This window comes from Exiguobacterium sp. SH0S2 (assembly GCF_004337185.1).
GTDB lineage: Bacteria > Bacillota > Bacilli > Exiguobacteriales > Exiguobacteriaceae > Exiguobacterium > Exiguobacterium aurantiacum_A.
This window is the reverse complement of the sequence record NZ_SJVB01000001.1, coordinates 631,381-746,723: the sequence shown is the minus strand read 5'-3', so window position 1 is coordinate 746,723 and position 115,343 is coordinate 631,381. Positions and strand designations below refer to the sequence as shown.

Genomic DNA, 115,343 nt, shown 5'->3' with positions numbered 1-115,343 from the left:
CGGCGAACTCATGACCGACAACGTCACGGTCGTTCGTTACAACGATAAGCTCGAAGCGACAGACTTGAAGCTACGCGAGCTACGCGAACGCTTCAACAACATCTCAGCGACCGATACGGCGCGCTGGAGCAACCAAGGTGCCTCGTTCATCCGTCAACTCGACCACATGCTCGACCTCGCGCGCGTCATCACGCTCGGCGCCCTTAAACGCGACGAGAGCCGTGGCGCTCATTACAAACCGGACTTCCCGGAACGGAATGACGAGTTGTTCATGAAGACGACGATGGCACGTTACAACGAAGGGGAAGTCGATATCTCGTTTGAAGAGATCGACGTTTCGTTAATCCCGCCACGTAAACGGGATTACTCGAAGAAAGGGGCGAAGACGAAATGACGACGCCGATGCAGTCTGAGCATAAAGATATTCGTTTTATCATCGAACGCCAGGACGGTCCGGATCAAGCGGCCTACTCGGAAGAGTTCTCGGTCCCATATCGTCCGAACATGAACGTCATCTCGGCGCTCATGGAGATCCGCCGCAACCCGGTCAACGCTGAAGGCAACAAGACGACACCGATCACCTGGGACATGAACTGTCTTGAGGAAGTGTGCGGCGCTTGTTCGATGATCATCAACGGCAAGCCGCGCCAGTCGTGTACGGCGCTCGTCGATAAACTCGAGCAGCCGATCCGCCTTGCTCCGATGAAGACGTTCCCGGTCATCCGTGATCTTCAAGTCGACCGTCAGCGCATGTTCGACGCTTTGAAAAAAGTGAAGGCGTGGGTACCGATCGATGGCACGTACGACCTCGGTCCAGGACCACGGATGCCAGAGAACAAACGTCAATGGGCGTATGAACTATCGAAATGTATGACGTGCGGTGTCTGCCTTGAGGCTTGCCCGAACGTCAACGACAAGTCGAACTTCATCGGCCCGGCCGCACTCTCACAAGTCCGTCTCTTCAACTCGCATCCGACCGGCGCTTTCCACGCGGAAGAACGTCTCGAAGCGCTAATGGAAGATGGAGGCATCATGCAGTGCGGAAACGCGCAAAACTGTGTCGAGGTTTGTCCGAAAGGCATTCCGCTCACGACGTCAATCGCCGCGATGAACCGTCAGACGACGCTTCACTCGTTCAAACAGTTCTTCGGCAGCGACAAAGGTCGTACCGGTTCTGCGGTCGAGGCGTAACGTTTGCCGATGTCAAAGTATTTTCGGGAACCCGGTTGGGAAACGCGTGTCAGGTCAGGAATCGAGCTCGACGTCAAAGTCCGCTTTTCGGAGTGCGACCCGTACGGCCATATGAATAACACGATCCCGTTCATCTATTTTGAGGATGCGCGGATCGAGCTACTCGAAACGACAGGATTTTCCTTGAAAGACGGTTTCGTCGTCGTGGCGGACGCCCAGTGCGATTACGTCCGACAAGTGATGCCGCGGCAACAGTTGAAGGTATATGCCAATGTCTTGACGGTCGGAAACACTTCATGTGATATTCATTACGGCGCATATGATGGAGATCAACTCATGTTCGCGGGCCGTACGAGCCTCGTGCATTTGTCAAAAACCGGTCGCCCGGCCGAATGGACTCCAGAATATAAAAATCGCTTGCAGAATTTTTGCGAATCCGCTATCATTTGATAATGAGTTCACAAACAAAAATTTCTGCCGGTTCGCCTGCAGAATTCAGATTTGAAGGGAGACTATCACGTCATGGAAAAAACATTCACAGTCGTTGCTGATTCAGGAATCCACGCTCGTCCAGCTACTCAGTTGGTCAACACAGCTTCTAAGTTCCAATCAGATATCAACCTTGAGTACAATGGTAAGACAGTTAACTTGAAGTCGATCATGGGTGTACTTTCACTCGGAATCGCTAAAGATTCAACAATCAAGATCACTGCAGCAGGTGACGATGCAGAAGAAGCGGTTAACACGCTCTCTGACATGCTCACTAGCGAAGGTCTTGCTCAGTAATTCGAGCAACGGACGAGGCGGCCAATCGGCTACCTCGTCTTTTTTGTTTGTCATGACACCGTTTCTTTTTTGGATACGGCTTTTTTGGTAAGATAGATGGGAATGGAAGTGATATTTATGAAACGAGCGATTGGAGTACTCGATTCAGGTGTTGGCGGCTTGACCGTAGTCAAAGAACTGATCCGCCAGCTGCCGAAAGAAGAAATCATCTATATCGGCGACACGGAGCGCTGTCCGTATGGGCCGCGCCCGCACGATGAGATTGAAGCATATACGTGGGAATTGATTGAATTCCTATTAGAAAAAGACGTTAAGATGATCGTCATCGCCTGCAACACGGCGACGGCCGTCGTCTTGAAAGAAGCGCGCAAACGCCTCAACATCCCGGTCATCGGTGTCATCGACCCGGGCGCCCGGGCCGCCGTCAAAGGCACGCGCAACAAACATATCGGTGTCATCGGCACGAAGATGACGGTCGAAAGCAATTCGTACGAGACGGCGCTCCGTCACGTCGCGGGCGAGATTGATGTCTATTCGCTCGCTTGCCCGCCGTTCGTGCCGCTCGTCGAAGCCGGCGAACTGAGCGGCGAACGCGTCCGGTCGATCGTCGCCGAGACAATCCTGCCGCTCCAAGCTTCGGAGATGGACACGCTCATCCTCGGGTGCACCCATTATCCGTTGCTTGCGCCGGTCATCCAAGACGTCGTCGGGCCCGATGTCCATTTGATTTCGTCAGGTGATGAGACAGCGCTCGAAGTGGCAGCGATCCTTGATTTTAAAGAACTTGAGAACGATTTGGATACCATCCCGACGCATCAGTTTTATGCGACCGGGGATGTCGCCATCTTCAACCGATTGGCGACAGAATGGCTTGGCCAACCCGTGAAAGCGGAGAAAGTAGAGGTGTCTGGTGTCGATGCGTAACGAAAGACAACATGATGAACTGCGGACCGTTGAGATCATTCCGCACGTGAACAAACATGCCGAAGGCTCGGTCTTGATCTCGATCGGGGACACGAAAGTAATCTGTACGGCGACGGTCGAAGAACGCGTCCCGAACTTCCTGCGCGGGAAGAAGCAAGGCTGGATCAACGCCGAGTACGCGATGCTGCCACGGGCGACGGGCAACCGGACCGTCCGGGAATCCGTTCGCGGTAAGCAGACAGGACGGACGATGGAGATTCAACGGTTGATTTCGCGCTCGCTCCGTTCGGTCGTCGACTTGGAACGGCTCGGTGAACGGACGATCTGGATCGATTGTGACGTCATCCAAGCGGATGGTGGCACACGGACAGCGTCGATCACAGGCGGTTTTTGTGCGCTCGTGCTCGCGGTCGACGCGCTCATCCGTCAAGGCAAGCTCGGCGACACACCGATCAAAGAAGGCGTCGCCGCCATCTCGGTCGGTCGGACGAACGAGCTGTTGCTCGACTTGAACTATGAAGAAGACGCGGCGGCCGAAGTTGACATGAACGTCGTCATGACGGCGAGCGGACGCTTCGTCGAAGTGCAAGGCACGGGTGAAGAAGCGACGTTCACGCTGCAAGAAATGAATGAGATGCTCCAGATGGCCCAAGGCGGGATCGAGACGCTGTTCAAAGCAGCAGAAGACGCGCTCGGTGCCTCATGGTGGTATGTCGGGGAACAAATGGAGGAAACGATATGAAACTGATTGTCGCGACACGCAACAAAGGGAAAGTGGTTGAAATCGAAGGGATGCTCACGCCGCTCGGATTTGAAGTCGAGTCGCTCTTGGACTATCCGGATGCACCGGAAACGGATGAGACGGGCACGACGTTCGAAGCGAACGCCGAACTGAAAGCGACCGAGGCGGCCCGTTACTTCGGACACGCCGTCCTCGCCGACGACTCGGGGCTTGAAGTCGATGCGCTCGACGGTGCCCCAGGCGTCCACTCGGCCCGCTTCGCCGGTCCTGAGAAGTCGGACGCGGCGAACAACGCGCTCCTGCTCGAGAAGTTGAACGGGGCGAACGATCGCTCGGCCCGCTTCGTCTGCGCGCTCTGCCTCGCCAAACCGACAGGCGAGACGTTGACCGTGCGCGGGACGATCGAAGGTACGATCGGCTATGCGCCCCACGGGGAAAATGGATTCGGGTACGACCCGCTCTTTATCGTCCCATCGCTCCATAAGACGGCAGCAGAGCTCGAGCGTGACGAAAAGGCGGCGGTCAGTCACCGCGGTCAGGCGTTAAGAAAACTAGAGGCAGAAATCATTCCATTTATGAAAGGTTGAGGTGTATGCGTTTTCTCGTAGTCAGTGACAGTCACGGATTGACAGACGAACTATCGACTATCTTTACTCGGCATGAAACTGAGATTGAGGACGCGTTTCATTGCGGCGACTCCCAGCTCGCGCTCGTCGACGAGCACTTGCTGCCGTATCGGACCGTCCGCGGCAATTGCGATTTTGGGGGCGACTTGCCGCTCGAACGGGTCGAAGCGACACCTGAAGGTACGGTTTTAATCGTCCACGGCCATCACCATGACGTGAAGTTCGATTTGAACCGGTTGCGTTATCGGGCCGAGGAAATCGGGGCGAACGTCGTCTTGTACGGTCACTCACACGTGGCCGGGGCCGTCATCGAAGACGGGGTGCTCTACGTGAACCCGGGCTCGATCCGGATGCCGCGCGGACGCTCGGACAAGACGTACGCGTTGATCGACCTTGACGCCGGTCAGGCAGCGGTCCGGTTTTACCGGTCTGAGGACGGGACGCCCGTCGAAGATTTGGACTTGTCAGGACAACTTTGAACAAAACAGAAAGAACCAATTGACAGCAAAGCGTTTTTCTATTATAGTTTTCTTGTCAATGTCCCAATAGCTCAGCTGGATAGAGCAACGCCCTTCAAGACAAATAGGAGCCTTTATAGGGAAACAGAAACCTATAGAGTGGACGACACTATATCGGTGAAGCCTTAACAGATCATGCTGATGGTAATACCGAGGAAACTTGTATCCTTTCGAGGTCAAGGTGGTTCAAAGGACTAAAGGGTCAGCCTTTAGAGGTAGAACCATTGAAGGAACAATTTGTTCGTGAGGTTCCGTAGAGACTACACGTGTCGCACCTGAAATGGTGAAGATATAGTCCAGACTACAAACAACATGCGTTGGTGGCGAAAGCCATGGTGGTAAGCTAAGGCGTCGGTCGGGGGTTCGAATCCCTCTTGGGACACTTCCATTTAAAATAGAGATAGCCTCCACGGAGGTTGTCTCTTTTTTCGTTTTCCGGGGTATTGATTGACAACGCAGCAATTCCTAAGGAAGATGGAGATGGATGGAAGAAAGGGTGTGTGAAGATGGAAAAAGAGCGGGAGTACCCGTTTCCGGGGAACTGGTCGCGGCTGCAGAAGATGATTCAAGAAGCGGACGCGGCCGGGGAGCGGCAACGGGTCGAGCCGATCCTATGGGATTGGTACGCAGCCGTCAAAGGCGATCAGTTTATTTTCATGGAAATTTTTCAATGTTTGATGGAGCGTCCGGAAGAGCCGGAAACGCTTGAAAAACTCGAAGAACTCGTCACGACGCAGATTCATGAGGCAGAAGAACCGGCAGCCGGCGGGCTTCAAATTGCCCAGTACTACATCATGCGTGACCAACCTTTCGAGGCGGCACACTGGATCCATCAATATTTAGAGTGGCAAGACAAGGCCGATCAAGTGAACACCCAAGCTTACCAAGTGCTCCAAGTACTTAAGATGACCGAGTTTCCGGCGGCCATCGCCAAACTGAAACGGACGGTTCATCGTGGCAGTGTCGGGGAACAGATTGAACTGCTCGAGCACGTCCATTTCAATATCGATGACGTACTCGACAACGTATTGAAGGGACTGCTCCTTGAAGATCGCCCGAAATTGATGAAGCTGATCGTGCTTGAAAAAGCGTTCGAAGAACTGTCCGTCATCGAATGGGTCGACCTCGAAACGCATCATCGGCTGACGCAGGCAGAGGCACAAGTGAAGATGGACGAATGGGAGCATGCGGTCCATGATTTGCAGAAGGCCGTCAAAGGCGACGAAATCGCGACGCAACTGCTCATGAACTACATGTATACGCACTATCCGTTCACACCGGGTGAGGCATCTGAAATCGAAACAGCCGTCGTGAGAGCGAAAGCAGCGATCCTGAACGATGAAGAAACAGACGGGCTCGCGGCTGAAATTTTAGAGGCGGATATCCGTTTCACGCAAGCGTTTCTAGACTAAATCCTTGTGTGCAGTCACCGGATTTATGCTATAATACTGATTGTTGTACATTTTTGTACGGTATAGAAGAATAAACGAATTTGTTGGAGGGACTTAGCATGACAGCAAAATGGGAAAAAACATCAGGTAGCCAAGGCGTACTCACGTACGAAGCACCTGCAGAAGCATTCAATAAAGCAGTCGACGCAGCATTTAAAGATGTCGTCAAAAACTTGAACGTACCTGGCTTCCGTAAAGGGAAATTGCCACGTCCAATGTTCAACAAAATGTACGGAGAAGAAGCACTCTTCCAAGATGCGCTTGATATCCTCTACCGTGACACAATCCAATCTGCAGTCGAAGAAGCTGGTTTCGAACCAATGGCTCTCGAAAACATCGACGTTGATGGCACGCTCGAAAAAGGTCAGCCGGTTACTTTCAAAGTAACATTCGTGGTTGAACCAGAAGCTGAGCTCGGCGACTACAAAGGTCTCGAGTACGATGCTGTAGAAACGAACGTCACAGACGAAGAAGTCGCAGCAGAACTTGACGCCCTCAAAGAGCAAGGCGCAGAACTTGCTGTTAAAGAAGGCGCAGTCGAAAACGGCGATACAGCTGTCTTTGATTTCGCAGGTTTCGCTGAAGGCGAGCAATTCGAAGGTGGCACGGCTGAAAACTACACACTTGAAATCGGTTCAGGTCAATTCATTCCTGGATTCGAAGAGCAAATGGTAGGCATGACTGCTGGTGAAGAAAAAGACATCGAAGTAACATTCCCTGAAGAGTACCACGCTGACAACTTGGCGGGTAAACCAGCGACGTTCAAAGTCAAACTTCACGAAGTAAAAGCGAAGCAAGTTCCTGAGCTCGACGACGAGTTCGCAAAAGACATCGACGAGTCAGTAGCATCACTCGACGAGTTGAAAGCGAAAATTCGTGAGCGCTTAGAAGCTGCGAAGCAACAAGAAGCTGATGGCACGATGCGCGACCAACTCGTTGAGCAAGCAACTGCTAACGCGACAATCGACGTACCTGCAATCCTCATCGACCAAGAAGTAGACCGCATGGTTCAAGAGTTCGGTACTCGTGTATCTTCACAAGGCATCGACCTCAACATGTACTTCGAACTCACTGGCACAACAGAAGAAGCTATGCGTGAAGAGATGAAAGAGCAAGCTGAAGAGCGCGTTAAAGCTCGTCTCGTCTTGAAAGCAATCGCTGAAAAAGAAGCGATCGAAGTGACTGATGAAGATGCTGAGAAAGAACTCGAAGAAATGTCTAAACTCTACAACATCGCACCGGACCAACTCCGTACGATGCTCGCACCGCAAGGCGGAATCGAGACACTTAAAGGTGACCTCAAATTCCGTAAGGCGATCGACATCCTCGTTGAAACTGGTAAAGCGAAGTAATTAGATGAGATGAGGGCGACTGCCACGCAGTCGTCCTTTTTTCTGTAATGACACTTTGTATGTGTTAATCTTTGATGTCGCTATATGTTCATGCTACAATTATTGCAACGCAGAGATGTAAATGTTTTTTCGTGAGTGCTTTGCACCTGAAAATACAAATAGGCGATTTATCGCACTTACATCCATTTTCATTCAGAAGGGGTGTACCGAATGTTCAAATTTAACGAGGAAAAGGGACAACTTAAATGCTCGTTTTGCGGGAAATCGCAAGAACAAGTCCGTAAACTAGTCGCCGGTCCTGGCGTATACATTTGTGACGAATGTATTGAACTTTGCAATGAAATCGTTGAGGAAGAGCTCGGTGTCGAAGAAGAAGTCGAATTCAAAGACATTCCAAAACCACAAGAGATCCGTAACGTCCTTGACGAGTATGTCATCGGGCAAGACCGGGCGAAACGTGCGCTTTCGGTAGCTGTCTATAACCACTATAAACGTATCAACGCCGGTGGCCGTTCTGATGATGTCGAACTTTCGAAGTCGAACATCGTCATGATCGGACCAACTGGTAGCGGTAAAACGCTTCTCGCTCAGACGATGGCTCGCGTCTTGAACGTCCCGTTCGCAATCGCGGATGCGACGAGCTTGACGGAAGCCGGTTACGTCGGGGAAGACGTCGAGAACATCTTGCTCAAGCTGATCCAATCGGCTGACTACGATGTCGAGAAGGCTGAAAAAGGGATTATCTATATCGATGAAATCGATAAGATTGCCCGCAAGTCGGAAAACCCATCGATCACGCGTGACGTGTCTGGTGAAGGGGTCCAACAAGCCTTGCTCAAGATTCTTGAAGGGACGACTGCGAGCGTACCGCCACAAGGTGGACGGAAGCATCCGCATCAAGAGTTCATCCAAATCGATACGACGAACATTCTCTTCATCGTCGGCGGCGCATTCGCCGGCATCGAAGCGGTCGTCAAACGCCGCATCGGGAAGAAAGTCATCGGCTTCGGGAACGAACAAGAAAATCGCGAGATGACGCAAGAAGACTTGCTCGCCCGCGCATTGCCGGAAGACCTTCAAAAATTCGGCTTGATCCCTGAATTTATCGGACGTCTACCGGTCATGGCGACGCTCATGACACTCGACGAGTCAGCGCTCGTCGAAATCTTGACGAAGCCGAAAAACGCGCTCGTCCGTCAGTACGTGAAGATGCTCGAACTCGACGATGTCGAACTCACGTTCACAGACGAGTCGTTGATTGAAATTGCCAAACTTGCGATCAAACGTAAGACAGGTGCACGTGGTCTCCGCTCGATTATCGAAGAAATGATGCTCGATGTGATGTTCACCGTCCCATCGCGTGACGATATCGAGAAAGTCATCATTACAGACGAAACGATTACGGGTCTTGCCGGTCCGAAATATGTTCTCCGTGATGGTACTGTCGAACAGACAGGGGACAACCAAGAAACAGCTTAAAGTTCTTAACGAAAAAGGCTCAAACACTCGGCACAACCGAGTTTTGGGCCTTTTTGCACAGGAGGCGTTGTAATGGAACAATTACCAATTCTTCCTTTGCGTGGAGTTGTCGTTTATCCGCTGATCGGAGTGACGATCGACGTCGGGCGACCGCTCTCATTACGAGCACTCCTTGCCGCAAAGGAACACGAGACAGACTTGATTGTCGTCACACAAAAAGAGACAGGCAAAGAATCACCTGAACCGGAAGACCTTTACGCGATCGGGACGCGGGTCCACATCGCCAAGATGAGCGAACTGTCGAACGATACGGTACGGGTCCGCCTCGTCGGGAAAGAACGCGTCAAAATCAACGCCGTCGAAGCGACGAAAGACGGCTGGTTTGCTGACGTCGACTCGCTCGAACTCGTCGAAGGGGAAGAAGTCGAGCGGACGGCACTCGTGCGTCTCTTGAAAGAACAGTTCGGCAAACTCGTCGGGACGATCAAAGGCTTGTCACCGGACGAGCGTCGTCGGTTTGAGATGTATGAGCGGCTCGAGTCATTGACCGACTACATCTCATCGAAACTCGATGTCGATGTCGACATTCGCCAAGCGATGCTTGAAGAACCAGACGCGGTCAAACGCGGGCTCGAACTGCTCGAGATCATGACGCACGAAGTCGAGATCATCGAGCTCGAACAAGAGTTGCGTGAACGGACGAAGAAGACGATTGAACAAGCGCAAAAAGAGTACTACTTACGTGAACAGATGAAGACGATTCAACAAGAACTCGGAGACCAGTCGCAAGAGTCGGAACCGAACCGTCTTCTCGAGAAGCTCGAGGCGCTCGACTTGCCGGAAACGACACGGAAGAACGTCATGCGGGAAGCGGAACGGTTGAACGTCGTCCCGGCGACGTCACCTGAGTACGCCGTCATCCGCAACTACCTCGATTGGATCGTCTCGCTGCCGTGGGGAATTGAAACCGAAGATAAATTGGACGTCAAACATGCGGCCGGTGTCCTCGACGATGACCATTACGGGCTCGAATCGGTCAAAGACCGGATCCTCGAATACTTGGCGGTCCGTCAATTGACGAACTCGCTGCGGGGACCGATCCTTTGTCTCGCCGGACCTCCTGGGGTCGGGAAGACGTCGCTCGCCCGCTCGATCGCTTCGGCGCTCGAACGTAACTTCGTCCGCGTCTCGCTCGGTGGGGTGCGTGACGAGGCTGAGATTCGCGGTCACCGCCGGACGTATATCGGCGCGATGCCAGGCCGGATCATCCGTGGCTTGAAGCAAGCTGAAAGTAAGAACCCGGTGTTCTTGCTCGATGAGATCGACAAGATGGCGTCGGACTTCCGGGGCGACCCGGCTTCGGCCATGCTCGAAGTGCTCGACCCGGAACAGAACGTCTCGTTCTCGGACCATTACATCGAGGAGCCGTTCGACTTGTCGAACGTGCTGTTCATCGCGACGGCGAACGACGTCTCGCAAATTCCGGCCCCGCTCCTCGACCGGATGGAACTCATTCAAATCGGCGGCTACACGGAGCTCGAAAAAGTCGAGATCGCGAAACGCCACTTGATTCCGAAACAATATAAAGAACACGGCTTGAAAAAGAGCCAGCTCACGATTAAAGAAGACGCGCTCTATGAAGTCGTCCGCCGCTACACACGCGAGGCCGGCGTCCGCAACCTTGAGCGTGTCATCGGATCGCTTTGCCGGAAAGCGGCGAAACAGATCGCGATTGGCGAGAAGAAACGTGTCACCGTGTCGCTCAAAGTCCTAAGCGACTACCTCGGGAAACCGAAATATCGTTACGGCAAAGGCGAGACGGAAGACTCGATCGGAGCGGTCACAGGCCTCGCTTACACGGCGTTCGGCGGTGATACGCTCACGATCGAAGTCGCGCTCGCACCGGGCAAAGGCAAGCTGCAGTTGACGGGGAAACTCGGCGACGTCATGCAGGAGTCGGCGCAGACGGCGTACAGTTACGTCCGCTCGAACGCGGAACGGTTCGGGATCGACCCGACGTTCTACGAGCGGCAAGACGTGCACATCCACGTCCCGGAAGGTGCCGTCCCGAAAGACGGGCCATCCGCGGGGATCACGATCGCGACGGCGCTCATCTCGGCCTTGACCGGGAAGAAAGTCCGGCGTGATATCGGGATGACCGGAGAGATCACGCTCCGTGGCCGTGTCCTGCCGATCGGTGGCTTGAAAGAAAAAGCGCTCGCCGCGCATCGGGCCGGACTCACGACCATCATCATCCCGAAAGACAATGAACGTGACATCGATGATATTCAAGACACCGTCCGTGAAAAACTGACGTTCGTCCCGGTCACGATGCTCGATCAAGTATTAGAAGTAGCATTTGGAGGAAAACAATGAAAATCAATAAAGCAGAATTTATTACGAGTGCTGTGGCGCCGGACCATTATCCGGTCCACGAGTTGCCAGAAGTCGCACTCGCCGGCCGTTCGAACGTCGGGAAATCGTCATTCATCAACAAGATCTGTCAGCGTAAAGCACTCGCCCGGACATCATCAAAACCGGGGAAGACGCAGACGCTGAACTTCTTCAACATCAATGACGAGATCATGTTCGTCGACGTCCCGGGCTACGGGTATGCCAAAGTTTCGAAGACCGAGCGTGAGAAGTGGGGCGTCATGATGGAGCAATACTTGACGTCGCAAAGCGCACTCAAAGGTGTCGTCCTCTTGGTCGATATCCGACACGAGCCGTCGGGTGATGACGTGACGATGTACAATTTCTTGAAACATTATGAGATTCCGGTCATCGTCGTCGCGACGAAGCTCGATAAGATCAAGAAAGCGCAGCGCCAGAAACATGAGGCGGCCGTGAAGCGGAAGCTTCAATTCGAATCGACTGACCGATTCGTCTCTTTCTCGGCCGAAACGGCAGAAGGAAAAGACGAAGCGTGGAAAGCCATCTACGATTTGTTGACGGACGACGAGGGATAACCCCCTCGTCTTTTTGTTTTTAGGGTTACGTGAACGGGTAAATATCGTATAATTGTCATATTGTATAGCAATACATTAATGAACGAGGTGGAAAGATGCAGAGAATGTTTGAAAGCAAATGGTATCGCTTCTTATTTTGGACGTTGACGATTTTCTTAGTGATCTTGGTCGGGACAGAGATTTCATTCGTGTTCGAACCAATCCAAGTCATATTGGCGCTCGTCACGGTACCGCTTATTATTTCAGGACTTTTCTTTTATTTTCTCGTTGGAGTCGTCGATTATTTAGAACGACGGTCCGGGAAACGTGGCATGTCAGTCGCAATCACGCTAACATCGCTTATCCTGATCATCACGCTCGTTTTCAGTATTCTCGGGCCCGTGCTCGTCGAACAAGTGACCGATCTCGTCAACGCGATGCCGAGCATCGCCAAAGAGTTGCAGCAACAAGCGTTCTCAGTGCGTGACTCGCTCATGCAAAACGAGTTCCTGTCGCGCTTCATGGCGGAGAACGATGACATGTTCACCGACTTGACCAACAATGTCACCACATACCTCGGTGATATTTTTGGCAATATTGCTTCTTCATTCGGCCAAGTCATCGGATTCATTACATCAGCTGTCATCACGATCGTCGTCATTCCGTTCATGTTGCTCTATATGCTGCTTGACGGGAAGCATTTGCCGGACTCGATCGTCAAGCTGTTGCCATCGAGCTATGAGAAAGAGACACGTAAAATTTTGAACGACATGCACACGACCGTTAAGAACTACGTGCACGCCCAACTGATCGTCGCGTTCTTCGTCGGGATCACGTCGCTCATCGGTCTTTGGATCGTCGGTGTCGACTACGCCATCTTGCTCGCACTCTTCATGATGGTGACGAACATCATCCCGTACGTCGGACCGTTCCTCGGGGCGGCACCGGCCGTCGTCGTCGCCTTCATCCAAGATCCGATCAAAGTGCTCTGGGTCATCCTCGTCATCATCATCGTCCAACAGATCGAGGCGAACGTCATCTCCCCGCTCATTCAAGGGAAAACGCTTAAAGTGCATCCGCTCACGATCATCATCGTCTTGCTCGTGGCCGGTAACCTGGCTGGGATCATCGGGATGTTGGTTGCGGTTCCGACGTATGCGGTGGCGAAAGTCGTCGTCAAAAACATCGTCCGCATCTATAAATTGAAAGAGCGACAACATTACCTCGAGTCGGAAGAAGAAGACAAGCCGGAAAGTACGATTATCACAGATTCATCGTCACTTAAATGACAAAACAAGTAGAAATGGCCAATTTGACCGTTTCTACTTTTTTTCGTCACAAAAAGTTCTTAAATTATTTCACGAAAATCGAACAGAAGATTATAGTTCCTAAATAAAAATTGTTATACTGTACGGTAGAGACGTAAAAAAGAAATGACAACCGCCACTGTGATTTTAGATGAGGGGAAGAGGTACATGCATATTGTCGTCGTTGGACTAAATAACAAGACAGCCCCTGTCGCGATTCGGGAGCAGTTCTCGTTTGGGGAGCAAGAAATCGTGGATGCGATGATTGCGCTCCGCGAAGAGAAAAGCATTTTTGAATCGGTTATTTTGTCGACCTGTAACCGTACCGAGCTATACGTCGTCACAGACCAGCTCCATACGGGTCGTTATTATACAAAACGTTTTTTAGCGAACTGGTTCGATCTTGAGATGGATCAGTTCACACCATACTTGTCGATTCGTGAAGGGGAGGAAGCGATTCGTCACTTGTTCCGTGTCACGTCGGGTCTCGACTCGATGATCATCGGGGAAACGCAGATTTTAGGACAAGTGAAGTCAAGCTTCTTCCGCGCCCAAGAGAACGGGACGACGGGGACAGTGTTTAATAAATTGTTCAAAGAAGCCGTGACGCTCGCCAAACGGGCCCATACTGACACGCAAATTGGGGAAATGTCTGTATCGGTCAGCTCGGCTGCGGTCGCGCTCGCCCAAGAGATGTACACGCGCCTCGATGACAAACAAGTTGTCGTCGTCGGTGCAGGTGAGACGGGTGAGCTGACAACGCTCAACTTGTTCGAAGCCGGCGCAAAACAAATTGCCGTCTTCAACCGGACTGAAAGTAAAGCGAAAGCGGTCGCTGCCAAGTTCAAAGGCCGAGCCCACTCGATCCGTGAGATCGCCTGTGGACTGCTCGATGCCGATATTTTGATCAGCTCGACCGGGGCCAAAGAAGCCGTTATCGCGTATGACGACGTCGCCGCAGCGCAATTGTTGCGTCGGGAACGTCCACTTCTTCTCATTGACATTGCCGTGCCGCGAGATATCGATCCAGCGGTCCGGTCGCTTCCGGGCGTCCGTTTGTTTGATGTCGATGACTTGAACGGGATCGTCAATAAAAACTTGGCAGCCCGTCTCGTCGAGGCAGAAAAGATTGAAGTGAAGATTGATGAGGCGATTCAAGAGTTCCAAGCATGGCTCGTCACGCTCGGTGTCGTGCCGATCATGAACGAGTTGCGCGAACGAGCGCTCCGCGTCCAAGAAGAGACGATGGAAAGTCTTGAGCGCAAGCTCGACCATCTGTCGGACCGGGACAAGAAAGTCATCGGCAAGCACATGAAGTCGATCATCAACCACATGCTGCGTGAACCGATCGACTACATTAAAGACGCGGCCGCACAGCCGGACGCGAACACGCGCATCGCCCAGTTCGTCGAAGCGTTCGCGCTAGACGTCGACGTTCCGACTGCGGACACAGAACCGGAAGAGCTAGAAGCGATGGCGGCTAAAGCACCACTTCGCGCGTTGATGCGCTAATACAAACCAAAAAGGCGGCGAATCTCGTCGCCTTTTTCTATGAAGGGGACTAAACATTATGCGTAAAATTATCGTCGGCTCACGCCGCTCACAACTCGCGATGACACAGACGAAATGGGTCATCGAACAATTGAAGCAAGCCGGGGCCCAGAACGAGTTCGAGATCAAAGAAATCGTGACGAAAGGTGACCAAATCGTCGACGTCCAACTGTCGAAAGTCGGTGGGAAAGGCTTGTTCGTCAAAGAGATCCAACAACAGATGCTCGCCGGGGATATCGATTTTGCCGTCCACAGCATGAAAGACGTCCCGGCCGAACTGCCGGAAGACCTCTTTATCAGCTGTATGCCAAAACGTGTCGACGCACGTGACGTCTTGATTTGCGAGGACGGCTACACGCTCGAGACGCTACCGCAAGGCGCGGTCATCGGGACGAGCTCGCTCCGTCGCGGTGCACAGATGCTCGCAGCCCGTCCGGACTTCGAGATTCAGTGGATTCGCGGCAACATCGACACGCGCTTGAAAAAACTCGATACCGAGAACTTCAACGCCATCTTGCTCGCGAAAGCGGGACTTGAGCGCATGGGTTGGACCGACCGCGTCAAGTTCGAAGCGCTCGACGCCGACATGATGGTACCGGCCGTCGGACAAGGTGTACTCGCGATCGAGAGCCGGAAAGACGACGCCGAAGTGACGCAGATTTTACAGCTCCTTCACGATGACGTGACGGCGAAAGCTGCGACGGCGGAGCGGACGTTCTTGAAGGCGATCGAAGGCAGCTGCCACGTACCGGTCGGCGGCTACGCGACGGTTGACGGGGACACGGTCACGCTCACCGGCTTGATCGCCTCGGTCGACGGCAAAGACGTGCTCCGTGTGACGAAAACGTCAACGGACGAAGTCGCGCTCGGTCAAGACGTCGCTGACGACTTGCTCGGACGTGGCGGACGCGAGATCCTCGCCTCGGTCAATGTGTGACGTCTGGTACACAGGGACAAAACGACTGACCGCTTCGCAACGGGCCTTGCTCGACGCGAGCGGTCTTTCCGTTCATCACGTCCCGATGATCGAGACACGGCTGACCGGGAAACCAACGCCAACTGATTCGTTCGACTGGCTCGTCGTCACGAGTCAAACCGCTGTCCCAGCGCTTCAAGACGTTCCTCGGGACGTTCAAGTCGCTGCCGTCGGCGAGAAGACGCGGGACGCGCTCGAGGCAGAAGGATTCACCGTTTCGCTCATGCCGGAGACGTATACGGGCGAGGCGTTGTTCCGCGAGTTGGCGAACGTCGTCGGTGAGGATGACGTCGTCTTGTTCGCCCGTGGGGATTTGGCGAACACCGAGCATATGCGACAATTGCCGCATGTGTACGACTGGGTCGTCTATGAGACGGTCGAGAAAGCACTCACGGCCGATCAAGCGGCCGCGCTCGAACATGTCGAGGCGCTACTCGTGCTCAGCCCATCCGCGGTCCACGCGCTCACACCATACCTCGAGCGGTTCCACGGCACGTGGTATGCCATCGGCGAAGTGACCGAGCGGGCCGTCCGAGAAGTGTCGACGTTACCGGTCCGAGTGCCTGAGTGTTATACTATGGATGCATTAATACAGTGTGTAGGGGGAGATTTTTCATGAACCAATTCGACCGTCACCGTCGTCTGCGCTCGTCGAAGTCGATGCGTGCACTCGTACGTGAAAACCATGTTCGGAAAGAAGATTTGATTTATCCGCTCTTCGTCGTCGAAGGGACAAATATTAAACGCGAAGTCAGCTCGATGCCTGGCGTCTTCAACTTCTCGCTCGATCGTCTCGAAGACGAGATCCGTGAGCTCGTCGACCTCGGGCTCGAGTCCGTTCTCTTGTTCGGTGTACCTGAGCATAAAGACCCGGAAGGCACGGAAGCGTACCACGACCACGGCATCGTCCAAGAAGCGATCCGCAAAGTGAAAGAGTGGGCACCACAGCTCACGGTCATCGCCGACACGTGCCTCTGTGAATATACGTCGACGGGCCACTGTGGCATCGTGAAGAACGGTGACGTCGATAACGACGCGTCACTGCCGCTTCACGTCCAGACGGCGATCACGCAAGCGCAAGCGGGCGCAGACATCATCGCGCCGAGCTCGATGATGGACGGCTTCGTCGCCGCCATCCGCGAAGGGCTCGACCAAAACGGTTACAGCCACATCCCAATCATGAGCTACGGCGTCAAATACGCATCAGCGTACTACGGACCGTTCCGTGACGCAGCGCAGTCGGCGCCTGGTGAAGGCGACCGCAAAGGCTATCAGATGGACCCGGCCAACCGCCGCGAGGCGTTCCGGGAATCACAGTCGGACGTCGAGCAAGGTGCCGACTTTATGATCGTTAAACCGGCGCTCGCGTTCATGGACATCATCCGCGACATGCGCGACTCGCTCGATATGCCGATCGTGGCGTATAACGTAAGCGGGGAGTACGCGATGATTAAAGCGGCGTCGATGAACGACTGGATCGATGAACAACGTATCGTCATGGAGACGATGGTCGGTTTCAAACGGGCCGGTGCCGATTTGATCGTCACGTATTTCGCAAAAGACGTCTGTCGCTATTTGGAAGGAGAATTCGCATGACATACAAACAAACTCGCTCAGAAGCAGCGTTCAAACAAGCGCTCCCACTCATGCCGGGCGGGGTCAACAGCCCGGTCCGTGCCTATAAATCGGTCGGGATGACGCCGATCTTCGCCGAACGCGGTGAAGGTTCACGTGTCTACGACATCGACGGCAACGAGTACATCGACTACGTCCTCTCATGGGGACCACTCATTCTCGGTCACCGCGACCCGGTCGTCATGAAAGCGATTCAAGATCAGGCTGAAAAAGGCTGGACGTTCGGGACACCGACGGAGCTCGAGACGAAGATGGCCGAGCTCGTCATCGACCGCGTCCCATCGATCGAGATGGTCCGCATGGTCAACTCCGGTACGGAAGCGACGATGGCGGCTCTCCGCCTCGCACGCGGCTATACGGGCAAGACGAAGATCTTGAAGTTTGAAGGCTGCTACCACGGCCACGGGGACTCGCTCCTCATCAAGGCCGGATCAGGTGTCGCGACACTCGGTCTCCCGGACTCACCAGGCGTCCCGAAAGACTTGGCGAGCCACACGCTCACCGTCCCATACAACGACCTCGACGCGCTTCGCATCGCGTTCGAGAAGCACGGCGACGACATCGCCGGCGTCATCGTCGAGCCGGCTGCCGGCAACATGGGCTTCGTCCCGCCGCAGCCAGGATTCCTCGAAGGACTGCGTGAGATCACGGAACAAAACGGCGCACTCCTCATCTTTGACGAGGTCATGACCGGCTTCCGCGTCGGCTACAATTGCGCCCAAGGTTACTTTGGCGTGACGCCTGATCTTACGTGCCTCGGCAAAGTCATCGGCGGCGGCCTTCCGGTCGGCGCTTACGGCGGCAAACGGGAGATCATGGAACACATCGCACCGCAAGGGCCAATCTACCAAGCAGGGACGCTTTCAGGCAACCCGCTCGCGATGATCGCCGGCTACACGACGCTGTCGCAACTCAAGCCTGAGCACTACGAGGAGTTCGAGCGCAAAGCCGACCGCCTCGCGGCAGGTTTCACGGCAGCGGCCGAGAAATATAACATCCCGCACGACACGAACCGGGCCGGCTCGATGTTCGGCTTCTTCTTCACGAACGAGAAAGTGACGAACTTCGAGAAGGCGAAAACGTCGAACCTCGACATGTTCCGCTCGTACTATCAGAAGATGGCGGCGCGTGGCGTGTTCTTGCCACCGTCACAGTTCGAAGGCTTGTTCTTGTCGACTGTGCATACGGACGAGGATATCGACGTGACGCTCGCCGCGGTCGATGCGACGTTCAAAGAGCTGCAACAAGAGTTTTCACTGTAATCTTGACTGAAACGTCTTCAATCGCTACAATTGTTTAACAGATACGTTTAAAAGCTATGATGAGGAATAGTACGCAACAACACTCCTTTCTAGAGACGCGGCCGCACGGTGCAAGGTCGCGAGGGAAGTGTGCGGAAGTCGCCTCGGAGCTGACCTTGTGAATCAAGTAGGAAGGTCCGGTCCATCGACCGTTATTCGATTTTGAGGGCGCCACGTGTTGGCGAACTAAGGTGGTACCGCGGAAGATACGGCTTCTTTCGTCCTTAGCGTTAAGGACGAGAGTAGCCGTTTTTTGTGTAGACAGATAGAGGAGGATTGGCACAATGACCAACGAAACAAACGAAATCAGCATGCCGACGAAGTACGACCCGAGTGCGACGGAAGCGAAATGGTACGACTATTGGATGGAGAACAACGTGTTCAAGGCGGACGAGGACGACTCGAAACAGCCTTACACGATCGTCATCCCGCCACCGAACGTCACAGGGAAACTTCACCTCGGACACGCGTGGGATACGACGCTCCAAGATCTACTCACGCGCTTGAAGCGCATGCAAGGCTATGACGTCCTCTGGCTCCCAGGGATGGACCACGCCGGTATCGCGACACAGGCAAAAGTTGAACAGAAGCTCCGTGAGGACGGCATCATGCGTTACGACCTCGGACGCGAGAAGTTCCTCGAGAAGACGTGGGAATGGAAAGACGAGTACGCCGACACAATCCGTGCCCAGTGGTCAAAACTCGGCCTCGGCCTCGACTACTCGCGTGAACGGTTCACACTCGACGCGGGACTCTCGAAAGCGGTCCAGGAAGTCTTCGTCCGCTTGTATGAAAAAGGCTTGATCTACCGCGGCGAATATATCGTCAACTGGGACCCGGCACAAAAGACGGCCGTCTCCGACATCGAAGTCATCTACCAAGAAGTCGAAGGCGCGTTCTACCATATGAAATATCCGCTCGCTGATGGCTCAGGTCACATCGAGATCGCGACGACGCGCCCAGAGACGATGCTCGGCGATACGGCCGTCGCCGTCAACCCGAAAGACGAGCGCTACGCGCACCTCGTCGGTAAGACGATCATGCTCCCGGTCATGAACCGTGAGATCCCGATCGTCGCGGACGATTACGTCGACGTCGAGTTCGGTACCGGTTGCGTGAAGATCACGCCGGCGCACGACCCTAACGACTTTGAGATCGGTAACCGTCACGAGCTTCCGCGTATCCTCGTCATGGACGAGTCGGGGACGATGAACGAGAATGCTGGCAAGTACGAAGGGCTCGACCGCTTCGACTGCCGCAAGCAGCTCGTCAAAGACTTAGAAGCAGATGGCACGCTCGTCAAAATCGAGCCGCATACGCACTCGGTCGGTCACTCGGAACGTTCAGGCGCGGTCATCGAGCCGTACTTGTCGAAGCAATGGTTCGTCGATATGGAGCCACTCGCCAAAGCGGCGCTCGCAGCGCAAGGCAACGACGAGACGAAAGTCAACTTCGTCCCAGAGCGGTTCGAAGGCACGTACCTCCGCTGGATGGAAAACATCCGTGACTGGTGCATCAGCCGTCAACTTTGGTGGGGCCACCGCATCCCGGCTTGGTACCATAACGAGACAGGCGAAGTGTATGTAGGCAAAGAAGCGCCGGCTGACATTGAGAACTGGCATCAAGACGAAGACGTGCTCGACACGTGGTTCTCGTCAGCGCTCTGGCCGTTCTCGACGATGGGCTGGCCGGACACGGATTCAGCAGACTTCAAACGCTACTTCCCGACGAGCGCGCTCGTCACGGGTTACGACATCATCTTCTTCTGGGTATCGCGGATGATCTTCCAATCGCTCGAATTCACGGGCAAGCAGCCGTTCAACGACGTGCTCATCCACGGTCTGATCCGTGACTCGGAAGGCCGCAAGATGTCGAAATCGCTCGGTAACGGCGTCGACCCGATGGAAGTCATCGACCAGTACGGTGCCGACTCGCTCCGCTGGTTCCTGCTCACGGGCTCGACACCAGGGAACGACCTGCGCTTCTACTGGGAGAAGATCGAATCGACATGGAACTTCGCGAACAAGATTTGGAACGCGAGCCGCTTCGCCCTCATGAACATGGACGGGATGAAGTTTGAAGACATCGACCTCTCAGGTGAGAAGACGCTCGCCGACAAGTGGATCTTGACGCGCTTGAACGACACGGTCGACCAAGTGACACGCCTCGTCGACAAGTACGAGTTCGGTGAAGCCGGTCGTTACTTGTACAACTTCATCTGGGAAGAGTTCTGTAACTGGTACATCGAGATGGCGAAACTCACGCTCTACGGTGAGGACGAAGCGGCGAAAGCGACGACACGTTCGGTGCTCGCGCATACGCTCGATTCGATCATGCGTCTCATGCATCCGTTCATGCCGTTCTTGACAGAAGAAATTTGGCAGCACTTGCCGCACGAAGGCGACTCGATCGTCCGTGCGAGCTATCCGACGCGCCGTGACGACCTCCACTATGCGGAGTCGGTACCGGCGTTCGAAGCGGTCATGAACGTCATCCGTTCAGTCCGTAACATCCGTTCGGAAGTGAACGCACCGATGTCGAAACCGATCCAACTGTTCATCGCGACGAGTGACGACACGACACAAGGCTACTTGAGCGAGAACGAAGCGACGATCGGCAAGTTCACGAACGCGACAGAACTCGAAATCGGTCGTGGCTTGACGGCACCGGACAAGTCGATGTCAGCGATCATGACGGGCGCGGAGCTGTTCATCCCGCTTGCCGACCTCATCAACTTCGAGGAAGAGATCGCCCGTCTTGAAAAAGAAGTGACGAAGTACGAGAAAGAAGTCGAACGCGTGCAGAAGAAACTCGGTAACCCAGGTTTCACCGGCAAAGCACCGGCTCACGTTATCGACGAAGAGAAAGCGAAAGAGAAAGACTACCTCGACAAGCGTGACGCCGTGCGCGCGCGTCTTGAAGAGTTGCGCAAGTAAGACATCAACCTTCTTTGGAGAATTGTTCTCCGAGGAAGGTTTTTTTGTCGTTTGGGAGAATTCTGGCATCTAAACGAGAAGAACCCCCGACGTCACGAACGACGTTTGGGGGTTCTTCGACGTAGCCATAAAACATAAAGTCCGATTCCCGTGATCCACAGGAAGTGCATGTAGAGCGAATCAGTCAGCCCGACTCGATACAAATGGACGAGATACACGGCATATAGGAATCCGGCGATGAGCATGATAGTGAAGTAGACGAGCCTCATGTGTCGTTCTCACCACTCCATTCAAGCTCATTCAAATGTTTCATGAACTGGAAAAACGAGACGATTAAGAAGAAGGCGGGCATGGACCAAATCCAGCCACTATAAAACGGACCTTGCCATAGCTCGAGCGAGATCAGGCAAGCGAAACCAAGCGAGATGAGTGAAGCAAGTAGTCGCATAGTAAACCTCCAGAGTGTCGTTTGTCTATAGTACGCATCCAAACGCTAAAAGGTTCCTAAAAAACCATTCCGCGAAAGCGAGATGGTTCATGTGCCACAAAACGTCTGATACGGATACGTTCGCTCTGGTCCCGGCGACACGTAACGCCCGTAATCGGCTTCGTAGTCATACGGCTGACGCAACACGTCAAGCAAGGCGGTTGTCGGACCGAAGTCACCTCGTTCAGCTGCCATGATCGCTGATTCGACGTGATGGTTGCGCGGGATGACGGCCGGGTTGTGCTGGCGCATGAGTCGCGTCACATCTTCGTCCGGAAGAGCTTGTTCAGCGAGACGTTTGCGCCATGCCGAAAGCCAGTCCTTCCCATCGTCACGCGACGCGAACGGAAGTGACTCCGTTTCTCCTAGCGTGAGCACGCGGAACGTGTTCGTGAAGTCGGCCTCGGTCTCCATCATAAGTCGGAGCAATTCGTCCGTCAGCGCGTCATCGCCGTCTTTTCGGATGTAGAGACCGATCTTATGGGCGAGTCCGGTGAAGTACGCTTGTTTATAAATCTCCGTATAATCGTTCAACAAACGATTGGCGATATCGACGGCAGCTTCCTGCGTGTCGGCGAGCAGCGGCAACAGCGTCTCGGCGAGTCGGGCCAAGTTCCACGACCCGATATACGGCTGGTTCGCGTAGGCGTAACGGCCCTCGCGGTCGATCGAGCTGAAGACGGTGTGCGGATGGTACGAGTCCATGAAGGCGCACGGGCCGTAGTCGAGCCCTTCACCGCTGATGAACGTGTTATCCGTGTTCATGACGCCGTGGATGAAGCCGACGAGTTGCCAGTCGGCGATCAGTTTCGCCTGACGTTCGATGACGCGTCCGAGGAACGCCTCGTAGCGGTCGGGACGACCTTCAAGACTTGAGTCGTGACGATGGATCGCATAGTCGGCGAGGGCGGAGACGTCATCGATCGACCCGGCCGCGGCCGCGTATTGGAACGTGCCGACGCGAAGATGGCTCGAGGCGACACGCGTCAGGACGGCACCGTGCTTCGGTCCTTGACGCATGACCGGCTCGTTTGTCGCAACGACGGCGAGGGCGCGGTTTGTCGGGATGCCGAGCGCGTGCATCGCTTCGCTGATGAGGTATTCACGTACCATCGGCCCGATGGCGGCCCGTCCGTCACCGCCACGCGAATACTCCGTCGGTCCTGAGCCTTTCAACTGCACGTCGACCCGTTTACCGTTCGCTGTGACGTGTTCCCCTAAGAAGAGGGCCCGTCCGTCACCGAGCATCGTGAAGTTGCCGAACTGATGCCCGGCGTATGCTTGCGAGAACGACGTGTCGGTCTGCCGGTTTCCGGACAGGAGCGCCACGTCTTCTTTCAATGCATCAATATCGAGTCCGAGTGTCTCGGCGAGGGGTTCATTCAATAAGACGAGTTCTGGTTTGTCGACCGGGTTGATCGGCCCACGGTCGTAAAACATGTCACGAAGTTCGACGTATGTCGCTTCAAAGTTCCAACCTGTGTCTTTCATCTGAATTCCTCCTATCTCTGTTCGCTTCGAGTATAGCACAGCCGATTCTCTGCGTAGGCCTTCGTGAATTTTGGTAAGATGGGAGGGAAGTGTTAGAACAGGGGTGGGTTAAAGATGGAGACAAGACAAGACGTATTTGAATGGCTGAACGGACAACTGCGGTTTGGGATCAAGCCTGGATTGAATCGAGTCGAGTGGATGCTCGAGACGTTAAAAATTGACGAATTGCCGTCGATTCACGTGGCCGGGACGAACGGGAAGGGATCGACCGTCGCGTTTTTGCGGGCGATGGCGATCGCTGAAGGGTTGAACGTCGGGACGTTCATCTCGCCGTACATCATCCAGTTCGAGGAGCGGATCATGTTGAACGGCGAACCGATTCACGAGATTGATCTCGTCCGCATCGCGAACCGTGTCCGTGACCGTGCCGATGAGTCACCGGAGACGTTGACCGAGTTTGAACTGCTGACGGTCATGGCGTGGCTGTACTTCCATGAACAGCAACCGGACCTCGTCATTTGGGAAGTCGGTCTCGGGGGCCGGCTCGATTCGACGAACGTGTTGAAGCGACCGCTCGCGACGGTCGTGACGTCGATCGGGCACGACCATCAAGGTATACTCGGCGATACGCTCGCAGAGATCGCCATGGAGAAGTTCGGCATCATGAAACGAGGTGTCCCGATGTTCCATAGTTTGGACGATGCGCAGTTGATCACGTTGCTCGAAGAACAAGGTCGGACGATGGAGGCACCGGTGCATGCGGTCATGCCGCTCATCGAGTTGATCGAAGACGGGGCCGACACAACTGTTACATATGAAGGACTGCCTGCTGCGGCTCTCGGCTTGACGGGTCATCATCAAGCCTACAACGGAGCGTGCGCCGTCGCGGTCGCCCGTCATCTCGGATGGAAGACCGAGGCGATATTGATAGGGCTTGAGACGGCACAACATCCGGGGCGCTATGAGCTCATCTCAAAAGAGCCGCGGATCATTTTAGACGGGGCGCATAACGCGGAAGGCGTAGCGGCACTCTGTGAGCAACTTCGGCTAGAAGAAGATGTCACCGTGCTTGTCGCGACTCTTGCCGACAAGGACCGTGAAGCGATAATCAAATCGTTAGGGACGATCGCGACCGTTTATGAGACGACGTTCGACTTTCCGCGGGCACGGACGAAAGACAGTCTAATCGAGGACGGGGCCCGTTACGTCGAGTGGAAAGATTGGTTGGCGGAATGGGTACGTTCGCCGCGCTCGAAAACACTCGTCGTGACGGGATCGCTTTACTTTATTAGTGAAGTGAGAACGTATTTCCAAAGTTTTCAAAAATGACCTTGCGTTATGGATAAATACGGGGTATGAATGAGTATGAGAACGTATGTCATCATCACTTCATCATCCAAGGAGGAAATGCAGCATGGTCAGTCAACAAAGATTGAAACGACCCGTATCAGCGCTTGTCGCGATCGTCTTTTTAACATCACTCCTTATTACAATGCTATTTGAAGTTTATTCAACAGTTTCGGCGAACACACCGATTAAGCCAGTTATTTTAGAGTTGACCGATCTTGCGGAGTCGAATAAAGATACAACTTCTGCAGCTTACACAATTCCTTCGCAACTGAATCTAGGAAACGCCTATATTGTCAAGACGATGACCGTCAAACAGTTCAACGCATCTCGGGAAGATTTACTCGGTAAGTATGATGCGGTCGTTTTTGGTCCGTCACGCGTAACTAATCTTACAGGGGCAAAAAAATATTCTCCGGAAAAAGCAGTGTATGATTTCTCGTTGCAAAAAACTTTGAAGTGGAATGCTAGTAAAAACCGGTTTGAAGATGATATAACGCCGATTACGAATTACACGAAAAAGGCGCATAACACAAGTTTACTCGAAAATGATATTACCGAGTTAAAGCAACGTGAATTGAAAAAATTAATGGATTATGGAGTTCCTGTATTTTTTCATAAAGACGTATTTACAACAGACAATGAGAACGCGACAGGATTAAAACGAAACTTTGATTTCTTTAAATTTGAACAAAATAATGTCTTTTCAAATATTTCGCAAGGAAAAGAGAAAGTCGTGCAAGTTTTTTCAAATAAAAAAATAAATCGTGTTATGTCAGTCGACGTCATTCAAGATAATCGAACACTATCAAACAACGTAAATGCAAACACGATAAATACGAATAACATTGCAAGCGCTGGAAAACCAATTCTTTTTGAGTATCAATTGGCTACAGCTCCTTCTGCAAATGCAATTATTGAATTGTATATTGATTTTGATAGTAATGACCGTTTCACTGACCAAGAATTTATTGAACGCAAAACAGCTTATTCAAAAGGGGAATTTTCCTACACAATCGATGTTCCAAGTTATACGAGTCCTCGTTATTGGAAAATCATCGTGCGAGATGATGTCAACAATTCTGTCTCGTATCAAACAGGCCGCTTTTTATTAAAAGATGAGAAAGCAAACGTTAATGTCCTTCAAGTAGTAAGTGGAACAAATAATGACAGTAAGACAGGGAAGACCACAAAAATCGGAAGTTTAGAAGACGCATTTGCGGGTTCTGATTTGTTGAGTAATAACGACCTATTTGATTTCAAAGTCGAGGTAATCGATTTTGCAGAGTTTGATGCTAAAATTTGTGGAAATAACGAGTCAACGTATAGCGAATGGCTATTTAAATACGATTTAATTATTTTTGGATTTAAAGACACATACGTATCAGGACTAAACATATCTTGTTCTGAGCCAGCTTTAACCAAATTTATGGATGAAGGGCGAGGCGTCATGTTTACTCACGATATGCTGTATCGAATTGAGAAGGACAATAAATTCTCAAATGATTCGGCAAATCAAACATCGTGGGAAAAATATTATGCAAATCGATTTGCTGTCAACCAGTTCACGAATATGGGGATTTATGCTCAAAAAACGACTAATCAAGTCCAACAAGTGTCTAAAGGACTCTTTACTGAATATCCATATAAGTTGGCAGAAAAACCTGCTACATCAAATCAGAAAATGATTGAAACCACGCATAATCAATATTTTGCACTTGATTTGGAAAATCCGTCTGTCACTCCTTGGTACAATTTGGTCGGTGAAAGAACGATTGGAGATAGTGCTCATCATTACTATATGTATACGGTTGATAACTTGACTTATTCAGGTGCTGGCCACACAAATACTTTTACCACACAAATCGAAAAAGAGATATTTGTGAACACGATGTTCCGTGCCTTCATTGGATCGAACCATGCTCCAAAAATTGAGGTGATCAACCCTCAACTGGAACAGAATCGACAAGCAAGCGTATATGACATTGAACCGCTTTACTTGTCATGGAAGTCGCTTGACTATGATTTTGCAGACCGCTTTTTAGATACACGTGTCTTGATCAACGAGAAGCAAGTGTATCCAGCGGAAAACGGAAAGTTTGCCAGTGTTCGAAACGGGGAGACGAGCGGTTTCTTTTATGAACATAACGCACAGGCTGGTTCGCAGTTAAACGTTCGGATTGAGACGAAAGAACAGCGTACTAAAGGTGCAATCACATCGACTGAATCCTTTGTCGTCAACGTCTTAGAATCTGAGGAGGCTGCGTTCGTGTCTCGGACGATTAGCCCGTTAACGACAGAAGTCGAGAATCAAATCGCTCTTACGTACAACCTGAACTATTCGGTACCATTTATTCAAAAGCCGAACGGTAACGCGTATAAAGAATTTGCGTGGACTGTGAACGTTGAAGAAACGATTCCAAGCGGTTATACAGTGCTAGACAGTTCGTTACCAACAGGATGGAAGCGAGTCGGCGATAAACTTGTAGGTTCTATCTCAGATGAATGTGTTATCGAAAAAAATGATAGCAGCTGTAAGGTGAATGACACAAAAATCGAAGTGAAGCTTGTTGCGAATAAAGTAGGAAACTATACGTTCGACCAAGGGACATTTGATTATGTTTTTGAAGCGAACCATAATTCGAACGGTACGGACAAGCATGATGTTGAGAAAGAAGGGGCTGGCAAGCTGACTTCTGTTAATACAACCGTTCTCGAAAAAGAAATTGAACGGTTGCAGCTCGAGGGCCCAATTTATTTGAATATTGGGGAGACACGTCAAGTGACACCTATTCTAACCCCTGAAACAGCACGCAAACTCGATTTAAAATGGGTAATTGGCTCTTCGGCTGCCGAATTGACGCCGAGCTACGTCAACAACAGTGCGTCGATTAAAGGGATGAAGCCAGGGAAGACGACAGTACGAGTAGAATATACATCTCCAGTGACGGGGAAAACGATTCAATCAAATAAGATTGAAATCATCGTCGATGATCCGCCAACGCAGTTCTCAGCGAATAACTTAAATTTGTTGGTCGGTGAAGAGGGGATCATTCGACCGTCTATTAAAACGACGAATGATGAGTATCGGAACTTCCGATTTGATATCGTTTCAGGTCAAAACGCCGTCAAAGTCGTTCAGCAGACGAAGCAAGAACTTAAGTTGAGCGGAAATGCACCAGGAACGGTTCAAGTCAAAGTCTCGCTTGTGAATCAACCGGCGAATCAGCCGGTCGCACCAATCTTTGTCAATGTACAGGTTTCACTGCCGGGGTTGAGCGTGTCTCCGACTGAGGCGACGTTATGGGTATACCGTGATTCAGAAGGAACACTGGTTCAACAATCAACCAATCTATCTCTTATTCAAACAGGGTCAGTCCGATTGCCGGTCAGTTGGGAGCTTCCATCCGGTACAAGTGAAATCACGTTAGGTACGCCACGAGCTGATGGTGTGACTGTCCAGGCTGTTCAAGGGACAGGGACGACGCAGCGCTTGATCCCTGTCACAGGAGCATTCACGAATTTTGCTTCTCAACGCGTCACAGCGATGATTGATGTTAAAGAGTATCCGCAAGACATGCTAGCGTCGAACATCGAGCTTTACATGGAAAACTCACCGTACACGTATGAACCGGTCTTCTTGCCGAGTACAGCGAACGTTCGAGGTTTTGGAATGCAGGTGGCGGAAGGTTCAGACGTCGTAGAAATCGTGGATCAAACAAAATTGCGGTTAAAAAAACCGGGACTTGCAAAAGTACGAATTGCGACAGAAGACGTCAGCCGCTTCTTCTCTGGAACGAATGGACCGAAAATTATTTATCGTGAATTTTATGTGCGAGTTCGTGAAGGCGCAGATCCTAATCCCGGTTCACCGGAAGATGCAGGAGATTACTATTGATGAAATGGAAAGTGATTAGTGTCATCCTGCTCGTAGCTTTCATTGGTGCGGCAGGATGGGGCTACACCTATTACCAGACAAAACAAGTAGATGAATCGCTTCAAACAGCTGATGCTGAGCAACTCGCTACGATTTTAGAGCGACCGTTCGTTGACGTACAAGATGAGTGGATGGAGAAGGCGGTCGAACAGTACGATGTTCCTTCAGCGCTCGTTCTGTTCGAACATGGTGCAATGCTTACAGATAAGCAATGGATTTACTTGGCCGACTTGATGACGTTCGGAGAGTTCGAGCGCATGGTGAAGGCCGGTGCACCGCTTGATGTTTCAATCCCTTCGAGCACGTTGTTAGAAGGGTTGTATAGCTTGAATGACGAGCCAGAAAAATGGCGCTTGGCTCACGAACAGATTGATGTTGCGTTTTTAAATACACATCCTAATATTCTGATTCAAGCCGTCTATGATGGGAATACGGAGGCTTTTACAGACTTGATTGAACGTATGGATGCAGAAATTGTGCCGTATGAAGAAGTCGCATCTGTTGTCATGGAAATGAATCAGCAATTGATGTTAGAAGCGATGGTTAAAAAAGGGTATCAGCCCGAATGAAAACAAGGACAATCCTGCGACGGATTGTCCTTGTTTTCATTTTAACGAATTTGCACAGGCTGACTGACGAAGAACTGCAGTTGGTTTGTCACAGGCAACGTATCTAATTGATTGAAGACTGCATCGTTATACGAAAGTTTTAGTCGTGATTGTGACGCGTCGTGCGCAGAAATACGGCTATCGAAGTATTCAGCTGGGCTCAGATTGTCTTGACTGCTGAATGTTCCACGAAAGACGTTCACATTCATCGGACCTTTACTATACAGTCCACCTTTAATCTGTAAAATTGAGCCGACGGCATAGACGTATGTCGGTTCGGAAGAATCGCTATACAGAAACGCCTGTAATGTCGTCGGAGTTTCATCGAACTCATTGATTCGGTTCAATAAAATCTTCCCTTTTGAAAGCAAAATCAAAGAGTTCCCTTTGGACTCGTCAATCGGTAAAATATTGGCCCGATCGATAAACGTATCACCGAGTGTGTAAACGGTCGATTCAAACGAGATGTTGCCTCGAATCGTCAAATTCCCTCTCACAATAAGGGGTCGCTCAATCGTTAAACGGTCAGTCGATTCAATAACTAAATCTCCGTCAAATAGCAACGGGGCTGATGCTTTCGCAATTGATTCAGTCACATACATGGCACGATCAGCTAACGTTGCAGGTAATTCGATAATTGTTGGGTTCGTGAACGCATTATACGTACGTGCGGTTAAGTAAGGAGTAGGTCTTTCGATAACCGTCACACCGTCTTCGGCGAGAATACGCTCGACTTCAAACGTTTGATCTGTTGATGGAATCAAAACACCATTGAAAATTGAAGCGTCGACGGTATTCGTGTAGCTTAGCTTTTGATCCAAATAGCGATTTAAAAATTCAATAATCGAATAGTCATATTGGAATGGAGAAAACTGACTCGTCGATATGCCGGCGTCCGGCAATTCACCAGCCACCTCTTCACCAGACGTGAAATAGTCCGATTTGCTGCAGGTTGCACAATCATTCGGATTCTTCAAGTCGATGCGACCATCGAGATGGAGCAAGCTTGTACGAATGTTGTCTATACGTTTCGCCACGCCGTCCAGCTGATAATTCGCCGTCCGGTCAAACGTCAAAGGCCCACCTGAGAAGATGTTCCCTTTCACGGTCGGCATCCCGTTCACCGTCAACTGCTCGTCCGACCCGAGCACGTAATACAAAAACGCGGGCAGAGCCGTCAAATAAAGGTCTTGTGTGTATTCGACCGACAGGAGCGGTTGCTCGGGATTTGTTTGCCGGCTTGCGACGACGTTTACTTGTAAAATCTTCGTGAACGGTGCAGTATCGAGCAGGTTCGCGTCCGCATTCTCTTTTAATTGAATTGAATAGCTGATCTCGCTGTCGCTCTCGCTGTCGCTCTCGCTGTCGCTCTCGCTGTCGCTCTCGCTCGGGAGATTAAGGAACGGTTCGTTTGAGACGAGTGCGCCTTGAATCGCGTCATTAAAAGCGGACTCCGATTCCATATGAGCCGGTACATCATTTGCGTCATGAAGTGGGAAACGATTTCGAACATCCGCCGCAATCAGATTGAGCGCACTTTTTGCGTCTTCGTTCAGCTGCGTATCTTCCGTGCGGATGACCGTCAGCTTATTCGTGACCAAGTTCACTTGCATGGCAGCGAGCGATAAGACGGCGAGCGCGGCCATCGTCACGAGTACGAGTACGAGCACATAGCCTTCTTCTCGTTTATGCATAAGTGGTGCCTCCTTTCTTCTCAAAATGGGATCGAGCTTTTAAACGTTTTAATGGAATCGGGATTTGCCTTCAACGATAGGTTCATCTCGATTTCAATCAAGCCGCTCGTTATATAGTCCGGACGCCGTGGATCATAGACGGGCTCGATCAGTTGAATTGAAATATCATCTAACAAGACGTTCGGGTTGCTCGGCACGTATGAATCTGCTGATAAGTTCAAGCTGATCGGTTCGTATCCGGCTTCCCGATAAATCATCCCAGTCGATGAGATGCGAGGTTCGGATAGTTGGTGGAATTGGTAGGTGTCATTTATTTCGGTGACGGCATCAAATTCACTCCGGTTGACTTCGGATAGGATGGACGTGACTAAATAGTCGGCCTCACTGCGCAGTTCGCTCGTTTCGTTCGTCAATTGAAAACCGAGCGTACCTGAAATGAAGGCAGTGATGATGACACCGCTTAAAATCGCGGCGACAACGACAGTCACGAGAAGCTCGACGAGCGTAAAACCTTCGGATGCTTTACTGAACGAGTTCACTTTCTGGGACAGCCGTTTCAGGGAACGGCTCGCGTAACGTTGCATTCGAAATCACTCCTTTCAACGTGACAGGTGTTCGGAGTCGATCGGTCGTCACGGAAATCTCGACTTCGATTGTATTTGGCGGCAGCGTTGACGATTGGGAGATGGTAGCGACGTACGTCTCACCATGAATCCGATAATCAGAACAAAAATCACATTCTGAACTCACGCCGTTTCGATTCAACAGTTTATTCAAGTCAAGCGTTTCTTGAACAGCTGAGGCTCGTCGATCTAATGTATGCAGTGCGTTTTGAGCGACTTGGTTGGCGATGGTCGTACTAAGACTATCATTCGTCGTCTTCAGACTTTGGCTGAATATGTTTAATAAGGAGAACGAAACAATCGATAAAATGACGATTGACACGAGTACTTCGACGAGCGTAAAACCTTTTTCGGAACGGGCCAACGCATTGACCTCCTTTTCAAATATAATAAAATACTAGGAAAAAAGCGTATGATTACCTAAATAAATGTTAATTTATGTCCAATGCATATTATACTAAAGTTAGAGTACGAACGGATAGTAAATTGAAAGTCTCAGTTTTTTACATAGGGGGAATTGGAATGAAGCAATATGGGATGCACTTTTTCATCCTGACATGTCTTGTGTTGCTCGTGTCGTTACCGACGATCGGGCTCGTCAACTATCTCGACGCGTCAGCGAAGACAAGCGCTACATATAAAGACACACGTGTCGCCGGGATCGACATATCGGGGATGACGAAAGAAGAGGCGGTCGTCCGTCTCGACAATGCCGTCAAAGACTTCGCAAACGCACCGTTCACGGTCACGCTCGTCGACGGGACGGCGCTCGAAGTCGGTAAAGACGTCGTGACATTTAACGTGAATGATACGCTTGAAGCCATATCCGAACCAGGGGACTATCCGCTCATCACAACAATCGATGAAGAGCGAATCGCTCCGTATTTAGAGAATCAACCCGTCACGATGACGATGGTGACCCCACCGCTCGTCGCCTCAGCGTCTAAGCTCGATTCGAACGTCGCCCTTGAGATGGTCGCAGAAGAGAACGAAGTCGTCGCGTCGATGACGATTAGTCCGACGCCGGCAATGCGCTCGGCGTTAGAACGGATGAACGGATTTGAAATGGATGCAGGCGACATGTTCAGCTTGAAGTCGTTCGGGGAAGATTTTGAAGCACTCACGCCGATCGGTTCGTCTCTCTATAAATTGTTTGCGGCGACTCCGTTCAAAGTGCTCGAGCGCGTCCCGCATGAAGTGCTTCCGAGCGGCATCGAGCTCGGCTACGACGTCAAAATCGATGCCGGCTCGAACTTCGCCGTCCAAAACACGGAACAATCACCTTACGCCATCATCGTCTTAGATGAAGGGAACGTGATGACGGTGCAACTGCTCGGGAAAGCGTTCGTCGGCGCGTACGAATCGCGGGTCGAAGAAGTCGCAAGCGTGCCGTACCAGAACGTGATCCGCTTCTCCCCATCACTCCCGGCCGGAAGTTCTTCGGTGACGCAATCCGGTCAAACTGGAGAGTCAGGGAAGTTGTATCGCATCCGTGTCACCGAGGCAGGCGAGACGCGTGAACTGTTGGGCTTTGACTTCTATGAGCCGGTACCGGAGATCGTGACGAAAAGTTCAGTCCCGCTACCGCCGCCTGAACCGGTTGAACCGATCATTCCGACGTTCCCGGATGAAACACTGGACGACGATCCGTTTAATGACGATATAGAAGATGATGGATTGAATGAATTTGAAGAGCAACCGCCGGTGGACGAGGATGTCCCGGCGTCTAGCGAGGAGGCAGTCGGATGATCGGATATGTAATACTGCTCGCCTTTTGGGTGCTGGCCACGTTGACGCTGTTTGCCTTGTCGATCCCATACGTACGGAAGCGCGAGACGAAACTCGTCGTGTCGGTACTTGTGGCCGTGTTATCGCTCGGTATGTATATGCTGTATGCGGAATCGCTTGAACGGACGTGGTGGGCTTGGCTCCTCATCGTCATCGGTTTAGCGGGCGGCGCAGCGTTGAGCGTCTTCATTGAACAGCGAGACGTCGAGCAGGAGGTACCTCAGAGGATGGTGAAGTAAGGTGAGACGAACGAAAAAACGATTGGGCGAGATGTTGATCGAGGCTGGATTGATTACGAACGAGCAACTCGACGAGGCGCTCGCCCAAAAGCGGCGAGGCGAAAAACTCGGCGATGCACTCATGCGGTTGCACTATTTGACCGAGACACAATTGATTCAAGTACTTCATGAACAACTGGACGTACCAATCATCGCATTATATTCGCAAGACATTAACGTGACCGTCACAAAACTCGTGCCAAAAGCGATTGCCCAAAAGCACGACATCATGCCGATTGAATTACAGGGGAACACGCTATTCGTTGCGACGGCGGATCCCCTTGATTTGATTGCGATCGATGACGTCCGGTTACAGACCGGGATGAATATTGAGGTTGGCATTGCGACGCGGGAACAAATTCGGAAGACGATCAGCCGGTATTACGAAATGGACGCCTCGCTCATCGAGATTTTAAAAGATGAGGCGCCGGAATTCGAACGGCAAGAGACGGCGTCACGTGACGACGCCCCGGTCATTCGGCTCGTCAACCAGTTGTTTTTGAGCGCGATCGATCAACGAGCATCGGATATCCATTTCGATCCACATGAGAAGCAACTACACGTCCGCTTTCGTGTCGACGGTGATTTACGGACAGAAGCGGTTTATCCAAAGAAAATTCAAAGCGTCATGCTGACGCGACTAAAAGTGATGAGTAATCTAGACATCACGGAAAGCCGGCTGCCCCAAGATGGACGGATCAAGTATACGCTGCGCGACCGCCCGTACGATTTCCGCGTCTCGACGCTCCCGACGATGTACGGCGAAAAGATCGTCATCCGGGTGCTCGATTCCTCACAAGGGTTGACCGACTTGACGAAACTCGGGTTCGGCGACCATAACGAGATGTTGTATCGCGACATGTTGAAGCGGCCGAACGGCATTATTTTGATCACAGGGCCGACCGGTTCGGGTAAATCGTCGACACTGTACGCATCGCTCAAAGAACTGAATGACGAGTCGAAGAACATCATCACGGTCGAAGATCCGGTCGAGTATCAACTTGACGGCATCAACCAAGTCCAAGTCAATGCGAAAGTGGGCCTCACGTTCGCCTCCGGTCTTCGCTCGATCCTCCGCCAAGACCCGAACATCGTCATGGTCGGGGAGATCCGGGATACCGAGACGGCCGAGATTGCGATCCGTGCCTCGCTCACTGGACATTTAGTCTTATCGACGCTCCATACGAACTCGGCGATCAGCTCGATTACTCGCCTCGTCGATATGGGGGTCGAACCGTTCCTCGTCGCGGCTTCAACGTCCGGCCTCGTCGCCCAGCGCCTCGTCCGCCGCGTCTGTCGCGACTGTGGTCATGAGCAACCGGTCTCGAAACGGGAGCAAGAACTGTTCGACGCCGAACGTGTGACGATCACGCGCGTCATTCGCGGAAACGGGTGTGCGTCGTGTAACTTTACAGGCTATCGTGGGCGACTCGCCATCCATGAAGTCGTGCCGATTGATGAAGAGTTGCGTCGTTTGATCATGAACCAAGCGACCGAGGCCGAGATGGTCGAGCAAGCGAAACGATCCGGTGCCCGGTTCTTGCTCGCCGACGGTCTCGAGAAAGTCGCGCAAGGTTTGACGACGACCGAGGAAATACTGAGAACAGTCATAACGGAGTGAACCTATGATCCATCAATCAATCGAAGCGATTTTAACGAAAGCGGTCGAACAACGTGCCTCAGACATCCATCTGACCGCGGGTTCGCCACCGATTTTCCGGATTGACGGCAGTCTGATCACGATGGGCGAGGAGAAAGTCCTCCCCGTCCACATCGAAGGATACTTGCAGGAAATCATGACCGACGAGATGCGAGGCCGCCTTGAGATCCAGCGCGACCTCGACTTCTCGTTCGGTGTGCCCCGCGTGTCGCGCTTCCGCGTCAACGCCTACTATCAACGTGGCACGATCGCCATCGCGTTTCGTTCTATTTCCGGGGAAATCCCGACGTTGAACGAGCTCAATTTACCGCCGGTGCTCAAGCGGCTCATCGAGAAACCACACGGGTTGATCCTTGTGACCGGACCGACGGGGTCTGGGAAATCGACGACGCTCGCGGCGATGATCCATGAGATCAACCGGACGCAGCGAAAACGCATCATCACGCTCGAAGACCCGATCGAATATTTACACACGCACGATCAGAGCATCGTCGACCAGCGGGAGATTGGCTCGGACGTTATGAAGTTCGTGAGCGGCCTGCGGGCGGCGCTCCGCCAAGACCCGGACGTCATCTTGCTCGGGGAGATGCGCGACTTAGAGACGATCTCGACGGCGATGACCGCCGCTGAGACTGGTCACCTTGTCATGGCGACACTCCATACGTCGAGTGCGATGTCGACCGTCAGCCGGATCATCGACGCTTTCCCGGCCGAACAACAAGACCAAATCCGGACCCAACTCGCCAACGTATTGCTTGGGGTCGTCAGTCAGCGCCTGTTCCCGCGTGTCGACGTGCCGAAGGGTCGGGTCGCGGCGATGGAGATCATGATCGGGAACGCAGCCGTCGCCAACTTGATCCGGAACGAGAAGGAGTTTCAGCTCCCGACCGTCATCCAGACGAACCGGCAGAACGGGATGCAATCGATGGAAATGTCGATCGAACAGCTGATCCGTCAAGGGGTCATCAATCCAAGCGCCGTGCCAAGCGAAGAAATGAGGTGAGACTATGGCCATCTTTCAATACGAAGGAAAACTGCTGAACGGGAAGCGCAAGAAAGGGCGGATCACCGCCGTGTCGCTCCGGGAAGCCAAAGATAAACTTCGGCAAGAGTCGATTCTCGTCACCGACCTGTCCGAACTCGAGTCGACCGGACTGAACACGGAAGTCAACTTATTGCCGGAACGCGTCAAGATCGAACATTTGATCATGTACGTCCGTCAGTTCGCCACGCTCATCCGGGCCGGCGTCCCGATCGTCCGGGCGACGTCGATTTTGCGCGTCCAGACGGAGTCGAAGCTGTTGAAGAAGACGCTCAGCCAAGTCGAGGACGACCTTCGAGAAGGGATCGCCTTCTCGGAAGCAATCAAAAAACATCCGCGCGTGTTCTCGAACTTCTTTAGCTCGATGGCGCTCGCGGGTGAGGCGAGCGGTAACTTAGAAGAAGCGCTCGACCAAATCGGGCTGCAGCTTCAGAAACAGTACGATATTAAACGTAAAGTCATCTCGGCGCTCACGTATCCGCTCGTCGTCTCGATTGTCGCGATCGGCGTCGTCGCTTTCCTGATGGTGAACGTCGTCCCGACGTTCGCGAGCATTTTCGGACAGCTCGGCGGTGAGCTCCCGCTCATCACCCGGATCGTCGTCGCCGTCTCGGACTTCGTCGCCGCCTATTGGTGGTTATTGTTCGGTGGCGCGCTGCTCGGCGTCCTCCTGTTCTCGTGGATGTTGAAGCGCGACAAGGAACGGTTCTTGATCGACGGGTTGTTGCTGAAGATGCCAATTTTCGGTCCGATCGTCCTCAAGTCCCAGATCGCGCTCTTGACGCGAAGTTTGGCCGTCTTACTGCAAGCGGCCGTGCCGATCTTGTCAGCAATCGAGATCACGGAGAAGATCGTCTCGAACCGGGTCATCCGTAAAGGGCTCGGGCAGGCGCGCAATATGATGGCGCAAGGGATCCCGCTCCATGAACCGCTAGAACGGAACCCGAACTTCCCGCCGCTCATGACACAAATGATTGCTGTCGGCGAGGAAAGCGGGGACTTAGATTCGATGTTGAACGAAGTCGCCGAATTTTATGAGACCGAGGTCGAGACGACGACAGACCGGTTGAAGTCGATCATCGAGCCGCTGTTGATCGTCGTGTTGGCCAGTATCGTCGGGGTCATCGTCATCGCCATCGTCGTCCCGATGTTCCAAATTTATGGCGACATCCAAAATCAGTAGAAAATTCTTAGTTTATGCATATAAACTACTTTTCAACTCCATATTTTGAATGTATAGTAAAATTGTACTACTTGTTTTAGTACTACAGTAATGAATCCAGCACAAAATACAGCAAAACACACAAAAGGGGAGAATCAGTCATGTTAGAAAAAATGAAAATGATTTGGCAAGATGCGAAACAATTAAAAGATGAGCGCGGTCTCACACTCGTCGAGTTACTCGTCGTCGTCGTTATTTTAGGGATTATCGCAGCCATCGCGGTCGTTGCGATCGGTGGGATTATCGAGAACTCGAAGAAGGATGCGATGGTTGCGGATGCGAAACAGATGGTAAGTGCTGCGAAATTGTATGTTGCTTCAAATCCTAATGCTACTAACTTAGATTTTATAACTCCACCTGCAACAACAGGAGGGGCGGCCGTTAAAGGAAAAGGTTATGAATATATTTCGAGTTTAAAAGATCCCTTTGGAACTGGTGAGTATACTAACGCCTCAGTAGGGATAACAAACAGTAGCGGTAAATATTCTTATACTGTTACACTTACTAGCACAGATACTAAATATAGTTATGCGCTAACTCCGGAGAATATGCTCAATAAAGACACTTTAGAATCAACTACTAAAAAATAAATAATTCTCATTCCGGCTGGCGCTGGGCTCTCGCTCAGCCTAGTCGGTTTTCTATTTTTGGCATATACTTACAAGTAAGGAAGTGACCAGTTTTGGTTGACCTCATTGGACTCATTTACAGCATCGTGCTCGGGATGATCATCACCTCGTTCACAAACGTCGTCGGGCTCCGCGTGCCACGCAAGCAGTCGATCGTGACGCCGCGGTCGCATTGTCCGTCGTGCGGACACGTCTTGTCCGCTTGGGAACTCATCCCGGTGTTCGGTTACATATTGTTACGCGGCAAGTGCCGCGGCTGTGGCGGACGGATCGCGCCGACGTACCCGCTGTTCGAACTGCTCGGGGCGGTCGGTTACGGCTATAGCTTTTGGCTGTACGGATTCTCCGGGACGACGTTGCTCGCGTTCGTCTTCTTATCGACGCTACTCGCATTGGCGATGTCAGATTTGTCGACGATGCTCGTGCCGAACGTGATTCTTATGTTTGCGGCACCACTGCTGCTCGTCCTCGCTTATGCGTCCGGAGCCACGTGGTGGAGCCCGCTCGTCGGGGCCGCGCTCGGATTTTCTGTCCTCGCCACCGTTTTTTTCGTCTCAAAAGGGGGACTTGGGGCCGGCGATGTCAAACTGTTTACAGTGATCGGGCTCGTGCTCGGACCACGTGACGTATTGGTCGCCTTATTTTTAGCGAGCTTGATCGGAGCAGTCGTTGGACTGTTGCTCATCGGACTGAAACGGATCGGCCGCAAGCAACCGATCCCGTTCGTCCCGTCAATCGCACTCGGTACGATGCTGACGTTTTGGTTCAGCGAACGTTTTTTTGATTGGTATTTTGATTTGATGTAGGGGGAAACAAGCATGAGCCGGGCTATAGAAAAAGGAACGGTCGCGTACTTCTCGTTCGATGCGCTCAGCATCCACGGGGCCGTGATTAAACAAGGCGTCTTTAAACGAAGCGCTTCCGTCCAATTGGCGAAAGGTGCCTATGCGGAAGGTTTGATTCAAGACGAGAACGCGTTCGGACTCGCCTTTGACGAGTTGTGCCGTAAAATAAAAGTAAGAAAAGGGATGGTGTGCGCCGTCGATATGGCGGAGACGGAAGTGCTGTCCCGCAAAGTCGAGATTCCATCGAATATCCCGAAAGACGAGATCCGTGGCTATTTGTTCATGGAGATCGGCAGCTCGATCATCCTGCCGTTCGACGACGTCGCCTTCGACTACGAAGTGCTCGGCGAGACGGATATGAAGACCGAGGTCATGTTGCATGCCGTCTCGGTCGATTTGACGAAAGCGATCCGCGCCTACATGAAGAAACGCGGCTTCGCCTTGAAAAAAATCGTCCCGCGTCCGATCGCGATCGCGAACGGGGTGTCTCGACTCGAGACGCTCGACCCGCTCAAGTCGACGCTATTGTGGCACGTGACACCGTTCGCGCACCAACTGCTCGTCCTCGAGGAAGGGCAGGTCCGCTTCATCCGTGCCATCGAGAATGACTTATCGTATCGTGCCGACACGACAGACGGCATCGTTACATATACGTTCAACGGCTCAAACGAGGCGTTAGCGAATCGGACCGATGAATGGTTGAACGAACTCGCCCGTTTCCTCGATTTCTACCGTTACTCGCTCCGTACGGACGGACGGCCAATCGACGAACTGATCATCTCCGGGACGGTCCCTGAACTCGATGACCTCGTCCGGACGATCGAACTGGAATCGATGGTCCCGATCAAACGCATCGATGACCCGTTGCCGTTGTCGCACGCGACGCCGCTAACACATCAGATGTTGCCGCTTCTCGGGATGGCGACGCTCGACCGCGACCATGACGCCAACTTCATCAACGCGACCGACGTGACGCTGCGTTGGCCGATCGTCGCAAGTCTGGCCGCTTTATTGATCGGTGGCGGACTGACCGGCTATCTTTATTACGAAGTGAACGGGATCGAACAGGATAAAGCACAAGTCAACGAACAGTTACAGCTCGTCCGCATCTACCAGACCGAACAAGTGAACTCGAAAGGTCAACAAGTCATCTCGCTCGAGCAGACGGTGACCGCGCTGACGACTGAAGAGAAGCAGGCGGTCCCGGCGCTCCGTGCGCTGACCGAACAGCTGCCGCCGACAGGTTACGTCTTGACGTACAACTACGCCGACGGTTCGCTCATGAGCGTCCGGACCCAGTTTGAGACGTTACCTGACTTGAACGCGTTCCAACGAGCGTTGTTGAACGATCCACGGTTCGATAACGTCAAACTGCTCGGCGTGACGACCGAGACGAAAGCAGAAGCGGACCAAGACGCGGAAACGGATACGGGAACACCGGTTCTCAATGCGTCAGATGAGCCGCTCCCACGCTATATCGGAGAGTTTACGTTCACGTTCATCGATGCCGAACCTGAGACGCCTGAAGGCGAGACGGAACAACCCGAGGAAGATGAGGAGGTGGTGAGCGAATGAAACGTTCAACGATTTATTTGATCTTTACAATTTGTTTGTTCGCAGCCATCGTCGTCCCGTCGTACTTCGGCTACCAGTACTTTATCAACCAAGGTGAATTGAAGGCGCTCGAGCGCGAGCTGTCACTCGAACAGACGAAGCTCGAACTGTTGCGCCAAGAAGGCGAAGTCGTCGACGTCGCCGACTCGCAGCGCTTGCAGACACGTGTCCCGACGGAGCCGGCGCTCGATACGGTCGTCGAGACGCTATCGCAAGCGAGCCAGCTGTCTGACGTGCGCGTGACGAGCATCGCTTTCGCGGACGGGCTCATCGCCGAATCGGAAGTGCCGGAACCAATCGCCGAACCGGAACCGAACGATGTGAGCGCGACGGCCGAACCGGCTGAACCGGTCGAGATCACACCGGTCAACGCCTCGTCCGTCCGCTCGACGGTGTCGCTCCAAGCGGAGACGTATGAGGCGCTCGTCCTCTTCCTCGAGTCGGTCGAGTCGATGAACCGGATCCACATTTTGCGGACCGTCCAGTTCACGGGACCTGCCGAAACGGGTCCGAACACGACCGAACCGGCCGCACCGCTCGACTTCACGGTCGAACTCGATGCGTTTTACCGGCCCGACCTCGATCAACTCGTCCCGGACCGCTACGTGCCGACGCAGACGTTCCCACGAAAAGATATCCCGGTGTACGATTACACGACACCGTAAACGAGCGTCCCTTCGAAAAAGAAGGGGCGTTTTTTTTTGGCGTCTTGGATTGTGTTTGGGTGACGCTTTGCCTACAATCAACAGAGAAGCGTGAAACGGCAAGGAAGCCCGTTTCGAAAGTATGGAAGGAGTCGATACAATGAACACAACACAGAAACGTGTCATCCTCGCCTCGATGTCACCGCGGCGGACCGAGTTGTTGAAACAAGCCGGCATTTTGCACGAGGTGATCCCGTCAAACGTCATCGAAGGAACCGACGGACGTGAGCATCCGGACGAGTACGTCGGACGTCTCGCCCGTGAGAAAGCGATGGACGTCGCCCGAGACAACCGCGACGCGATTGTGATCGGGTCGGACACGGTCGTCGTCCTCGACGGAACGATTTTAGAGAAACCGAACGACCGCGATGACGCACGCCGGATGCTCAAGCACTTGTCAGGGGCGACCCATGAAGTGCTCACTGGCGTCAGCATCATCGGACCAGACCGGCACGACTTGTTCGTCACGACGACGCACGTCACGTTCATCGACATCCCGGAGTCTTGGCTCGACGGCTACCTCGATTCGTCGGAGCCGTATGACAAGGCCGGTGCCTACGGGATCCAAGGGTCGGGCGGTTTGTTCGTCGAACGGCTCGAAGGGGATTACTATAACGTCGTCGGCCTCCCGCTCCGGCCGCTCGTCGAGACGCTCGAGCGTCACGGGGTATCGCCGCGCTTTCTGTGAATGATGCGAGAGTAGGTGAAGGAATGACTATGGTGCTCGACCGAAGTGTTGAATCCGCTATTGCCAGACTGCTTCAAATCGGTGGACGGGGCGGGGACCCGCAGGCGACGGCCCGGCGGTTGTCAGATGTATATCCGACGCTTCGGGCACTGTCACAGGCGTCCGTGCACGACCTCTGTCAAATCGAAGGGATGACGAAGAAGAAAGCCGAGCAGTTGCTCGCAGCGTTCACGATCGGCATCCGTTACGTCGAGGAGCCGAAAGTGGAGTCGCCGACGATCCGGTCGCCGCAGGACGCATACGAGCTGCTGCGTGATGAGCTCCGGCTACTTAATCAAGAACATTTCGTCTGTTTGTACTTAAACACGAAAAACCAATTGATCGCGCGCAAGACGTTGTTCGTCGGCGGGTTGAATTCGTCGATTGTTCATCCGCGCGACGTCTTCCGCGAAGCGCTCAAGCTGTCGGCGGCGTGTTTCATCGCCGTGCATAACCATCCGAGCGGGGACGCGACGCCGAGCCGGGAAGACATCGAAGTGTCCGAGCGCTTGGTCGAAGCGGGCAATATTGTCGGTATCGCGTGCCTCGACCACGTCATCATCGGCGAGGATCATTATGTCAGTATGAAGCAACGTGGGTATATGAACGGGTGAAATTAGGAGACGTTTCCCATATCCCTCTTGAAGTTTGGTATACTAACGGACGAGGTGTTCGTATGGAGAAACTAGTTTGGATTGTTATGATTGGGATCGCGCTAGCCGCGAGTTTTGTTCCGCTCGAGCCGTTCGCGTTGTCGCTCGTCGTCTTCGCGTTGTTCGTCTTTGTGAGTATGGCGCTATTTCAACAGTTTTCAAAAGACGGGCATTGGCTTGACCGGTACCCGCCGCTCGTCGGCGTCGGTGTCGGAATTGTGTCGCTCATCGCCTACATCGGTCTGTTCATCGCCTGGGTAAATGCGTCAGGAGACAGTCAAGTGTGGCGTGTCATCCCGCAACTCATCTTCGTTTACGTCGGGATTTATTTGTTCACCGTGACGATGGCGAGCTTTTTGGCGGGTGCGACGCGCGAGCGACCGTCCCGTTTCTTTCGGCCGATCCTCATCTTTTCGGTCGTCTTTTATGCGGCAATGCTGTTGCTGCCGCTCCAACCCGGTCTTTAAATGATCGGTTCATCTAAGCAGACGCCTTCAGACGTCTGCTTTTTGATTTGCGTTTTTTTTGAAAAGCAGGCACACTAATATACGGTGGAACAGGACTGAGATGAAGGGGATTGTAAATAACCTGTAATCGATTGAACGTTTTCAAACATGATTTTTCCGTTATAATAATAATTAGTGTAACCAGGAGAGGGGCAGTACGTATGTTTCGTAGTTTTAACCGAGAAATCGGAATCGACCTTGGAACGGCAAATACGCTCGTTTATGTAAAAGGTCAAGGAATCGTTGTTCGTGAACCGTCCGTAGTGGCGTTCCGTACAGATACAGGTAGAATTGAGGCCGTAGGTAATCAGGCCAAAGATATGATTGGACGTACGCCGGGGAACGTCACGGCACGCCGTCCGATGAAAGATGGGGTTATCGCTGACTTCGAAACGACTGCAACGATGATCAAATATTTCATGGAGCAAGCACAAAAATCGAAGAGCGGGTTGTTCTCATCGAAGACGAACGTCATGATCTGTGTGCCAAGTGGCATCACGTCAGTTGAAAAACGTGCGGTTGAAGATGCGGCCAAGCAAGCGGGCGCTCGCGAAGCGTACACGATTGAAGAACCGTTCGCGGCAGCAATCGGCGCCGGTCTCCCAGTTTGGGAACCGACAGGCTCGATGGTCGTTGATATCGGTGGCGGTACGACCGAAGTCGCAGTGATCTCACTCGGCGGCATCGTGACAAGCCAGTCGATCCGTGTCGGTGGTGACGAAATGGATGACGCCATTATTCGTTACATTAAAAACAAATACAACCTCATGATCGGGGAACGTACGTCAGAAGCGCTCAAGATGGAAATCGGTTCGGCCCGCATCGACGAGTCGAACGAAAACGAAACGATGGAGATCCGCGGACGCGACCTCGTGACCGGTCTTCCGAAACAGATCGAAGTAGGGGCAGTTGAAGTGTGCGAGGCGCTTTCAGACACGGTAGACGCGATTCTAGCCGGTGTGAAACAAACGCTCGAACAAACACCGCCAGAACTCGCAGCCGACGTCATGGACCGCGGCATCGTCCTGACAGGCGGCGGCGCGCTCCTTAAAAACTTGGACGGTGTTATCTCTGATGAGACGCACATCCCGACACTCATTGCGGATGAACCGCTCGATTGCGTTGCGATCGGGACTGGAAAATCTCTTGAAATGATGGACGTCCTCCGTTCAAAATCAGGCATCTCGTCACGCCGATGAAAGGTGTTAAACGATGAGCCGGTTTGTACGCAATAAAAAGCTCATCATCACGCTGATCGGTATCATCTTATTTCTCGTCATTTTAGGGGTTTCGATTCGAGGACGGTCGGAATCCGCCTGGTACCAAGACGTCACGCGTGATGTGGTCGGAACGTTCCAACGGGTGTTCACGGTGCCGATCGGCTGGATGGATAGTACCGTGTCCTCGATTTCGAACGTCCGTGAAATTTATGAAGAGAACCGTGAATTGAAGCAACATTTGACGAAATACGCCGAAGTGTCCGTCGAAGCTGACGACCTGCGCCGTGAGAACGAGGAGTTGCGTCAAATGGTCGAGGCGGGCGAAAGCTCGCTCCGTGACTTTGATTTGATTCCGGCCGAGGTCATCGGGCGCACGCCAAACGACTGGCAGCGCTATGTGACGATCAACGTCGGGCAAGAACGCGGCGTTGAAAAAGGCATGGCCGTGACGGCCGCTGGCGGCATGGTCGGACGCGTCATTCAAACGAGCGCCTATACGTCACAAGTTCAGCTCCTGAGCGACAACAACCGGACGAACAACGTCTCGGCGGTCGTCAAAGATGCGGACGGTAAAGCGGCGTACGGAACGATCGACGGCTTCGACAGCGAGACGAACGAACTCTTTTTCACAAAGGTTTCGAACAGCGTCAAGTTGAAAGAAGGCGAGATCGTCTCGACGTCAGGGCTCGGCGGACGTTATCCGGCCGGTCTCGTCATCGGTAAGGTGAAGTCGATCGAGACCGATGAATATGGTGTGTCTCAAGTTGCCCGCATCACGCCAGAGGCGGACTTCAACGAGTTCTCGCAAATGTTTGTCATCGATCGAACGCTAGACGAACCGTTTTTGACGGGTCCCGAGGAAGGAGGAGCAGCGGGTGAGTAACATGAAAGTGTTCATCGCCCTGTTCCTCCTCTTTCTTATTGAAGGGACATGGGCTGCCATCTTTTCATGGCACTACGCGACGCCGTTCGTGTATTTGACGTTGATTGGGTTAATGTACGTCGGTTTGTATGGCCGGTTTGAGTCGGCACTCGGATTCGGTCTCGTATTCGGGTTGTTGTATGACATCGTCTACACCGACTTGCTCGGAATTTACTTATTTACTTTTTCACTCATTCCTCTCTTAGTCAGCTTCGTGTTAAAATATATAGGTGAGAACTTCTTCTCGGTCGTCATCACGTTCACGTTCATGATCCTCGTCTTCTCCTTCGGGATATACGGTATCATGGCAGCGGTCGGTGGGACGACCATGACCATACAAACACTATTAGTTGAACAGATTCCAGGGACGCTCGTCGTCAATGTGATCGCCATCGCGATTCTTTATTATCCGATGACGCGATACGTGGCGGTGCGCCCTGTAGCGAAAAGAGGGTAGCCATGATGGAGCGTAAACGACACATTACGATAAAAGGACATCGCAACGGTATTGCAATCCACTTCAATCCACGGAGTGGCGTCGATGAGGTGCTCGGAGAGCTTGAGGCCACGTTACAAGAAATGGAGCCGCCCTCTGGGGAGATTGCACTCAAGTTGCACGCGGGTACTCGTTATTTGGACGAGGAGCTGTCACGTCAAATTCGTGAAGTCGTTGCTCGTCATGGCGTTTTTTATATCGAGGAGCTGTCGAGCGAGGTCATGTTGACCGAAGAGGCGAAAGCGACTTACGGGAAAAAGACGTTCCATTATCATAGCGGGACGATCCGCAGCGGGCAAGTGCTCTCATTTGAGGGTTCGGTGCTCATTATCGGCGACGTCAATCCGGGGTCTGAAGTTCGGGCGACAGGAAGTATCTATTGTTTAGGCACAATACGAGGAAATGTCCGGGCCGGTGTCGAAGGATGGGAAGACGCGGTCATTACCGCAAGTCTGTTGCATCCGCTGTTTCTAGCGATCGGTGAGCACGTGCTCACGCCAGACGACGATACCGAGATGCCAGAGATCGAGATGGGCTGCGCGTATCAGACGAATCATGGCATTGAAATGACGCGTCTCCGCCAAGTCATGACAGGGCTTAAAGACGCATATGCAATGGAATTACAGAGAGGGTGAGTTTGATGGAGCAAGTAGTAGAGCCTGTACATACAGCAAAAGAAGTGAAGAAAGGTCGGGCCATCGTCGTGACGTCGGGGAAAGGTGGCGTCGGCAAGACGACGACGACCGCTAACCTCGGGACGGGTCTCGCATTGTCCGGACACTCGGTCTGTCTCGTCGATACGGACATCGGTCTACGGAACTTGGATATCATCCTAGGACTCGACAACCGGAGCATCTATAACCTCGTCGACGTCATCAACGGGCAGTGCAAGCTGCACCAAGCGCTCGTCCGTGACAAACGGTTCGAAGAGATGTATCTGCTGCCGGCGGCCCAGTCAAAAGACAAGACGTCGGTCCAACCGGAGCAAGTCAAAGAGATCATCGACCAGTTGAAAACGGAATATGATTTCGTCTTGATCGACTGCCCGGCCGGTATCGAGCAAGGGTTCATGAACGCCATCGCCGGTGCCGACGAGGCTGTCGTCGTGACGACGCCTGAGAAGGCGGCCGTCCAAGACGCGGACCGCATCATCGGTATGCTCGAACAAGCGGAACACGTCGCGCCGCCTAAACTCATCGTCAACCGCGTGAAGAATCATCTCGTCGCATCGGGCGACATGCTCGACATCGATGACATCATGCGCATCCTGTCGATCGACCTGCTCGGCGTCGTCGTCGATGATGAAGAAGTCATCGCCGCGGCAAACCGAGGTGTCCCGGTGACGATGAACCCGGACAATAACGCCGGACAAGCGTATCGCAACATCACGCGCCGTATTCTCGGTGAGTCGGTGCCGCTCATGTCCATCCAGACGGACCAACAACCGACCGGATTTTGGGCACGACTCTTATTGAAGTTTGGAATGAAAAAAGCCTAAGGCAACGAAAGTTGCCTTTTTGTGTCGAAAGGAGTGCTCGTATGAAACTCATCTATGAACGGACCCCGTCGATCGAGCGGGCCATGCTCGTCGACGGCGAGCGTCTGCTTGAAGTCGAGGAGCGCTTTGTCGACCAGCTCTCGGTCGGGACGATCCTTGAAGCTGCGATCGAGCGGATCCATCCGTCACTCGGCGCCGCTTTCCTCGTCAACGGCGAGACAACGTTTTTCTTGCCGATCGCCGAGACGCTCCGGGCGCTCGCTGTCTACCCGGAAGTACTGGGCATCGGTCAGGCGGCCGTCGTCGGGGAGAAACGTCTCGTCCAAGTGACGAAAGAGGGCATCGGGGGCAAGCACCACAAAGTGACCGAGAACATTCGGTTCGGAGGGCGCTATCTCGTCTACTTCCCGTATGGACGGCGCCAGTTGTTCAGCCGTAAGCTCGACCTCTCTACGCAGGACCGGTTATCGAAAGTGTTCACGCTCAATAAGGCGGAAGGTGTGTTGTTCCGGACCGAATCAGGACAAGCCAGTCCTGAGGCGCTTCGCGAGGAGCTGGCCTTGTTGCGGGCCCGGGCTGCTGACGTCGAGACGGCGCGCCGCGGGCAAGACGAACTGCTCTGTGAGCAGTTCGTCCGGCGCCATTCGGTCGAGTCGGTACTGTTGAACGATAAAGAGGCGCAAGAACGTTTGAAGCGGCTCGACGTCCCGGTCGAACGCCACGTCGGCAAGGGCCGGATGAAAGAAGCCGCGCGTTTAGACACAGCGATCGAGAAGCTCGAGAACCGTGTCGTCTGGCTCGAAGGCGGGTCTTACGTCTTGGTCGAACAAGTCGAGACGATGACCGTCATCGACGTCAACAGCGGCAAGAACGTCGCCGTCAAAGATAAAGGGCGCGCCGCCGACACGATCAATGAGGCGGCACTGTATGCGGTTATGGAACAGCTCCGCCTACGCAATATCGGCGGCATGGTCGTCATCGACTTTTTACGCGGGTCAAAAGATGGACAAGACCGACTTTTGAAACGAATGAAAGAACTCGGGGCCCGTGACCCACGTCGTGTCGAAGTGTACGGCTTCACACGGATGGGACTGTTCGAACTATCACGCGAGCGGACCGGACGTTCAATTCAAGACCGGATGACGTATAACGGTTCACCGTCAAAGCTGGCCGTGTTCTCACGGCTTGAGCGCACGCTCATGGAGCTAGACGGAAAACAGGAGGCGGTCGTACTGTCGCTACCGGCGAAGTGGCAAGGCGGGGCCTGGGACGCGTCAGGTCTTCATGTGTTCTTTATAGAAGGAGAGCCCGACGTCGCTTTTCATGGTACACTCGAGGAATGTGAGAACTTCGTATCTCGTCATTGACAAGCTTCGCGCGAGAGTGGTAATATCTATAACGTTAGTTCGTTTGGAAGCACCCAAATGGCTACAACCGCACAGAACGGGTTGAAACGGTTTCGCCCTGCCCTGGATGGCGAGTCTGAGTTTAATAAGGAGGTGCACGTATATGTACGCAATCATCAAAACTGGTGGTAAGCAAATCAAAGTTGAAGCAGGTCAAGAGATCTACATCGAAAAACTCGATGCTGATGTCGAGGGTACTGTAGAATTCGGTGAAGTTCTTTTCGTTGGTGGTGACGATGTTAAAGTCGGAGCTCCATTCGTAGAGGGCGCTAAAGTAGTAGCAACTGTCGTTAAACACGGTCGCGCGAAAAAGATCACTGTCTTCAAAATGAAAGCTAAGAAAAACTACCGTCGTAAGCAAGGTCACCGTCAGCCTTACACGAAAGTTCGCATCGAGAAAATCGAAGCGTAATTTCTATGATTCAAGTAACGGTCAGACGAGACGAGACGAAGTCGATTCGTTCCGTCGAAGTGACAGGTCACGCCAACTTTGCTGAACCCGGTTCTGACTTAGTGTGTGCCGGCGTTTCCGCTATCATTTTTGGGGCGTATAACGCTGTTGAGGTACTCGCAGGCCAGTCGCTTCTTGTAGAAATGGCAGACAAAACAGAGGGTGGTTACTTTTATGTCGAGACATATCCTGAACTATCACCGCAGGATATGACTCGCACCCAGCTGTTATTAGAAGGGATGCTCGTGCAACTAGACACGATCGCCCAAAGTTACGGTGATTATATCCAAATTGAACAATAGGAGGTGGACCTCATGTTACAATTGAACCTTCAGTTCTTCGCATCGAAAAAAGGAGTTGGATCGACTAAAAACGGTCGTGACTCGATTTCGAAACGCCTCGGCGCTAAACGCGCTGACGGACAGACAGTTTCAGCTGGATCGATTCTCTACCGTCAACGCGGTACGAAAATTCACCCAGGTGAAAACGTCGGCCGTGGTGGCGACGACACATTGTTTGCTAAAGTTGACGGCGTAGTACGCTTCGAGCGTCTTGGTCGCGACAAGAAACAAGTGAGCGTTTACCCAGTTGCGTAAGTAGAACCACGCAAAAGACTCTAGCCACTTATTTGGTTAGAGTCTTTTTTACTAGGAGAGGATCAAATGGACTCACAGGCAACGCTGAAATTATTATCGACCGTCCGTCACGAATGGATGAATCGGCTTCAGATGATCTCCTTGTATGCGGCGCTCGAGCCTGATAGACTCGAGGAGCTGTACGAACGTTATCGTCAGCACGCCGACGAGGAGAGTGCGCTCGTTCGCTTAAATATGCCGGCGACTAGTCTCGTCATCATACAGGCGAATTGGGAAGGGCGGTTGACCTATAAGGTATCGACCGACCGTGCGTCGTTGGACGACGCACGCGTGGCGGATAAACTTGTCCGTCTTCTGTCAGGAACGGATGGACCGATTCATGTGACGTTCACGGACGGACTGGCGGTTCGCGTCTTCGGCAACGTGCCTGGAGATGTGTTCACGTCAGACGAAGTGCACGAACAGACTGTAGAATGTTCTACGTTTCGTTTAAAAGGAGGGAATTAAATGTTTGTCGATCAGGTGAATATTTTTGTAAAAGCTGGAGACGGTGGTAAAGGAATGGTCGCGTTCCGTCGCGAGAAGTATGTTCCAGACGGTGGACCAGCAGGTGGTGACGGTGGTCACGGTGGCGACGTCGTCTTTGAAGTAGAAGAAGGATTACGGACGCTCGTTGATTTCCGCTTCTCGAAGAAGTTCATCGCCTATAACGGTGAAAAAGGAATGTCGAAAGGGATGCACGGACGTAAAGCGAAGCCGCTCGTCGTCAAAGTCCCGCCAGGCACAATCGTCTTCGATTCAGTGACGGATACTGTCATTGCCGACCTTACCGAGCACGGCCAACGGGCCACGATCGCTAAAGGCGGCCGCGGTGGACGCGGAAACTGTCGATTTGCGACACCGTCGAACCCGGCACCAGAAATCGCTGAAAACGGGGAACCAGGCCAAGAGCGCGAGTTGCGTCTTGAACTGAAACTCCTCGCCGACGTCGGTCTCGTCGGATTCCCGTCAGTCGGGAAATCGACGCTCTTGTCGGTCGTCTCATCGGCACGTCCGAAAATCGGAGCGTACCACTTCACGACGATCACACCGAACCTCGGTGTCGTTAAAACAGCTGACGACCGTGACTTCGTCATGGCCGACCTTCCTGGACTTATCGAAGGTGCGAGCCAAGGCGTCGGTCTCGGTCACCAGTTCTTGCGTCATATCGAACGGACGAAAGTCATCGTCCATATGATCGATATGAGTGGGATCGAAGGACGTGACCCGTTTGAAGACTACACGACGATCAACCGTGAGCTCGAGTCGTACAATTTACGTCTCCTCGAGCGTCCACAGATCGTCGTCGCCAACAAGATGGATATGCCGGATGCGCCAGAACTTCTTAAAGAGTTCCAACAGAAAGTCGGCGATGACGTCAAAGTCTTCCCGATTTCGGCACTCGCGAAAGAAGGACTTCGCAACTTGCTCATCGAAGTAGCTAATCTCGTCGACGCGACACCTGAATTCCCACTCGAAGAGCTCGAAGCGAAAACGGCCACACCACGTGTCGTCTATCGTTACGAGAAGGAAGAGAAAGGGTATCAGATTCATGTCGATGAGTACCAACGCTTCGTAATCACGGGGCCGCGCATCGAGAAACTATTCAAGATGACGAACTTCGATCACGATGACTCGATCAAACGATTCGCCCGTCAGATGCGTCAAATGGGCGTCGATGAGGACCTTCGTAAGCTAGGTGCTCAAGATGGCGACGTCGTTGCGATCTCTGACTTTGAATTCGAATTTGTCGAATAATCTTTTAAATAGGAAATGGAGTGTGAAGTAAACGTGGACCCTGTGCCCTCGTCTAGTTTAATTCTTTATGCAGTTCTAGTATTTTTGTCAGCTTTCTTCTCTTCAGCAGAGACCGCGCTCTCGAGCGTGAACCGCGTCCGGATGATCCGGATGAGTGAAGACGGGGACAAGGGCGCCAAACGCGTCCTCCACCTCGTCGACCGGTTTGACGATACGCTCTCGACGATCCTCGTCGGGAACAACATCGTCAACATTGGTGCCGCGACCGTTTCGACGGCGATCGCCACGAGTATCTTCTCGGGTGGAACCGGCTTGATTGTCTCGACGTTCGCGACGACCGTTGTCATCTTGATCTTCGGTGAGATCTTGCCGAAATCACTCGCCAAAGAATTCGCTGAAAAGTATTCACTTTTGATCAGCGGAATCTTGTTGTTCCTTGTTAAAATCCTGAAGCCGGTCACGATGATCTTTACAGGTCTCAAGCGCTTGACGCTTCGCATGATCGGGATGGCCGACAAAGAACCGTCGGTGACGGAAGAAGAGTTGAAAGTGCTCGTCGATATGGGTGAAGAAGAAGGAGTCCTCGGTGAGAAAGAAGCCGAACTGGTGCATAGCGCCTTCTCTTTCAACGACATCACCGTCGATGACGTGTTGACGCCGCGGATCGACATCCTCGCCGTCGATATCGACGATACGCTCGAAGAGGTCAAAGACACGATCTTTAGCGGGGGGCATTCTCGTCTCCCGGTGTATAAAGACTCGATCGACAACGTCATCGGGGTGTTGTCGGAACGTGACTTCCTTCGCTCGATGATGCGAGATGAAGTGACGGATATCCGTTCACTCATCCGTCCGCTCACGTACGTGTCACCACAGACAAAATTGATCGAACTGCTTCCAATTCTGCAGCAAAAACAATCACACATGGCTGTCGTCCTCGATGAGTTTGGTGGGACGGCTGGTCTCATCACGCTCGAGGATATGCTTGAAGAGCTCGTCGGCGATATTTGGGACGAGCACGACGAATCGATCGTCTACTTGAGACGGCTTCGAGACGGCGTATACGAGTGTATGGCCGACATGGACGTCGATCAGTTCGCTGACGAGATGGGGATTAAAGAACCTGAAGTAGATGCCAACACAATGGGTGGTTGGATCGTCGAGCTGCTCGGCGACATCCCAGAGAAAGGTGCGCGTGTCACGTATGACGACATGACGTTCACCGTTCTCCACGTCGAAAAACGACGCATTCGCAAACTGTTAGTCGAAACGAGTCAATCCGAATCGGCTGAACAGGCATAAGAAAAGGAGATCGCCACGTGGCGATCTCCTTTTTGTTTAGACGGTATGGTGGCGCTCGACGCGCTCGAGCAACTCGTAAGGACGAACCTTATAGATTGCGTGCGGGATGTACGTCGGGTCGATCGCATCAATGAGACGCATCTGGAAGTGGTCACGTTTGATGTAGTCCGACACGTTCGACGCATCGATCGGGAAGAAGCCGACCTCGTGTGTCTCGCCTGCTTGCGGACGAAGGTCGCCCGAGACGTAACGCCCATGGAACGAGACGCAGAGGACGCGTGACGACACGTTTTGATAGATCCCGATGATGCCGTCGATCTCGATGTCGGCCCCGGTCTCTTCTTTCACTTCACGATGGATCGCATCGATGATCGATTCGTGTTCTTCGACCTGTCCGCCCGGCATCTCGTACGTGTCGCTCCGGTGCGTGTTTTTGACGAGCAGCACCTCGCCGTCATCGTTCGTGATGTAGGCGGTCACGGAGACGATCGTGCGCGGCGGGGTGTAGTGCCCGGTCGGCATCATGAACTCTTCGCTCGACTTGATGTACAAGTCTTTCCCGAGACGGGCCCGCTTCTTCATCGCCTCGCGACGGAGTGCGCTCGAGCGGTAATCGCGTTCGACTTGTTCATAGTGCTCACGGTCGCGGTATTCCCAAAGTGCCATGACCTCGGTTTGGTCCTCGGTCACCCAACGGCCGACGAGCCGTGCGCCGTGCGATACCTGAATCGGATACAGGTATGTATGGAAAAACTCAGTGAATTCTTGCAAGCGTTCGGGACGGATCGTATACGTTTTTCGACGATGGAACATGAAAATTCCTCCTTTGACGGTTGCTGTCTCTGTGCTTTAGAAATAGATTGATTTCCTCACTATGACGTATTCGCCATACGTATCAGTTTACCCTCTATTTAAAAAAAGTCAGCCCGAACTTTTGTTCAGGCTGACTTTTTCATGAAGTTCGGATGTGAGCGGATATAGCGGGCGACAAAGAAGATGCCGATGCCGAGCCCGATATAAGGAAACAGGCCGTGTGTGTATTCGCCGATATATCGCCAATTACTGCCGAGCATCATGCCGACTTTGACGAAGACGAACGACCAGACCGCGAAGACGATCGTTGTCATCGTCAGGAATTTACGGAACGACAACCGCATCACGCCGGCGCTGATGGCGAACAATTGACGCCAAATCACGCTGAGGCAGACGATCCACGCCCCGTACTTCTCAAACCACGACTCGGCTTGAAGCTGTTTCTCCTGCTTGATCCGAAACGAGCGATACAATCGCAGGGCGACCGGTCGTCCGCCGTAGCGGCCAATCCCATACAATGCGACCTGGGTCACGACGAAAGCCGACCAAGCGAGCAAAAAGATGAACAGGAATGACGCGTCAAGGGAACCGACGAGATAACCGCCGTATGCGAGGACGAGCTCGTTTGGGATGACTTGGATGAAGATGCCGAGCGGGATACTGAAGACGCCGCATCCGGCCAAGAGTTGCTCGAGGAAGTGCCACATGACAGATCACTCCTTTCAATACGTAGTAGGGAATTTGTTCCATCCATCAGTATAACGGACAAACTAGGAAAGCAAAAGAAAAGATGTCACAAAGGCGTGACATCTTTTAGTCGAGTTCGGAAACGAGCACGCCGAGGCGCTCAAGTTCAGAGACGGCGGCATCGATCGCTTCCGCACTGTCGGCTTCGAGCGTGTGAATGTGCAGCCCACCCGTCAAATGGGACAGTGGGGCAGCCTGGTTGGCCTCGACGCGTTCGAGGAAGGCCCGGACGTCGCGCCGGCTCTTCACCATCAACTGACCAGTCAGCGACCCGTAGACGGGGTGATCGATGATGACGTCACGAATCGTGACACCTTCGTCGACGATGGCGTTCATCTCGGCTTCCATGTCCTCGGCTTCGTGCCGACAGACGATTTTTCGTGTGTAGGCGGACGGTGATGCCTCGCCGGGTAGATAGACATAGCCGCGGGCGGTCGCGACGATTTGGTGGCCTTTCGCCTTCAAGAGCGACAAGTCTTGGACGATGACTTGGCGGCTGACCGCGACGCGGCGGGCGAGCTCGGAACCGGTGATCGGTTCCGTACTCGCTTCAATCAATTCCAATAAAGTGCGCCGGCGTTCTTCACCGGCTAAACGTTTGTTCATGGTGTTCAACTCTCCTTGCTAAAGTGACGATGGCATCGGCGAGTGCCGCCGTGGCTTCGGCGGTTGTCTGTTCGCCGAAGGAAATTCGGACGAGCCCGTGGCAGGCGCTCGTCTCATAGCCGAGTGATTCGAGCATGCGGTTCGGTCCGTTTTGACCGGCCCGGCAAGCCGAGCCGGCCGACACTTGGAAGCCGAGTGCGTCGAGTTCGGTCATCCACCATTGGCCGTCTCGTTTGTCCGAGACGAATGAGAGGATGGCCGGACTTTGGTCGTCGAACTCGAGCCAGTCAACATGTGACGATGTCTTCTCTTTCAAGATAGCACGAAACGCTAAGAAATTTCTTTCGTGACGTGTCCGATTCTCGTGCCGATTGGTGAACGCCTTGACGAACGCAGAGATGCCGGGCACGTCAATCGTCCCAGGACGGATGCCGTACTGATGGTGACCCGGGTAGTAGGGTGGAGGCAATAGACGTTCCATATAGAGACCGCCGACTCCTTTCGGCCCGCCGACTTTATGGGCGCTGAACGAGTAAGCGTCGATCCCGTCGACCGAGACCGGTATTTTTCCGAGCGCTTGTACTCCGTCGATATGGAGCAGTACTTTCTTATATTTAAGTTTACAGAGGATGTTATGGAGCGGCAAAATCCAGCCGGTGTCCGAGTTGACGTGCTGAAACGTGACGAGTCCGATATCACGATCGAGCAAGTGGAGGAACTTGTCGTGGTCGAACTGGCCGTCTTTCAGCTTGAGGCGATGGACGATCACACCTTCAGCTTCCCACTCGTCGAGGAGGAGCGAGACCGAGTCGTGCTCTTGCCAGGACGTGATGACCTCGCTGCCTTTCATGCGTTTGCGCAGACTCGTCAGCGCGATGTAATTGCTTTCCGAGCCGCTCCCGGTAAACAACAGCTTCCCTCTCAGCATATCGAGACCGAGCGCCTGCTTGACGAGCCGGCGCGCCTCTGTCAAATAGTCCTCGGCTATGAACCCATGCGTATGAAGCGACGAGGGATTGCCGGGGACGCCTTTGGCCATGGCGACGTAATGGTCAAGGGCGGCTTGGGTCATCGGGTGTGTCGCCGCGTAGTCAAAGTAACCGTTCATCGAAGTATCCCCTTTTCTCATGTTGTCTTCTTCACAAAATTATGCGAAACTAGTTTACAAGTCAACATTACATATGAAATACAGGTGATATACAGATGTCTTTACAGTTAATACAAGTCGATGTTTTGATTATCGGGGCGGGGTTGGCCGGGGTCACGGTGGCACTCCATTTGCCGGAGACGTACCGCATCCTCCTCGTCTCAAAACGTGACGTGACCTCCTCGAACTCTGACCTCGCCCAAGGCGGGATCGCGAGTTCATATTTGGAGCCGTCGAGTCTCGATCACGCACACGATACGCTCGTCGCTTCCAAGATGACGGCGCAAGCGGACCGGGTCGTCACGCTCGTCGAGGACGGCCGTGGTGTCGTTTCAGAGATGGAGCGGTTCGGTGTCGTGTTCGACCGGGACGAGTCCGGGTATAAGATCGGCCGAGAAGGTGCCCACGGGAAACATCGGATCTACCACGTCGGTGGTGACGAGACGGGACGTCATGTGATGACCGCGTTACGAGAACGGCTCCCGCAAAACGTTGAAGTGATGGAACACGTCTTGATCGACGGACTGACAAAAACGGGCGGCCGAGTCGTCGGTGCGACCGGTTTCCAAGGTGACGAACGAATCCATATTCAAGCGGGCGCGGTCGTCTTGGCGACAGGTGGCATCGGCGGGCTCGTCGATTGGACGTCGAACTGTCGGGCCGTGACGGGGGATGGACTTGTCTTGGCGAGCGCTGCCGGTGCCGAACTTTCCAACTTGACCGAGATCCAGTTTCATCCGACACTGCTAGCGGTCGAGACGCCGCACCTCGTGACCGAGGCGCTGCGAGGTGCGGGCGCGGAACTCGTCGATGAGGACGGGTGTCACGTGATGCGGCACCATCCGCTAGGCAGTCTGGCGCCCCGTGATGAAGTGGCGGCCGTGCTCACGCGTCACTGCGGCCCGGTGTATCTCGATACGAGTCGCGTCAAAGACATTGCGGCCCGGTTCCCGAAATTGTGGGCGACGTGTCAGGCCGAACGGATCGACGTCGCTCGCATCCCGGTCCGGCCGGGTCTGCATTTTCATATGGGCGGGGTGCGAGTCGATGAAACCGGGTCGACGGGTGTGGCCGGGCTTTACGCGGTCGGTGAAGTCGCCGACACGGGTGTTCACGGGATGAACCGGTTGGCTTCTAATTCACTACTTGAATGCTGGGTGTTCGGAAAACGGGTCGCCGCATCGGTGCGACTTGAAGAAGGGCCGTTCACGGTGACTGAAGTGACCGCTTATGAGTTATCGAAGGAGGCGTTTCAAGCGTATCGTCGGCGATTAGGCAACTGGCTGACAATCTCGCCTGAGTTTGGAGAAATGAGAAGTTTCTTAGAAAATACCCAACAACTGGCACGGACGAAACACGTGACAAGACAATTGGCAGAACGAACATTACAACTTGAGGCGGGCCGGATTTTAGCACGCGCCTTTATGAGAACGGAGGAGTTCCATGAACAGAACGTTACTGCGCGAACAGCTCACACAATTTCTAAATGAGGATATCGGATTTGGAGACGCCTCGAGCGCGCTCATCGACCCGATCGACGTGGCGACAGCCGTCGTCACCGCCAAGGCGGACGGGGTCTTCTCCGGTGTTGACGTCGTGATGGAACTCGCGGCGATGCAACGGCTCGTCGTCGAACAGTGCCGTGACGATGGGACGGATTTGAAAAAAGGGGACGTCATGTTCGCTTTGCGCGGCAAGACGCGGACGATCCTCGAGACGGAACGGATACTGCTCAACCTTGTGCAACATATGTGCGGCATCGCCACGCTGACAAGGCGCTGTGTCGAGGCGCTCGCCGACCCATCGATCCGGGTCACCGACACACGGAAGACGACGCCGGGACTGCGGATGCTTGAAAAATACGCCGTCCGATGTGGTGGGGGATACAACCATCGGCTGCGTCTCGACGACGCCGTCATGATCAAAGACAACCATATTGCGGCACTCGGGGGCATCACGCGGGCCATCGAAACGGCGAGAACTCAAAACGGGCATACGACACCGATCGAAGTCGAGGTCGAGACGATCGAGCAGTTGCGTGAGGCGATCGCGGCAAGTCCTGACATCATCATGCTCGATAACCGGTCACCGGAAGAGTTGAAGGCGTGGGTTGCGCTCGTGCCGTCCCACATCACGACGGAAGCGTCGGGTGGGATCACTGTCGACACAATCGCCGCCTACCGCGGTACGGGCGTCGACGTCATCTCGGTCGGACAGTTGACGAATTCGGTGACGGCTCTCGATTGCAGCTTAAATCTTAAAGGAGGGGTCAAATATGCAGTTACTCGGAACGATGCCAGCACAATACGCTAATATGACGATCGAACAGATGGAAGCGCGGATCGAAGCCATTAAAGCACGGCTCGGCAGCCGGCTGTTTCTACCGGCACATCACTATCAAAAGGATGAGGTCGTCCAGTTCGCGGACGCGACCGGAGATTCGCTCCAGCTCGCACGACTCGCCGAACAAATGAATGGGGCCGAGTTTATTGTCTTTTGCGGCGTCCATTTCATGGCCGAGACGGCCGACATGCTGACACGCGACGACCAACTCGTCATCTTGCCGGACATGCGGGCCGGTTGTTCGATGGCGGATATGGCCGATATCGACCAGACCGAGATTGCTTGGGAGGAATTGACCGACTTGTTCGGTGACGACATCATCCCGATCACGTATGTCAATTCGACGGCAGCCATCAAGGCGTTCGTCGGAAAGAACGGCGGTGCGACCGTCACGTCGTCAAACGCACACGACATCGTCCGTTGGGCACTCGAGACTGGCGAACGGATTATGTTCTTGCCAGATCAACACCTAGGGCGCAACACGGCGTTTGATCTCGGTGTGCCGCTGGCGGCGATGGCCGTCTGGGACCCGCTTCGTGAGCGTCTCGACTACAAGGGCGACATCGAAGACGTACGGGTCATCCTCTGGAAAGGGCATTGTTCGGTCCACGAGAAGTTCAATGTCGCCCAAATCGAGGCGTTGCGGAAGCATGACCCGGAACGACGCATCATCGTCCATCCCGAGTGTACGTTTGACGTCGTGCAGGCGGCGGACGAGGCCGGGTCGACATCCTACATCATCGACCAGATCGAGGCGAGCGCTCCGGGGACGAAGTGGGCCGTCGGGACGGAGATGAACTTGGTCAATCGACTAGCAATGACGCATCCCGAGCAAGACATCGTCTCCCTCAACCCGTACATGTGTCCGTGTCTGACGATGAACCGCATCGATTTGCCGCATCTGTTGTGGGCGCTCGAGTCGCTCGAGACGGATCCGGTCAACATCATTCGTGTCGATGAGGAAACGACGAAATGGGCAACGCTCGCCCTCGAGCGGATGTTAGCGAGATAACGGACAGGCGATCGCCTGTCCTTTTTTCACGGCGTTTTCTATGGTACAATGAATGCAGTTTTCCTATGAAGAGGAGATAACAAAGTGATTGAATTCGTAAAAGGATCCGTCGCCTACGTGTGTGCGGAATATATAACGTTGGATGTTTCGGGCGTCGGCTACAAAGTACATGTGCCTAACCCGTTTTTTTATCGTGAACAAGACGAACATGTAATCGTGTTTACGCACCATTACGTCAGAGAAGATCAACAGACGCTGTACGGTTTCCGGTCACGCCGGGAGCGCGAACTGTTCAATAAACTGCTCGGCGTCAACGGCATCGGACCGAAAGGCGCGCTCGCCATCGTCGCCTCGGGCGACATGGACGCGTTGATTGACGCGATCGAGACCGAGAACGAGAAGTACTTGATGAAGTTCCCGGGCGTCGGCAAGAAGACGGCCAAACAAATGGCGCTCGATTTAAAAGGGAAGTTGTCAGAGCTCGCACCGGACTATGTGCCGAACACAGGCCTGTTCGCACAAGGCTCGTCAGAACTTGACGAAGCGTGTGAAGCGCTCGCCGCCCTCGGTTATTCGGAACGTGAAATCACACGTGTCCGCAAAGAACTGAATTCAGAAATATTGACGACAGACGCTTACATAAAGCGCGCCCTGCAATTGTTGTTGAAATAAGGAGGAACCTATGGACGAACGATTGTTGTCACAATCCCACCAACAGTATGAAGACTCTGAAGAGTGGAGCCTGCGTCCGCAACGGTTCGAGCAGTATATCGGACAAGAGAAGGCGAAAGGGAACTTATCCGTCTTTATCCAAGCGGCAAAAATGCGAAGCGAGACGCTAGACCACGTCCTCCTTTACGGGCCACCTGGTCTAGGGAAGACGACGCTCGCGCAAATTATCGCCAACGAGATGGGTGTCGGCATCAAGACGACAGCCGGTCCCGCCATCGAACGCCCAGGTGACTTAGCAGCGATCCTGTCGACGCTCGAGCCGGGGGACGTCCTGTTTATTGACGAGATCCATCGGCTCAGCCGGACGATTGAAGAGATCCTGTATCCGGCGATGGAAGACTACTGCCTTGATATCGTCTACGGACAAGGCGAGATGGCGCGCAGCGTCCGCATCGACTTGCCACCGTTCACGCTCGTCGGCGCGACGACACGGGCCGGCATGTTGTCGGCCCCGCTCCGTGACCGTTTCGGGGTGACGCTCAAGCTCGAGTATTACGAAGCGCACGAACTCGCGGCCATCGTCAGCAGGACGGCCCAGCTGTTCCGTCTGTCGATCTCACCGGAAGCGAGCGGCGCGATCGCCAAACGCGCACGCGGGACGCCACGGATCGCCAACCGGCTGTTGCGTCGTGTCCGTGACTTCGCACAAGTGGAAGGGACGAAAGAAATCGACCCAGCCATGGCATCGAGTGCGCTCGATCGCCTGCACGTCGACGCCCTCGGGCTCGACGAGGTCGACCATCGGCTCTTGCGGGCCATGGTCGAACGGTTCGGCGGCGGTCCGGTCGGGCTCGAGACGCTCGCCGCGACAATCGGTGAAGACGCCCAGACGATCGAGGACGTCTACGAACCATACTTGTTACAACAAGGCTTCCTCCAGCGGACACCGCGAGGACGCATGATCACACAATACGCTAAGACGCATTTTGGATACGAAGAGGAGTAAATGATGCAAGATATTCAATTGAACGTAAACGACTATGATTTTGACTTGCCAGAAGAACTGATCGCCCAAGTCCCGCTCCTTGATCGGACGAGCTCACGTTTGCTCGTCCTCGACCGGGACACAGGTGACATCGAGCACCGCCACTTCCGTGACGTGCTCGACTATTTACAAGCAGGCGACGCGCTCGTCGTCAACGATTCACGTGTCTTGCCGGCCCGTCTGTTCGGGGCGAAGCAAGAGACGGGCGGCAAAGTCGAGCTGCTGCTCTTGAAGCAGACCGAAGATGACGTCTGGGAAGCGCTCGTCAAACCGGCGAAGAAAGTCCGCGTCGGCGCCATCGTCGAATTCGGGAACGGATTGCTCCGGGCCGAATGCGTCGAAGAGCTCCCGGAAGGCGGACGCCGCTTCAAGTTCGAGTATGACGGGATCTTCTATGAGATTTTAGACGAGCTCGGCACGATGCCGCTCCCGCCTTACATCCGCGAACAGCTTGACGATCAAGACCGCTACCAGACCGTCTACGCCCGCGAACGCGGCAGTGCGGCCGCACCGACGGCAGGTCTTCATTTCACAGAAGAATTGCTCGAGGCTGCCCAGGCGAAAGGGGTCAACTTGATCCCGCTCACACTTCACGTCGGGCTCGGGACGTTCCGCCCGGTCACGGCCGATACGATCGAAGAGCATACGATGCATAGCGAGTACTTTGAACTGTCCGAGCAATCGGCACGGGCGCTCCGTGACGTCCGCGCGAGCGGAGGCCGCGTCTTCGCGGTCGGAACGACGTCGACACGGACGCTCGAGACGATCATGCGCGATCACGGGGATTTCGTCGAGTCATCGGGCTGGACGGACATCTTTATTTACCCTGGCGTCGAGTTGAAGGCGATCGATGGACTGATCACGAACTTCCATCTGCCGAAGTCAACGCTCGTCATGCTCGTCTCGGCGTTCGCGTCACGCGACATCATCTTACACGCCTACCGAACCGCGGTGGAAAACGAATACCGCTTCTTCAGCTTTGGAGACGCGATGCTCATTACGAGGAAGGAAGAAAACAAATGACCAAACATGCAGTCACATACGAACACATCCACACGTGTAAACAATCAGGAGCGCGGCACGGGATCGTCCATACGCCGCACGGCTCGTTCGAGACGCCTGTCTTCATGCCGGTCGGCACGCAGGCGAGCGTCAAGACGATGGCACCTGAACAAGTGAAAGCGATGGGTGCGAACATCATCTTATCGAACACGTACCACCTATGGATTCGTCCCGGACACGAGGTCGTCAAGCAAGCGGGCGGACTTCACAAGTTCATGAACTGGGACGGCGCGATCTTGACGGACTCAGGCGGCTTCCAAGTGTTCTCACTCGCTGACCTGCGTAACATTCAAGAAGAAGGCGTCCATTTCCGTAACCATTTGAACGGGGACAAGTTGTTCTTGTCACCAGAGAAGGCGATGGAAATCCAAAACGCGCTCGGTGCGGACATCATGATGGCGTTCGATGAGTGCCCGCCGTTCCCGGCGACGCATGAATACATGAAGAAGTCGGTCGAGCGGACAAGCCGTTGGGCCGAACGTTGCCTCGCGGCGCACGAACGTCCGGAGGACCAGGCGCTGTTCGGCATCATCCAAGGTGGTGAGTACGAAGACCTTCGCCGTCAAAGCGCCGAAGACCTCGTCTCACTCGATTTCCCGGGTTATGCGGTCGGCGGTTTGTCGGTCGGCGAACCGAAAGACGTCATGTATCGGGCGCTCGAGTTCACGACACCGTTCATGCCGGAAGATAAGCCGCGCTACTTGATGGGCGTCGGATCACCGGATGCGTTGATCGAAGGTTCGATTCGCGGGATCGACATGTTCGACTGCGTCTTGCCGACACGGATCGCCCGTAACGGCACGCTCATGACGTCTAAAGGTCGCGTGACGATCAAACACGCCAAACATAAGACGGACTTTGGCCCGATCGATGAGAAGTGCGATTGCTATACGTGTAAGAACTATTCACGGGCATACGTGCACCATTTGATCCGTGCCGATGAGATGTTCGGTCTCCACCTTTGCTCGACGCATAACCTTCATTTCCTCGTGAATTTGATGGAACAAGTCCGTCAAGCGATCCGCGAAGACCGTCTCCTCGATTTCAAAGAAGAGTACTTCGAAGAATATGGATATAACAAACCGAACGCCAAGAATTTCTAATTCTTCTAACAGCGATTATGTGACAACGAATCGGTTTCACGGTATAATGAACCTGATATTGAAGGAAAGGGTGAATTCTACAAATGGAAACTCTCGTAGCACTATTACCGATGATCCTTATTTTCGTCGTGTTCTACTTCTTGTTGATCCGTCCACAGACGAAGCGACAAAAGCAAGTACAAACGATGCAAAATGCGCTTGAGCGTGGCGATCATGTCGTGACGATTGGCGGCCTTCACGGTGTCGTCCATCAGATCGAAGACACAGAAGTCACATTGAAATGCGACCAAGCACTTCTCAAGTTCAATCGCAGTGCGATTGCTGAAGTGACGAAAAAAGGAAACTCTTCATTCGCTGAGTAAGCAAATGACGCCTGACCAGTATATGGTCAGGCGTTTTTTCGTGCGGGTAATAGGCGAGGAATGATACGACGAGCCCCTTCTTGACCGCCGTAGATGGCACGAGCGAACGGGCCGACGATCAAGTCGGCGTAAGCGCCAGTCATGTAGAAGTTGTCCGTCCAAGCGAGTGAGGCGTCGAGTACCGGTGTGCCGCATGGGGTGAGCGGTAAGTCGAGCTGCTCCATGAGCGGCCGTAAAAACGTCTCTTTCGGATGGAGCGGGCGGATCCCCGTGCAGCAGACGATCTCGTCAGACGGCAACGCAATCCCGTCGACGAATAACTGGTCACCGTCACGGACCGCTTCTCCAATGATGTGTCGAATTTTACCAAGTTGCACGAGCCGCTTCACTTTCAAGACGAGGTCGTTCGGGGACGTCCCAGGCTTTCGTTCTTGCTTGACGAAGTCACGTTTCTCGATCCAATTTTCTTCCAACTGATGAAAAGCGCGTAACCCCTTTGGACCCATGAAACTGCGGTCGGCGTCGAACTGGCTCACCTCGAGCGTTCGCTTCGTGACGAGCGTGACGTCATGGCCTTTACTATGACGCGATACCGTATAATGTAACGCCGTGATCCCGCCGCCGACGACGGTAACGTTCGATTGTTCCTGCTGATCGTTAGCTGAAAAGACGTGTCGGCATGTCGGGATGTCCGCAAAGCCCGGTAGATGCATCGAGCTCGATTGACCGGTCGAAACGATGACCGTCTCGGCGGTAATCCGTCGAGTCGATGTCGTCACTTCGTAGACGTTGCCGGACCGTTTAATCGAGGACACGGGTTGATTGCCTAAAAAACGAGAACGAAGATTAAAGTCCGCAATCACTTGATCACAGTGATCGTTGAACAACGCTAAAGACGGCCGGCCGAATGTATCCTTGAAATGATGAGAGCCATAGTCGTTCGCCGCCGCGAACTGTTTCAACGCGTATGGATTAGACGATATATGATGGACGCGCGTCGAGCGCAAATGTGACATTTCAATATGAGCGGTTTGGGACTTCCAGTTCTTGAGTAGTTGATCGTGAGCGTCAATTAGCAGAAGCTCTTCTAACGCACCGCCTTGTTCTAAATAAGATACAGCGAGGGTCATACCGTGAACGCCGGCGCCGATGATTAATACCCGTGTTGACAGATCAGTCATGCTTCCACCTCTTAAATAGTAATAATTACGATTTGTATCATAGGGCAAGTGTCTGCTTTTTGTCAAACTTCATCAATCCGTCGAATCATCGACCTCATTTCCAAAAATCAAATTGATTAGTGAAAACGTTTGCATTAATGTCAAGTTGAGAAGAAATTGGAAATGAGGAAACGGACATGGACGTTAAACGATTATTACAACCGATTAAAAAATGGCAAGGTTGGGCTCGCGTCAAACGACTGAAAGGCCGTTCGTCGATCAAACGAACGAAAGGCCGTTCATCGATGCGACGGAAGATGGCGATCGCGCTCGTGCCGACAATCATTGCCTTGCTCCTCGTCGGTGCGCTCGGTTCTTATCAATTAAAAAATGCCACTGCCGAATACGATCGGGTGTTGAACGAAGGTCTCCGTGACATGTTGATCGCCGAAGATTTGGCGTTGACCGTCACGGATGCCGAGCGCTACTTGAATTATTATTTACTCGTCTCGAACCCGAAGACGCTGATCAGTTTAGAAGCGTCGCAACAAAAGCGCGACGAATTGATGGATGCACTTAAAAAGTCTTCATCTGACGACAAAGTGCTCAGCTGGCTCGGGGATCTAGAGAAGTTCAATCAACTGCTCGATACCGAGATGGCACGTGCCATCGAGCTGCGCCAACAACAAGATGAGATCGGATACAAGACGGTACTCAACACGAGCGTGACCCCGACGACCGATCGGGTCCGGATGACGGTCACCGATCTCGTCGCCCATCAAGCGGAGATGCTAGACGATGAGACGGCGGCGGTACAAGCGAACGCCGGCACCTCGATCGTCTGGATGATCATCATCAGTATCATCGGTGTCGCCATCGGGCTGTTGTCGCTCTATGCGCTCCAGAAACTGTTCTTAACACCGATCAACCGTCTCGTCCGTGAAGCACGAGTCGTCGCGGAAGGGGACTTGACCGGGGAGGACATCGCCGTCGAATCGAATGATGAGCTCGGTGATCTCGTGACGGCCTTTAACGAGATGAAACACAACCTCGTCGGGTTGATCCGCCAGGTCGGCGCGGCCTCGGATAAAGTGACGGCGTATTCGGAAGAGCTATACGCGAGCACGGACCACGTCGCGACGACGACCCAAGGCGTGGCTGGACTGTTCGAAGACATGAATATCGCGGCCCAAGTGTCGGCCAAGCGCGCCGAGGAAGGGACGTCTGGCGTCAATCAGGCCGTCACCGGCTTGAATCAAATCGCTGCCGCCTCACAAGGTGTGAATGAACAGACGATTCATACACTTGAGGCTGCGAGCGGCGGACTTGAGACGATTCAGTTGGCCGAGAGTCAGATGCAAGAGATTCAACGGGCCAACGACCTGACCCAACAGATGGTCGAACGTCTTTCGAACCAATCGCTTGAGATTGAAAAGATCACCCGGTCGATCACGGCCATCACCGAACAGACGAACTTGCTCGCTTTGAACGCCGCCATCGAGGCAGCGCGGGCCGGCGAGCACGGGAAAGGGTTCGCGGTCGTCGCCGCCGAAGTCCGTAAACTCGCCGAGGAGTCGAAACAATCGGCCAAGAAGATTCAAGCGGTCGTCGTCGATATCCAACGCGACACGAAACAAGTCGAGGCGGCGTTTGACGTGACGAGCGGTCACGTGACGAACGGCGTCGCCCAAATGGGTGAAGTCGCCGGGGCGTTCCGTGAAATCGTGTCGGTCATTCAAGAGACGTCGCGTCAGATGAGCGAAATTGCCGCGGCGACAGAGGAAGTCAGTGCGAATACGACCGAAGTCGCAGTCTCGGTCGAGGACATGTCGACGAACGCGGTCTCGACGCAACGCAGTGTCGAAGAAGCGGGGGCGAACGTGGAAGAACAGCTCGCCGCGATTCAAGAAATCAATGGCATCGCCGAGACGATGAGCCATATGTCGGTCGAGTTGAAAGATCTCGTCCACTTGTTCAAGACTTCTACACCGCATTGAAAAGGGGTTTAAGTGTGGACAATACGAGCGATTTAATCGGGATATTATTAGACAAGACAGCAAATGATGCAGAAAGAGACGATGCTGCTATCGATTTGGGTTTTATTTCAAACAACGAAGCAGTAGAGATTGCATTGTTGACCGTCGCAAATGATGAAGGCACGGATGAGATGATTCGAGCAAGTTGTGGAGAATCTTTAGCACAAATTTGGATTGAAAATAATGTATTAAACCTTAAAAACATTTCATTGCTGACAGGAATCGCTTTTTTTGAAGCGCTAGAAATTTTTAAGAAGAAAAATTCTGAATGATGAGTAGAGAACAAAATCATCTTAAGTGAACTACTATCTATGAAATGAAAAGAGGTCATTGAGACGGATAATCCGTTTCAACGACCTCTTTATTGATAGGTGCATAGATTGACACATGTCTTCTTTACATTAAAAGGACGAGGCTCGCTGCCATGACCATCATTCCGGCGACCATGCCGTAAATCGAGTGATGGGCCCGGCCGTATTCACGGGCGGCCGGTAACAGTTCGTCGAGCGAGATGAATACCATGATTCCGCCGACGGCTGCGAACAACAAACCGAAGATCGTATCGTTTAGGAATGGCATCAAAATCAAGAAGCCGACGATGGCACCGACCGGTTCCGCTAGACCTGACAGGAACGAGAGTTTTAACGCTTTCTTCCGTGAGCCGGTCGCGTAGTAAATCGGCACCGACACGGCAATCCCTTCCGGAATATTGTGCAAGGCGATGGCAATCGCGATGGCGATACCGACGGCCGGATCATCGAGCGCGGAGATGAATGTGGCCAGTCCTTCAGGGAAGTTATGAATCGTGATGGCGAGCGCCATGAACAGACCCATTTTGTGAAGCCGTTGCTTCGTCTCCTGATTTAGCGGAGCGGGCTCATCCTTAGTTGCGGTCGTGGCCAGTTCTTGAGACGATGGGTCGTTTTGCATCGTCTCGACGAACTTGACTTCATGCGGGTTTTCAGGGGAAGGGATCAACTTATCGATTAACGCGATCAGGAGCATCCCTCCAAAAAATGCGAGCACGGTATAAATTGTGCCGGCCTTTTCCCCGTGGGCACCGACGAGTTCGACAAGCGCTTTCGGGAAGATTTCAATGAACGAGACGTAAATCATGACCCCAGCCGAGAAGCCGAGCGAGATTGACAGAAAGGCTGTGTTCGTCCGCTTCGCGAAGAAGGCAATCATGCTTCCGATCCCGGTCGCGAGCCCAGCGAATAGTGTCAACAAAAAGGCGAAAATAATTGTACTATCCATTGTAGAGGACTCCTTTGCAAACGTAATATATTTCCGATAATCATAGCATAACGCAAGTTTTGCCCTAATGCAACTTTTAGTCGTTCGGGCAAAAAAGCCAGAAAATCTCGAGGTTGATGTTACAATTTTAGGAAAACGATTGATAAATGTTTAGAATATTTGTAATGTTAACGGGAGAAGTTTTATATAGAACACGTATCTAGAAAGGAAATAGCCGTATGTACAAAAAAGGGAATATCGCGATTTTTGCGGTCATCATGATCGCAACGATCTTGCTCGCCGTGTTCACGACGCCATGGGTCGTCAAGAACACGAACCTTGGACTCGACTTAAAAGGCGGGTTTGAAGTGCTGTACGAAGTCCAGCCACTCGAAGATGGTGATGTCATCGACCAATCGGCGATGAATGCAACCGTTCGCGCTATCAACAACCGTGTCAACGTCTTGGGTGTCTCTGAACCGGATATCCGGATTGAAGACGAGAATCGCATCCGCGTCCAACTCGCGGGCGTATCGAACCAGAACGATGCGCGGGAAGTGCTGTCATCGACGGCCCAGCTCACGTTCCGTGACATCGATGATAACGTCCTCCTTGATGGGAAAGACCTCGCACCGCGAGGCGCTGCTATCAGTTATGACCAACAAGGGAACCCGGTCGTCGAGTTGACGCTTCAGTCAGCCGATCAGTTCGGCGAAGTGACGTCGCAAATCGCAGAGCGTCCGGCCCCAGAAAACCGTCTCGTCATCTGGTTAGACTTTGAAGAAGGCGATTCATATGAAGAAGAGATTCAAAAGGAAAACTCGAAAATCGTCTCAGATGCTTCGGTCAACGGACCAATTCTATCTGACAAAGCGATCATTTCGGGCGGCGATATCGATGCTGAAAGCGGACAACGCTTAGCCGACATTTTGAACGCCGGTGCGCTTCCAGTCAAGCTTGAGGAGATTTACTCGACGTCAGTATCAGCCCAGTTCGGACAAGACGCGCTCGATAAGACCGTCTTCGCTTCGCTCATCGGGATTGCAGCTGTCTTCTTGTTCATGTTGTTCTTCTATCGTTTACCTGGACTCGTCTCGATCATCACGCTCGTCTTGTATATCAATTTGATCATGTTGTTCTTCAATGGTATCAACGCCGTCTTGACGCTGCCAGGGATTGCCGCTCTCGTCCTCGGGGTCGGGATGGCAGTTGACGCGAACATCATCACGGCCGAGCGGATTAAAGACGAGCTTCGTTCAGGCAAGTCGGTACTGTCGGCGTTCCGCGCCGGTAACCGCCGTTCGCTCAGTACGATCATCGATGCCAACTTGACGACGCTCATCTCAGCCGCTGTGTTGTTCTACTTCGGGACAAGCTCGGTTCGAGGGTTCGCCATCATGCTCATGATCTCAATTGCGATGACGTTCATCTCGAACGTCTTCATCTCACGTTATTTGATGCACCTCCTCGTCGCTAGTCGCTTGTTCGACAAACGTAAAGGTTGGTTTGGTGTGAAGGAGAGTGAAATCCGTGAACTTTAAGCTCACTGAATTAAACTATGTGAAACATATGCGCACGCTGTTCATCATCTCGTGTGCCGTCGTTATCATCGGTCTCGGTATTTTATTCTTCCGAGGGTTAAACCTTGGAATCGACTTCGCGTCAGGGACGCGTGTCGAAGTGCAGACGGAGACACAAGTGTCACAACAAGAACTTGAAGCCGCCTTTACAGAAGCAGGCGTCAACGAGTCGATTTCTTCGATTCAATACGCCGATGGCGGGTCGCTCGCGAACGTGACGTTCGTCGGTCAGCTCGGCCAGGATGAAGTCGCTTCAGTTAAGACTGTATTCACGGAAACGTTTGGAAGTGATCCGAATATTAGTACCGTATCAGCCGAAGTCGGTCGCGACATCGCCCGTAACGCCGTCTATGCGGTTGCCCTTGCGTCGCTCGGGATCATTCTCTACATCACGTTCCGGTTCCAATTCTCGTATGCGGTCGCGACCGTCGTCGCGATGTTGCACGATGCGTTCTTCATGATCGTCGCATTCTCGATTTTTGGGATCGAAGTCAACTTGTACTTCGTCGCCGCGATCTTGACGATCATCGGGTACTCGGTCAACGATACGATCGTCACGTTCGACCGGGTGCGCGAGAATATTCAAGCGTATGAAAAAGAGCGGAAGATCAAGTCGATGGACGTCTACCGCGACATCGTCAACACGTCGATTCAAGAGACGATCGTCCGTTCGGTCAACACGGTCATCACCGTACTCGTGACGGCGCTCGCTTTGTACATCTTCGGAGCCGAGTCGATTCGCGGCTTCGCGGTCGCGCTTCTCATCGGACTTGTCATGGGGATGTATTCATCGATCTTCATCGCGTCATACCTCTGGCTCATGCTCAAAAAATTAACAATCAATAAAAAGAAACAAGCCACACCCGCCCCTGAGGCGTGATGACAAGGTCTTCCGATTCGTTCGGAGGACCTTTTTCATATGTCAAGACGGCAAAACACGTCCCCGTTCTGATATAATCAACAGTTGATTGGAGTGAAGGATATGTATCATGCAAAGAAACGGTGGGTGTATCCGGAGACGGATGCGGCCGCGATCGAACAACTACAGACAGAACTAAATATATCAGAACAACTCGCGACGTTGCTCACGCAACGGGGCCATCGAGAGCCTGACGCAGCGAAGGCGTTCCTCCAGATCGAGGACGAACTCGAGTTCCACGACCCGAACTTGTTCGAGCAGATGCCGAAAGTCGTCGAACGCTTGAAGCGAGCGGCTGACGAAGGCGAGATGGTGCTCATCTACGGAGATTACGACGTCGATGGGGTCAGTGCCTCGGCCGTCATGTGGCATGCGTTGACTGAGATCGGGGTCATGGCCGAGTGCTATATCCCGAACCGGTTCACGGAAGGCTACGGGCCGAACAAAGAAGCGTTCAGTTGGGCGGCAAGTGAAGGGTTCACGCTCGTCATCACGGTCGACTGCGGGATCTCGGGGATCGAAGAAGCGGCGCTGTTGAAAGAACTGAACGTCGACTTGATCATCACCGACCACCACGAGCCGAAAGCGACGCTACCTGACGCGTTTGCGATCATTCATCCACACATCGATCCGTCGTATCCATACGACAAGCTCGCCGGAGCCGGAGTCGCCCTTAAAGTGGCACACGCCGTGCTCGGGCGGATGCCTGACGAGCTGCTCGACTTGGCTGTCCTCGGGACGATCGCCGATCTCGTCCCGCTCGACGGAGAAAACCGTCTGCTCGCGAAGCTGGGTCTCAAGGCGCTCGATGAATCGAAGCGGCCCGGGATTTTAGCGCTGCGCGAAGTGTGTGCCTTGACGGACAGCATGCTCAACGAAGAGTCGGTCGGGTTCGCGTTCGGTCCCCGCATCAATGCGGCCGGACGACTTGACTCGGCGATGCCAGCCCTCCAGATGCTGCTCGCCGAAAGTGTCGAAGAAGCACTCGTCTTAGCGAATCAACTCGATAATCAAAACAAAGAGCGTCAAGACATCGTCAAGACGATCGCAAAAGAAGCGACTGAACTCGTCGAAGCATCGATGACAGACGACCGTGTCCTCGTCGTCGCGAGCGAACGTTGGAATCCGGGTGTCGTCGGAATCGTCGCCTCACGTCTCGTCGAGGCGTACTATCGACCGGTCATCCTGCTCTGCCACGATCCGAAGACGGGGAAAGCAAAGGGTTCGGGCCGCTCAATCGATGGTTTTGACTTATTTAAAGAGCTTTCTAAAAACGAAGATATTCTCCCGCACTTCGGGGGACACCCGGCAGCGGCCGGGATGACGCTCATGTCAGAGAATGTGGCGGAGCTGAGACGACGCTTGAACGAGCAAGCGGAATCGATTCCGGACGAGACGTTCGTCGCCCGCGTGAACGTTGATTTGAAGCTCGACGTCAGCGACGTATCGCTCGACTTGATTGCGGAGATTGGCAAGCTCGCCCCGTTTGGGATGGGCAACCCGTCACCTCGGGTCGTCGTCGCGGACGCGAAACTGCGCGATATTCGTCAAATCGGGCGCGACAACACGCACCTTAAAGTCCAACTTGCTGGAGACAAGCGCGAACTCGACGGCATCGGCTTCGGGTTCGGTCACGTCGTCTCGGAAATCTCGAAGATGGCACTCGTTTCGGTCATGGGGAGTCTCCAAGTGAACGAATGGAACGGGATGCGCAAGCCGCAACTCATGATTCAAGACATCCGTGTCGATGGGTTCCAAGTGTTCGATTATCGAGGCAAGAAAAACTCGATTGATGAATTGAGACAGCTTCCGAGTGACGCGACATCGTACGTGTCGTTCAGAGGCGAGTCGAACGAGTTTTCACTCCACGATTTTAAAACGCCGGTCAAACGGTTCGTCGTCTTGCTCGATTTACCGGACGACGAGACGGCGCTGTCCGACCTGCTCAACGAAGACGTCGAGCGCGTCTATTGCGCGTTCGGCCAAGCGGGAAATTCGTTTTTCGAGAAATTGCCGAGCCGGGAAGATTTCCGAACGTATTACGTCCATATGGCCACGTGCGAACGGAAACACCTGCGTGAAAACTTGATTCGTTTGTCAATCGAACGAAAATGGACAAAAAATACGATTCAATTTATGCATCAAGTATTCTCTGAACTCGAATTTCTTGTTACAATGGAAGACGGACTGCCTGGAGTGAATCCAGAAGCACCGAAACGTGATTTGACCGAAGCGCCTTGTTACAAACGTCGCGTCGGACGAGAACAACTCGAAGAACGTTTCGTCTATGCGTCGTTGGCAGAGCTGAAAGAGCGGTTACAATCATTGCGATCGAACAAGATGCAGGAGGCTTACACATAAAATGGATTTCAAACAGCATATTAAAGAAGTAGCGGATTACCCGAAAGAAGGGATCAGCTTTAAAGACATCACGTCGCTTATGCAAGACGGACCTGCCTATAAGAAAGCGGTCGACGAATTGATCGTCTACGCGCAGGAACGTGGCGCTGAACTCATCGCCGGACCAGAAGCACGCGGGTTCGTCGTCGGATGCCCGGCGGCTTACGCCCTCGAACTCGGCTTCGTCCCGGTACGTAAAGAAGGCAAGTTGCCGCGCGAGACGGTTCGCGTATCGTACGGTCTTGAATACGGCACGGACATTTTGACGATGCACAAAGATTCAATCAAGCCAGGTCAGCAAGTCGTCATCCTCGACGATTTACTGGCGACGGGTGGCACAATCGAAGCGACGATCAAAATGATCGAACAACTCGGTGGTGTCGTTGCTGGAATCGGGTTCTTGATCGAACTCGACGGCCTCGGTGGACGCGAACGTCTCGAAGGATACGACGTGTTCTCGCTCATCCGCTACGAAGACTGAGGAAACGGGAAGCTCATGCTTCCCGTTTTTTGAATAGTTTTTGAGGAAAACAACCTACAACCTTTGACAGTTCGTCAGATTTTTTTGATAATGGTAATAAAAAATAGAACAACTTGTACGCAAACTACTACCATGCTGCGACGAATCCGAGACGTTGGGAGCGGTAAGAAAAAGGGTGTCGAATGTTATGACCAAAAAACAAATCGTAAGTATTGAGGATCTTCTCGACGCGCTCGGGAAGTATATGGATGAGCATGATGTTGCCGAAGTGAAACGCGCTTACGAATACGCAAAACTTCATCATACCGGTCAGTTCAGACGTTCAGGTGAACCCTACATCCTGCACCCGGTGCAAGTGGCCGGTATTCTCGTCGACATCGGCTTAGATGCGACGACGATTGTCGGTGCCTTGTTGCACGACGTTGTCGAGGACACGGATGTCACGCTCAAAGAACTAACTGACGAATTTGGGGTTGAAGTCGCCATGCTTGTCGATGGTGTGACGAAGCTTGGGAAGATCAAGTATAAGTCGAAGAAAGAAGAACTCGCGGAGAATCACCGTAAGATGATCATCGCGATGGCTGAAGACGTGCGCGTCATCTTGATCAAACTCGCCGACCGCTTGCACAACATGCGGACGTTGCAGCATATGCCGAAAGAGAAGCAAGTCCAAAAAGCCGAGGAGACGCTTGAAATCTTTGCGCCGCTCGCGCACCGGATGGGGATCTCGACGATCAAGTGGGAGCTCGAAGATATTTCGTTACGCTATATCAACCCGCAGCAATACTATAAGATCGTCTCGATGATGAAACAGAAACGGACAGAGCGTGAAGCGCTCGTCTCATCGGTCATCACCGAAGTGAACGCCGTGCTCGATGAAGTGAGTATCGAAGCCGATGTCAACGGTCGACCGAAACATATATACTCGATTTACAATAAGATCGTGAAGCATAATAAAGAGTTCAATGAAATTTACGACTTGATGGCGGTCCGGATCATCGTTGATTCGATCCGTGATTGCTACGCTGTCCTCGGGATCATTCATACGCAGTACAAGCCGATGCCGGGTCGTTTCAAGGACTATATCGCCATGCCGAAACCGAACATGTATCAATCGCTTCACACGACGGTGATCGGACCGAAGGGTGAGCCGCTCGAGGTGCAGATTCGGACGAAGGACATGCACTTCATCGCCGAGTTCGGGATTGCCGCGCACTGGGCTTATAAAGAAGGCAAAAATGTCGCGACGAACGGGTTCGATGAAAAGATTGCCCATCTTCGTGAAATTTTAGAGTTGCAAAAAGATACGACCGACGCCGAAGAGTTCATGGAGTCGCTCAAAGTCGACTTCTTCAGCGACATGTTGTACGTCTTCACGCCAAAAGGTGACGTGTTCGAGTTGCCGAAAGGCTCGGTCCCAATCGACTATGCGTACCGCATCCATACCGAGATCGGTCATCGGATGACCGGTGCGAAAGTGAACGGACGCATGGTGCCGCTCGACCATAAACTTGAGACGGGTGACATCATTGAGATCATCACGTCGAAACATAGTTATGGACCGAGCAAGGACTGGCTCAAACTCGCCGTCTCGAGTCAGGCGAAGAATAAGATCCGCCAATGGTTCAAGCGCCAACAACGTGAAGAGAACGTCGAGAAAGGCAAAGAACTCGTCGATGTCGAGATCAAGAAGCTCGGCTTCGAACCGAAAGAAGTCATCGATGACCAGTCGATCAGCATCGTCGTCGAGAAGTTCAACTTCGGGAACGAAGAAGAGATGTACGCCGCAGTCGGCTATCACGGTATCACCGCGGCCCAAGTCGCGCACAAGTTGACGGAGAAGCAACGGAAAGAGCCGAAACTCGAACTGTCTGACGCGATCAACGAACTAAAAGTCAGCCAGTCACCGAAGAAGAAGACGGCCGAGGCCGGCGTCTCGGTCAAAGGGATCGACAATATGCTCATCCGGATGAGCCGGTGCTGTAACCCGGTGCCGGGCGACGAAATCGTCGGATATATCACCCGCGGTCGCGGCGTCTCGATCCACCGGAAAGACTGCTTGAACATCATCAACGAGCAACACCCGGAACGCCTCTTGACCGTCGAGTGGGAAGCTGGCCAGGCGAAAGAGAAGAACTACAACGTCGATATCGAGATCACTGGTTATGACCGGTCGGGACTGTTGAACGACGTGCTCCAAGCCGTCTCAGCGACGAACACGAACATCATCGCCGTCAGCGGACGTGGGGACCAAAACAAACAAGCCCGCATCTCGATGACGATCTCGATTCCGAACGTGAACCATTTGCAAAAAGTCGTCGACCGGATCAAACAGATCTCGGACGTATACTCGGTCAGCCGAGTCATGATGACGTAACGAAAGGAAGATTTTAAGTGCGTGTATTGTTGCAACGAGTGAAGGAAGCATCTGTCAAAGTCGATGAACAGACGGTCGGACAAATCGACACCGGCTATCTGCTCCTCGTCGGGGTGACCCATGAGGATACCGAGCAGGAAGTGAACTGGCTCGCCGATAAAGTGGCGGGGCTCCGTGTGTTCGAAGACGCGGAAGAGAAGATGAACTTGTCGATTCAAGACGTCGCCGGCAAAGTGTTGTCAGTGTCGCAGTTCACGCTGTACGGCGATACGTCGAAAGGCCGCCGTCCCGCGTTCACGCAGGCTGCGAAACCCGACATCGCCGAACGTCTTTACGAACAGTTCAACGACCGCCTGCGGACGCACGGACTCGTCGTCGAGACCGGAAAGTTCGGGGCGATGATGGACGTCGGACTCGTCAACGACGGCCCGGTCACACTCATGCTTGAAAAAAACGCTTGACAGAAGGCGCCAAAATTCGGCATCATGAACCATATAACCTAACACCTACGATAAAGAGAAGTACGGTCACCCCACCAGCAAAGAGAGCGATGCCTTGGCTGAAAGCATCGACTGGATGATGACCCGAACGACACTTTGGAGGTGCTTCCTTGAACGTTTAGTAGGGGAAGCCGTTTCATCGGGCGTTAACCGATTTCGAGTGGCAGAGTATCGATTTTGGCTCTGCAACGAGGGTGGTACCACGGGAAACTTTAACAGGCTCTCGTCCCTTTGCGGACGAGGGCCTTTTTGTATTCTAAGGAGGGAATTTTGATGAAAGCACCACGCGGTACACAAGACCTGCTCCCGGGCACGGTCGAGACGTGGCAGTATGTCGAAGACAAGTTACGCGACATTAGTGCCCGCTACAACTATAAAGAGATTCGCACACCGATTTTTGAAACGACGGACCTGTTCACACGCAGCGTCGGCGAAACGACGGACATCGTCCAAAAAGAGATGTTCACGCTCGTCAAAAAAGGCAAGGACGAGTACACGCTCCGTCCGGAAGGAACGGCCTCGGTCGTTCGCGCTTTCGTCACGAACAAACTGTTCGGCAGTCCCGATCAACCGACAAAGCTGTACTATATGGGACCGATGTTCCGTTACGAGCGTCCGCAAAAAGGCCGTTTCCGCCAGTTGCACCAGTACGGTGTCGAGGCGATCGGCAGCAGTGACCCGGCCGTCGACGCCGAAGTGATCAGCCTCGCCTACACGATCTACAAATCGTTCGGCTTACAAAAAATCAAAGTCGTCGTCAACTCGCTCGGTGACGCGGAAAGCCGCAACGCCCACCGCGAAGCGCTCATCCGTCACTTCGAGCCGGTCGCACACGAATTGTGCCAGGACTGTCAGACGCGCTTGCACCAAAACCCGCTCCGCGTCCTCGACTGTAAAGTCGATCGCGATCACCCGGCGATGAAGTCGGCACCGTCGATTCTCGACTTTTTGAACGAAGAGTCGAAAGCGTACTTCGACAAAGTGCTCGAGCACTTGGACGCGCTCGGTGTCGCATACGAGGTCGATCCGACACTCGTGCGTGGACTTGACTACTACACGCACACGGCGTTTGAAATTATGTCAGAAGCAGAAGGATTCGGCGCCATCACGACGCTTTGTGGCGGCGGACGTTATAACGGGCTCGTCCAAGACATCGGTGGCCCGGACATGCCAGGTATCGGCTTCGGCATCGGGCTTGAGCGACTCATCCTCGCGCTCGAGAACGAGAACGTGCTCCCTGAGCTTGCGACCGGGCTTGATGTCTTCGTCGTCGCCCAAGGCGGTAAAGACGTCGAGACGACGGCGACGCGCTTGTTGCAACTCCTCCGTATGGAAGGGTTCAAAGCCGATCGCGATTACCTCGGACGTAAGTTCAAAGGTCAATTCAAACAAGCCGACCGCTTAAATGCGGCATTCACCGTCATCCTCGGAGACGATGAAGTCGAACGCGGCTCGGCCTCGCTCAAAGTCATGGCAACTGGAGAACAAGTCGACGTGCCACTCTCGGCCGTCGCAGACAAAATTCGTGAACTATCGGAAGGAGCAGGACAATGATCGGACGCACACATATGAACGGCCGCGTGACAGAGTCACTGATCGGCCAAGAAGTACAATTGAAAGGTTGGGTCCAAAAACGACGCGACCTCGGAGGACTCATCTTCATCGACCTTCGTGACCGCACAGGCATCGTCCAAGTCGTCGTGCGCCCTGAGAACGAAGCGGTGCACAAGCTCGCGGAATCAATCCGTAGCGAGTACGTCTTAGACATCAAAGGGACCGTCCTCGAACGTGAAAACAAAAACCCGAACATGCCGACAGGGAACATCGAAGTCATCGCTTCAGAGATCAACATCTTGAACGCGGCGAAGATGACACCGATCCCAATCGGCGACGAAGCGGAAAATGTCTCAGAAGACCTTCGCCTCAAATACCGTTACCTCGACCTGCGTCGTCCGGCACTCCAAGAGACGTTCCGTCTCCGCTCGAAGGCGTCGAACACGATCCGTAACTTCTTGACAGAAGAAGAGTTCCTCGAAGTCGAGACGCCAATCTTGACGAAGTCGACACCGGAAGGCGCCCGTGACTATCTCGTCCCGAGCCGTGTCCACGGTGGCGAGTTCTACGCGCTCCCACAATCACCGCAGCTGTTCAAACAGTTGCTCATGGTCGCTGGGTTCGACCGTTACTTCCAAATCGCCCGCTGTTTCCGTGACGAAGACCTCCGAGCCGACCGTCAACCGGAATTCACACAAGTCGACATCGAGACGAGCTTCATGGACGTCGAAGACTTGATGGCGATGATGGAAGCGATGATGGGGCAAGTGATGGAAGCGACGCTCGGTCGCACAGACACACCGGCCAAGTTCGAGCGCATGACGCACGAGGAAGCGATGCGTCGCTTCGGTTCGGATAAGCCGGACACACGTTTCGGTCTCGAACTCATCGACGTCGCCGACGCTGTCACAGGCGCAGGCTTCAAAGTGTTCGATATGGCGCTCGAGTCGAACGGACACGTCAAAGCGATCAACGTCAAAGGTGAGGCCGACAAGTTCTCGCGTAAAGACATCGACAAACTTCAAGAGTTCACGGCCGTCTACGGCGCGAAAGGCCTTGCTTGGCTTAAAGTGACGGCTGAAGGCTTGAACGGACCGATCGCGAAGTTCTTCGACGAGACGTACGCACAGAAGTTGATTGAAGCGACGAACGCGGAAGCGGGCGATCTTCTCTTGTTCGTGGCGGCAAAACCAACTGTCGTCGCCGACAGCCTCGGCGCCCTTCGTGTCAAGCTCGGTCATGAGCTCGGACTCATCGACGAGTCGAAGTTCAACTTCCTTTGGGTGACGGACTTCCCGCTCGTCACGTTCGAAGAAGAAGACGGCCGCTTCTACGCCAACCACCACCCGTTCACGATGCCAAACCGTGACGACCTCCATCTTCTCGAGACGGACCCAGCAAGCGTGCGCGCGCTCGCGTATGACCTCGTCTTGAACGGCTATGAGCTCGGTGGCGGATCGCAGCGGATTTATGAGCGTGACATTCAAGAGCGCATGTTCAAACTGCTCGGCTTCACGGTCGAAGAGTCGGTTGCCCAGTTCGGCTTCTTGCTTGAGGCCTTCGAATACGGCACACCGCCGCACGCGGGTATCGCGCTCGGTCTCGACCGTCTCGTCATGATCCTCGCGGGTCGCTCGAACCTTCGTGACACGATCGCCTTCCCGAAAACGGCGTCGGCGAGCTGTCTGTTGACGCAAGCACCAAGCCCGGTCGCGGACGCGCAACTCGAAGAGTTGTCAATCCGGACAGCGGTGAAAGAGAAGAAACAAGGATAAACAAAAGGAGGTTCGCCGCGGCGAACCTCCTTTTGTTTACACGGAAACAGATATGACCCAGTTTTCTTTGATTTCTTGAACGATGCGGTCTGGATTTTCCCAATGTAACATGTGTGAGACAGATGGAACAGCTTTGACGGTCGCACCGGTCAATTCGGCAAACTGACTTGACGCATCAACTTTAAATGGCTCATCCGATTCTGGAAGAGTGGCTCGCAACAGGATCATCGAGTTCGTTTGCACCTGGCTCGAAAAATCGAGCACTTCGTCACGATACATCGATCGAATGATGGCTGCACCAGTGCTTCCACGAGCATGCCAATAGTAACGGTTATCATTATGTAAGGCCAGGTCTTGCGCGGCCAGGTCCAAGAGCGGTGAACGTCTTGAGATACCATCGTACACTGCTATCGATTCAAATTCACCCCATGACTCACAAAAGTCCTCGAAGTCTTTCTCATAAAATGCGGCTTCATTTTCAGGAGAGTTTCCGCGAAGTCGCTTACTTTGATAACCGCCATCAATCAAGATTGAGCCTTTTACGCGATTGCCTTGCCCAATCAAATAGTATAGGTGAATGAAGGAGCCCCATGAGTGAGAAAGAAAATAAAAGCGATTCACATCGAGCATGTCGAGCACTTGATTCAGCCACTTACAAAAACGTGGAAAATCATATGAATGGTCATCATGGAAAGATTGTGACATTCCATGGCCCGGTGCATCAATTGCGAGGATGCGGAAGTCGTTTTGCAGTTTGTCCGCAACTTCGATGAAACTGAGTGCTGTACTGCCGAGGCCATGTAAACAAAAGATGACTGGCTTGTCGCGCTCACCCCATTCGGTCACGCGGATATCGATGTCTTGGCAATGAATCATATAGCGTCTCATTTTCAAATTCCTCCAAATCGTATGTATAAAAAAAGAAGGTCCGACTGAATCGTACGGCGCCTTCTCTAATAATTCTTTATCTCTTGTTATTTATCCTCTTGCTCATGCATCTTCTTTGCTGTCCGCTGCAACGCCAACCCGAACGCGAACAGCGATGCGATCACGGCCGTCATCGTATAGACGGAGTCCGTGAAAGCGAGATAGATGCCGAACAAACCGAGGCCGAAGCTGAGGAGGAACCAAAGCATCAACTTCGGGTGCTCCTGGAGCGCTTGTTTCATGCGCTCGGCACGTTCAGCTGGCAACCGGTCCCGTCGGTCACAAGCAGGTTCGAGTTGAACACTTGACCGTTGCTCTTCAAGACGAGCGACCGTTTATCGTCGCGGTAGTCGATGATCATGTCTTCATCTAGGAAGACTTTCGTCCAGTTCTTGATGAGGATTGGCCCGACGTTCGAGTCGATCTCGACGTCTTCTGGCGTCGTCTCGGTCACGTAGCGGATCTCGAAGATGCCGCTATTGCCGCAACCGCAGCCTTCCGTCTCATAAAACAAATGCATCTGTCCGTCACGGTCGCCTTTTAAGGCGTTGATACGCTCTCTCGCGCGGTCTGTAATCTGTACGTTCATTGTTATCACTCCTTACGTCCATTATACATCGTCTGAAAAAAGATTGAAAAAGACGTGCTTCCCATTTTCCACTTCCTGCAAAAAAGCGTAAACTATTTGTTTAGAAGGGGGAAAGGAAATGATCTCACGTTTTTTTAGTTATTACCGTCCACATAAGAAGTTATTCATCCTTGATTTCACGTTCGCCATCCTCGTCGGCCTGCTCGAGCTCGGCTTCCCGCTCGCTGTGAAATGGTTCATCGACGTTCTGTTACCGGGCGGCGAATGGAACTGGATCATTATTATCAGTATCGGCCTGCTTATTCTGTACATACTCGCTATGATGATGCAGTACGTCGTCAACTATTGGGGACATAAGCTCGGGATCAATATCGAGACCGATATGCGCGAAGAATTGTTCACGCACATCCATAAGCAATCGTTCCGCTTCTTCGACAACCATAAGACCGGTCACTTGATGAGCCGGGTCACGAACGACTTGTTCGACATCGGCGAAGTGGCACACCACGGCCCGGAAGACTTCTTCATCGCCATCATGACATTGCTCGGCGCGTTCGGGATCATGTTCTCGATCAATCCGCAACTTGCGCTCGTGACGGTCATCGCCGTTCCGTTCCTCGTCATCATGATCACGTACGCCAATAAAAACATGAACAAGGCGTGGCAAAAGATGTACGGCAACATCAGTGAAGTGAACGCCCGCGTCGAAGATAGCGTCTCTGGCGCGCGTGTCGTCCAGTCGTTCACGAACGAGACGTTCGAGATCAACCGGTTCCAACAAGACAACAACTTCTATCGCGGTTCGAAGATCGAAGCGTATCGGGTCATGAGTAAGTCGCTCGCCGGGATCTATATCACGACACGGCTCATGACATTGCTCGTCCTCGTCTACGGGGCGTACTTGACGTATGAAAACGAATTGACATACGGTGAGCTCGTCGGTTTCATCTTGTATATGAACTTGCTCATCAAACCGGTCGAGAAGATCACGGCGCTCCTCGAGATGTATCCGAAAGGGATGGCCGGCTTCAAACGGTTCACAGAACTGATCGATGAGGCACCGGACATCGAGAACCGTCCGGACGCGGTCGAGGTCAGTTCACTGAAAGGGAACATCGCTTTCCACGACGTCTCGTTCGGCTACTCGGACTACCGAGAAGTGTTGACGCATATCGACCTCGACATCACGACCGGATCGACGGTCGCCCTCGTCGGGACGAGCGGTGCCGGCAAGACAACGATCTGCTCACTCATCCCACGCTTTTATGACGTGACGGGTGGGGCCATCACGATCGACGGGATCGACATCCGTGACATGACGAAAGAGAGTCTGCGTCGCCAGATCGGGATCGTGCAGCAGGACGTGTTCTTGTTCGCCGGGACGCTCCGCGAGAACATCGCCTACGGCAAGCTCGAGGCGAGCGACGCGGAAGTCATGCACGCGGTCGAGAAGGCACATTTGAACTCGCTCGTCGACGAACTCGAGCACGGGCTCGACACACAGATCGGAGAGCGGGGACTGAAACTGTCGGGCGGACAGAAACAACGGATCGCCATCGCCCGCATGTTCTTGAAGAACCCGCCGATCTTGATCTTAGATGAAGCGACGTCCGCCCTCGACACCGAGACGGAAGCGATTATCCAAGAGTCGCTTACGGAACTCGCGGCCGACCGGACGACGCTCATCATCGCTCACCGTCTTGCGACCGTGAAGAATGCCGACCGCATCCTCGTTGTCACCGCCGACGGCATCGTCGAGGACGGCACGCACGACGAGTTGAGTGCCAAAGGCGGCGTCTTCGCCGGGCTGCTCAGACGGCAGCAGCTATAACTAGTCGGGCAGCCACCAGTGATTCAAGTCTTGGTGGCTGTTTTGCGTAAAATGGGTATAAACAAGCATCAGTGTGTGTGTGAGGAGGAAACGAATTGATGAAAGCAGTTCAAGTTATCGGATACGGTGACGTCGATCAATTACAGGTCGTCGACGTCCCGGTCCCGACACCGAAAGACGATGAGGTGCTCGTCCGCGTACAGGCGTGCGGCATCAACAATACGGAGATATGGATGCGAGAAGGGGCGTACGGGACGGATCAGGAGTCGGGCTGGCGTCCGGAGGGAGTCCAGTTTCCACGGATTCCAGGATCAGATATTACCGGAGAAATTGTCGGGGTCGGGAATCAAGTGGATGAAGGGATGATCGGCCGGCGTGTCGTCTTGTTTCCGTTCACGTCGAGTGGGGCTGACGGTGCGGAGCATATCGCTCCCGACATGTCGTTCATCGGCTCGGAATATGACGGCGGTTATGCGGAATATGTCGTCTGGCCGGCCGAGCTTTGTTATGACATGCCGCTCGACAGTTTCGTCGACAGCGCCGTCTTCTCGGTGAGCGGGTTGACGGCTTGGCACATGAACGAGCAAATTCAAATCCGTCCTGGTGAGACGGTCGTCGTCACCGGTGCGAGCGGCGGTGTCGGCTCGTTGAACGTGCAGATTGCAGCGCACGTGTTCGGAGCGAACGTCATCGCCATCATCGGCGATTTGAAAGACGCACCGAAACTGAAAGCGCTCGGGGCGAGCCACGTCGTTTCCTATCGGTCGAAGACGCTCGCGGACGAGATTTTAGCAGCGAACGGTGGACCGGTCGATGCCGTGCTCGACGTCGTCGGGGATGCGTTGTTCGCAACGTCGCTCGATGTATTGAAGAACGGCGGTAAGTTTTGCATATCCGGATCGGCCGGGGGACAACGGACCGATCTCGATTTCCGTACGCTCTATTTGAAGCACATTACGATGTATGGATCGGTGCTCGGGACACGAGCGGAATTCAAAGCGATGCTCCAAGCGATTTCGAGCGGTCAGATCAAGCCGGTCGTCGACCGCACATTCTCGTTAGAAGAGGCCCGGGCGGCGCAAACGTATTTCAAACAGCAAGGCAAGGTCGGTAAGATCGTCCTCGTCCCGTAACAGCAAAGAGAGGAAATCGGACCCCTTGAGTCCGATTTCCTCTCTTAAATTCAGGCGATATCGGCTTTCGCCCGGTCGATGACCGAGACGAGCCGGCGGAACTGTTCGAGCCAAAACTGGAAGAACGGACCGATCAAGAAAATCGACAGCACCGTCCCGAAAAAGACGGGACCGCCGAGCACCCAGCCGATCAAGCAAGCGGAAAGCTCCATCCACGTCCGCATCATGCGGACCGATGTATTGAAACGGTCGGCCAAGGCGAGCGTCAGTCCGTCACGCGGGCCGGCGCCGTAACCGATGGCGACATACAGCCCGGCGCCCATGCCAATGACGAAGATGCCGAGAACGAGCCAGGCGATATTGAGTGCGGTTCCGTCGAGCGTCGGCAACAAGTGGTGGTCAAGGATCAAGTTCATGAACACACCGACGAAGACGGCGTTGACGAGCGTCCCGAACTGGGGTCGGATGCGGTCCAATATGTATTTGCATAAGACGAGCAACAGGCCGACGAGGAGAATGATCGTCCCGACCGAGATCGGCGTGTGCCGGGCGAGCCCGAGATGGAGCACGTCCCACGTCGAGACGCCGAGGTCGGCTGTGATCATCATCGACGACCCGAGGGCGAGCAGGAACAAACCGCCCATGAACAACGCCCACTTCAAACTAATTCGTAAAGACTGTATCCATACCGCCTGCATATTGGTCGCCTCGATTCCCTAAAATGTTCCATCATCATATCATAATTGGTTTCAAGGCAAGAAAAAAACGCCTCAGCTTGGCTGAGACGTCATTGATTATTTTTTAGGTGTTTCTGCTTTTTTTGCTTTGTTCTTTTTATAATAATTGTAGACGAACGGAGCGACCGCCGTCGCGACTTTGATGAGTGTACCAAATTTTCCTTTTCTAGCCATGTTGTTGCACCCCTTTCTCTTCTCTAAAGAGTTATATTCCACACGTTGCGGAAATGAAAACATATTTCGAACAGGTTCGACACGATTGATGGTAGATGCATCACGCATAATAGAGCCAGGAGGCGAAGGATATGAAGACGATTATTTGGTATCAGAACGATTTACGGATCGATGACCATCGGCCGCTCGAAGAGGCGCAGAAACATGATGAAGCGATCGAGGGGCATTACTTTATAAGGGAAGACGAGCTGAACGAAAATCGGTTCGGCGTCATCCCGCTCGGGGACAGACGGCTTCAATTTTTAAAAGAGTCGTTAGAAGACTTGGCCGGATCGCTCGATGCGCTAGGGATTCCGCTCTACGTGCATGTCGGTCATCCACTCGACATCCTCGACCCGACAGACCGCGTGTTGTTTCAACGGTCAATCGGGTTGAACGAACGCTTGCTTGAAAAAGACGTCATCGCACGTTGGCAAGGGGAGTGGCAATCGTTCGACGGATTCACGCTGTACCCACGCACCGAAATCCCGTTTAAAAAAATGCCGTTTTTGTTCACCGAGTTCCGAAAAGCGGTCGAGGACGATGCCCGTCCTGAACAGCTGATCGAGCGGACGAGCTCAGGTCAGTCGCGTCCGCTCCCGTTTCCTGTCCCGTTCGAGCGTCCGACGCTTGACGCCCGGTCCGCTTTTCCGTTTCAAGGCGGCGAGACGTCGGGGCGGAAACGTCTGAGCGACTATTTGGCAGGCCCCGTCCGCACGTATAAAGAGACGCGGAACGGCTTTGGGGTCGACGACTCATCCAAGTTGTCGGCTTTTCTTGCCAACGGGTCGCTCTCGCCGCGGCGTGTGCTCCATGAACTAGAGCTTCATGAACGACAGCACGGGGCGAACGAGTCGACATATTGGCTCTATTTTGAACTGTTGTGGCGCGAGTTTTTCCAATGGGTCGCGCTCGAGCAAGGGAAGCGGTTGTTCCGTCGCCAAGGGATACGTTCGAAGGACAAGGCGTGGAAAGTGGACGAGGATGTGATTCATCGGTGGCAGCAAGGCGAGACGGGCGTCGCGTTCGTCGATGCGTTCATGCACGAGTTGAACGAGACGGGATGGATGTCGAACCGGGGCCGGCAAATCGTCGCGAGCTATTTCGCCAAAGAGCTCGGACAAGATTGGCGCTACGGTGCGGCCTACTTCGAAGCGATGCTCATCGACTACGACGTCGCCAGCAATTATGGCAATTGGGCGTATCAGGCCGGTGTCGGCAACGATTCACGCGACCGGCGTTTCAACGTCTCACGCCAACAAGATACGTATGACCCGACGCGTGCGTTTCGTGACACGTGGATGTGACGAAACCGTCACCGGAAATCGAGGTTTCTGATTGACTTCTTTTTACATGGGATGCTATAGTAAGGGCATCAGATGGGATACCTGAGGTGTTCGAGAGCCGCCTTCGTTATTTTGAGCCAACACTTTGAATACGGGAGATCGAACTGCTAGCCGGATCAACTGCCTCATCACGTGCAGGAGGACTTGTGAAGGGGACGCTAGATCACCCACCTGCTTAAGCAGGTTCAAAAGCAGGGCATCGTCACGGCACTCCGGGCCCCATCGATTTTATTGTAAAAACGTCGCTAGACGTCTTTTTTTTGATTATAATTCCGAGTAAAATAGTGTGAAAAAATAGTATTAATTTGGAGGAAGATTATGTTACACCAGTTTTCACGTAATGAGTTGGCCATCGGTCAAGAAGGTATTGAAACGTTGAAAGGGAAGACGGTCGCCATTCTTGGTGTCGGCGGTGTCGGCTCGTTCGCAGCCGAAGCACTTGCCCGAAGCGGTGTCGGTCGGATTGTGCTCGTCGATAAGGACGATATCGACATAACGAACGTCAATCGTCAAATCCACGCGCTCTTGTCGACAGTCGGACAACCGAAAGTCGAGGCGATGGGGGCACGTCTGCTCGACATCAACCCGGATGTCGAACTCGTCCAGTTGAAGATGTTTTATACCGAAGAGACGTTCGAAGAGTTCTTCGCTCAAAACATCGATTTCGTCATCGACGCGTCAGATACGATCATCTATAAAATCCATTTGATCGTCGAGTGTAAACGTCGTGGTATCCCGGTCATTTCAAGCATGGGGATGGCCAACAAGATGGACCCGACCCGGATTCAAGTCATCGACATTAAAGACACGTCATACGATCCGATCGCGAAGATGGTACGGACGCGTCTGCGTAAACATAACATCTATAAAGGCGTGCCGGTCGTGTTCTCGGACGAGTCACCGATCGTGACGCGCGAGGACGTGAACGAGGTCGTCGGTAAGAAAGACGCCCCGATCCGTAAAGCGAAGATGCCACCGAGCTCGAACGCGTTCGTGCCGTCGGTCGCAGGACTCGTCGCCGCCGGGTACGTCGTCAATCAAATGCTCGAGACGGCTGGTGTCGAGATCAATCGCATCCAGAACTAAGAAAACGACGCCGACTCTGGAAGAGTCAGCGTCGTTTTTCCCAATAGTCGAGCCGTTTTTGGAGTTGTTGCTCGAAGCCACGGCTCGTCGGTGTATAATATTTAGGACGTTTCCGGGCCAAATTTTCCGGCCAGTAGTTTTGCGGGACGTACCCGTCTTTCTCGTCGTGTGGATATTTGTAGCCGGCGCCATTACCGAGCTCGCGTGCCCCAGGGCTATGCGCGTCGCGGAGATGGACCGGGACGGGACCACCTTCGACCGTCCGGACGTGATGGATCGCCTTGTCGATCGCGGTGATGACGGCGTTCGACTTCGGTGCCGTCGCGAGATAGAGGACGGCCTCGGCCATCGGGATGCGCGCTTCCGGGAACCCGATATGTTCGCTCGCCCGTGCGGCTGCGTCGACGATGACGAGCGCGTTCGGGTCACTCAGACCGATATCTTCGGCCGCGTGAACGTACAGCCGGCGCATGATAAAGCGCGGCGATTCGCCCGCCTCGATCATGACGGCGAGCCAGTACAGGGCGGCGTCCGGGTCCGAGCCGCGGATCGACTTGATGAACGCCGAGATGACGTCATAGTGTCGGTCGCCCGTCTTATCGTATTTGATGGCTTTTTGTTGGATCGACTCTTCGGCGACGTCGAGCGTGATTTGAATCTTGCCGTCGACTTCCGGCGTCGTCAAGACGGCCAGTTCGAGCGCGTTCAATAAGACACGGTAGTCACCGTCCGCCATTTTGATATAATGGTCAACAGCCGCGTCTTCGATTTCAACCGGGTAGTTGCCGAGCCCTTTCTTGTCGGCGAGCGCACGCTCAAGCACGACCCGGAGCTCGTCTTGTCCAGGCGGCTCGAGCCGAAACACGGTCGCGCGCGACAATAGCGCCGCATTGACCTCGAAACTTGGATTTTCGGTCGTCGCCCCGATCAAGACGAGCTTGCCGGCCTCTAGCGCCGGGAGCAACGCATCTTGTTGCAGTTTATTGAAACGATGGATCTCGTCTAAAAATAAAATCGTCCGCTCTTGCTCGAAATCAAACCGAGATTCGGCTGCACGGATGACGCTCCGAAGCTCATCTAGTTTTGCCGTGACGGCGTTCAATTGAACAAACGTCGCTTTCGTATAGTTTGAAATGACGCGAGCGAGCGTCGTCTTGCCAGTGCCGGGCGGACCATAAAGAATAATGGTGCCGAGCCGGTCGGCTTCGATGGCGCGTCGCAACAGCTTGCCTTCACCGATGATGTGGCGTTGACCGATGACTTCGTCTAACGTCTCCGGGCGCATCCGGTTGGCGAGCGGCCCGCTATTCGATTGTTGAAATAAATCACTCATACGTACACGTTCCTTTCGACAAACGTTTGTTCGAACAGTATAACAGAAGGAGAAACCAATATGAAAATATCTACTAAAGGCCGTTATGGTTTAACGATTATGATCGCGCTTGCCCGTGAGACGGACAACAAACCGCTCAGTTTGAAGAAAATCGCGGCGCGCCATGAACTGCCAGAACATTACTTGGAACAATTGATCGGCCCGCTCCGTAACGGCGGTCTCGTCAAAAGTGTCCGCGGTGCCTACGGCGGTTATCAGCTCGTCAAATCCCCGCGCGACATCACGGCCGGTGAGATCATTCGATTGCTCGAAGGTCCGCTGACGATCGTCGAAGACTCGGAGACGGACGACGCCGTGAAGCGAAAACTTTGGGACAAGATCAAAGCGGCGATCGAGACGGTGTTAGAAGAAACGACACTCGCCGATCTCGCGGAAGAAGATTCAGAAGGCTACATGTTCTATATTTAACGATGAGGTGAACGGATATGAACTATTTTGACCACGCGGCCACGACGCCGATGCGTCCCGAGGTGCTCGAGGCGATGACTCCCTATTTTTTAGAGCAGTACGGCAATCCGTCGAGCATACATGGTGTCGGCCGGAAAGCACGGGCAGCACTCGACGCGTCACGACGGACGCTCGCGACATGGATCGGTGCGACGCCAAACGAGATCGTCTTCACGTCGGGCGGGACCGAGTCAGACAATTACGCCTTGTTCGGCGCGGCTTATGCGAACCGACATAAAGGGAAGCATGTGATCACGACGAAAGTCGAGCACCACGCCGTCTTGCATGCGATGGGGCAACTCGAGCGTGAAGGGTTCGACGTGACGTACTTAGACGTCGACGAGTCCGGTGCCGTATCGGTCGCTGCGTTTAAAGACGCGCTCCGTGACGATACGATCCTCGTCTCGGTCATGTACGGCAACAACGAGGTCGGCACGCTCCAACCGATTGCTGACATCGGGATGTTGCTAGCCGGCCGGGATACGTTGTTCCATACGGACGCGGTCCAGGTGCTCGGCACAGAAGCGATCGACGTGCACGCGCTCGGCGTCGACTTGTTGTCGGCGTCGGCGCATAAAGTGAACGGTCCGAAAGGTATCGGTTTTCTTTTTATAAAAACAGGTGTAAAATTAGCGACGCGTTCTTTTGGAGGACAACAAGAACGGAAACGTCGAGCCGGCACGGAAAACGTTCCGGGTGCCGTCGGATTTAGCCGAGCGGCCGAACTGGTCATAGCCGAACGGAACGAGCGGGTGACAGCTTACCGAGAGATGGCTGACACGTTGCTACACACGCTTGATGAACTTGGCGTCGAGTACGAAGTGAACGGGGCGAACCGCTTGCCGCACATCGTCAACTTGTACCTGCCGGGCATCGAGCTTGAGCCGTTCCTGATCATGATGGACATGCGTGGTTATGCCATTTCGAGCGGCAGTGCCTGCACGGCTGGAACGATTGAGCCGTCGCACGTGCTGACTGCCATGTACGGTCAATCTGACCGGACGAAACAATCGGTCCGCATCAGTTTTGGACTGGGCAACACGGTCGATGACGTGACACGGCTCGCCGAACGACTACATGAAGTCGTCTCGACATTTATGAACGGAGTGAGATAGATGAACTTACGAACAAAAGCCCCTGAAGACACGACGGTCGTCGTCGGAATGTCAGGCGGCGTCGATTCTTCGGTGACGGCCCATCTGTTAAAAGAGCAAGGGTATAACGTCATCGGGATCTTTATGAAAAACTGGGACGATACGGATGAGTCTGGATTCTGCACGGCGACAGAAGACTATGAGGACGTCATCGCGGTCGCCAACCAAATCGGGATCCCGTACTACGCGGTCAACTTCGAGAAAGAATATTGGGACCGCGTCTTTGAATATTTCTTGGCCGAGTATCGCCTCGGGCGGACGCCGAACCCGGACGTCATGTGTAACAAAGAGATCAAGTTCAAGGCGTTCCTTGATCATGCGCTCCGGCTCGGGGCCGATTTCGTCGCGACAGGGCATTACGCCCGCGTCGAGTTCGTCGACGGCGAGCACCGTCTGTTGCGTGGGAAAGACGACAACAAGGATCAAACGTACTTCTTGAACCAATTGTCGCAAGACCAACTCGCACGGACGATGTTCCCGATCGGGCACATGGACAAAAAAGACGTCCGTGTCATCGCTGAAGAAGCTGGACTCGCGACGGCGAAGAAGAAAGATTCGACTGGCATCTGCTTCATCGGAGAGCGGAACTTCAAAGAGTTCCTCGGTCAATACTTGCCGTCACAACCAGGTGAGATGCAGACGCTCGACGGGATTGTGAAAGGACGCCACGACGGGCTCATGTATTACACGCTCGGTCAGCGGCACGGTCTAGGCATCGGCGGAGACGGAGAGCCGTGGTTCGTCGTCGGGAAAGACGTCGAAAAGAACATCCTCTACGTCGGCCAAGGCTTCCATCACGACGCGCTCTATTCAGACGCGCTCTTTGCGTCACAATTGTCGTGGACCGGCTCGGCTCCTGAGGCTGAGTTCCGGGCGACGGCGAAGTTCCGCTATCGTCAACAAGACGTGCCGGTAACGATCGCGCCGCTCGATGGTGGCGAAGTACTCGTCAAATTTGATGAGCCACAACGTGCCATCACGCCAGGACAAGCCGTTGTCTTTTATGACGGCGATATCTGTCTAGGCGGGGCGACGATCGACAAAGCGTATATTAACGGGAAACAACTCGACTATATCGGATGAGGTGATGACAGTGAACGCAAACGAACAAGGCATCCAAGCGATGCAGCAAGGTGAATTTGAACAAGCGGCCAAACATTTCAACGACGCCATCGAGGCGAACCCGACGGACCCGACCGGTTACGTCAACATGGGCACACTGCTTCAAGCGATCGGTGACCATGAACGGGCGGTCGTCTTTTACGACAAGGCGCTCGAACTCGACAATGCGTTCGGTGCGGCCCATTACGCGAAAGGCGCGCTCGCCTATGAGCTCGAACAAGTCGACTTGGCCGAGGCGTCGCTGCGACAAGCGCTTCTTTCCGGCATGAATGATGCGGACTTGCACTTTATGCTCGGTTTGACGTACAAGGCGATGGGCGACTTCGTCCGCGCGTTGCCGCGACTTCGGGAAGCGAAAACGCAAGCGCCGGAAGACGTCGAGATCACGTTCCAATACGGGCTCGCGCTCGCGCAAAACGAGCAGCTCGACTTGGCGGTCGACGCACTCGAAGACACGCTCGACTTGGATGCGTCGCATACGGACGCCCGCTACAACTTGGCCATCGCCTATGCGTTCCTCGGTGAGCAGGACAAGACGTACGCCGAACTCGAGCGCGTACTCGAACTGCAACCTGACCATGAGCTCGCGCGTGACGCGAAAGCGAAAATGGATGAATTGCTCGGAAACTGATTACGAAAAGCGCCTCTCGCTATTTTTGCGAGAGGCGCTTTTCGTCCTGTTGTCAGTTCACAAGTTCTCCGGCGAACCAGACGAACAAGTTCAACGTCGTCAACAAAAGTGTGCAGGCGAGCACAATGTAGCTCCACACGACGCGTTTCCCTGATTTAGCCCGGCGTATACCATCCGTCAAAATGAGGAAGGTCACACCGAATGAGACGAATGTTAATGCGGCAAAAGAAGTCGGGCGATCGAGCGTCGGAAAAGCATCAATCATGAAATACAATACAAACGTGAGCATTCCGAGACCAATCATGAGCAGAAGAGGGAAGAATCGCATCTGGCACAACCTTTTCCATTTTCTCTCATCTTATCATGAAGAGAGAACAGTCGAAAACAGCCGTCATAGCTGTTTCGTCGTGATCTTCACCGGCTCGCCGGCAAACTCGCCGTACGCCTCGTCCATATTTTTCGTATACAGTTCGATGACGTTCTTACTCGGGTCTTTAAAGTAGGCCGAGCGCTCTTTGCCGTTGACCGTCTCATCCTCGTCCCACGTCCGCAGCTTCGTCGGGATCGCTGACGCCTCGAGCACCTCGAGCGCTTGATCGAACGATTTCATCGGCACGAAAAAGGCGCAATGGACGTGGGCGCCGCCTTCGTCATACAGCGTGTCCCATTCGGTCACTTGTTGCTGGCGATTTTCTTCCTCGTCTGTCGTAAAATCACGCTTCAGCCATAGACCGAGCCGCGTATTGCCGCCGACGTACAGCCATGTCGCCCATGGTTCGTTCGCCCCTTCTTGCGACGCGCTCGGTTCGGCGTCATCGCCGACCCATTGCTCGACGACCGGCAGACCGAGCTTGCCGTGCCAAAAATCGACGGCCTCGGTCATGTCGGTCACTTCTAAGACGAGTTCACATAGTCCACTGATTGGTAGCCGTTTCGTCATCATTGTTTCCTCCTTCATGGTTTCACTTCGACAGTTCCCGCTTTGATTCAACGAAAAACGTGCATAGCTTGTTTCAGGTTCGGGGAAAAGAAGGGGAACGCTAGAAAGGGGAGACATCATGCGCATACTTAGTCTATTCAGTGTCGTCGTATTCTTCATTGTCGAATGGTTCATGCTCGGACGTTTATTTACAGCGGTCGATGACCGGCTTGCCAGCGGGGAGTGGACGAATAACGTGCTGTACCGGGTCGTCATCGAGTCCGAGCGGGCGACATCGACGCTTTTGTTATTGTTTGTGACGTTCCTCGTCGTCGGGATCCTCATGCATTGGCTATTGTCGTCAAACCGGTCGTGGACCAAGACGCTCGGGACGGTCGGGGTGGCGTGGGTCGTCCCAGCACTGCTCGCGCTCACCGCTTGGTTCATCCCGAACCCGTACGTTCAACTCGTCATCATCGTCTTGCAGCTCTCGTTCATCCCGCTCATCCCGTTCGTCGGACAGACGGTACGGCTCGGTCACGTCGTTCTCAACTGGGGTGTCCACGTAGCGGCCGCCGGGCTCGTCTTCTTCATTCAACGACCGTCACTCGAGCAGCTGTTCCGCATCGAGCGGACCGAGCTATTTGATCGGCTCGAAGGATACGTCAACTCAGGTGAACTCGAACGGTTCGAGCGGTTGCTAGAGACCGTCGACTTGGAACAACTCGAACGCATCTTAAATCGGGTCGATATCGACCAATTGATTCGGCTGCTCGAGCGGCTTAACCTCGATCAACTCGAGCAAATCTTGAATCTATTCAGTTAGTCCATTTGTTCTACCGTTCGAACTCGGGCTATAATGGGGAATGGAAAACTAGCTGGAGGTGGCTCGAATGATAGCAGCACCTTACGAGTTGACAGGAAAAGTCATCCGCGTCCTGTTTCAATCGGAAGAAGAAGCGCATACCATTGCGCTCGTACGTATAAAAGAGAAAAATTTTGAGACAGACGAGACCGAAATGGTCATCGCCGGCGTCGGTGTCGGCATTGAGAAAGGCGAGACGTACAAAGCGCACGGCCGTCTCGTCGACCATCCACGGTTTGGCAAACAGATGAAAGCGGATTGGATCCGCCGCGTTGTCCCGATGACGAAGCGGGCCGCTGTCCGTTTTTTGACGAACGGATCGTTCCCAGGGATCGGCCAAAAGACGGCACAAAAAATCGCGGACACGCTCGGTGACGATTGTATCGACCAGATCGTCAAGCATCCCGATGTCTTATCGAAAATCGATGGGTTGAAAGAAAAACAAGCCCGCGTCATCACCGAGCGGTTGAACGTCTTATACGGGGTCGACCAGCTGTTGCTGTTTTTAGCCCCGTTCGACGTGACCCCGCGACTCGCTTCGAAGATTCATAAAGAGTATGAAGGCCGCGCCATGGAGACGATTGAAAAGAATCCATACGCGCTCATGTATGACGTGCAAGGTATCGGCTTCAAGACGGCCGACGCCATCGCCGCTCACTTCGGGATTCAAGGCATCCATCCGGAGCGGATCGCGGCAGCGGTATTGTATGTGCTCGAACTCGAGCAAGGGAACGGACACTTGTTCGTCACGGCCGATCAACTCGCGAGCGAGATGCCGCGCATCATCGGCGGCGACCCGGGCGAGGCACTCAACGGCGCGCTCGAGACGCTCGTCAAGGATGAGCGGATCATCGTCGAGGACGGTGTCGTCTATCATCCACGCATCTACCGGGCTGAACGAAAAGCAGCCGAAGAACTGGCCCGGATCATGTCGACATCGACGACGGAAGACGTCGATATGACGACGATCTTCGACGCGGTCGGCCGGGTCGAGGAGATGTTCTCGATCGAGTACGCCAAACAACAGCGCGAAGCGATCGAGCTCGCTTTGAAGTCCCCGCTCATGGTGCTCACCGGCGGACCGGGAACAGGGAAGACGACCGTCGTCCGCGGCATCATCCACGCCCTCAGCGACGTGTTCGATTGGAAGCTCGAACCGGTACCGAACCAACCGTTCCCGTTCGTCCTCGCCGCACCGACCGGCCGCGCCGCCAAGCGGCTCAGTGAATCGACCGGGCTACCGGCCTCGACGATTCACCGGTTGCTCAAGTTCGACGGCAGCTCATTCCAAGTCGATGACACGAACCCGCTCGTCGGCAAAGTGTTGATCGTTGACGAGGCCTCGATGATCGATATCTTCTTGTTCCGCAGCCTGCTGCGGGCCGTGCCGAACGGGATGAAGATCCTGTTCGTCGGTGACCGTGATCAACTCCCGTCGGTCGGACCGGGCCAAGTGCTCGCCGACTTGATGGCGACCGGCGGCATCCCTGTCGTCCGGCTCGACGTCGTCCACCGGCAGGCGTCCGAGTCGAGCATCCTGCGTTTGGCGCACGCGCTCAACGCGAAACAAATGCCGGACGACTTGCTCGCGGCGTTGCCGGACCGCCGGTTTTATACGGCGAACCAAGAGACGGCGCTGCAGGCGATCTGTCAGATGGCCGGCGCCGCGCTGCGAAAAGGCTATTCGCCGTTCGACATCCAAGTGCTCGCCCCGACGTATCGCGGGGTATGCGGCATCGATGGGTTGAACGAGGCGCTCCAAAACGTGTTCAATCCGAAGTCGGCAGCAAGGGAAGTAAAACACGGCAATCGGACGTACCGGAGCGGCGACAAAGTGCTCCAACTCGTCAACAACGCCGAAGAGAACGTCTATAACGGTGATATCGGCGAGATCACGAACATCTTCTTCGCCAAAGAGAACGTCGACAAAGTCGATAAGATCTACATCCGCTTCGACCAGACCGAGGTCGAATACAATCGCAGCGAATGGGACCAGTTCACCCACGCCTATGCGATCACGATCCATAAGTCGCAAGGCTCCGAGTTTCCGATCGTACTCATGCCCGTCTTCTTCAACGGCGGCTTCCGCTCGTCGCGCAACTTGATCTATACGGCCGTCACGCGGGCGAAAAAGAGTTTGCTCTTGTTCGGCGACGTCCGGGCGCTCGAGGCGGCGACGCGGGAAGAAGAGCCGGTGCGGCGGACAAAACTCGTCGAACGGCTTGGCGGCAAGTCTTGACGTCTGGTTTCTGACATGTGATAATGACCAATAGAAAACTGAAACGATTAAAGACGATGAAGGAAATGAGTACGTCGTAACCGCCTCACCAGAGACATCTTCCTAGGCTGTGAGAAGATGGGGGTCGGTCGACCGAAGCTAGTCTGGAGTCCCCACTCACCCTGGGCGTCTCATCCGCGTTATCGGATGTTTCGAGGCACGGTAAATCCGTGCGAACGAGGGTGGTACCACGAAGCGATGCTTTCGTCCCTTTCCACAGGGACGGGCATCGCTTTTTTTTCGTTTCGTTCAGAATAAGGAGGAATTGTTGATGAAACCGCTCAAACCATTAACCGGCGCCGAGATTCGCCAAATGTATTTAGATTTCTTTAAGTCAAAAGGACACGCGGTCGAGCCGAGTGCCTCACTCGTACCGGTCGAAGACCCGACACTTCTTTGGATCAACTCAGGCGTCGCGACGCTTAAAAAATATTTTGACGGCCGTGTCATTCCGGCAAACCCGCGTATCGTCAACGCCCAGAAGTCGATTCGGACGAACGATATCGAGAACGTCGGGAAGACAGCGCGTCACCATACGTTCTTCGAGATGCTCGGGAACTTCTCGGTCGGTGAATATTTCCGCGAAGACGCCATCAAATGGGGTTGGGAATTACTCACGAGCGACGACTGGTACGGGCTTGACCCGGACTTTTTGTCGGTAACGATTCACCCGGACGACGAGGAAGCGAAACAAATTTGGCTCGAGTTAGGTGTTCCTGCTGACCGGATCATCCCGCTCAAAGAAAACTTCTGGGAGATCGGCGAAGGCCCGTCTGGCCCGAATACGGAGATCTTCTTCGATCGCGGCCCGGCGTTCGGTGACGACCCGACCGACCCGGAACTTTATCCAGGCGGCGAAAACGAGCGTTACCTTGAAATTTGGAACATCGTCTTCAGCCAGTTCAACCATGACGGTCACGGCAACTACACCGAGCTCCCGCGTAAAAACATTGATACAGGGATGGGACTCGAGCGAATGGCGAGTGTGCTTCAAGACGTGCCGACGAACTTCGACACCGACTTGTTCATGCCGATCATTCGCGAGACAGAAAAAATCAGCGGTGAGACGTATCGGGCTAACAACAGTAAAGACGTGGCGTTCAAAGTCATCGCCGACCACATCCGGACCGTATCGTTCGCGATCGGGGACGGGGCACTCCCGTCAAACGAAGGCCGCGGCTACGTGTTGCGCCGTCTGCTCCGTCGTGCCGTCCGTTACGCGAAGATGCTTGGGATCGAGCGCCCGTTCATGTTTGAACTCGTCGACGTCGTCGGCGACATCATGGTCGACTTCTATCCAGAAGTGAGTGAGAAAAAGGACTTCATCAAAAAAGTCATCAAGAACGAAGAGGAGCGCTTCCACGAGACGCTTCACGACGGCCTTGCGATCTTGAACGAAGTCGCGAAAGCACAAAAAGCAACTGGATCGAACGTGATCAGCGGAGAAGACGCGTTCCGTCTATATGACACGTACGGTTTCCCGCTCGAGTTGACGATCGAATACGCAGAAGACCACAAGTTGACGGTCGATGAGGATGGATTCAAGCAAGCGATGAACGCACAACGTGAACGGGCCCGTACGGCACGTGCTGACGTCGAGTCGATGCAAATTCAATCCGGTGTCCTCGCTGACATCACGCTCCCGTCATCATTCGTCGGGTACACGAACCTTGAGTCTGAAGCGAAAATCGTCAGCTTGATTCATAACGGCGAGCTTGCGGACGTTGTCGCGGCAGGAGAAGAGGCGCAAGTCATCCTTGACCACACGCCGTTCTACGCCGAGAGTGGCGGTCAGGTCGGCGACAAAGGCCGAATCGTCGGAACGGACTTCGTCTTGCGCGTCACGGGTGTATCGAAAGCACCGAACGGTCAAAACTTGCATACGGTCGTCGTCGATTCAGGGATCGCCAAGGCTGAGGTCGCGGTGACGGCTACGGTCGATAAAGACGAGCGCCAAGCGATCATCAAGAACCATACGGCGACGCACTTGTTGCACCGCGCTTTGAAAGATACGCTCGGTGAGCACGTCAATCAAGCCGGATCCCTCGTGACACCGGACCGTCTCCGCTTCGACTTCTCGCACTTCGGTCAAGTGACAGCGGAAGAACTCCAGTCGATCGAACGTCAAGTGAACGAGAAGATTTGGGCATCAATCGGTGTCGATATCGAAGAGATGAACATCGCCGACGCGAAAGCGAAGGGAGCGATGGCGCTGTTCGGAGAGAAGTACGGGGACGTCGTCCGCGTCGTCGCGGCCGGTGATTACTCGGTCGAGCTATGCGGAGGTTGCCACGTCGCCAACACGGCTGAAATCGGTTTGTTCAAAATTTTGTCTGAGTCAGGTATCGGGGCCGGGACTCGCCGGATCGAGGCAGTCACAGGCGCTGGCGCGTATGAAGTCATGAACCAACATATCGAGACGCTTGAAGCGGCTGCGAAACTGTTGAAGACGAAACCGTTCGAAGTGCCTACTCGCGTCCAAGCGCTTCAAGTTGAAATGAAAGAGACGGAACGCGCGACCGAGTCGTTGAAAGCCAAACTTGCGAACATCGAGGCGTCAACGCTCACGGATTCGATCGAGACGTACGGCGACGTCCAATTGATCGCCAAACGTGTCGACGGACAGGATATGGATGCGCTCCGGGGCATGGTCGACGAGTTGAAAGGAAAACTTGGATCAGCCGTCATCATTCTCGGATCAGCGAACGGTGACAAGGTCAACCTCGTCGCAGGTGTGACGAAAGACTTGAACGACCGCGGTTTCCACGCCGGGAAATTGATTAAAGAAGTCGCGACTCGTTGCGGTGGAGGCGGCGGCGGCCGTCCTGATATGGCGCAAGCCGGAGGTCGTGATGCGACAAAACTGGACGAAGCATTGAAGTTTGCTTCACATTACGTTCAATCACTGGCATAATAGAATGTGAAGTGCAAACGGAAAGAGGTGGATTCTTGTGAGCCAAATGGATCGCACGATGCAATTCAATTTTCCAGAAGATGATAATCGAGCCAATACTCGAGAGACACTGATCACGGTGTATCAAGCACTCGAGGAAAAAGGCTACCAACCGATCAATCAAATCGTCGGATACTTGTTGTCAGGTGACCCTGCCTACATTCCGCGTCATAACGATGCGCGAAACTTGATTCGCAAAATTGAGCGAGATGAACTGCTCGAAGAGTTGGTCAAATCGTATTTGAACGATCGGAAAGAGGACTAATATGAAGCGAGTTATGGGGCTTGATGTCGGTTCGAAGACGATTGGGGTCGCAGTGAGCGATCTCATGGGTTGGACGGCGCAAGGTGTGGAGACGGTCTATTGGACGGAACCCGACTTTGAACAGGCTGTTCGTTTGCTTCGACCGATTATCGAGCAGTACGATGTGAAAGAAGTCGTCGTTGGTCTTCCGAAGAACATGAACGCAACGATCGGTCCTCGGGGTGAGGCGTCACAGGCGTTTGCCGCCGCCCTCACCGAGGCGACCGGTTTGCCGACGGTTCTTGTCGACGAACGTTTAACGACGATGCAAGCGGAGCGGATGCTCATTTCAGCAGACGTCAGCCGTAAAAAGAGAAAGGCCGTCATCGATAAGATGGCAGCCGTCATGATTTTACAAAATTACCTGGATCGTCCAGGGAAATAAGGAGGAACTACGCATGGCAGAAATCCGTCGTGAAGAAGAAATGTACCGTATTCCAGATGAAAATGGAGACGAGCATTTATTTGCAGAAATTTTCCGTATGACGAGCGACCGTTCGAAAAAGACGTTTGTTGTCCTCGAACCAGTCGGTAACCCGGAAACAGAAGATGAAGATACAATCGAAGTTTACGCGTTTGAAATCGAAGAACTTGAAGATGGTGAGTTCATCTTGAAACTCGTCGAAGATGATGACGACTTTGAAGAAGTGATGGAAGCGTTCGACATCGTCAACGACGAAGTCGGATTAGACTAATAAATGGACGGGCGGCTAGGGTAAACCCTCGTCGCCCATCTTCATACAGAAGAACAGGGGAGAACACGCATGAACCATCCATCGATGCCTGATGAGAAGCGTGCGCGTAGCCGGATCGTTCGACGCATCACGGTTATTATCCTTGCTGTCTTTCTTCTTGTCATCGCCACGGGCGCCGCTGTCTCGTATGCATTCGTAAAGCGGTCACTTGAGCCGATCGATCCCGCTTCGTCCGAAACGGTCGAAGTCGAGGTTCCGCTCGGTGCAGGCTCAGGTTATATTGGCGAACTACTCGAAGAGAATGGACTTGTGAGGAATAGCACGATTTTCCGTTTATACACACGGTTTAAAAATGAGTCATCGTTCCAAGCGGGGACGTATACGCTGTCGCCGTCACAGTCACTTGACGAGTTGATCGCCACGCTGAAGACGGGTAAAGTGATCGTCGTACCTGACATCAAACTCGTCATTCCAGAAGGATTCACAATCGATCAAGTCATCGCGCGGCTCGCCAACGTGGCTGAAATTCCAAAAGAAGAGATTTCGGCACAGCTGAGCGATCAGGAATATATCCGTTCACTCGTTGCCGAACACGAGATGTTGACCGAAGAAGTATTAGCAGAGGGGATTTATCATCCGCTCGAAGGCTACTTGTTCCCGGCCACGTATGAGTTCGACAAAGGTGTCACGCTCACACAAATCATCGATGAGATGCTTAAGCCGACCGAACAGCTTTATCTCGAGTATGCTGATACTGTCGAGGCGTCAGGACGTACGTTCCACGAGACGCTCGCCCTCGCTTCCGTCATCGAAAAAGAAGCGGTATCGACAGAAGACCGTCAAGAGATTGCCGGCGTGTTTGAGAACCGGCTTGCGGACGGGATGAAGTTGCAGTCCGACCCGACCGTTTGGTACGGAACGGGTGAGACGTCAATTTTCACGTCGTTCAATGATTTGCAAAACGATTCACTGTATAACACATACCGTTACGCAGGGATCCCGATTGGTCCGATTGCCTCGGTCAGTCGTGATGCGTTCGTAGCGACGCTCAACCCGAACGATACAGACAACGTTTATTTCTACGCACGGCCGCCTCGCGAAGGTTTCCCTAGCGGAGAAGTTCTGTTTGAAGTGACATATGAGGCACATCAACAGAACGTCAACAAATATCGCCCCGAATGGGAAGCGTTCGAAGAAGCGAACAACTGATAGATATGCGACCGGAGGCCTTGGCTTCCGGTCGTTTGAATGAATAGAGAGTAAGAGGTGTAAGACGTGGAACATTCATCCTATGAAGGATACGTGGAGGACTTGATTTTAAACCGGTCACCGCTCTTAGCGGAGATGGAAGAGTTTGCGCGCGTTCATCACGTGCCGATCATGGACTTGACCGGCTCAGAGGTGTTATTATCGTTACTCGCGATGCAACGGCCGCAGCGTATACTTGAAGTCGGGACGGCGATCGGATACAGTGCGATCCGCATGGCTGAGCTGTTGCCAGAGGCCGAGATCGTCACAATCGAACGCAACGCACGTCGTTACGAGGAAGCGCTCGGCTTTATCGGACGGTCGGACGTCTCGGACCGGATCACCGTCATTCACGGCGATGCGGTCGAACTGATTGGGTCGATCGAAGGACCGTTTGATGCGGTTTTCATCGATGCAGCCAAAGGCCAATATCAAAAATTCTTTGATGGGTATGGCGCTTTAGTACCAATTGGTGGTACTATTTACAGCGATAATTTGTTTTTGAGAGGAGACGTCCTGCTCGAAGACGTGTCAGTTCTTGACCGTCGGAGACGCCGGCTCGTCCGTCTCGTAAAACAGTTTACTGAGCAATTGATGGCACGGACCGATTATCACACCGCGATTTTGCCTCTCGGTGATGGCCTAGCAATCAGTCGTAAATTACGATGAGGAGGATTTAACTTTGATGCAACATAAACCCGTCATTATCGGCGTGGCCGGTGGGACTGGATCTGGAAAGACGACCGTCGCCCGTGCACTCGTGGATGCGTTCAAAGGACAATCGGTCGTCATGATCGAGCAAGATGCCTACTATAAAGACCAGTCAGAAATGACGATGGAAGAGCGATATAAGACGAACTATGACCACCCGTTCGCATTCGACAACGATTTGTTGATCGAACAGATCAAGCAGTTGCAAAATCATCAGGCGATCGAGAAGCCGGTTTACGATTATGCGGCCCATACACGTTCGGACGAGACGATTTTGATCCAACCGGTCGACGTCGTCATCGTCGAAGGGATTTTAGCACTCGAGGACGACCGTCTTCGTGAGTTGATGGATATTAAAGTGTTCGTCGACACAGACGCCGACGTCCGGATTTTACGCCGGATGCAACGCGATCTTAACGAGCGGGGACGCTCGATCGATTCGGTCGTCGCCCAATATACGAACGTCGTCCGTCCGATGCACTTGCAATTTTGCGAGCCGACGAAGCGTTACGCGGACATCATCGTCCCTGAAGGCGGCGAGAATTTTGTCGCCATCGATCTGCTCGTGACGAAGATCCGCTGGGTGCTCACGGAACGCAATCGGGCCTACTAAAATAAATCGTTTTCAATTCTGATTTGCTGTAATATACTAGGAGACAATGAAGGAGTGACGGATATGGCTGAAAAGCAACATTACATGACGTTAGAAGGACAAGACAAGATTGAACATGAATTGAATGAACTGAAGACAGTGCGCCGTAAAGAAGTCGTTGAAAGTATTAAGATTGCCCGTGACTTCGGAGACTTGTCTGAGAACGCTGAGTACGATGCAGCGAAAGAAGAGCAGGCTATGGTCGAAGGACGCATCGCACAACTTGAAGAGATGCTTCGTAACGCCGTCATCATCAAAGACGACGGTGCGGACAATTCAATGGTCGCAATCGGGAAAACGGTGACGTTCTTCATTCAAGCAGACAATGAAGACGAAACATATACAATCGTCGGCAGTGCCGAGGCTGACCCGTTCACCGGGAAAATCTCGAACGAATCACCGATCGCGAAAGCGCTTCTCGGTCGTACCGTCGGAGACGTCGTGAACGTGCAGACACCTGGTGGCGACATGGTCGTCGAAATTAAAGAAATCAAATAATGACAAAAAGAGCGGCATCCAATTGGAGGTCGCTCTCTTTCTGAGGAGGCTATCACATGAAAATCGGAATCATCGGGGCGATGGAAGAAGAAGTGAACTTGCTTCGTAACGAATTGACAGAACGGACGGATACTGAGATTGCGAACTATCACTTCTATGAAGGATACCTTGGCAACGTCAAGGTCGTCATTTTAAAGTCAGGGATCGGAAAAGTGAACGCGGCCATCGGGACGACGCTCTTGCTCGACAAGTTCAAACCAGACGTCGTCATCAACACCGGTTCTGCCGGGGGCTTCAAGAAAGGGATGAAAGTCGGAGACGTCGTCGTCTCGACGGAAGTCCGCCACCACGATGTCGACGTGACAGCGTTCGGCTATGAGTACGGCCAAGTCCCGGGCATGCCTGCTGCGTATAAAGCGGACGCGCACTTGGTGGACGTCTGTAAGGAAGTCATTGAGAGCTTGCACGATGTGAACGTCCACACCGGGCTGATCGTCACAGGGGACTCGTTCATCAACGATTCAAAACGAGTCGCGGAAATTTTAGGACACTTTGATGGTGTCGCAGCCGTTGAAATGGAAGCGGCCCCGATCGCCCAGACGTGCCACCAGTTCGGAGTGCCGTTCGTCGTCACACGTTCAATCTCAGACAGCGCCGACGAAGAGGCGAACTTGTCGTTCGATGAATTTTTAGAGACGGCATCGATCAACTCGGCGAAAATGGTCATGGCGGTCACGAAACGGCTCGGACAAAGTGAATAATTCGAGAGGGATGCGTTGACATCCCTTTTTCATTCCCTTATATTAGTACCAGATACTAAGAATAGGGGTTATAGCTATGAACATTGGAATCATCGGCATCGGTTCGTTCCTTCCGGATAACCGGGTCACGAACGTCGATTTGGAAAAACGTATGGATACGAGCGACGAATGGATTCGGACCCGGACCGGGATCGAGGCGCGTCATTTGGCCGATGCGGACATGTCGGTAGCGGACATGGCGACTCGGGCCGCTGAACGGGCGCTTGCGAGCGCGGGGGTTGTGATCGAGGACATCGACGCAATCGTCTGCGCGACGGCGACGGCACCATCATTCCCGGCGACAGCTTGTCTCGTCCAAGCGAACTTAGGCGCGAAACGCGCCGTCGCATTTGACGTCAGCGCCGCCTGCAGCGGCTTCATCTTCGCGATGGATACGGCGAAGAGCTTGATGCAGTCGAAAGGTTTTAAACGTACACTCGTCATCGGAGCCGAAAAGATGGGCAATTTGATTGATTGGGACGACCGCTCGACCGCCGTCTTGTTCGGTGATGGAGCAGGTGCCGTCGTATTGGGGGAAGATGACGTCGCGGCAATCGATTCGATCGTTCTTGGGAGCGATGGTACGGGTGGGAAGTTCTTATATGAGAATGCAGATGGTAAAATCGTCATGAACGGGCGCGAAGTGTTCAAGTTCGCGGTCCGGAAAATGCCGGACATCGTATTAGAGGCGCTTCATCAAGCCGGTAAAGACATTGCCGACATGGACGTCTTAGTCCCGCATCAGGCGAATCGCCGCATCATTGACGCGGCGATTGAGCGGTTAGGGCTCGCTGAAGACAAAGTAGTCGTCACGATTCAAGACCATGCGAACACATCGGCCGCCTCGATTCCGCTCGCGCTTGCTGAAGCGGTTAAAATCGGGAAGGTCACGGCCGGACAAACGGTCGTCATTGCCGGCTTTGGTGCCGGGCTCACTTGGGGAGCGAGCTGTCTCACATGGAATAACGCTAAAATCACGGAGGAGATTTGTTCATGAAACGAGTAGTCATTACAGGGTTAGGTGTCGTATCACCGTTAGGCAATGATGTCACAGAAATGTGGGGTCGGCTATTGAACGGGGACAATGCGGTCGATACGTTGACGAAGATTGATATTAGCCAGTACCCGGCAAAAGTCGGCGCTGAAGTCAAAGAATGGAATATCGAGCATTTGGTTGAGCCAAAAGAAGCTCGGAAGATGGACTCGTTCATCCAATACTCAATTTTAGCAGCGGACGCCGCACATCGGGATAGCGGTCTAGATGTGACAGCGATGGCGGACAAAGTCGGGACGTGGATCGGGAGCGGAATCGGCGGCGTCGAGACGATCGATAAACAAGCGAGCATCTTGCATGAACGCGGACCGCGCCGAATCAGCCCGTTCTTCATTCCGATGATGATCCCGAACATGGCAAGCGGCCAAGTCTCGATCTACCTCGGGGCGAAAGGACCGAGCAACTGCTCGGTGACGGCTTGTGCTTCGGGCACGAACTCGATCGGCGAAGCGTTCCGGGTCATTCAACGCGGTGATGCGCTCGCGATGTTCGCAGGCGGGGCCGAAGCACCAATCACTCCGTTGTCGTTTTCAGGGTTCTGTGCCAATAAGGCGCTATCGACGAACCCAGATCCGGTGACGGCATGCCGTCCGTTCGATGCAAATCGTGACGGGTTCATCATGGGCGAAGGCGCAGGCGTCCTCGTTCTCGAAGAATATGAGCACGCGAAAGCGCGCGGTGCCAAAATGTATGCCGAAGTCGTCGGATACGGGATGAGCTCGGACGCCTACCATATCACGGCACCGTCACCGGAAGCGGAAGGCGGGTCGAAAGCGATGAGTGAAGCGATGCGTGACGCCGGAATCGCACCGGAAGACGTCCAGTACATTAACGCCCACGGGACGAGTACACCACTCAACGATATGTTAGAAACGAAAGCGATCCGCAACGTGTTCGGGGAACATGCTGATCAGCTCGCCGTCAACTCGTCGAAATCGATGATCGGGCATTTGCTCGGTGCTGCGGGCGGCGTCGAAGCGGTCATCACGGCGTTGTCGATTCATGAGGGTCGGATTCATCCGACGATCAACTGTGACGAACCGGCAGAAAACTGTGACCTTGATTATGTTCGAGAAGGAAAGCGGGAACTTGATATTCAGTACGCACTGAGCAATTCACTCGGCTTCGGGGGCCATAATGCGACACTCGCATTCGCAAAAGTGACAGACTGATTGTAGAAAAATAGGTTAAAAACGGGTAGGGTATAAGGGTTGGTCTAACAGAAGGGAGAATGCCGAATGAAACGTTTTATCATCGGTGCCGCCTTGTTGGGTTCAGTCCTTATACTTTTTTTGATCATTTGGAACGGACAACGCGAGCAGGCACGTGAACTAGTACCGCAAGAAGAACAAGTCGTGACGATCCACGGGGAGACGTTACCGGAGCAACCGAACACGTTACTCGCCATCGACCCGAGTTCCCAGACGATATTGTCTCATGTCTATGAGGGATTGTATCGCTTCGGGGCGGACGGTGAAATTGAACCGGGTCTCGTCGAGAAATTGACCCGGTCAGAGGACGGTGCGACGTACACGTTCTCGCTAAAGCCGAGTCAGACGGTGGGCGGCAAGGCGGTAACCGCCGAGACGTTCGTCGACCATTTTAGAAAACTCGCGGACGACGATACGAACTCACCGTTTAGTTTCTTACTTGAAGATGTTAAAAATGGAAAAGCGATCAGTCTCGGAACAGCCGAGCCGGAGACGCTCGGTGTCAAGGCGGTCGATGCGCAGACACTCGAATTGACGCTCGAACGACCGATGGAAGGGTTCGAGGAGATTTTGGCAATGCCGGCATTTCTTCCACAAACAGCCATCGGGGCTTGGCAAGAACTCGATGCGAACGGACCGTTTCAAATCGAATCGATCGATGCGGCCCAAGTGACGCTGACGAAAAACGAATCTTATCACGACGCTGATAATGTGACGCTTGAGCGCATCATCATGTGGGCGGACGCCGCGCTCGGGACGGAAGCAACGGGCATTCACCCGCTTCCTTATGGGACGGAAGAAAGCGTGATCGACTCACTTGAAAGTGAAATCATCGATGTACCTCGGAGCGGTGTCTTCTATTTGAAATCGAACGTCGATGAATATCCGTTCGATGACCCTGACTTCCGCCGGTCGCTCGCGATTGCGCTCGATCGAGAGGCGTTCAAAGACACACTCGCCCGCGCCGAACAAACGACGGACCGGTTGCTCGTCACAGACGGAAGTGCGCAAGACGTCTCGTTTGAAGAAGATGCGTCTTCGTTGTTCGAGTCGGTCAAAGAGCGCTACGAAGAAGAAACGATTGACATCGAATTACTCAGCTTTGTCGATGAAGAAGCGAGACAAATCGCCGAGACGATTGAAACCGAACTTGAAAAACTTCCGGGGCTGTCTGTTTCTATCACGGAACTGCCGCTCGGTGACAAAGTTAGGAAAGAAGTCGCAGGTGACTATGCGCTGTCGCTGTCTGGTTGGCAACCGGATTATCCGGCGTTCAGTGCTTATTTGACTCAATTTGAAACAGGAAATTATTTGAATTCGAGTGGTTATAAAGACGAGACGTTCGATCGGCTGATGGAGGAGGCACGCTCGACTGAGGTACTCGAGGCGCGGAACGAAGCGTATCGTCAAGCCGAAAAACGCTTGTTGGAAGAGGCAGTCGTTATTCCAATCTACCAAGCTGGAAGAACTTACGCGGTCGATTCCACCTATGCGGAAATTGGATTTCCGGTCATCGGTCCTTCGTACGTCCTAACTTTTTCAAAAGTTTATAAAAAATGAGCTAAAAGCCCGTCTCCCTAGGCGGGCTTTTAGCCTATGGTAAAAATTTTTTAGAAAAATCAAAATAAATACTTTGCAAAATTATCAGAATATTGTATTATTGCATCAACGGGATTGTGGTAACAAATTTTGTAAAGTTAACTTTCAGAATTTTCTACCATCGTTCATTTCGTTAAAACGAAAATAATCAGGGGGTCATCGTAATGAATAAGAAAAAAGGTTTTGCATTAGCAACGTCGGTAACGCTTCTATCTAGCGCGTTCCTAGCAGCTTGCTCGGGTGGGGAAGAAGAAACAACGACAACAAACGGAGACGGAGGTTCAGAAGGTAGTGCAGATGAAGCGCAAGTCCTCAACTTGCTCGACAGTGCAGACATTCCTTCACTTAACCCAACTCTCGCGACTGACGCAGTATCGTTCAACGTCTTGAACAACGTTAACGAAGGTCTCTACCGTATGGACGAAGAAGACAACCCAACACCAGGGATGGCTGAGTCACACGAAGTTTCTGAAGACGGTAAAACGTACACCTTCAAAATCCGTGAAGGCGCAACTTGGTCTAACGGTGAGCCTGTAACGGCAAACGACTTCGAATACGCTTGGAAAGAAGTACTTAATCCGGACAACGGATCACAATATGCTTACGTCATGTCTGTCATCGAAGGCGCTGAAGCTTACAACACTGGCGAAGGCGAGCGTGACGCGGTCGGCGTTACAGCAACTGACGATCAGACACTTGAAGTTAAATTGACAGCACCAGCTGAATACTTCCTTGGTCTCACAAGCTTCGGCGTATTTATGCCTAAACTTGAAGCGTTCGACGCAGAACAAGGCGAGAACTTCGGTACGTCTGCAGAGACGACGCTCTACAACGGACCGTTCAAACTCGAAAGCTGGGAGCGCGAGCAAGGATGGAAAATGGTCAAAAACGACGACTACTGGGATGCTGAAGCCGTCAAACTCGACGAAATCGACGTTAAAGTCGTTAAAGAAGTTTCAACGGGCGTCAACTTGTACGAAAACGGCGACGTTGACCGCACTGGTTTGACTTCTGAACTCGTTGCTCAATACCAAGACAGCGAAGAATTCTCGACTGTCGTTGAACCGACACTCTTCTACCTCCAGTTCAACACTGAAGTTGAAGCGTTCGACAACCAAAATATCCGTAACGCGATCGACCGTGCTTACGATAAAGCAGCAATCTCTGAAACGCTTCTCGCGAACGGTTCAGTACCTGCGAACTACCTCGTGCCGAAAGACTTCGTAACAGGCCCAGACGGTGCAGACTTCCGTGACGCTAACGGCGACATCGGTGGTTACAACGTTGAAGAAGCACAAAAACTTTGGGAAGCAGGACTTGAAGAGCTCGGGACAGATTCTGTCGAAATCGAACTCCTCAACTACGACTCAGAGTCTGCGAAGCAAATCGGTGAGTTCATCAAAGGTGAACTTGAGAAGAACCTTCCAGGCATGACGCTTACGATCAAGCAACAACCGTTCAACAACAAACTCGACCTCGAGAACAAAGGTGACTTTGAGCTTACATTCGCAGGCTGGGGACCTGACTACCAGGATCCAATGACGTTTGTTGACCTCTTCGTAACTGACGGACCATACAACCGTGGTAAGTGGTCGAACGAAGAATTCGATGCACTCATCGAATCTGCGAAAGCGAACACAGATGCTGAAGCACGTTGGAAAGAGCTTCAAGATGCAGAGAAAATCGTTCTTGAAGAGAACGCGATCTCGCCAGTTTACCAACGCGGATCAGCTCGTCTCACGAAGCCGTACGTTAAAGGAATCGTTGAACACGGGTTCGGCGCTGACTACTCGTACAAGTGGGCATTCATCGAAGGCAAAGAGCAATAAGCAACATTCACCAGAAAGAGACAGGGACGCCTGTTTCTTTCTTTTTTTGTGTTCTTCCATAAAGAAGCCGCCCAACGCATGCGTTGGGCGGCTCTGTCTTATTTTTTCACTTTGGCACGTTTTCGGCTTAAGCCCATCGCTTTCTCGATCTTGGCGAGGTTCTTGTTCGCGACCGCTTCGGCTTTCTCACGGCCGGCATCAAGGATCGCATCAAGCTCTGACGAGTCGACGAGTTCGTGATAGCGCGCTTGAATCGGTTCGAGCATGGCGACGACCGCTTCGGCGACGTCTTGCTTGAACGTTCCGTAGTTCGAGTCTGCGTATTGAGTCACGAGATCTGTTATCGAAGTACCCGTCGACAACGAGTAAATCTCGAGCAAGTTCGAGATGCCCGGCTTATTCTCCCGGTCGAAGCTGATGACGCCGCTCGAGTCCGTGACGGCGCTCTTGATTTTTTTACGGATGACGTTCGGTTCGTCAAGCATCGAGATGAAGCCTTTAATGTTCGCGTCCGATTTCGACATCTTCTTCTCGGGGTTCGTCAAACTCATGATCCGAGCCCCTTCTTTTTGAATGAGCGGCTCAGGAATCTTGAACGTCTCATAATAGCGTTTGTTGAACCGTTCGGCCAAGTCGCGCGTCAGTTCGATATGTTGTTTTTGATCGTCACCGACCGGCACGAGCTCTGTCCCATAAAGTAGAATATCCGCCGCCATGAGTGTCGGATAGATGAACAGCCCGGCCCCGACGTTATCGCTACCTTGCGATTTATCTTTGTACTGCGTCATCCGACCGAGTTCGCCCATCCCAGCGATACACGTCAACATCCATCCGAGTTGGGCGTGCGCTTTTACTTCTGACTGGACGAAGATCGTTGCCTTCTCAGGGTCAAGTCCGCAGGCGAGATAGAGCGCCGCCAGCTTGCGGGTGTTGTCCATCAGCTCGACGCGGTCAAGTTGGACCGTGATCGAGTGAAGATCGACGATACAATAGTACGCGTCATGTTCTTCTTGAAGATCGACGAATTGTTTCATCGCCCCTAAGTAGTTACCGAGCGTCACGACGCCGGTCGGTTTAATGCCTGAAAATATCGTTGCCATGCCTACACCTCCATAAAATATAAAAAACCGCAGTTCTCCGCCCGAAAAATCGGGACGAATAACCGCGGTGCCACCCAAATTTGCATGAAATCATGCCACTTGATCGCGTTAACGGGCGTAACCGTCTCACCGTACTACCATTCAGGTGAGCCACTCTGAAGTCCATTCGCTTGAACGCTCTCCGTCTACTCGCAGCAACGTAGACTCTCTGGGGGAGAGGGAGTTCGAGGTACTTGTCTTCTTCCTTGTGTTTCCTATGTTCTGCATTTAGTTTAGCATATTGGTGGAAAAACAAAAAGGTCAAACGAGGGTGATGACGTATGACAGGATCACACTACCGACCCCGACGTATACCCAACGCCAAGCCGACTGTTTACGGGCGGAACGTTCTTCTTTCATCTCGTCGTCGTCTTTTTCGTCTTCTTCATAATCGGAATCGATTTCCTTTAGTTTGGCGCGGCGATTTCGTTTAAACCCGTACATGATCCCGTCGAACAATCCTGAAGCGCTCATCTGTGAGAACATCCCGTACGCGAAGACGATCATGCCGGCGACGAACAAGCCGCCACTCAAATGAAACGCGAACGATTCCGCGCGGTAGTACGACACATACGACCAAACCGTATAGGCAATTGTGACAATTCCCCAAACGATTAATATACTTCTAAAATTTTTCAATGTGACAAACTCCTTTCAACGTGACGACGTCAATTTGTCACGTTTGCTTATGGTTCTATGATACGCGTAGTCCCGCTATTATGGCGAGAAGGAAGTTTTTCAAATGACAGCGGTTTATTCCGTAGTTGACAGTTTGATTAAAAATTTTTTACAATAGCCCTAACGTTCTTTCGTCGGATACTTTATGTAATATTCAGAAAATTAAAGAAAAAGAGTAAGATGTTAGTCCGACGGAATGCTAAGCTTCACGAGATTAGAAAGGGGACATCGCAATGAAGAAAAAATCGATTTTGCTAATGATGACACTCATCTTGGCACTCGGTACAGTGCTCGCCGCTTGTTCGACTGGCGGAGACTCTGACGGCGGTTCGTCTTCGAACGGAGAGAAAGTACTTCGTTTGACGGACACGTCTGACATTACTACAGCCGACCCGGCGCTCGCAACGGACGCAGTCGCGTTCAACTTGATCGCCAACACAATGGAAGGTCTTTACCGTCTTGACCAAGAAGGGCAAGCCGTTCCAGCCATCGCTGAAGGAGAGCCGGAATTGAACGAAGACGAAACCGTCTACACGTTCACGCTTCGTGACGCCGAATGGTCGAACGGTGAGCCGGTCACAGCGAATGACTTCGTTTACGCTTGGCAACGTGCCGTGGACCCAGAAACTGGTTCGCAATATGCGTATATCATGAACACGGTAAAAAATGCCGAAGCAATCAACACGGGTGACCTTCCTAAAGAAGAACTCGGTGTGAAAGCAATCGATGAGAAAACGCTAGAAGTTACACTCGAGCGTCCGGACCCATCGTTCGTCTCACTCACATCGTTCGGTACGTTCACACCGATCAATGAAGCGTTCGCAACTGAGCAAGGAGCGGACTTCGCAAAAAACACAGAGAACCTTCTCTACAACGGTCCGTTCACATGGTCAGAGTGGGATCGTGAACAAGGCTATGTCTTGACGAAAAACGATACGTACTGGGATGCCGACAACGTCGCTCTCAACAAAGTCGACGTTCGCGTCGTCAAAGATACGTCAACGGTCGTCAACTTGTATGAAGCAGGCGATGTTGATTACGCAGGCCTCGCGTCTGAGCAAGTCGCTGCTTTCCAAGAAGACGAAGACTACAACACAGGACTTCGTTCAACGGTCGGTTACTTCAAGTTCAATCATGAAGATGAAGTATTCGCTGATGTGAACGCACGTAAAGCAATCGCTCGTGCCGTTGACCCGGTCGGTATTGTCGACCAACTGTTGAACAACGGTTCAATCGCAACGACTTCGTTCATCCCGAAAGAATTCATCAAGTATGAAGACGGAACGGATTACACGGAAGGCGTCCAACACTTCGAGACGAATGCTGACGAAGCAGCAACGCTTTGGGAAGAAGCAACTGGTGGCGAAGCGACCACAATCGAATTGCTTTCATTCGATAGTGAAGTTTCAAAACAAATCTCAGAGTACATGAAAGGCCAAATCGAGTCGAACTTGCCGAACGTAACGGTCAACATCTCGCAACAACCGTTCAACAACAAGCTCGAACGCGAAGCGAACGGGGACTACCAGATGTCATTCGCCCTTTGGGGACCTGACTATCAAGACCCGCTCACTAACCTTGGCATCTTCACGTCAGACAACGGTCAAAACGACATCAAGTACAAGTCGGCAGCATACGACAAGTTGATCGATGAAGCTTCGGCTGAAACAACGATCGATGCTCGTTATGACAAATTCAAAGAAGCAGAAACGCTCTTGATCGAACAAGACCAAGCAATCATGCCGATCTATCAGGCCGGTGTCGCTTACTTGATCCGTCCGAACGTTGAGAACTTCAACCGTCAACTTTTTGGTGCTGATTACCAGTACAAATACGTTGATATCAACTAAATAGGAGAGGGGACATGCGCAAGCATGTCCCCACTTTTCTAAAAAAAATATCGAATTGAGAGAAAATACTATTCAAATGTTTTGTTGGTAAAGTATAATGGAGTAACAGTGAAAATTCAGAATACTTCAGAAACTGAGGGTTTTTTGATTTTCATATGCTGTGCTAAGAGCCTTGAGATGACGTTTGACCTATTCTTTCAGAAAATTCCTTTCATTTTGTGAATTCAAGAAATGGGAAATATGTCATAGTGACGCTGTTGGTGCAAGCATAGACACAATTAGAAAAACAGGGGGTTTTTATTATGGGACGTTATATTCTTCAGCGGCTGGTTTACGGCCTCATCACGTTCTTCTTGATTGCGACGTTCACATTTTTCCTGATGGACCTGCTTCCAGGTTCACCGTATCAGAACCAGGAAAAATTGACGGAAACGCAAATTCAGATCTTGAACGATCGTTACGGACTCAATGATCCGCTTCCAGTTCGTTATGCGACTTACTTAGGGAACCTTGTCCAAGGCGACCTCGGCGTATCGTTCCGTACGGCCAACCGGCCAGTGACGGAGTTGATCATGGAACGAATCGGACCATCGGCCCAGTTAGGTATTCAGGCACTAGTGCTTGGTACGCTGACAGGACTATTGCTCGGGATCGTTGCAGCGATTCGCCATAACACGTACATCGATTATGGTTCAATGTTTGTGTCGGTAATCGGGATCTCTGTCCCGTCGTTCGTCTTTGCGGCCCTCCTTCAATACTACGTTGGGGTAAAATGGGGCGTATTGCCTGTCGCGTTCTGGGACTCGCCGGCGCATACGATCCTTCCGACCATCTCGTTGTCGCTCGGGGTCACCGCGTCGATCGCCCGTTTCGTACGGACCGAGATGCTAGAAGTGACCGGACAAGACTATGTCACGCTCGCGAAAGCGAAAGGATTAACCGGGAATGCAATCGTGTGGAAACATATGGTGCGTAACGCCATGATTCCAGCGATCACAATCCTTGGACCGATGACGGCTGCGCTACTCACAGGTACGTTCGTTATCGAGAAAATCTTTGCCGTTCCGGGACTTGGTGAATTGTTTGTAACGTCGATCACGTTGAATGACTATTCGGTCATCATGGGCACGACGCTCTTCTTCTCGGCTCTGTTCATTGTAATTATTTTACTTGTTGACTTGCTCTACGGAGTCGTTGACCCACGTATTCGTCTTGGGGGGGATAACTGATGATTGAAAATAAAAAAGATTTCGAG

At 53.1% G+C, this 115,343-nt stretch carries 112 protein-coding genes, 1 other RNA gene and 4 other annotated features (2 of these 117 only partly in view); of the genes, 92 read left to right on the top strand and 21 right to left on the bottom strand.

The window, feature by feature from the left end; all coding sequences use genetic code 11:
- The 20 genes from sdhA to EVJ21_RS03725 form a co-directional block, all read left to right on the top strand.
- Positions 1 to 394, top strand: partial view of a succinate dehydrogenase flavoprotein subunit gene (sdhA, locus tag EVJ21_RS03820; protein WP_070327732.1) — the 3' portion only. The gene continues 1,364 nt to the left of window position 1, outside the view; only the last 394 of its 1,758 coding nucleotides appear in the window; its start codon lies off the left edge, out of view; its stop codon occupies positions 392 to 394.
- A gap of 8 nt (positions 395 to 402) precedes the next feature.
- On the top strand, positions 403 to 1,191 hold the full coding sequence (gene sdhB / locus EVJ21_RS03815; protein WP_201739228.1) for a succinate dehydrogenase iron-sulfur subunit: 789 nt from the start codon (positions 403 to 405) through the stop codon (positions 1,189 to 1,191).
- 9 nt (positions 1,192 to 1,200) lie between these two features.
- Positions 1,201 to 1,641 carry an acyl-CoA thioesterase gene (locus EVJ21_RS03810; protein WP_131465509.1) on the top strand — a complete coding sequence of 147 codons (441 nt, stop codon included), beginning with the start codon at positions 1,201 to 1,203 and terminating at the stop codon, positions 1,639 to 1,641.
- A 72-nt stretch (positions 1,642 to 1,713) separates the two neighbouring features.
- A complete protein-coding gene (locus EVJ21_RS03805; RefSeq protein WP_021066838.1) occupies positions 1,714 to 1,977 on the top strand; it encodes a phosphocarrier protein HPr in 264 nt (87 codons plus the stop codon).
- Between the two features lie 117 nt (positions 1,978 to 2,094).
- Positions 2,095 to 2,901 carry a glutamate racemase gene (gene racE, locus EVJ21_RS03800; RefSeq protein WP_070327730.1) on the top strand — a complete coding sequence of 269 codons (807 nt, stop codon included), beginning with the start codon at positions 2,095 to 2,097 and terminating at the stop codon, positions 2,899 to 2,901.
- A complete protein-coding gene (gene rph / locus EVJ21_RS03795; protein ID WP_070327729.1) occupies positions 2,894 to 3,643 on the top strand; it encodes a ribonuclease PH in 750 nt (249 codons plus the stop codon). Before racE ends, rph begins: the two co-directional genes overlap by 8 nt.
- Complete coding sequence (locus EVJ21_RS03790) at positions 3,640 to 4,230, top strand: XTP/dITP diphosphatase (RefSeq protein WP_071399354.1); 591 nt, start codon at positions 3,640 to 3,642, stop codon at positions 4,228 to 4,230. Before rph ends, EVJ21_RS03790 begins: the two co-directional genes overlap by 4 nt.
- A gap of 5 nt (positions 4,231 to 4,235) precedes the next feature.
- Positions 4,236 to 4,748 carry a metallophosphoesterase family protein gene (locus EVJ21_RS03785; protein WP_131489907.1) on the top strand — a complete coding sequence of 171 codons (513 nt, stop codon included), beginning with the start codon at positions 4,236 to 4,238 and terminating at the stop codon, positions 4,746 to 4,748.
- A 545-nt stretch (positions 4,749 to 5,293) separates the two neighbouring features.
- Complete coding sequence (locus tag EVJ21_RS03780) at positions 5,294 to 6,199, top strand: hypothetical protein (protein ID WP_131489906.1); 906 nt, start codon at positions 5,294 to 5,296, stop codon at positions 6,197 to 6,199.
- A 98-nt stretch (positions 6,200 to 6,297) separates the two neighbouring features.
- Positions 6,298 to 7,590 (top strand): trigger factor, encoded by a 1,293-nt coding sequence (gene tig, locus EVJ21_RS03775; RefSeq protein ID WP_070327725.1) that lies wholly within the window; start codon positions 6,298 to 6,300, stop codon positions 7,588 to 7,590.
- Positions 7,591 to 7,800: 210 nt separating this feature from the next.
- The gene (gene clpX, locus EVJ21_RS03770) at positions 7,801 to 9,069 is read left to right on the top strand and encodes an ATP-dependent protease ATP-binding subunit ClpX (protein ID WP_016508522.1); all 1,269 of its coding nucleotides are present in this window, start codon (positions 7,801 to 7,803) and stop codon (positions 9,067 to 9,069) included.
- Between the two features lie 72 nt (positions 9,070 to 9,141).
- Entirely contained in the window at positions 9,142 to 11,445 is a 2,304-nt protein-coding gene (lon, locus tag EVJ21_RS03765) for an endopeptidase La (RefSeq protein WP_070327724.1), read from the top strand.
- Entirely contained in the window at positions 11,442 to 12,038 is a 597-nt protein-coding gene (yihA, locus tag EVJ21_RS03760; protein WP_071399358.1) for a ribosome biogenesis GTP-binding protein YihA/YsxC, read from the top strand. Before lon ends, yihA begins: the two co-directional genes overlap by 4 nt.
- 95 nt (positions 12,039 to 12,133) lie before the next feature.
- Positions 12,134 to 13,306, top strand: coding sequence for an AI-2E family transporter (locus EVJ21_RS03755; protein ID WP_236633418.1), 1,173 nt, complete (start codon positions 12,134 to 12,136; stop codon positions 13,304 to 13,306).
- Between the two features lie 186 nt (positions 13,307 to 13,492).
- Positions 13,493 to 14,836, top strand: coding sequence for a glutamyl-tRNA reductase (gene hemA, locus EVJ21_RS03750; RefSeq protein WP_070327719.1), 1,344 nt, complete (start codon positions 13,493 to 13,495; stop codon positions 14,834 to 14,836).
- A 58-nt stretch (positions 14,837 to 14,894) separates the two neighbouring features.
- Complete coding sequence (hemC, locus tag EVJ21_RS03745) at positions 14,895 to 15,812, top strand: hydroxymethylbilane synthase (RefSeq protein WP_070327718.1); 918 nt, start codon at positions 14,895 to 14,897, stop codon at positions 15,810 to 15,812.
- Entirely contained in the window at positions 15,805 to 16,470 is a 666-nt protein-coding gene (locus tag EVJ21_RS03740; protein ID WP_131489905.1) for a uroporphyrinogen-III synthase, read from the top strand. Before hemC ends, EVJ21_RS03740 begins: the two co-directional genes overlap by 8 nt.
- Positions 16,467 to 17,447 (top strand): porphobilinogen synthase, encoded by a 981-nt coding sequence (gene hemB / locus EVJ21_RS03735; protein WP_131440973.1) that lies wholly within the window; start codon positions 16,467 to 16,469, stop codon positions 17,445 to 17,447. Before EVJ21_RS03740 ends, hemB begins: the two co-directional genes overlap by 4 nt.
- On the top strand, positions 17,444 to 18,748 hold the full coding sequence (gene hemL, locus EVJ21_RS03730) for a glutamate-1-semialdehyde 2,1-aminomutase (protein WP_131489904.1): 1,305 nt from the start codon (positions 17,444 to 17,446) through the stop codon (positions 18,746 to 18,748). The genes hemB and hemL overlap by 4 nt, the downstream gene beginning before the upstream one ends.
- 47 nt (positions 18,749 to 18,795) lie before the next feature.
- Positions 18,796 to 19,016: a binding site (T-box leader), on the top strand.
- 55 nt (positions 19,017 to 19,071) lie between these two features.
- The gene (locus EVJ21_RS03725; protein WP_071399363.1) at positions 19,072 to 21,723 is read left to right on the top strand and encodes a valine--tRNA ligase; all 2,652 of its coding nucleotides are present in this window, start codon (positions 19,072 to 19,074) and stop codon (positions 21,721 to 21,723) included.
- A 92-nt stretch (positions 21,724 to 21,815) separates the two neighbouring features.
- Here EVJ21_RS03725 and EVJ21_RS15340 read toward each other — a convergent pair whose 3' ends face one another.
- The 3 genes from EVJ21_RS15340 to EVJ21_RS03715 all read right to left on the bottom strand — a co-directional run bounded on the left by EVJ21_RS15340 (position 21,816) and on the right by EVJ21_RS03715 (position 23,701).
- Positions 21,816 to 21,992 (bottom strand): hypothetical protein, encoded by a 177-nt coding sequence (locus EVJ21_RS15340; protein ID WP_161567329.1) that lies wholly within the window; start codon positions 21,990 to 21,992, stop codon positions 21,816 to 21,818.
- Positions 21,989 to 22,171 (bottom strand): hypothetical protein, encoded by a 183-nt coding sequence (locus EVJ21_RS03720; RefSeq protein WP_070327713.1) that lies wholly within the window; start codon positions 22,169 to 22,171, stop codon positions 21,989 to 21,991. Before EVJ21_RS03720 ends, EVJ21_RS15340 begins: the two co-directional genes overlap by 4 nt.
- An 87-nt stretch (positions 22,172 to 22,258) precedes the next feature.
- Positions 22,259 to 23,701: a protein adenylyltransferase SelO gene (locus EVJ21_RS03715; RefSeq protein WP_131489903.1), complete on the bottom strand. Its 1,443-nt coding sequence runs from the start codon at positions 23,699 to 23,701 to the stop codon at positions 22,259 to 22,261.
- Between the two features lie 114 nt (positions 23,702 to 23,815).
- Here EVJ21_RS03715 and EVJ21_RS03710 point away from each other — a divergent pair, with 114 nt between their 5' ends.
- The 3 genes from EVJ21_RS03710 to EVJ21_RS03700 all read left to right on the top strand — a co-directional run bounded on the left by EVJ21_RS03710 (position 23,816) and on the right by EVJ21_RS03700 (position 29,554).
- A complete protein-coding gene (locus tag EVJ21_RS03710) occupies positions 23,816 to 25,030 on the top strand; it encodes a bifunctional folylpolyglutamate synthase/dihydrofolate synthase (RefSeq protein WP_131489902.1) in 1,215 nt (404 codons plus the stop codon).
- Positions 25,031 to 25,115: 85 nt separating this feature from the next.
- Entirely contained in the window at positions 25,116 to 28,946 is a 3,831-nt protein-coding gene (locus tag EVJ21_RS03705; RefSeq protein ID WP_161568938.1) for a DUF5057 domain-containing protein, read from the top strand.
- On the top strand, positions 28,946 to 29,554 hold the full coding sequence (locus EVJ21_RS03700) for a hypothetical protein (protein WP_131489900.1): 609 nt from the start codon (positions 28,946 to 28,948) through the stop codon (positions 29,552 to 29,554). The genes EVJ21_RS03705 and EVJ21_RS03700 overlap by 1 nt, the downstream gene beginning before the upstream one ends.
- A gap of 41 nt (positions 29,555 to 29,595) precedes the next feature.
- On the opposite strand, the gene EVJ21_RS03695 is transcribed toward EVJ21_RS03700, so the two are convergent.
- From EVJ21_RS03695 to EVJ21_RS03685, 3 genes are read right to left on the bottom strand one after another with little or no spacing between them, the layout of a single operon-like run.
- Positions 29,596 to 31,287, bottom strand: a complete 1,692-nt coding sequence (locus tag EVJ21_RS03695) for a hypothetical protein (RefSeq protein ID WP_131489899.1) — start codon at positions 31,285 to 31,287, stop codon at positions 29,596 to 29,598.
- Between the two features lie 20 nt (positions 31,288 to 31,307).
- Positions 31,308 to 31,871 carry a prepilin-type N-terminal cleavage/methylation domain-containing protein gene (locus tag EVJ21_RS03690; protein WP_236635482.1) on the bottom strand — a complete coding sequence of 188 codons (564 nt, stop codon included), beginning with the start codon at positions 31,869 to 31,871 and terminating at the stop codon, positions 31,308 to 31,310.
- Positions 31,810 to 32,274, bottom strand: coding sequence for a type IV pilus modification PilV family protein (locus EVJ21_RS03685; RefSeq protein ID WP_131489898.1), 465 nt, complete (start codon positions 32,272 to 32,274; stop codon positions 31,810 to 31,812). The genes EVJ21_RS03690 and EVJ21_RS03685 overlap by 62 nt, the downstream gene beginning before the upstream one ends.
- A gap of 158 nt (positions 32,275 to 32,432) precedes the next feature.
- Here EVJ21_RS03685 and EVJ21_RS03680 point away from each other — a divergent pair, with 158 nt between their 5' ends.
- From EVJ21_RS03680 to EVJ21_RS03565, 24 genes are all read left to right on the top strand, one after another.
- Complete coding sequence (locus tag EVJ21_RS03680) at positions 32,433 to 33,659, top strand: G5 domain-containing protein (RefSeq protein ID WP_236636555.1); 1,227 nt, start codon at positions 32,433 to 32,435, stop codon at positions 33,657 to 33,659.
- Positions 33,656 to 33,937: a hypothetical protein gene (locus EVJ21_RS03675; RefSeq protein ID WP_070327705.1), complete on the top strand. Its 282-nt coding sequence runs from the start codon at positions 33,656 to 33,658 to the stop codon at positions 33,935 to 33,937. Before EVJ21_RS03680 ends, EVJ21_RS03675 begins: the two co-directional genes overlap by 4 nt.
- Before the next feature lies 1 nt (position 33,938).
- Positions 33,939 to 35,597: a GspE/PulE family protein gene (locus EVJ21_RS03670; protein ID WP_131465487.1), complete on the top strand. Its 1,659-nt coding sequence runs from the start codon at positions 33,939 to 33,941 to the stop codon at positions 35,595 to 35,597.
- 4 nt (positions 35,598 to 35,601) lie between these two features.
- Entirely contained in the window at positions 35,602 to 36,639 is a 1,038-nt protein-coding gene (locus EVJ21_RS03665) for a type IV pilus twitching motility protein PilT (RefSeq protein WP_083273986.1), read from the top strand.
- A gap of 4 nt (positions 36,640 to 36,643) precedes the next feature.
- On the top strand, positions 36,644 to 37,861 hold the full coding sequence (locus tag EVJ21_RS03660; RefSeq protein ID WP_070327704.1) for a type II secretion system F family protein: 1,218 nt from the start codon (positions 36,644 to 36,646) through the stop codon (positions 37,859 to 37,861).
- A gap of 140 nt (positions 37,862 to 38,001) precedes the next feature.
- Positions 38,002 to 38,490, top strand: a complete 489-nt coding sequence (locus tag EVJ21_RS03655) for a prepilin-type N-terminal cleavage/methylation domain-containing protein (protein WP_131489897.1) — start codon at positions 38,002 to 38,004, stop codon at positions 38,488 to 38,490.
- A 92-nt stretch (positions 38,491 to 38,582) separates the two neighbouring features.
- Positions 38,583 to 39,335, top strand: a complete 753-nt coding sequence (locus EVJ21_RS03650; protein WP_131489896.1) for a prepilin peptidase — start codon at positions 38,583 to 38,585, stop codon at positions 39,333 to 39,335.
- A 12-nt stretch (positions 39,336 to 39,347) separates the two neighbouring features.
- Positions 39,348 to 40,949 (top strand): pilus assembly protein PilM, encoded by a 1,602-nt coding sequence (gene pilM / locus EVJ21_RS03645; RefSeq protein ID WP_131465481.1) that lies wholly within the window; start codon positions 39,348 to 39,350, stop codon positions 40,947 to 40,949.
- Positions 40,946 to 41,653 carry a hypothetical protein gene (locus EVJ21_RS03640; protein WP_131489895.1) on the top strand — a complete coding sequence of 236 codons (708 nt, stop codon included), beginning with the start codon at positions 40,946 to 40,948 and terminating at the stop codon, positions 41,651 to 41,653. Before pilM ends, EVJ21_RS03640 begins: the two co-directional genes overlap by 4 nt.
- 139 nt (positions 41,654 to 41,792) lie before the next feature.
- A complete protein-coding gene (locus EVJ21_RS03635; protein ID WP_070327700.1) occupies positions 41,793 to 42,380 on the top strand; it encodes a Maf family protein in 588 nt (195 codons plus the stop codon).
- Between the two features lie 23 nt (positions 42,381 to 42,403).
- Complete coding sequence (radC, locus tag EVJ21_RS03630; protein WP_131465477.1) at positions 42,404 to 43,033, top strand: RadC family protein; 630 nt, start codon at positions 42,404 to 42,406, stop codon at positions 43,031 to 43,033.
- 62 nt (positions 43,034 to 43,095) lie between these two features.
- The gene (locus EVJ21_RS03625) at positions 43,096 to 43,539 is read left to right on the top strand and encodes a hypothetical protein (RefSeq protein ID WP_236636554.1); all 444 of its coding nucleotides are present in this window, start codon (positions 43,096 to 43,098) and stop codon (positions 43,537 to 43,539) included.
- A 200-nt stretch (positions 43,540 to 43,739) separates the two neighbouring features.
- Positions 43,740 to 44,777, top strand: a complete 1,038-nt coding sequence (locus tag EVJ21_RS03620) for a rod shape-determining protein (protein WP_070327697.1) — start codon at positions 43,740 to 43,742, stop codon at positions 44,775 to 44,777.
- Positions 44,778 to 44,790: 13 nt separating this feature from the next.
- The gene (gene mreC, locus EVJ21_RS03615; protein ID WP_070327696.1) at positions 44,791 to 45,681 is read left to right on the top strand and encodes a rod shape-determining protein MreC; all 891 of its coding nucleotides are present in this window, start codon (positions 44,791 to 44,793) and stop codon (positions 45,679 to 45,681) included.
- A 1-nt stretch (position 45,682) separates the two neighbouring features.
- Positions 45,683 to 46,177, top strand: coding sequence for a rod shape-determining protein MreD (mreD, locus tag EVJ21_RS03610; RefSeq protein ID WP_083274026.1), 495 nt, complete (start codon positions 45,683 to 45,685; stop codon positions 46,175 to 46,177).
- A 5-nt stretch (positions 46,178 to 46,182) separates the two neighbouring features.
- Entirely contained in the window at positions 46,183 to 46,851 is a 669-nt protein-coding gene (locus EVJ21_RS03605) for a septum site-determining protein MinC (protein ID WP_236633412.1), read from the top strand.
- 5 nt (positions 46,852 to 46,856) lie between these two features.
- Positions 46,857 to 47,714: a septum site-determining protein MinD gene (minD, locus tag EVJ21_RS03600; RefSeq protein ID WP_070327693.1), complete on the top strand. Its 858-nt coding sequence runs from the start codon at positions 46,857 to 46,859 to the stop codon at positions 47,712 to 47,714.
- A 41-nt stretch (positions 47,715 to 47,755) separates the two neighbouring features.
- Complete coding sequence (locus EVJ21_RS03595; protein WP_131489894.1) at positions 47,756 to 49,081, top strand: ribonuclease E/G; 1,326 nt, start codon at positions 47,756 to 47,758, stop codon at positions 49,079 to 49,081.
- A 55-nt stretch (positions 49,082 to 49,136) separates the two neighbouring features.
- Positions 49,137 to 49,208, top strand: a sequence feature (ribosomal protein L21 leader region).
- 15 nt (positions 49,209 to 49,223) lie between these two features.
- Positions 49,224 to 49,532: a 50S ribosomal protein L21 gene (gene rplU / locus EVJ21_RS03590; protein ID WP_070327691.1), complete on the top strand. Its 309-nt coding sequence runs from the start codon at positions 49,224 to 49,226 to the stop codon at positions 49,530 to 49,532.
- 5 nt (positions 49,533 to 49,537) lie between these two features.
- The gene (locus tag EVJ21_RS03585) at positions 49,538 to 49,873 is read left to right on the top strand and encodes a ribosomal-processing cysteine protease Prp (RefSeq protein ID WP_070327690.1); all 336 of its coding nucleotides are present in this window, start codon (positions 49,538 to 49,540) and stop codon (positions 49,871 to 49,873) included.
- Between the two features lie 12 nt (positions 49,874 to 49,885).
- A complete protein-coding gene (gene rpmA, locus EVJ21_RS03580; RefSeq protein WP_016508537.1) occupies positions 49,886 to 50,167 on the top strand; it encodes a 50S ribosomal protein L27 in 282 nt (93 codons plus the stop codon).
- Positions 50,168 to 50,233: 66 nt separating this feature from the next.
- Complete coding sequence (locus EVJ21_RS03575; protein ID WP_070327689.1) at positions 50,234 to 50,674, top strand: Spo0B domain-containing protein; 441 nt, start codon at positions 50,234 to 50,236, stop codon at positions 50,672 to 50,674.
- Positions 50,675 to 51,964 (top strand): GTPase ObgE, encoded by a 1,290-nt coding sequence (gene obgE / locus EVJ21_RS03570; RefSeq protein ID WP_070327688.1) that lies wholly within the window; start codon positions 50,675 to 50,677, stop codon positions 51,962 to 51,964. It begins immediately after the preceding gene.
- A gap of 15 nt (positions 51,965 to 51,979) precedes the next feature.
- A complete protein-coding gene (locus tag EVJ21_RS03565) occupies positions 51,980 to 53,266 on the top strand; it encodes a hemolysin family protein (protein ID WP_328590997.1) in 1,287 nt (428 codons plus the stop codon).
- A 36-nt stretch (positions 53,267 to 53,302) separates the two neighbouring features.
- On the opposite strand, the gene EVJ21_RS03560 is transcribed toward EVJ21_RS03565, so the two are convergent.
- The 4 genes from EVJ21_RS03560 to EVJ21_RS03545 form a co-directional block, all read right to left on the bottom strand.
- The gene (locus EVJ21_RS03560; RefSeq protein WP_070327686.1) at positions 53,303 to 54,079 is read right to left on the bottom strand and encodes an NUDIX domain-containing protein; all 777 of its coding nucleotides are present in this window, start codon (positions 54,077 to 54,079) and stop codon (positions 53,303 to 53,305) included.
- A 125-nt stretch (positions 54,080 to 54,204) separates the two neighbouring features.
- Positions 54,205 to 54,786: a DedA family protein gene (locus tag EVJ21_RS03555; RefSeq protein ID WP_071399444.1), complete on the bottom strand. Its 582-nt coding sequence runs from the start codon at positions 54,784 to 54,786 to the stop codon at positions 54,205 to 54,207.
- A gap of 106 nt (positions 54,787 to 54,892) precedes the next feature.
- Complete coding sequence (locus EVJ21_RS03550; protein WP_131465469.1) at positions 54,893 to 55,432, bottom strand: transcription repressor NadR; 540 nt, start codon at positions 55,430 to 55,432, stop codon at positions 54,893 to 54,895.
- Entirely contained in the window at positions 55,410 to 56,540 is a 1,131-nt protein-coding gene (locus EVJ21_RS03545; protein WP_236633411.1) for a cysteine desulfurase family protein, read from the bottom strand. The genes EVJ21_RS03550 and EVJ21_RS03545 overlap by 23 nt, the downstream gene beginning before the upstream one ends.
- Positions 56,541 to 56,635: 95 nt before the next feature.
- On the opposite strand from EVJ21_RS03545, the gene EVJ21_RS03540 reads away from it, so the two are divergent.
- The 8 genes from EVJ21_RS03540 to yajC all read left to right on the top strand — a co-directional run bounded on the left by EVJ21_RS03540 (position 56,636) and on the right by yajC (position 64,178).
- Positions 56,636 to 58,069 (top strand): L-aspartate oxidase, encoded by a 1,434-nt coding sequence (locus EVJ21_RS03540; protein ID WP_236633410.1) that lies wholly within the window; start codon positions 56,636 to 56,638, stop codon positions 58,067 to 58,069.
- Positions 58,023 to 58,892 (top strand): carboxylating nicotinate-nucleotide diphosphorylase, encoded by an 870-nt coding sequence (gene nadC / locus EVJ21_RS03535; RefSeq protein ID WP_131465465.1) that lies wholly within the window; start codon positions 58,023 to 58,025, stop codon positions 58,890 to 58,892. Before EVJ21_RS03540 ends, nadC begins: the two co-directional genes overlap by 47 nt.
- Entirely contained in the window at positions 58,855 to 59,934 is a 1,080-nt protein-coding gene (nadA, locus tag EVJ21_RS03530; RefSeq protein ID WP_131465463.1) for a quinolinate synthase NadA, read from the top strand. The genes nadC and nadA overlap by 38 nt, the downstream gene beginning before the upstream one ends.
- Positions 59,935 to 60,018: 84 nt before the next feature.
- On the top strand, positions 60,019 to 60,606 hold the full coding sequence (ruvA, locus tag EVJ21_RS03525; protein ID WP_070327680.1) for a Holliday junction branch migration protein RuvA: 588 nt from the start codon (positions 60,019 to 60,021) through the stop codon (positions 60,604 to 60,606).
- Positions 60,607 to 60,616: 10 nt separating this feature from the next.
- On the top strand, positions 60,617 to 61,612 hold the full coding sequence (gene ruvB, locus EVJ21_RS03520) for a Holliday junction branch migration DNA helicase RuvB (RefSeq protein ID WP_071399448.1): 996 nt from the start codon (positions 60,617 to 60,619) through the stop codon (positions 61,610 to 61,612).
- A gap of 18 nt (positions 61,613 to 61,630) precedes the next feature.
- Positions 61,631 to 62,674, top strand: a complete 1,044-nt coding sequence (queA, locus tag EVJ21_RS03515) for a tRNA preQ1(34) S-adenosylmethionine ribosyltransferase-isomerase QueA (protein WP_083274023.1) — start codon at positions 61,631 to 61,633, stop codon at positions 62,672 to 62,674.
- The gene (tgt, locus tag EVJ21_RS03510; protein ID WP_070327677.1) at positions 62,671 to 63,816 is read left to right on the top strand and encodes a tRNA guanosine(34) transglycosylase Tgt; all 1,146 of its coding nucleotides are present in this window, start codon (positions 62,671 to 62,673) and stop codon (positions 63,814 to 63,816) included. The genes queA and tgt overlap by 4 nt, the downstream gene beginning before the upstream one ends.
- A gap of 83 nt (positions 63,817 to 63,899) precedes the next feature.
- Entirely contained in the window at positions 63,900 to 64,178 is a 279-nt protein-coding gene (gene yajC, locus EVJ21_RS03505; protein WP_070327676.1) for a preprotein translocase subunit YajC, read from the top strand.
- Positions 64,179 to 64,204: 26 nt separating this feature from the next.
- On the opposite strand, the gene EVJ21_RS03500 is transcribed toward yajC, so the two are convergent.
- Positions 64,205 to 65,359, bottom strand: a complete 1,155-nt coding sequence (locus EVJ21_RS03500) for an FAD-dependent oxidoreductase (RefSeq protein ID WP_131489893.1) — start codon at positions 65,357 to 65,359, stop codon at positions 64,205 to 64,207.
- A 176-nt stretch (positions 65,360 to 65,535) separates the two neighbouring features.
- Here EVJ21_RS03500 and EVJ21_RS03495 point away from each other — a divergent pair, with 176 nt between their 5' ends.
- Both EVJ21_RS03495 and EVJ21_RS03490 read left to right on the top strand, forming a co-directional pair.
- Complete coding sequence (locus tag EVJ21_RS03495) at positions 65,536 to 67,335, top strand: methyl-accepting chemotaxis protein (protein WP_131489892.1); 1,800 nt, start codon at positions 65,536 to 65,538, stop codon at positions 67,333 to 67,335.
- A 14-nt stretch (positions 67,336 to 67,349) separates the two neighbouring features.
- Positions 67,350 to 67,646: a hypothetical protein gene (locus EVJ21_RS03490; RefSeq protein ID WP_131489891.1), complete on the top strand. Its 297-nt coding sequence runs from the start codon at positions 67,350 to 67,352 to the stop codon at positions 67,644 to 67,646.
- A 124-nt stretch (positions 67,647 to 67,770) separates the two neighbouring features.
- Here the strand turns inward: EVJ21_RS03490 and zupT are convergent, their stop codons facing one another.
- The gene (zupT, locus tag EVJ21_RS03485) at positions 67,771 to 68,631 is read right to left on the bottom strand and encodes a zinc transporter ZupT (RefSeq protein WP_131457361.1); all 861 of its coding nucleotides are present in this window, start codon (positions 68,629 to 68,631) and stop codon (positions 67,771 to 67,773) included.
- Positions 68,632 to 68,849: 218 nt separating this feature from the next.
- Here zupT and secD point away from each other — a divergent pair, with 218 nt between their 5' ends.
- From secD to aspS, 8 genes are all read left to right on the top strand, one after another.
- Positions 68,850 to 70,151 (top strand): protein translocase subunit SecD, encoded by a 1,302-nt coding sequence (gene secD / locus EVJ21_RS03480; protein WP_131465457.1) that lies wholly within the window; start codon positions 68,850 to 68,852, stop codon positions 70,149 to 70,151.
- A complete protein-coding gene (secF, locus tag EVJ21_RS03475; protein ID WP_131465455.1) occupies positions 70,141 to 71,070 on the top strand; it encodes a protein translocase subunit SecF in 930 nt (309 codons plus the stop codon). Before secD ends, secF begins: the two co-directional genes overlap by 11 nt.
- 102 nt (positions 71,071 to 71,172) lie before the next feature.
- Entirely contained in the window at positions 71,173 to 73,470 is a 2,298-nt protein-coding gene (gene recJ, locus EVJ21_RS03470; RefSeq protein ID WP_131489890.1) for a single-stranded-DNA-specific exonuclease RecJ, read from the top strand.
- A 1-nt stretch (position 73,471) separates the two neighbouring features.
- On the top strand, positions 73,472 to 73,990 hold the full coding sequence (locus EVJ21_RS03465; RefSeq protein ID WP_016508814.1) for an adenine phosphoribosyltransferase: 519 nt from the start codon (positions 73,472 to 73,474) through the stop codon (positions 73,988 to 73,990).
- A 187-nt stretch (positions 73,991 to 74,177) separates the two neighbouring features.
- Positions 74,178 to 76,367 (top strand): RelA/SpoT family protein, encoded by a 2,190-nt coding sequence (locus EVJ21_RS03460; RefSeq protein ID WP_070327670.1) that lies wholly within the window; start codon positions 74,178 to 74,180, stop codon positions 76,365 to 76,367.
- A gap of 17 nt (positions 76,368 to 76,384) precedes the next feature.
- Positions 76,385 to 76,828: a D-aminoacyl-tRNA deacylase gene (gene dtd / locus EVJ21_RS03455; protein ID WP_131440900.1), complete on the top strand. Its 444-nt coding sequence runs from the start codon at positions 76,385 to 76,387 to the stop codon at positions 76,826 to 76,828.
- 38 nt (positions 76,829 to 76,866) lie between these two features.
- Positions 76,867 to 77,101, top strand: a binding site (T-box leader).
- A 39-nt stretch (positions 77,102 to 77,140) separates the two neighbouring features.
- Entirely contained in the window at positions 77,141 to 78,421 is a 1,281-nt protein-coding gene (hisS, locus tag EVJ21_RS03450) for a histidine--tRNA ligase (protein ID WP_131489889.1), read from the top strand.
- The gene (aspS, locus tag EVJ21_RS03445; protein ID WP_131489888.1) at positions 78,418 to 80,196 is read left to right on the top strand and encodes an aspartate--tRNA ligase; all 1,779 of its coding nucleotides are present in this window, start codon (positions 78,418 to 78,420) and stop codon (positions 80,194 to 80,196) included. The genes hisS and aspS overlap by 4 nt, the downstream gene beginning before the upstream one ends.
- A gap of 36 nt (positions 80,197 to 80,232) precedes the next feature.
- Here the strand turns inward: aspS and EVJ21_RS03440 are convergent, their stop codons facing one another.
- The 3 genes from EVJ21_RS03440 to EVJ21_RS03430 all read right to left on the bottom strand — a co-directional run bounded on the left by EVJ21_RS03440 (position 80,233) and on the right by EVJ21_RS03430 (position 81,712).
- Positions 80,233 to 81,084, bottom strand: a complete 852-nt coding sequence (locus EVJ21_RS03440) for an alpha/beta fold hydrolase (RefSeq protein ID WP_131489887.1) — start codon at positions 81,082 to 81,084, stop codon at positions 80,233 to 80,235.
- 86 nt (positions 81,085 to 81,170) lie between these two features.
- Positions 81,171 to 81,389, bottom strand: a complete 219-nt coding sequence (locus tag EVJ21_RS03435; RefSeq protein ID WP_131489886.1) for a hypothetical protein — start codon at positions 81,387 to 81,389, stop codon at positions 81,171 to 81,173.
- A complete protein-coding gene (locus tag EVJ21_RS03430; RefSeq protein ID WP_131465445.1) occupies positions 81,362 to 81,712 on the bottom strand; it encodes an iron-sulfur cluster biosynthesis family protein in 351 nt (116 codons plus the stop codon). The genes EVJ21_RS03435 and EVJ21_RS03430 overlap by 28 nt, the downstream gene beginning before the upstream one ends.
- Before the next feature lie 118 nt (positions 81,713 to 81,830).
- Between EVJ21_RS03430 and EVJ21_RS03425 the strand changes: the two genes are divergently transcribed.
- Positions 81,831 to 83,543: an ABC transporter ATP-binding protein gene (locus EVJ21_RS03425; protein ID WP_131465443.1), complete on the top strand. Its 1,713-nt coding sequence runs from the start codon at positions 81,831 to 81,833 to the stop codon at positions 83,541 to 83,543.
- 98 nt (positions 83,544 to 83,641) lie between these two features.
- Complete coding sequence (locus EVJ21_RS03420; RefSeq protein ID WP_131465441.1) at positions 83,642 to 84,676, top strand: zinc-binding dehydrogenase; 1,035 nt, start codon at positions 83,642 to 83,644, stop codon at positions 84,674 to 84,676.
- A 50-nt stretch (positions 84,677 to 84,726) separates the two neighbouring features.
- Here the strand turns inward: EVJ21_RS03420 and EVJ21_RS03415 are convergent, their stop codons facing one another.
- Positions 84,727 to 85,374 carry a YczE/YyaS/YitT family protein gene (locus tag EVJ21_RS03415; RefSeq protein WP_070327662.1) on the bottom strand — a complete coding sequence of 216 codons (648 nt, stop codon included), beginning with the start codon at positions 85,372 to 85,374 and terminating at the stop codon, positions 84,727 to 84,729.
- Between the two features lie 344 nt (positions 85,375 to 85,718).
- On the opposite strand from EVJ21_RS03415, the gene EVJ21_RS03410 reads away from it, so the two are divergent.
- The 3 genes from EVJ21_RS03410 to EVJ21_RS03400 all read left to right on the top strand — a co-directional run bounded on the left by EVJ21_RS03410 (position 85,719) and on the right by EVJ21_RS03400 (position 88,058).
- Positions 85,719 to 86,933, top strand: coding sequence for a DASH family cryptochrome (locus EVJ21_RS03410; protein WP_131489885.1), 1,215 nt, complete (start codon positions 85,719 to 85,721; stop codon positions 86,931 to 86,933).
- Between the two features lie 75 nt (positions 86,934 to 87,008).
- A non-coding RNA gene (ssrS, locus tag EVJ21_RS03405) (6S RNA) lies at positions 87,009 to 87,195 on the top strand.
- A gap of 95 nt (positions 87,196 to 87,290) precedes the next feature.
- The gene (locus tag EVJ21_RS03400) at positions 87,291 to 88,058 is read left to right on the top strand and encodes a tRNA threonylcarbamoyladenosine dehydratase (RefSeq protein WP_131465437.1); all 768 of its coding nucleotides are present in this window, start codon (positions 87,291 to 87,293) and stop codon (positions 88,056 to 88,058) included.
- A 25-nt stretch (positions 88,059 to 88,083) separates the two neighbouring features.
- Here EVJ21_RS03400 and EVJ21_RS03395 read toward each other — a convergent pair whose 3' ends face one another.
- Entirely contained in the window at positions 88,084 to 89,391 is a 1,308-nt protein-coding gene (locus EVJ21_RS03395; RefSeq protein ID WP_131457337.1) for a replication-associated recombination protein A, read from the bottom strand.
- Positions 89,392 to 89,451: 60 nt separating this feature from the next.
- Here EVJ21_RS03395 and cymR point away from each other — a divergent pair, with 60 nt between their 5' ends.
- The 4 genes from cymR to EVJ21_RS03375 are packed head-to-tail and all read left to right on the top strand — an operon-like array spanning position 89,452 to position 92,805.
- A complete protein-coding gene (cymR, locus tag EVJ21_RS03390; protein ID WP_131465435.1) occupies positions 89,452 to 89,859 on the top strand; it encodes a cysteine metabolism transcriptional regulator CymR in 408 nt (135 codons plus the stop codon).
- Between the two features lie 17 nt (positions 89,860 to 89,876).
- Positions 89,877 to 91,013: a cysteine desulfurase family protein gene (locus EVJ21_RS03385; protein WP_131465433.1), complete on the top strand. Its 1,137-nt coding sequence runs from the start codon at positions 89,877 to 89,879 to the stop codon at positions 91,011 to 91,013.
- Positions 91,014 to 92,135, top strand: a complete 1,122-nt coding sequence (gene mnmA, locus EVJ21_RS03380; RefSeq protein WP_071399468.1) for a tRNA 2-thiouridine(34) synthase MnmA — start codon at positions 91,014 to 91,016, stop codon at positions 92,133 to 92,135.
- 4 nt (positions 92,136 to 92,139) lie between these two features.
- Positions 92,140 to 92,805 (top strand): tetratricopeptide repeat protein, encoded by a 666-nt coding sequence (locus tag EVJ21_RS03375; RefSeq protein ID WP_201738987.1) that lies wholly within the window; start codon positions 92,140 to 92,142, stop codon positions 92,803 to 92,805.
- A 52-nt stretch (positions 92,806 to 92,857) separates the two neighbouring features.
- Here EVJ21_RS03375 and EVJ21_RS03370 read toward each other — a convergent pair whose 3' ends face one another.
- Positions 92,858 to 93,133 carry a hypothetical protein gene (locus tag EVJ21_RS03370; RefSeq protein WP_071399470.1) on the bottom strand — a complete coding sequence of 92 codons (276 nt, stop codon included), beginning with the start codon at positions 93,131 to 93,133 and terminating at the stop codon, positions 92,858 to 92,860.
- Between the two features lie 63 nt (positions 93,134 to 93,196).
- Complete coding sequence (locus EVJ21_RS03365; protein ID WP_236633409.1) at positions 93,197 to 93,745, bottom strand: VOC family protein; 549 nt, start codon at positions 93,743 to 93,745, stop codon at positions 93,197 to 93,199.
- 118 nt (positions 93,746 to 93,863) lie between these two features.
- Here EVJ21_RS03365 and EVJ21_RS03360 point away from each other — a divergent pair, with 118 nt between their 5' ends.
- From EVJ21_RS03360 to EVJ21_RS03290, 15 genes are all read left to right on the top strand, one after another.
- Positions 93,864 to 94,550, top strand: a complete 687-nt coding sequence (locus EVJ21_RS03360) for a magnesium and cobalt transport protein CorA (RefSeq protein WP_131465427.1) — start codon at positions 93,864 to 93,866, stop codon at positions 94,548 to 94,550.
- Positions 94,551 to 94,617: 67 nt separating this feature from the next.
- Positions 94,618 to 96,828 (top strand): SF1B family DNA helicase RecD2, encoded by a 2,211-nt coding sequence (gene recD2 / locus EVJ21_RS03355; protein WP_201738986.1) that lies wholly within the window; start codon positions 94,618 to 94,620, stop codon positions 96,826 to 96,828.
- A gap of 310 nt (positions 96,829 to 97,138) precedes the next feature.
- On the top strand, positions 97,139 to 99,781 hold the full coding sequence (gene alaS / locus EVJ21_RS03350; protein WP_131489882.1) for an alanine--tRNA ligase: 2,643 nt from the start codon (positions 97,139 to 97,141) through the stop codon (positions 99,779 to 99,781).
- Between the two features lie 37 nt (positions 99,782 to 99,818).
- A complete protein-coding gene (locus EVJ21_RS03345) occupies positions 99,819 to 100,085 on the top strand; it encodes an IreB family regulatory phosphoprotein (protein ID WP_035386073.1) in 267 nt (88 codons plus the stop codon).
- A gap of 1 nt (position 100,086) precedes the next feature.
- The gene (ruvX, locus tag EVJ21_RS03340; protein WP_070327649.1) at positions 100,087 to 100,509 is read left to right on the top strand and encodes a Holliday junction resolvase RuvX; all 423 of its coding nucleotides are present in this window, start codon (positions 100,087 to 100,089) and stop codon (positions 100,507 to 100,509) included.
- Between the two features lie 13 nt (positions 100,510 to 100,522).
- A complete protein-coding gene (locus tag EVJ21_RS03335) occupies positions 100,523 to 100,819 on the top strand; it encodes a DUF1292 domain-containing protein (protein WP_024369916.1) in 297 nt (98 codons plus the stop codon).
- A 69-nt stretch (positions 100,820 to 100,888) separates the two neighbouring features.
- Positions 100,889 to 102,028 (top strand): endolytic transglycosylase MltG, encoded by a 1,140-nt coding sequence (gene mltG, locus EVJ21_RS03330; protein ID WP_131465423.1) that lies wholly within the window; start codon positions 100,889 to 100,891, stop codon positions 102,026 to 102,028.
- 66 nt (positions 102,029 to 102,094) lie between these two features.
- On the top strand, positions 102,095 to 102,736 hold the full coding sequence (locus EVJ21_RS03325; protein ID WP_131465421.1) for an O-methyltransferase: 642 nt from the start codon (positions 102,095 to 102,097) through the stop codon (positions 102,734 to 102,736).
- A gap of 16 nt (positions 102,737 to 102,752) precedes the next feature.
- Positions 102,753 to 103,391, top strand: a complete 639-nt coding sequence (gene udk, locus EVJ21_RS03320; protein ID WP_070327647.1) for a uridine kinase — start codon at positions 102,753 to 102,755, stop codon at positions 103,389 to 103,391.
- Positions 103,392 to 103,454: 63 nt separating this feature from the next.
- Positions 103,455 to 103,928, top strand: coding sequence for a transcription elongation factor GreA (greA, locus tag EVJ21_RS03315; RefSeq protein ID WP_070327646.1), 474 nt, complete (start codon positions 103,455 to 103,457; stop codon positions 103,926 to 103,928).
- Between the two features lie 56 nt (positions 103,929 to 103,984).
- Positions 103,985 to 104,689 carry a 5'-methylthioadenosine/S-adenosylhomocysteine nucleosidase gene (mtnN, locus tag EVJ21_RS03310; protein ID WP_131465419.1) on the top strand — a complete coding sequence of 235 codons (705 nt, stop codon included), beginning with the start codon at positions 103,985 to 103,987 and terminating at the stop codon, positions 104,687 to 104,689.
- Between the two features lie 76 nt (positions 104,690 to 104,765).
- Positions 104,766 to 105,725: a beta-ketoacyl-ACP synthase III gene (locus EVJ21_RS03305; RefSeq protein WP_131489881.1), complete on the top strand. Its 960-nt coding sequence runs from the start codon at positions 104,766 to 104,768 to the stop codon at positions 105,723 to 105,725.
- Positions 105,722 to 106,954 carry a beta-ketoacyl-ACP synthase II gene (fabF, locus tag EVJ21_RS03300; RefSeq protein WP_131489880.1) on the top strand — a complete coding sequence of 411 codons (1,233 nt, stop codon included), beginning with the start codon at positions 105,722 to 105,724 and terminating at the stop codon, positions 106,952 to 106,954. The genes EVJ21_RS03305 and fabF overlap by 4 nt, the downstream gene beginning before the upstream one ends.
- Positions 106,955 to 107,020: 66 nt before the next feature.
- Positions 107,021 to 108,553, top strand: a complete 1,533-nt coding sequence (locus tag EVJ21_RS03295; protein WP_131489879.1) for a peptide ABC transporter substrate-binding protein — start codon at positions 107,021 to 107,023, stop codon at positions 108,551 to 108,553.
- Between the two features lie 203 nt (positions 108,554 to 108,756).
- Positions 108,757 to 110,421, top strand: coding sequence for a peptide ABC transporter substrate-binding protein (locus tag EVJ21_RS03290; protein WP_070327641.1), 1,665 nt, complete (start codon positions 108,757 to 108,759; stop codon positions 110,419 to 110,421).
- 98 nt (positions 110,422 to 110,519) lie between these two features.
- Here EVJ21_RS03290 and trpS read toward each other — a convergent pair whose 3' ends face one another.
- Positions 110,520 to 111,521: a tryptophan--tRNA ligase gene (gene trpS, locus EVJ21_RS03285; protein WP_131489878.1), complete on the bottom strand. Its 1,002-nt coding sequence runs from the start codon at positions 111,519 to 111,521 to the stop codon at positions 110,520 to 110,522.
- Between the two features lie 47 nt (positions 111,522 to 111,568).
- Positions 111,569 to 111,776 (bottom strand) — a binding site (T-box leader).
- 45 nt (positions 111,777 to 111,821) lie between these two features.
- Entirely contained in the window at positions 111,822 to 112,199 is a 378-nt protein-coding gene (locus tag EVJ21_RS03280) for a DUF3899 domain-containing protein (protein WP_131489877.1), read from the bottom strand.
- Between the two features lie 272 nt (positions 112,200 to 112,471).
- On the opposite strand from EVJ21_RS03280, the gene EVJ21_RS03275 reads away from it, so the two are divergent.
- From EVJ21_RS03275 to opp3C, 3 genes are all read left to right on the top strand, one after another.
- Positions 112,472 to 114,088: a peptide ABC transporter substrate-binding protein gene (locus tag EVJ21_RS03275; protein ID WP_131489876.1), complete on the top strand. Its 1,617-nt coding sequence runs from the start codon at positions 112,472 to 112,474 to the stop codon at positions 114,086 to 114,088.
- 302 nt (positions 114,089 to 114,390) lie between these two features.
- Positions 114,391 to 115,317, top strand: coding sequence for an oligopeptide ABC transporter permease (opp3b, locus tag EVJ21_RS03270; protein WP_131440851.1), 927 nt, complete (start codon positions 114,391 to 114,393; stop codon positions 115,315 to 115,317).
- A protein-coding gene (gene opp3C, locus EVJ21_RS03265; RefSeq protein WP_070327636.1) for an oligopeptide ABC transporter permease crosses the window boundary here: on the top strand, positions 115,317 to 115,343 show its 5' end (the start). Its footprint extends 999 nt past the window's final position; only the first 27 of its 1,026 coding nucleotides appear in the window; its start codon is at positions 115,317 to 115,319; its stop codon lies beyond the right edge, outside the window. The genes opp3b and opp3C overlap by 1 nt, the downstream gene beginning before the upstream one ends.

Excerpts from the sequence above, each read along its gene's own strand:
- sdhB (WP_201739228.1), top strand. The coding sequence starts at position 403 with ATGCAGTCTGAGCATAAAGATATTCGTTTTATCATCGAACGCCAGGAC.
- cymR (WP_131465435.1), top strand. The coding sequence starts at position 89,452 with ATGAAAATATCTACTAAAGGCCGTTATGGTTTAACGATTATGATCGCG.
- EVJ21_RS03400 (WP_131465437.1), top strand. The coding sequence starts at position 87,291 with ATGTTACACCAGTTTTCACGTAATGAGTTGGCCATCGGTCAAGAAGGT.
- EVJ21_RS03415 (WP_070327662.1), bottom strand. The coding sequence starts at position 85,374 with ATGCAGGCGGTATGGATACAGTCTTTACGAATTAGTTTGAAGTGGGCG.
- ruvB (WP_071399448.1), top strand. The coding sequence starts at position 60,617 with ATGGACGAACGATTGTTGTCACAATCCCACCAACAGTATGAAGACTCT.
- EVJ21_RS03550 (WP_131465469.1), bottom strand. The coding sequence starts at position 55,432 with ATGAACAAACGTTTAGCCGGTGAAGAACGCCGGCGCACTTTATTGGAA.
- ruvX (WP_070327649.1), top strand. The coding sequence starts at position 100,087 with ATGAAGCGAGTTATGGGGCTTGATGTCGGTTCGAAGACGATTGGGGTC.
- EVJ21_RS03810 (WP_131465509.1), top strand. The coding sequence starts at position 1,201 with ATGTCAAAGTATTTTCGGGAACCCGGTTGGGAAACGCGTGTCAGGTCA.
- udk (WP_070327647.1), top strand. The coding sequence starts at position 102,753 with ATGCAACATAAACCCGTCATTATCGGCGTGGCCGGTGGGACTGGATCT.
- recJ (WP_131489890.1), top strand. The coding sequence starts at position 71,173 with ATGTATCATGCAAAGAAACGGTGGGTGTATCCGGAGACGGATGCGGCC.
- EVJ21_RS03740 (WP_131489905.1), top strand. The coding sequence starts at position 15,805 with ATGTGTGACGTCTGGTACACAGGGACAAAACGACTGACCGCTTCGCAA.
- EVJ21_RS03440 (WP_131489887.1), bottom strand. The coding sequence starts at position 81,084 with ATGAGACGCTATATGATTCATTGCCAAGACATCGATATCCGCGTGACC.
- EVJ21_RS03420 (WP_131465441.1), top strand. The coding sequence starts at position 83,642 with ATGAAAGCAGTTCAAGTTATCGGATACGGTGACGTCGATCAATTACAG.
- obgE (WP_070327688.1), top strand. The coding sequence starts at position 50,675 with ATGTTTGTCGATCAGGTGAATATTTTTGTAAAAGCTGGAGACGGTGGT.
- hemL (WP_131489904.1), top strand. The coding sequence starts at position 17,444 with ATGACATACAAACAAACTCGCTCAGAAGCAGCGTTCAAACAAGCGCTC.
- mtnN (WP_131465419.1), top strand. The coding sequence starts at position 103,985 with ATGAAAATCGGAATCATCGGGGCGATGGAAGAAGAAGTGAACTTGCTT.
- EVJ21_RS03565 (WP_328590997.1), top strand. The coding sequence starts at position 51,980 with ATGGAGTGTGAAGTAAACGTGGACCCTGTGCCCTCGTCTAGTTTAATT.
- secD (WP_131465457.1), top strand. The coding sequence starts at position 68,850 with ATGTACAAAAAAGGGAATATCGCGATTTTTGCGGTCATCATGATCGCA.
- EVJ21_RS03640 (WP_131489895.1), top strand. The coding sequence starts at position 40,946 with ATGAAACGTTCAACGATTTATTTGATCTTTACAATTTGTTTGTTCGCA.
- EVJ21_RS03275 (WP_131489876.1), top strand. The coding sequence starts at position 112,472 with ATGAAGAAAAAATCGATTTTGCTAATGATGACACTCATCTTGGCACTC.
- racE (WP_070327730.1), top strand. The coding sequence starts at position 2,095 with ATGAAACGAGCGATTGGAGTACTCGATTCAGGTGTTGGCGGCTTGACC.
- greA (WP_070327646.1), top strand. The coding sequence starts at position 103,455 with ATGGCTGAAAAGCAACATTACATGACGTTAGAAGGACAAGACAAGATT.
- mnmA (WP_071399468.1), top strand. The coding sequence starts at position 91,014 with ATGAACTTACGAACAAAAGCCCCTGAAGACACGACGGTCGTCGTCGGA.
- tgt (WP_070327677.1), top strand. The coding sequence starts at position 62,671 with ATGACCAAACATGCAGTCACATACGAACACATCCACACGTGTAAACAA.
- EVJ21_RS03780 (WP_131489906.1), top strand. The coding sequence starts at position 5,294 with ATGGAAAAAGAGCGGGAGTACCCGTTTCCGGGGAACTGGTCGCGGCTG.
- rph (WP_070327729.1), top strand. The coding sequence starts at position 2,894 with ATGCGTAACGAAAGACAACATGATGAACTGCGGACCGTTGAGATCATT.
- yihA (WP_071399358.1), top strand. The coding sequence starts at position 11,442 with ATGAAAATCAATAAAGCAGAATTTATTACGAGTGCTGTGGCGCCGGAC.
- EVJ21_RS03295 (WP_131489879.1), top strand. The coding sequence starts at position 107,021 with ATGAAACGTTTTATCATCGGTGCCGCCTTGTTGGGTTCAGTCCTTATA.
- EVJ21_RS03700 (WP_131489900.1), top strand. The coding sequence starts at position 28,946 with ATGAAATGGAAAGTGATTAGTGTCATCCTGCTCGTAGCTTTCATTGGT.
- EVJ21_RS03465 (WP_016508814.1), top strand. The coding sequence starts at position 73,472 with ATGGATTTCAAACAGCATATTAAAGAAGTAGCGGATTACCCGAAAGAA.
- EVJ21_RS03545 (WP_236633411.1), bottom strand. The coding sequence starts at position 56,540 with ATGAACGGTTACTTTGACTACGCGGCGACACACCCGATGACCCAAGCC.
- EVJ21_RS03370 (WP_071399470.1), bottom strand. The coding sequence starts at position 93,133 with ATGCGATTCTTCCCTCTTCTGCTCATGATTGGTCTCGGAATGCTCACG.
- EVJ21_RS03690 (WP_236635482.1), bottom strand. The coding sequence starts at position 31,871 with ATGCAACGTTACGCGAGCCGTTCCCTGAAACGGCTGTCCCAGAAAGTG.
- EVJ21_RS03705 (WP_161568938.1), top strand. The coding sequence starts at position 25,116 with ATGGTCAGTCAACAAAGATTGAAACGACCCGTATCAGCGCTTGTCGCG.
- EVJ21_RS03430 (WP_131465445.1), bottom strand. The coding sequence starts at position 81,712 with ATGAACGTACAGATTACAGACCGCGCGAGAGAGCGTATCAACGCCTTA.
- alaS (WP_131489882.1), top strand. The coding sequence starts at position 97,139 with ATGAAACCGCTCAAACCATTAACCGGCGCCGAGATTCGCCAAATGTAT.
- EVJ21_RS03305 (WP_131489881.1), top strand. The coding sequence starts at position 104,766 with ATGAACATTGGAATCATCGGCATCGGTTCGTTCCTTCCGGATAACCGG.
- EVJ21_RS03500 (WP_131489893.1), bottom strand. The coding sequence starts at position 65,359 with ATGACTGATCTGTCAACACGGGTATTAATCATCGGCGCCGGCGTTCAC.
- EVJ21_RS03335 (WP_024369916.1), top strand. The coding sequence starts at position 100,523 with ATGGCAGAAATCCGTCGTGAAGAAGAAATGTACCGTATTCCAGATGAA.
- EVJ21_RS03385 (WP_131465433.1), top strand. The coding sequence starts at position 89,877 with ATGAACTATTTTGACCACGCGGCCACGACGCCGATGCGTCCCGAGGTG.
- clpX (WP_016508522.1), top strand. The coding sequence starts at position 7,801 with ATGTTCAAATTTAACGAGGAAAAGGGACAACTTAAATGCTCGTTTTGC.
- EVJ21_RS03495 (WP_131489892.1), top strand. The coding sequence starts at position 65,536 with ATGGACGTTAAACGATTATTACAACCGATTAAAAAATGGCAAGGTTGG.
- EVJ21_RS03595 (WP_131489894.1), top strand. The coding sequence starts at position 47,756 with ATGAAACTCATCTATGAACGGACCCCGTCGATCGAGCGGGCCATGCTC.
- rplU (WP_070327691.1), top strand. The coding sequence starts at position 49,224 with ATGTACGCAATCATCAAAACTGGTGGTAAGCAAATCAAAGTTGAAGCA.
- EVJ21_RS03620 (WP_070327697.1), top strand. The coding sequence starts at position 43,740 with ATGTTTCGTAGTTTTAACCGAGAAATCGGAATCGACCTTGGAACGGCA.
- recD2 (WP_201738986.1), top strand. The coding sequence starts at position 94,618 with ATGATAGCAGCACCTTACGAGTTGACAGGAAAAGTCATCCGCGTCCTG.
- EVJ21_RS03560 (WP_070327686.1), bottom strand. The coding sequence starts at position 54,079 with ATGTTCCATCGTCGAAAAACGTATACGATCCGTCCCGAACGCTTGCAA.
- opp3b (WP_131440851.1), top strand. The coding sequence starts at position 114,391 with ATGGGACGTTATATTCTTCAGCGGCTGGTTTACGGCCTCATCACGTTC.
- pilM (WP_131465481.1), top strand. The coding sequence starts at position 39,348 with ATGAGCCGGGCTATAGAAAAAGGAACGGTCGCGTACTTCTCGTTCGAT.
- tig (WP_070327725.1), top strand. The coding sequence starts at position 6,298 with ATGACAGCAAAATGGGAAAAAACATCAGGTAGCCAAGGCGTACTCACG.
- trpS (WP_131489878.1), bottom strand. The coding sequence starts at position 111,521 with ATGGCAACGATATTTTCAGGCATTAAACCGACCGGCGTCGTGACGCTC.
- EVJ21_RS03365 (WP_236633409.1), bottom strand. The coding sequence starts at position 93,745 with ATGACGAAACGGCTACCAATCAGTGGACTATGTGAACTCGTCTTAGAA.
- zupT (WP_131457361.1), bottom strand. The coding sequence starts at position 68,631 with ATGGATAGTACAATTATTTTCGCCTTTTTGTTGACACTATTCGCTGGG.
- EVJ21_RS03675 (WP_070327705.1), top strand. The coding sequence starts at position 33,656 with ATGATCGGATATGTAATACTGCTCGCCTTTTGGGTGCTGGCCACGTTG.
- hemB (WP_131440973.1), top strand. The coding sequence starts at position 16,467 with ATGAACCAATTCGACCGTCACCGTCGTCTGCGCTCGTCGAAGTCGATG.
- mreC (WP_070327696.1), top strand. The coding sequence starts at position 44,791 with ATGAGCCGGTTTGTACGCAATAAAAAGCTCATCATCACGCTGATCGGT.
- EVJ21_RS03375 (WP_201738987.1), top strand. The coding sequence starts at position 92,140 with ATGACAGTGAACGCAAACGAACAAGGCATCCAAGCGATGCAGCAAGGT.
- EVJ21_RS03540 (WP_236633410.1), top strand. The coding sequence starts at position 56,636 with ATGTCTTTACAGTTAATACAAGTCGATGTTTTGATTATCGGGGCGGGG.
- EVJ21_RS03290 (WP_070327641.1), top strand. The coding sequence starts at position 108,757 with ATGAATAAGAAAAAAGGTTTTGCATTAGCAACGTCGGTAACGCTTCTA.
- nadA (WP_131465463.1), top strand. The coding sequence starts at position 58,855 with ATGCAGTTACTCGGAACGATGCCAGCACAATACGCTAATATGACGATC.
- hemC (WP_070327718.1), top strand. The coding sequence starts at position 14,895 with ATGCGTAAAATTATCGTCGGCTCACGCCGCTCACAACTCGCGATGACA.
- EVJ21_RS03625 (WP_236636554.1), top strand. The coding sequence starts at position 43,096 with ATGGAGAAACTAGTTTGGATTGTTATGATTGGGATCGCGCTAGCCGCG.
- EVJ21_RS03805 (WP_021066838.1), top strand. The coding sequence starts at position 1,714 with ATGGAAAAAACATTCACAGTCGTTGCTGATTCAGGAATCCACGCTCGT.
- EVJ21_RS03725 (WP_071399363.1), top strand. The coding sequence starts at position 19,072 with ATGACCAACGAAACAAACGAAATCAGCATGCCGACGAAGTACGACCCG.
- EVJ21_RS03410 (WP_131489885.1), top strand. The coding sequence starts at position 85,719 with ATGAAGACGATTATTTGGTATCAGAACGATTTACGGATCGATGACCAT.
- EVJ21_RS15340 (WP_161567329.1), bottom strand. The coding sequence starts at position 21,992 with ATGAGGCTCGTCTACTTCACTATCATGCTCATCGCCGGATTCCTATAT.
- EVJ21_RS03655 (WP_131489897.1), top strand. The coding sequence starts at position 38,002 with ATGTTAGAAAAAATGAAAATGATTTGGCAAGATGCGAAACAATTAAAA.
- EVJ21_RS03460 (WP_070327670.1), top strand. The coding sequence starts at position 74,178 with ATGACCAAAAAACAAATCGTAAGTATTGAGGATCTTCTCGACGCGCTC.
- mltG (WP_131465423.1), top strand. The coding sequence starts at position 100,889 with ATGAACCATCCATCGATGCCTGATGAGAAGCGTGCGCGTAGCCGGATC.
- EVJ21_RS03635 (WP_070327700.1), top strand. The coding sequence starts at position 41,793 with ATGAACACAACACAGAAACGTGTCATCCTCGCCTCGATGTCACCGCGG.
- EVJ21_RS03785 (WP_131489907.1), top strand. The coding sequence starts at position 4,236 with ATGCGTTTTCTCGTAGTCAGTGACAGTCACGGATTGACAGACGAACTA.
- EVJ21_RS03755 (WP_236633418.1), top strand. The coding sequence starts at position 12,134 with ATGCAGAGAATGTTTGAAAGCAAATGGTATCGCTTCTTATTTTGGACG.
- EVJ21_RS03715 (WP_131489903.1), bottom strand. The coding sequence starts at position 23,701 with ATGAAAGACACAGGTTGGAACTTTGAAGCGACATACGTCGAACTTCGT.
- aspS (WP_131489888.1), top strand. The coding sequence starts at position 78,418 with ATGATCGGACGCACACATATGAACGGCCGCGTGACAGAGTCACTGATC.
- EVJ21_RS03425 (WP_131465443.1), top strand. The coding sequence starts at position 81,831 with ATGATCTCACGTTTTTTTAGTTATTACCGTCCACATAAGAAGTTATTC.
- EVJ21_RS03680 (WP_236636555.1), top strand. The coding sequence starts at position 32,433 with ATGAAGCAATATGGGATGCACTTTTTCATCCTGACATGTCTTGTGTTG.
- EVJ21_RS03720 (WP_070327713.1), bottom strand. The coding sequence starts at position 22,171 with ATGCGACTACTTGCTTCACTCATCTCGCTTGGTTTCGCTTGCCTGATC.
- EVJ21_RS03790 (WP_071399354.1), top strand. The coding sequence starts at position 3,640 with ATGAAACTGATTGTCGCGACACGCAACAAAGGGAAAGTGGTTGAAATC.
- hisS (WP_131489889.1), top strand. The coding sequence starts at position 77,141 with ATGAAAGCACCACGCGGTACACAAGACCTGCTCCCGGGCACGGTCGAG.
- EVJ21_RS03695 (WP_131489899.1), bottom strand. The coding sequence starts at position 31,287 with ATGCATAAACGAGAAGAAGGCTATGTGCTCGTACTCGTACTCGTGACG.
- EVJ21_RS03660 (WP_070327704.1), top strand. The coding sequence starts at position 36,644 with ATGGCCATCTTTCAATACGAAGGAAAACTGCTGAACGGGAAGCGCAAG.
- EVJ21_RS03605 (WP_236633412.1), top strand. The coding sequence starts at position 46,183 with ATGGAGCGTAAACGACACATTACGATAAAAGGACATCGCAACGGTATT.
- EVJ21_RS03360 (WP_131465427.1), top strand. The coding sequence starts at position 93,864 with ATGCGCATACTTAGTCTATTCAGTGTCGTCGTATTCTTCATTGTCGAA.
- mreD (WP_083274026.1), top strand. The coding sequence starts at position 45,683 with ATGAAAGTGTTCATCGCCCTGTTCCTCCTCTTTCTTATTGAAGGGACA.
- lon (WP_070327724.1), top strand. The coding sequence starts at position 9,142 with ATGGAACAATTACCAATTCTTCCTTTGCGTGGAGTTGTCGTTTATCCG.
- yajC (WP_070327676.1), top strand. The coding sequence starts at position 63,900 with ATGGAAACTCTCGTAGCACTATTACCGATGATCCTTATTTTCGTCGTG.
- EVJ21_RS03585 (WP_070327690.1), top strand. The coding sequence starts at position 49,538 with ATGATTCAAGTAACGGTCAGACGAGACGAGACGAAGTCGATTCGTTCC.
- EVJ21_RS03575 (WP_070327689.1), top strand. The coding sequence starts at position 50,234 with ATGGACTCACAGGCAACGCTGAAATTATTATCGACCGTCCGTCACGAA.
- radC (WP_131465477.1), top strand. The coding sequence starts at position 42,404 with ATGACTATGGTGCTCGACCGAAGTGTTGAATCCGCTATTGCCAGACTG.
- minD (WP_070327693.1), top strand. The coding sequence starts at position 46,857 with ATGGAGCAAGTAGTAGAGCCTGTACATACAGCAAAAGAAGTGAAGAAA.
- EVJ21_RS03555 (WP_071399444.1), bottom strand. The coding sequence starts at position 54,786 with ATGTGGCACTTCCTCGAGCAACTCTTGGCCGGATGCGGCGTCTTCAGT.
- EVJ21_RS03710 (WP_131489902.1), top strand. The coding sequence starts at position 23,816 with ATGGAGACAAGACAAGACGTATTTGAATGGCTGAACGGACAACTGCGG.
- fabF (WP_131489880.1), top strand. The coding sequence starts at position 105,722 with ATGAAACGAGTAGTCATTACAGGGTTAGGTGTCGTATCACCGTTAGGC.
- rpmA (WP_016508537.1), top strand. The coding sequence starts at position 49,886 with ATGTTACAATTGAACCTTCAGTTCTTCGCATCGAAAAAAGGAGTTGGA.
- nadC (WP_131465465.1), top strand. The coding sequence starts at position 58,023 with ATGAACAGAACGTTACTGCGCGAACAGCTCACACAATTTCTAAATGAG.
- hemA (WP_070327719.1), top strand. The coding sequence starts at position 13,493 with ATGCATATTGTCGTCGTTGGACTAAATAACAAGACAGCCCCTGTCGCG.
- EVJ21_RS03665 (WP_083273986.1), top strand. The coding sequence starts at position 35,602 with ATGATCCATCAATCAATCGAAGCGATTTTAACGAAAGCGGTCGAACAA.
- EVJ21_RS03395 (WP_131457337.1), bottom strand. The coding sequence starts at position 89,391 with ATGAGTGATTTATTTCAACAATCGAATAGCGGGCCGCTCGCCAACCGG.